Source organism: Pseudomonas sp. VE 267-6A (assembly GCF_024126555.1).
In the GTDB taxonomy this organism is placed as follows: domain Bacteria; phylum Pseudomonadota; class Gammaproteobacteria; order Pseudomonadales; family Pseudomonadaceae; genus Aquipseudomonas; species Aquipseudomonas palmensis.
Genome location: NZ_JAMYBY010000010.1, coordinates 57672 through 172073, shown reverse-complemented (window position 1 = coordinate 172073; position 114402 = coordinate 57672). Strand labels below are relative to the sequence as shown.

Sequence of the window (114402 nt, the reverse complement as noted above, 5' to 3'; positions counted from 1 at the left end):
TGGTTCACCGCCCTGGGCCTTGGCCGACAGCTCTCGCCGTCCCGCAGCAACGGCCTGAACGCCGTGCTGCAGCGCATGGCTCAGCTCACCGACGGCGCCTGAGCCGCTACGCGATCGGCCGGGCGGCGCTTGCCACCCACCAGTTTCTCCACAGCCTTGCTGGCAGCCACCATGCCGAAGGTCGCCGTCACCATCATCACCGCGCCGAAACCGCCCGAGCAGTCGAGCTTGACGCCGTCCCCGACGAAGCTCTTCTGCAGGCAGATACCGCCATCGGGCAGCGGATAGCGCAACTGCTCGGTGGAGAACACGCACGGCACCCCGTAGTTGCGGCTCACGTTGCGCGAAAACCCGTGGTCGCGGCGCAGCGTCGAACGCACCTTGGAGGCCAGCGGGTCGTTGACCGTGCGGTTGAGATCGGCCACCTGGATCTGCGTGGGGTCGAGCTGCCCGCCCGCACCGCCGGTGCAGATCACCTGGATCTTGCGCCGCTTGCACCAGGCAATCAGCGCAGCCTTGGCCATCACGCTGTCGATGCAGTCGATCACGCAGTCGATATGATCGGTGATGGTCTGGGCCAGGTTGTCGCGGGTGACGAAGTCCACCACCGCGTGCACCTTGCAGTCCGGGTTGATTGCGCGCAGGCGCTCGGCCATCACCTCGACCTTGGGCTTGCCCACGTTGCCCTGCAGCGCATGCAACTGGCGATTGGTGTTGCTCACGCACACGTCATCCAGGTCGAACAGCGAAATTTCGCCAACGCCGCTGCGGGCCATGGCCTCGGCCGCCCACGAGCCGACACCGCCGATGCCGACGATCGCCACATGCGCCTCGCGCAGGCGTTGCAAGCCCTGCTGGCCATACAACCGGGCAACACCGGCAAAGCGTGGATCTTCTGTACTCATGGCCCAACCCTGAAAAAACCGGCGCGCATTATAGGCCCCACAACGCAGGATGACAGCCCGCAACCGACGCACTGATTGCCATGAATTGGTAAACCTGGCGCCAACCCTGCTTTAATGACCGGTGCAAACCCTGCTTTGGACGGCAATTGTACGGGCTTCAGAACTTCAGCATCTGAGGAAAATCCAAGCGCTACATGCACCCGTTTCCTATACCACGCTACCTGCCTGGTGCGTAGGATCCGTGCCCGCCGGCGCTTGCCCGTTCCACTTTTCGGAACCCGAAATATCTATGTCATCGCGTAAATTTGGTATCAACCTGGTGGTCGTCATGGCGATTGCCGCGCTATTCACCGGGTTCTGGGCACTGATCAACCGCCCGGTGTCCGCCCCCGACTGGCCGGAGCAGATCTCCGGCTTCTCGTATTCGCCTTTTCGCCTGGGCGAAAGCCCGCAAAAGGGCCAGTACCCGACCGAAGCCGAGCTGCGCGAGGACCTCGAGCAACTGAGCAAGCTGACCGACAGCATCCGCATCTATACGGTGGAAGGCACCCAGGCGCTGATCCCGCGTCTGGCCGAAGAGTTCGGCCTGCGCGTGACCCTGGGTGTGTGGATCAGCCCCGACCTGGAACGCAACGAGCGCGAAATCGAGACCGCCATCCAGTTGGCCAACACCTCGCGCAGCGTGGTGCGGGTGATGGTCGGCAACGAGGCGCTGTTTCGCGAAGAGGTCACCCCCCAGGCCCTGATGGACTACATGGACCGCGTGCGCGCCGCAGTGAAGGTGCCGGTCACCACCAGCGAACAGTGGCACATCTGGAAGGAAAACCCCGAGCTTGCCGGGCACGCCGACCTGATCGCCGCGCACATCCTGCCCTACTGGGAATTCATCCCGGTGAGCCAGGCCGAGCAGTTCGTGCTCGACCGCGCCCGCGAGCTCAAGCAACTGTTCCCGCGCAAGCCGCTGCTGCTGTCCGAGGTCGGCTGGCCCAGCAATGGCCGCATGCGCGGCGGTGCCGACGCCACCCAGGCGGATCAGGCCATCTACCTGCGCAGCCTGGTCAACCTGCTCAACCGCCAGGGCTACAACTACTTCGTGATCGAAGCCTACGACCAGCCCTGGAAAGCCAGTGACGAAGGTTCGGTGGGCGCCTACTGGGGCGTGTTCAATGCCGCGCGCCAGCAGAAATTCAACTTCGAGGGCCCGGTGGTGGCCATTCCGCAGTGGCGCGTGCTGGCCGTGGGCTCGGTGGTGCTGGCGATGCTGTCGCTGACCCTGCTGCTGATCGACGGCTCGGCGCTGCGCCAGCGCGGGCGCACCTTCCTGACCTTCATCGCGTTCCTGTGCGGCTCGGTGCTGGTATGGATCGGCTATGACTACAGCCAGCAGTACAGCACCTGGTTCAGCCTCACTGTGGGTTTCCTGCTGGCGCTCGGCGCGCTGGGGGTGTTCATCGTGCTGCTGACCGAGGCCCATGAACTGGCCGAGGCGGTATGGACGCACAAGCGCCGCAGGCTGTTCCTGCCGGTGGAGGCCGACAGCGCCTATCGGCCCAAGGTGTCGGTGCATGTGCCGTGCTACAACGAGCCCCCGGAGATGGTCAAGCAGACCCTCGATGCCCTCGCGGCGCTGGACTACCCGGACTTCGAAGTGCTGATCATCGACAACAACACCAAGGACCCGGCCGTGTGGGAGCCGCTCAAGGCCCATTGCGAGCTGCTGGGCGAGCGCTTCAAGTTCTTCCATGTGGCACCGCTGGCAGGTTTCAAGGGTGGCGCGCTGAACTACCTGATCCCGCACACCGCCAAGGACGCCGAAGTGATCGCGGTGATCGACTCGGACTATTGTGTCGACCGCAACTGGCTCAAGCACATGGTGCCGCACTTTGCCGACCCCAAGATCGCCGTGGTGCAGTCGCCGCAGGACTACCGCGACCAGAACGAAAGCACCTTCAAGAAGCTCTGCTACGCCGAGTACAAGGGCTTCTTCCATATCGGCATGGTCACCCGCAACGACCGTGATGCAATCATCCAGCACGGCACCATGACCATGACCCGGCGCTCGGTGCTCGAAGAGCTCGGCTGGGCCGACTGGTGCATCTGCGAAGATGCCGAACTGGGCCTGCGCGTGTTCGAGAAGGGTTACTCGGCAGCCTATTCCCACGAGAGCTACGGCAAGGGCCTGATGCCCGACACCTTCATCGACTTCAAGAAGCAGCGCTTTCGCTGGGCCTACGGCGCGATCCAGATCATCAAGCGCCACACCTCCAGCCTGCTGCGCGGCAAGGACACCCAGCTGACCCGCGGCCAGCGCTACCACTTCCTGGCCGGCTGGCTGCCGTGGATCGCCGACGGCATGAACATCTTCTTCACAGTGGGTGCGCTGCTATGGTCGGCGGCCATGATCATCGTGCCGCAGCGGGTCGACCCGCCGCTGCTGATCTTCGCGATCCCGCCGCTGGCGCTGTTCGTGTTCAAGGTGGGCAAGATCGTGTTCCTGTATCGCCGCGCGGTAGGGGTCAACCTCAAGGACGCGTTCTCGGCGGCGCTGGCGGGGCTGGCGTTGTCGCACACCATTGCCAAGGCGGTACTGTACGGGTTCTTCACCAGCAGCATTCCGTTCTTCCGCACGCCGAAGAACGCCGACAGCCACGGGCTGCTGGTGGCACTGGCAGAGGCCCGCGAGGAGCTGTTCATCATGCTGCTGCTGTGGGGCGCGGCGCTGGGCATCTACTTGGTGCAGGGCCTGCCGAGCAACGACATGCGCTTCTGGGTGACCATGCTGCTGGTGCAATCGCTGCCGTACCTGGCGGCGCTGATCATGGCCATGCTGTCGTCGCTGCCCAAGCCCGCGGATGTCACGCAGCCCGCACCTGCCGCCTGATAAACCGCCATCGCGGGTCAAGCCCGCTCCCACAGGGATTGCGCAGTACCTTGTGGGAGCGGGCTTGACCCGCGATAGGCCCGCACAGACAGCACAGATCCACAGTCCCTTCCCCGCACTTTTGCTATAAGATAACGCCCCTTCTTTTTGCCCCAGCCTTGCACCCCGGAGTCCTTCATGACGGCCCCAGCCGACCTCTCGCCTACCCTTGAACTGGCCTGCGACCTGATCCGTCGTCCCTCGGTGACCCCGCTGGACTTCGACTGCCAGAAACAGATGATGCAGCGCCTGGGCGATGCCGGCTTCATGCTCGAACCGATGCGCATCGAAGACGTCGACAATTTCTGGGCCACCCACGGCAGCGATGACGGCCCGGTACTGTGCTTTGCCGGCCACACCGACGTGGTGCCCACCGGCCCGGTGCAGGCCTGGACCAACGACCCGTTCGACGCCCTGATCGACGCCGACGGCATGCTCTGCGGGCGCGGCGCGGCCGACATGAAGGGCAGCCTGGCCGCCATGATCGTGGCCACCGAGCGCTTCGTCGCCGACTACCCGAACCACAAGGGCAAGGTCGCCTACCTGATCACCAGCGACGAGGAAGGCCCGGCCCATCACGGCACCAAGGCCGTGGTCGAACGCCTGGCGGCGCGCAACGAACGCCTGGACTGGTGCATCGTCGGCGAGCCGTCGAGCACCGCCCTGGTCGGTGACGTGGTCAAGAACGGCCGTCGCGGCTCGCTTGGCGCCAGGCTCACCGTGCGTGGCGTGCAGGGCCACGTGGCCTACCCGCACCTGGCGAAGAACCCGATCCACCTGGCCGCCCCGGCCTTGGCCGAACTGGCCGCCGAGCACTGGGACGAGGGCAACGATTTCTTTCCCCCCACCAGCTTCCAGATCTCCAACCTCAACTCGGGAACCGGCGCCACCAACGTGGTGCCAGGCGAGCTGACCGCACTGTTCAACTTCCGCTTCTCCACCGAGTCGACCGTCGAAGGGCTGCAGGCCCGCGTGGCGGCGATCCTCGACAAGCACGGCCTGGACTGGCAGGTGGACTGGGCGCTGTCGGGCCTGCCGTTCCTCACCGAACCGGGCGACCTGCTCGACGCGGTGTCGGCCAGCATCAAGGCCGTGACCGGCCGCGACACCCAGGCCTCCACCAGCGGCGGCACCTCCGACGGGCGCTTCATCGCCACCCTGGGCACCCAGGTGGTCGAACTGGGCCCGGTCAACGCCACCATTCACCAGGTCAACGAGCGGGTCCTGGCCAGCGACCTGGACGTGCTGACCGAGATCTACTACCAGACCCTGACCCGGTTGCTCGTCTGATGCTCATCTGCCCCATCTGCAGCGCCGCGCTCGGCGCCCTGGACAACGGTGTCGGCTGCCCTGCCGGGCACCGCTTCGACCGGGCGCGCCAGGGCTACCTGAACCTGTTGCCGGTGCAGCACAAGAACAGCCGTGACCCTGGCGACAACCAGGCCATGGTCGAGGCACGTCGCGACTTCCTCAATGCCGGGCACTACGCCCCGGTGGCACGGCGCCTGGCCGAGCTTGCAGCCGAGCGCGCGCCTGCGCGCTGGCTGGACATCGGCTGCGGCGAAGGCTACTACACCGCGCAACTGGCCGACGCCCTGCCCCAGGCCGACGGCTATGCCCTGGACATCTCCCGCGAGGCGGTCAAGCGTGCGTGCCGGCGCAACCCGGCACTCACCTGGCTGGTGGCGAGCATGGCCCGGGTGCCACTGGCCGATGCCAGCTGCCAGTTCCTGGCCAGCGTGTTCAGCCCGCTGGACTGGCAGGAAGCCAGGCGCCTGCTCAGCCCCGGCGGCGGCCTGATGCGCGTCGGCCCCACCCGCGGCCACCTGATGGAGCTGCGCGAACGGCTGTACGATGAAGTGCGCGACTATGCCGACGACAAGCACCTGGCCCTGGTGCCCCCGGGCATGCACCACGCCCACGGCGAAGTGCTGGAGTTTCGCCTGAGCCTGGCGGCCCCGGCCGACCGCGCCAACCTGCTGGCCATGACCCCCCATGGCTGGCGCGCCAGCGCAGAAAGACGCGCGGCCGTCATCGATCACCCCGAGCCCTTAGAGGTGACGGTATCGATGCGTTACGATTACTTTGTGCGCCAAGACTGAGCCGCACCCGGAGAGCCCCATGCGCCAACCCGATATCGAGATTTACCTGAAGGACGCCGACGTCGATCACAAGCAGATCGCCGCCTGGCTGGGCCAGGCCCTCGGCCCGTGCAGCGACTGGCAGCAGAAGGGCCAGACCTACAAGTGCAAGGCCGGTAACGTACCTGTTACCTGGCTGCCCAAGGCTGTGGGCAAATGGAACAGCCTGTACCTGGAAAGCGACCAGACCCCGTGGGAGGACGACATCGCCTGCGCCCGCGCCGCATTCGCCGCACTCAATGTCGAAGTGCGCTGCGCGCCGGGTAGCTGGGTGGAAGAGGAAGGTGAAGAAGACGCCGACCGCTGGATCCGCATCAGCGCCGATGGCGAGGAAGAGATCACCTGGCGTACCAGTTGAGCCGTTGACCGGCTTTGCTCAGGCGCCAGCCTTGCTGGCGAAGCCCGGCATCGCCGGGCCAAGGGGCTGCTGCGCAGCCCATCGCCAGCAAGGCTGGCGCCTGCCGCTTTACAGCCCCACTACGTCTTCGGCCTGCAGGCCTTTCTGGCCCTGGGTCAGGTTGTACTCGACCTGTTGCCCTTCCAGCAGGGTGCGATGCCCTTCACCGCGGATCGCGCGATAATGCACGAACACATCCGCACCGCCCTCACGCTGAATGAAGCCATATCCCTTGGCGTCATTGAACCACTTCACACTTCCAGTCTCACGAGACGACATCTGAACTACTCCGGATTTTTATTTTGGAATCGCCTTGTCGGCAGGGCCTCACCAGGCCCTACCTACGCCGCTTGCGGATTTGTCCTGCAAGTGGCGGACCGACTATAACGCAGCCATTCAACAATTTTCATGACCGGGGCGCTTTTTGCTGAACTTGCGCGGATACGGCACACTAACCTACCGAGCATCTGCTCGAATCCCATTACCCAGGGCACCTACCGAATGACCCGTTCTCCCTTGCGCCGCCTGATCTTCGGCGCCCTGCGCCGACTGCTGTACCTGTGGGTGCGCTCCGAAACCATCAACCAGTCATCCTTCTCGCTGAACCTGGACCGCAGCCGTCCGGTGTTCTACGTGCTGCAATCACCCGCGCTCACCGATCTGGCCGTGCTCGACCGCGAATGCACCAAAGCCGGGCTCCCGCGCCCGGTGCTGCCCGTGGCGGTAGGCCCGGTGATGGAGCCGGCGGCGTTCTTCTACCTGACCCCCGAACCCGACTGGCTGGGCCGCCACGACAAGCGCGGCGCACCGCCGACGCTGACGCGCCTGGTCAACCTGGTCAGCCAGCACGCCGAACAGGACGCGCAGATCATTCCGGTCAGCGTGTTCTGGGGCCAGTCGCCGGCCAGCGAATCGAGCCCGTGGAAGCTGCTGTTCGCCGACAGCTGGGCCGTCACCGGGCGCCTGCGTCGGCTGCTTACCGTGCTGATCCTGGGGCGCAAGACCCGCGTGCAGTTTTCCGCGCCGATCCATCTGCGTGAGCTGGTCGAGCACAACAAGGGCCACGAGCGCACCGTGCGCATGGCCCAGCGCCTGCTGCGGGTGCATTTTCGCAACCTCAAGACCGCCGTCATCGGCCCCGACATCTCGCACCGGCGCAACCTGGTCAAGGGCCTGATCCACGACCCGCTGGTACGCCAGGCCATCAGCGACGAGGCCCAGCGCGAGAACATCCCGCTGGCCAAGGCCGAGGCCCAGGCCCTGCGCTATGGCAACGAGATCGCCTCGGACTACACCTACACCGCCATCCGCTTCCTCGAAGTGGTGCTGAGCTGGTTCTGGAACAAGATCTACGACGGCATCAAGGTCAACCATATCGAACAGGTGCAAGGCATCGCGCCGGGGCACGAGGTGATCTACGTGCCCTGCCATCGCAGCCACATCGACTACCTGCTGCTGTCGTACCTGCTGTTTCGCAACGGCCTGACGCCGCCGCACATCGCCGCCGGCATCAACCTCAACATGCCGGTGATCGGCAGCCTGCTGCGCCGCGGCGGTGCGTTCTTCATGCGCCGCACCTTCAAGGGCAACCCGCTGTACACCGCGGTGTTCAACGAGTACCTGCACACCCTGTTCACCAAGGGCTTCCCGGTGGAGTACTTCGTCGAGGGCGGGCGCTCGCGCACCGGGCGCATGCTGCAGCCCAAGACCGGTATGCTGGCGATCACCCTGCGCAGTTTTCTGCGTTCCTCGCGCACCCCGATCGTGTTCGTGCCGGTGTACATCGGCTACGAGCGCGTGCTCGAAGGCCGCACCTACCTGGGCGAGCTGCGCGGGGCGAGCAAGAAGAAGGAATCGATCTTCGACATCTTCAAGGTCATCGGCGCGCTCAAGCAGCGCTTCGGCCAGGTGGCCGTGAACTTCGGCGAGCCGATCCGCCTGGCCAGCTTCCTCGACCAGCAGCAACCGGGCTGGCGCGAACAGGACCACAGCCCGCAGTTCCGCCCGGCCTGGCTCAACGAAACCACCTCGCGCCTGGGCGAGAAGGTCGCGCAGCACCTGAACGAGGCCGCCGCGATCAACCCGGTCAACCTGGTGGCCCTGGCGCTGCTGTCCACCAGCCGCCTGGCCCTGGACGAACGCGCCCTGGCGCGGGTACTGGACCTGTACCTGGCGCTGCTGCGCCAGGTGCCCTACTCCGCCCATACCACCCTGCCCGAAGGCGACGGCCTGGCGCTGATCGGCCACGTGCGCGGCATGGACCTGCTGGCCGAGCAGCAGGACGCGCTGGGGCGCATCCTGTACCTGGATGAAAACAACGCGGTACTGATGACCTACTACCGCAACAACGTACTGCACATCTTCGCCCTGCCGGCGCTGCTGGCAAGCTTCTTCCAGAGCAGCTCGCGCATCAGCCGCGAACTGATCGGCCGCTACACCCACGCGCTGTACCCGTATCTGCAGTCGGAGCTGTTCATCCGCTGGGATGCCCAGGAGCTCGACGGGGTGATCGACCAGTGGCTGGAGGCATTCGTCGAACAGGGCCTGCTGCGTTTCGAGAACGGCGTGTACCTGCGCCCCGCCCCGAGTTCGCGCCAGTTCGTGCTGCTGACCCTGCTGGCGCGGGCCATCACCCAGACCCTGCAGCGCTTCTACATGGCCACCGCGCTGCTGCTCAACAGCGGCCAGCACACCCTCAGCGCCGAAGAGCTGGAAGACCTGTGCGTGGTCATGGCCCAGCGCCTGTCGATCCTGCATGGCCTGAACGCCCCGGAATTCTTCGACAAGAGCCTGTTCCGCCACTTCATCCAGACCCAGATCGAACAGGGCGTGCTGCGCCCGGATGCGGCGGGCAAGCTCGGCTACCATGAAAAACTCAGCGAGCTGGCCGAAGGCGCCGCCAAGCGCGTGCTGTCGGCCGAGGTGCGCCTGTCGATCCGCCAGGTGGCCTTGCAGCGCAGCGACGAAACCACCGAACACACCGAGCAACAAGTCTGAACAGGAGTACACGATGAAGAAATTGACCCTGGCTGTGCTGGGCAGCCTGCTGGCCGCCTGCAGCAGCACCCCGTCACCCTCCAAGGCCAGCCTGGACGGCGAGGTGTTCTACCTGCAGCGCATCGCCCTGCCACCGGCAGCCACCCTGAGCGTCAGCCTGCAGGACGTGTCGCTGGCCGATGCGCCAGCCGTCACCCTGGCCAACCAGAGCGGCCCGGTAAAAGGCCAGGTGCCCCTGCCGTTTCACCTGAGCTACGACCCGGCACAGGTCAAGCCGGGCCACCGCTATGCCGTGAGCGCGCGCATCGAGCTGGACGGCAAGCTGCTGTTCATCAACACCGAACACCACGGCGTGCAGCTGGACGGTAGCGACGCCCAGCCTGTACGAATCAAGGTCGACGCCGTTCGCTGATCCCCTTTTTGCCTTTGGATAAGGATGCTGCCATGTTCCGCCCTGCTCTTACCTTTACCGGCCTGTGTGCCGGCCTGCTGTTGTCGGCCAGTGCGCTGGCCCTGTCGCAGAAGGACGCCACCGGCGGCCTCAAGGATGCCCTGACCCAAGGTGCGCAGATTGCCGTCAAGCAACTGGGCACCCCAGGCGGCTTCAGCAACAACCCGGACGTGCGCATCGAGCTGCCGGGCAACCTGGGCAAGGCTGCCAAGGCCATGAAGAAATTCGGCATGGGCGCCGAGGTCGACCAGCTCGAGGCCAGCATGAACAAGGCGGCCGAGGCGGCAGTACCGCAGGCCCAGGCGTTGCTGGTGGATGCGGTCAAGAAGATGAGCGTGGCCGACGCCAAGGGTATTCTCAGCGGTGGCAACGATTCGGCCACCCAGTACCTGAACAAGACCAGCCGCGAGCAGATCCGTGCCAAGTTCCTGCCCATCGTCAAGCAGGCCACCGACCAGGTCGGCCTGGCCAAGCAGTACAACAGCTTTGCCGGGCAGGCCTCGTCGCTGGGCCTGCTGGACAGCAAGAACGCCAACGTCGAGGGTTATGTGACCGAACAAGCGCTGGATGGCCTGTTCGAGATGATCGGCAAGCAGGAAGCGACGATCCGCCAGAACCCGGCAGCCGCGGCTACCAGCCTGGCCAAGAAGGTCTTCGGCGCCCTCTAGGGCCCTTCGCCGGCAAGGCCGGCTCCTACAGGATGCGCAGTGCCCCCGTAGGAGCCGGCCTTGCCGGCGAACGCCTTCTCAGGGCTTGCGCACCTTGAACCACGCCGCATACAGCGCCGGCAGGAACAGCAGCGTCAACGCCGTGGCCACGATCAGCCCGCCCATGATCGCCACCGCCATCGGCCCGAAGAACACGCTGCGCGACAGCGGAATCATCGCCAGCACCGCCGCCAGCGCGGTCAGCACGATCGGCCGGAAGCGCCGCACCGTGGCCTCGATGATCGCCTGCCAACGGTCCAGCCCGGCCGCGATGTCCTGCTCGATCTGGTCCACCAGAATCACCGAGTTGCGCATGATCATCCCCGACAGCGCAATGGTGCCCAGCATCGCCACGAAGCCGAACGGCTGGCGGAACACCATCAGGAACAGCACCACCCCGATCAGCCCCAATGGCGCGGTGAGGAACACCATCACCGTGCGCGAGAAGCTGCGCAACTGCACCATCAGCAAGCTCAACACCACCACGATGAACAGTGGCACCCCGGCATTCACCGAGTTCTGCCCGCGGGTCGAATCCTCCACCGTACCGCCCACTTCCAGCAGGTAGCCATCCGGCAGCTCGGCACGCACCGGCTCCAGGGTCGGCAGTATCTGCTTGACCAGGGTCGCCGGCTGCTCCTTGCCATAGATGTCGGCACGTACCGTCACCGTCGGCAGGCGATTACGGTGCCAGATGATGCCTTCCTCGAAGCCGTACTCCAGCGTCGCCACCTGCGACAGCGCAACGCTGCGCCCATTCTCGGTGGGCACCGCCAGGCTCGACAGGTTGGTCAGCTCGGTGCGTTCCTGGCGCGTGCCGCGCAGCAGGATCTCGATCAGCTCGTTGTCTTCGCGGAACTGGCTGACCGACGAACCGGTCAGCGAGCTTTGCAGGAACTTGGCCAGGTGCGCGGTGCTGATCCCCAGGGCCCGGGCACGGTCCTGGTCGATACTCAGGTAGATCACCTTGCTCGGCTCTTCCCAGTCCAGGTGCACGTTCACCACATGCGGGTTCTCGCGCACCCGGGCCGCCACCTTGCGCGCCAGTGCACGCACTTCCTCGATGTGCTCGCCGGTGACCCGGAACTGCACCGGGTAGCCCACGGGGGGTCCGTTTTCCAGGCGCGTGACCCGCGAACGCAGGTCCGGGAACTGCTCGTTCAGGGTCTCGATCAGCCAGCTGCGCAGCGCCTCGCGCTCCTCGATGGTCTTGGCCAGCACCACGAACTGGGCGAAGCTGGTTGCCGGCAACTGCTGGTCCAGGGGCAGGTAGAAGCGCGGCGAGCCGGTGCCCACGTAGGCCACATAGTTGTCGATGCCGGCGCGCTCCTTGAGCAGGGCCTCCAGGCGCGTGACCTGCTCGGCGGTGTTGCTCAGCGAGGCGCCCTCGGCCAGCTTCAGGTCGACCATCAGCTCCAGCCGTCCGGAGGCCGGGAAGAACTGCTGGGGCACGAAGCGAAACGACAGCACGCTGAGCACGAACAGGCCCAGGGTCGCCACGATCACCGTCTTGCGGTGCGCCACGCACCAGCCCACCAGCCGCCGTACACGCTGGTAGAACGGCGTGCCATAGGGGTCGGTGGCGCCATCGGTGGTGCCGTGCTTGGCCGCGTGCAGCTTGGCCAGGTCTGGCAGCAGCCGCTCGCCCAGGTACGGCACGAACACCACGGCGGCGATCCACGAGGCAATCAGGGCAATGGTCACCACCTGGAAGATCGAGCGGGTGTACTCGCCCGTGCCCGACTGCGCCGTGGCAATCGGCAGAAAGCCCGCCGCTGTGATCAGGGTGCCGGTGAGCATCGGGAAGGCGGTGCTGGTCCAGGCGTAGCTGGCGGCCTTGAAGCGATCGAAGCCCTGCTCCATCTTGATCGCCATCATCTCCACCGCAATGATCGCGTCATCCACCAACAGCCCCAGCGCCAGCACCAGTGCCCCCAGGGAAATCTTGTGCAGGCCGATCCCGAGGTAATACATCGCGGCAAACGTCATCGCCAGCACCAGCGGAATCGCCAGCGCCACCACCAGGCCGGTGCGCATGCCCAGCGAGAAGAAGCTCACCAGCAGCACGATGGCCAGTGCTTCCACCAGCACCTGCACGAACTCGCCTACCCCGGTTTTCACGGCGGCCGGCTGGTCGGACACCTTGCGCAGCTGCATGCCAGCCGGCAGATTGGCCGAGATACGGGCAAACTCGACCTCAAGGGCCTTGCCCAGCACCAGGATGTCACCACCGGCCTTCATCGATACCGCCAGGCCGATGGCGTCTTCGCCCATGAAGCGCATGCGTGGCGCGGGCGGATCGTTGAAACCGCGGCGCACATCGGCCACATCGCTGATACGGAAGGTGCGCTCGCCCACCCGAATGGGGAACTGCTCGATCTGCTCCACCGTCTCGAAACGCCCGCTCACGCGCAGTTGCAGGCGCTCGCTGGGGGTTTCGAAAAAGCCTGCGGTGGTCACCGCATTCTGTTCCTCCAGCGCCTGCTGCACGGCTTCAAGCGGCAGGCCCAGGGTCGCCAGCTTGAGGTTCGACAGCTCGATCCAGATCTTCTCGTCCTGCAGGCCGAGCAGCTCGACCTTGCCCACATCCTTTACCCGTTGCAGCTGGATCTGCACGCGGTCGGCGTAGTCCTTGAGCACCGCGTAGTCGAAGCCTTCACCGGTCAGTGCATAGATATTGCCGAAGGTGGTGCCGAACTCGTCGTTGAAGAACGGCCCCTGGATACCCGGCGGCAAGGTGTGGCGAATGTCCGCGACCTTCTTGCGGATCTGGTACCACAGCTCGGGAACATCCTTGGAATGCATCGAGTCGCGGGCCATGAAAGTGACCTGGGACTCACCAGGGCGCGAGAACGAGACGATCTTCTCGTACTCGCCCGTCTCCATCAGCTTCTTCTCGATGCGTTCGGTGACCTGGCGCGAGACTTCCTCGGCGCTCGCCCCCGGCCAGTTGGTCTTGATCACCATGGCCTTGAAGGTGAACGGCGGGTCTTCGCTCTGGCCCAGCTTGGTATACGAAAGCGTGCCGACCAGGGCCAGCAGCACCATCAGGAACAGCACGATCTGGCGATTGCGCAGCGCCCAGGCGGAAAGGTTGAAACCCATCGGGACTTACTCCTTGGCCGCCAGATTCACCACGCGATTGGACCGGTCCACCGGTCGTATCTGCTGCCCTTCGTGCAGCACATGGCCGCCAGCCGCCACCACCCAATCGGTGGGCTTGAGGCCTTCGAGCACCGGCACGCTGGCCTGGCCGTAGGCGCCAACCCGCACCACGGTGCGCTTGAGCGTATTGTCAGGCTCCACCCGCCACACGTAGGTCTGGCCGTTCTCGGCGCTCAGGGCCGACAGCGGCACCGCCAGCGGCACCTGCTCGGCGTGCTGGATGAACACCCGTGCGCTCTGCCCCAGTTCTGCGGGCACCTTGCCGGCCGCGAACGCGATGCGCGCAGCGAAGGTACGTGACCGCGGGTCGGCGGCCGGCGACAGCTCGCGGATGCGACCCTCGAAGCGCGTATCCGGTTGCGACCACAGCTCCACCGACACCGGCTGGCCGACCTTGAAGCGGCCGAAGTTCTGCTCCGGCAGGCTGATCAGCACCTCGCGCTCGCCATCGGCGGCCAGGGTGAACACGGTCTGCCCGGCAGCCACCACCTGGCCCACCTCGACCTGACGCTTGGCCACCACCCCGTCCTGTGGCGCGCGCAGCACCGAATAGCCGGCCTGGTTGCCGGCCACATCGAATTCGGCGCGCACCTGGTTGGCCCGCGCCAGGCCTGCGCGGTACAGGTTTTCGGCGTTGTCGAACTGCGAGCGGCTGACCATCTGGCGTTCCAGCAGGGTCTGGTAGCGGTCGCGCTCGGCCTTGACCAGGCTCAGGTTGGCCTGGGCCGCTGCCATCTGCGCGCGGCTGGCCTCCAGCTGCAGGCGCACGTCCTGCGGGTCGAGCTCGGCCAATGGCTGGTCGGCCTTGACCCGCTGGCCCTCCTCCACCAGGCGCTTGCTGACCTTGCCGGGAATACGAAACGCCAACTCCGGCTCGAGCCGGGCGCGCACTTCGCCGGGGTAGCTGTCGACCGCCGCCGTGGACAGCTGCGGCTGCACCACCATGGCCGGGCGCAGGGTGCTTGGCGGGGGACTCTCCTGCCCGCAGCCGCTCAGCAGCAAGGCAAGGGTAAGCGGGAATGCAAGGGGCAAGGCATGGCGCAACATGATCGAGAACCTTCCGTGAGTAGCGCATCTAATATTTATACCGGCGGGTATAGTAAATCAGCGCAACGGCGCCGGGAAGCGATTGTCGGACAGAAATTTCAGGGTCGTCGCACGCACCGAACTGACACCTGGACCTGCCGCTTGGGCCCTCCGTGGAGCCGAAAAAGCCACCTCCACCCGCCATCACTGGCGCTGATAGGCGTTCAAAGCGCAGATTGCAGCCCCCAGGCGGCGACCACGGTGTACCCTGTACCCCTTAACGAACCTGTACGTGTCATTCATGCCAAACGAAACCAGCGCCACCAACGGCCCCGGCCGGCCCAAGGACCTCGCCAAGCGCCAGGCCATCCTCGAGGCGGCCAAAGCCCTGTTTCTCACCCACGGTTACGCCAACACCAGCATGGATGCGGTCGCGAATGCGGCAGGGGTTTCGAAACTGACGGTCTACAGCCACTTCAACGACAAGGAGACACTGTTCTCCTCGGCGATCGTGGCCACCTGCACGGCCCAGTTGCCCGAACTGTTCTTCGAACTGACCGAAGGCACGTCGGTGGAGCAGGTCCTGCTGAACATCGGGCGCGGCTTCCAGGCGCTGATCAACAGCGATCAATCGGTCAAGCTCAGCCGCCTGATCATGGCCCTGGGCACCCAGGACCCCAAGCTCAGCCAGATCTTCTTCGAAGCCGGCCCGTTGCGCGTGCTGCGCGAGATGGAGGCACTGCTGCAGCGCGTCGACCAGCATGGTCTGCTGCGTATCGAGCAGCCGGCCAGGGCGGCCGAGCACTTCTTCTGCCTGCTCAAGGGGGCGCCGAACTATCGCCTGCTGCTCGGCTACTCCCCGGCGCTGGACGCCGAGGCTGCCGAGGCACATGTGCAGGACGTGGTGGCGGTGTTTTTGCGGGCCTACCGCCCCTAGTCAGGGCTTGAGGGCTTTCTTGGGGTAGATGTCGTAGCGGCTCGACTTGCCTTCCAGGCTATGGCTGGGCTTGGGCCCGTCGATGATCGGCGCCTTGCGCGGGCGCTTGACCACCACCCGGTGGCTGGCCAGGGCCAGGGCGGCCTCCAGCAGTGCCGGTGCATCCAGGTCATCGCCCACCAGTGGGCGGAATACGCGCATCTCCTTTTTCACCAGGGCGCTCTTGTCGCGGTGCGGGAACATCGGATCGAGGTAGATCACCTGCGGCGGTTCGCCCTGCCAGTCGCGCATGCGCTCGATGGAGTTGCCTGCCAGCAGCTGCATGCGGGCCACGATGGGGCCCACCTCGGCATCCGCTGCCGCACGCGCCAGGCCATCCTCGAGCAGCGCCGCCACCAACGGCTGGCGCTCGATCAGTTGCATCTGGCAGCCCAGGCTGGCCAGCACGAAGGCGTCCTTGCCCAGCCCTGCCGTGGCATCCAGCACCCGTGGACGCACGCCCTGGGCGATGCCGACCGCCTTGGCGATCATCTGCCCGCTGCCCCCGCCGAACACCCGACGATGGGCCGCCGCGCCCTCGACGAAATCCACCCGCACCGGGCCCGGTGCCTGCGGGCCCAACTGCTGGATCTGCAGGCCGGTCTCGCCCACCTGCACGGCAAAGGCCGCCGACGCATCCTGCAGCGGCAAGCCCAGGCGCACCGCCCAGTGCTCGGCCTGTGCCTGATACTCGGCAGCCAACGCCTCGACCCGGATACCGCCGTCCGCCAGTTGCTCCACCGCTCACCTTCCCCACACAAAAAAATTAAATGATTGCCGGCCTGTGCCGATAACCGCAGTAATCGCTATTTTGCCAGACCCGGACAGCCTTCGACTGCCATGTCAGACATTCTTCAGCTCCCTTCCGGTTATTTGTCGCCCGTCGGCGACTTTGCCCGGCACAACACCCAGACCCTCGGCGGCGTCAGCCACCTGTGGCAGGACTTCTTTGCCCAGGCGTTGGCAGAGCAGCAGGGTGAAGGTGCGCAGGAAGGTCAGCTGGCGGTCCCCGAGGTCGACACCGTCACCGGCGAACCGATTGCCGGCAGCCAGACCCTGGCGCAGATTCACAGCCAGCGCCTGTGCGACGTGCACGACACCATCGTCGCCCCGCCCGAGCCGCTGTTCCTGCCGATTGCCGAATTCGAACTGGACCTGCTGGACAAGCCTGCGCCGCCATTCAGCGCGCTGGAACTGGTGGAGCAGCAGCGCCAGCTGGACATCAGCAACAACTGGGTGCGCCCGGTGGTGATGAGCCAGGGTCATCCGCTGCCGCAGCCAGGCCCGGCGCCGCAACCCTACCCGCTGCACCTGCCGATCGCGGAGCTGGAAGCCAGCCTGCTCGACCCGGCGCCGGAGCCGTTCGACCAGGCCACGCTGCTCAAGCAGCAGTCGGACCTGGAGTTCGACCTCAGCTGGGCCCGTCCGGTGGTACTGAACAACGTGCGCATCGCCGCCTAACGGCAGATCTGCCAGAAGCCCATATCCAGGTGGAAGTGGTTGCGGTGGGCAGCGTTGTAGTCAGGCCCCAGCACCGTGTTGAAACTGTCGCAGCCGCCAGCCTGCACCTCGCGTAGAAACTTCGCCTTCACCCCCTCACCCGGCCAGTCGCGCAGCACCTCGATGCGCTGCCCATCGGCCAGCCTGAACCCGGCGATGTCGAGCGCATTGGCGCTGGCATGCTGGCTGCGCCGCCCTTCCTTGCGCCCGTACACATTGCGACAGGCAAAACTGCCCAGGTGATCGACCTGCACCACCGCCTGGCCGAATGCACGCTGCGCGGCCGGTTGCAGGCCGTGGCGCTCGAACAGCGCGAAGGCCACCGCCACCGGGCAACTGGCCAGAAAACTGCTGCTCAGGCGCACGCCCGAGCCCTGCACCCGCACCACGTTGTGCAGCGGGCAGGCCACATCTGGCGCGCTGTCGGCCTGCTTGCTGTAGCGCAGCGTCGAGGTGGCCAGGGCCTGTTCGCAAAGCCTGGGGTCATCCTGCAGGCGGCTCAGCTTGTAGGGGGTCAGCAGGTTCGGTGGCGCCTTGACGTCCAGCACCGCCCACGGGTTCCAGGCAGCCGGCAGGCGCCAGCCCTGTTGCCAGGCCACCAGCCCCGCCGCCATCGCTATCACCAGGAAAATGCCCACTCCCCGCATGGACGATCAGCGCCTGAACAACTGGTTGAGCTGGTCGAACGGCAGCGCCTGCTCGGCATAGTCGAAGCGGCCCTGCTGCTGGATCCGTTCGGCGGCGTGGAAGAACGCGCCGTAGGCCGCACGCGCCAGCGACGAGCCGACGCTGATGCGCTTGACCCCGAGCGCCTGCAGGTCGCTTACGCTCAGGTCCACCCCGCTCAGCCCCATCAGCACGTTGACCGGCCTGGGCGCCACGGCCTGCACCACCTGGCGAATCTCCTCGGCGCTGCGCAAGCCCGGCGCGTACAGCACATCGGCACCGGCCTCGGCAAAGGCCTGCAGGCGCTTGATGGTGTCGTCCAGGTCCAGGCGCCCGTGCAGCAGGTTTTCGGCGCGGGCACACAGGGTGAACGGAAACTCCAGGCTGCGCGCCGCCGCAACGGCTGCCTCGACGCGCTCCACTGCCTGATGAAAGCCATAGATCGGCTCTTGCGGGTTGCCGCTGGCATCCTCGATGGAGCCGCCTACAAGCCCCACAGCGGCGGCCTGCAGGATGGCCTCGGCGCAGCCCTTGGGCGTATCGCTGAAGCCGTTCTCGAGGTCTGCAGCCACCGGCAGAGCGGTGGCATCGACGATGCTGCGCGCGTTGCCCAGGGTTTCCTCCAGGCTCATGGCGCCTTCGGCATCGGGGCGCCCCAGCGAGAACGCCAGGCCGGCGCTGGTGGTGGCCAGCGCCTCGAAGCCGAGGCTGGCCAGCAGCTTGGCCGAGCCTGCATCCCAGGGGTTGGGGATGACAAAGGCGCCATCACGTTCATGCAGCGCCTTGAAGGCTTCGGCACGCAGGGTTTGCACATCCATGATCACAACTCCAGAGCAGGCGGTACGGGGCGGTCAGAGCAGGCCAAGCTGCTCGGCTGCGGGCGCCCTGTGCAGTTCAGGCAAGGCCGGCAAGCCGGGCAGGCGCTCCATCAGGCCCTGATGAAAACGCTGCGCCAGCGCGGCTGCCAGGCGGTTGTCGGCAGTATGCAGGAAAACGTACGGGGTGCGCCCCTCCTCGATCCAGGCCGCGACCTTGTCCAGCCACGGCAGCAGAAACGGCTCGTTGGCCGCCAGTTCCGGGTGGCCGATGAAGCGCACCTGCGGGCTCTGGCTGAAGGCGGCAGGGCGTGGCGGCACCCGCGGTTTCTTGGACTGGGCATGCAGCACGCCCGGATCGCGCGAGGTGCAACTGAACAGGGCACGCGGGTCCAGGCAGATGCGTTCGACGCCGCGATCGAGCAACAGCCGATTGAGCAAACGTTCCTCCTCACCCTTGGCGAAGAAGGCCTTGTTGCGCACCTCCACCGCCAGCGGCACGTCCACCTCGTCGATAAATGCCACCAGCTCGCCCAGGCGTGCCGGACCGAAGCTGGCAGGCAGCTGCAACCAGTAGGGCGCCACACGGGCGCCCAGCGGCTTGAGCAGGTTGATGAAGGTTTGCGCGGCCACGCATTGCTGACGCAGGTCGTCTGCATGACTGATGTCGCCGGGGAACTTGGCGGTGAAGCGAAAGTGCGCGGGCATGATCTGCGCCCAGCGTTCCAGGGTGGCGGGCGCGGGGCGCGCATAGAAGGTGGTGTTGCCCTCCACCGCATTGAACACCTGGCAGTAGAGGCCGAGAAAGTCGCTGGGTCTGGCGTCGGCGGGGTACAGGTACTCGCGCCAGGCGTTTTCACTCCAGGACGGGCAACCGAGAAAGTAAGGTAAAGGCGTCATGCCTCAAATGTACAGGTCCAACCCCAGCACTTCCATCTCCCAGTCCACGAAGCCGGCAGTGGTCAGGTAGCTGGCCAGGGCCTGGGCGGTGCGCTTGTTGCGCGCCCGCGGGAAGATCATGTCCTGCTGGCGCACCGGCAGGCCGCTGCGGCTGGCGCCGCCTGCAGCACCTGATGGTGACGGCTGCGCCTCGAACTCGCCCGGCAGGTCTTCGTCCACGTCCTCTTCGCGCACCGGCGGCTTGCGCAGCGGGCGCTTGATCGGATAGGACTGGGAAGAGAAGCCGTCGACACGCATGAACGATTACTCAGGAGCAATGATGGCAATTTAGCGGCACCTGAGAGACTTCGCAAATGCCCGACTGATAACTGGACCACATATCGAGCAAAAGGTTTATGCGCAACGGCGATAGACGACCAGCGGTTTACCGCGCCTTGGGCGTGGCCACCTTGTCGCGCAGGTACACCGGTTGGGCGAGATCGGGCGCAATACCTTCGCCCCGGTCCCAGGCGAACCGCGCCAGGGTCAGCAGGTCGAGGGCGTGGGGCAGCATGCCGGCGTCCTGGCCACTGACGGCCACCGGCAGGCGCTCGGCGTAGCCCCAGCCGGTACCGGCACCGAACCAGTCGCCGGCCGCGCCCGGCGGCAGGCTGACCTGTTCGGGGGCCAGCACCGCCTCGCTGCCCAGCAGGCGCATTTCGCCGGCCTGCTGCTGGTAGCAGCCCCAGTACACCTCGTCCATGCGCGCATCGATCGCCGCCGCCACCTGCTCGGCGCCGTGCTCGCGCAACGCGCGCTGGGCCAGCAGCGCCAGGTTGGACACCGGCAGCACCGGACGCTCGAGGGCGAACGCCAGGCCCTGCACCACGCCGATGGCGATCCGCACCCCGGTAAAGGCGCCGGGGCCGCGGCCGAAGGCAATCGCATCGACGGCCGACAGGGCGATGCCCGCTTCGGCCAGCATCGTCTGGATCATCGGCAGCAGCTTCTGCGCATGCAGGCGCGGGATCACCTCATAGTGGCTGAGCACCTTGCCGTCATGCAGCAAGGCAACGGAGCAGGCTTCAGTGGCGGTATCCAGGGCCAGCAAGGTGGTCATCGGGGGTTCCAGGGGGCAAGAAAAAAGAACGGCATTATAAACAACAACGGCCCGCAAGCGGGCCGTTGTGTGCACATCCGAGCGGTGATCAGCTCAGAGCGGCCAGCACCTTGGCGGTGATGGCATCGACCGAGCCCACGCCTTCGATGTGGCTGTACTTGGGCTTGCCACCGTTGGCAGCCGACAGCTTCTGGTAGAAGTCCACCAGTGGCTTGGTCTGCTCGTGGTAGACCGACAGGCGATGACGCACGGTTTCTTCGGTGTCGTCCTTGCGCTGGATCAGCGGCTCGCCGGTCTCGTCGTCCTTGCCTTCAACCTTCGGCGGGTTGTAGACCACGTGGTACACGCGACCCGAACCTTCGTGCACGCGGCGGCCGGCGATACGCTGGACGATCTCTTCGTCGGCAACGGCGATCTCGACCACGGCATCCAGCTCGACGCCGGCGCTCACCAGGGCTTCAGCCTGGGGAATGGTGCGCGGGAAACCGTCGAACAGGAAACCCTTGGCGCAGTCGGCCTGAGCGATGCGGTCCTTGACCAGGTTGATGATCAGCTCGTCGGACACCAGCTTGCCGGCGTCCATGATCGCCTTGGCTTCCAGACCCAGCGGGGTGCCGGCCTTGACCGCGGCACGCAGCATGTCGCCGGTGGAAATCTGGGGAATACCGAACTTCTCGGTGATGAACTTTGCCTGAGTACCTTTACCGGCCCCGGGAGCTCCCAGCAGAATTACGCGCATCTTGTGCTCCTCAATTTTTTATAAGCAAATCAATGGATTCGCCACTCAGGGCCAATCCCAAGAATCGGGTGATGACCGCAAATCGGTCAAAAGGCTGCTCAAGATACACAGCGCACCCGGACCACACAAGCGGTCGAAAGTCGGAAAAAAATACTGCGTGAGGCCCGTTCGTGCCCGGGTTGCGCCCGGCGCAACCGGGGGCGAAACCGCTTCGCCCGGGTGCTCGGGGCGCGCGCCGGGCACTGGCGCGCCACCCCTGCCCCGCCCTCAACCGGTGTTGCGCAGACCTGCCGCAATACCCGCCACAGTCACCAGCAGCGCCTGTTCCAAGGGGCTGTCCAGAGCGGCTTCGCGTGCGCGCGAGCGTGCCAGCAGCTCGGCCTGCAATAGATGCAGCGGGTCCAGATAGGTGTTGCGCAGACGGATGAATTCCAGGGTGTCAGGGCTGTGCGCCAGTAGCACCGGCTGCCCCGTGAGACCCAGCACCACCTGGCACGCCTGCGACAATAGGTCGCGCAGATGGGCACCCAAAGGTCGCAGTTGCGGTTGCACCAGACGTTCGTCGTAGAAGCGCGCGATGTCGGCGTCGGCCTTGGCCAGCACCATCTCGAGCATGTCGATGCGGGTGCGGAAGAACGGCCACTGTTCGCGCATCTCGGCCAGCAGTTCGCCCTGGCCACGGGCCAGCGCATTGTTCAGCGCCGCCTCCCAGCCCAGCCAGGCGGGCAGCATCAGGCGCGTCTGGGTCCAGCCGAAGATCCACGGGATCGCCCGCAGGCTCTCGATGCCGCCCGCGCGCCGCTTGGCCGGGCGACTGCCCAGTGGCAGGCGGCCGAGTTCCTGTTCCGGGGTGGACTGACGGAAGTACTCGACGAACTCGGGGTTGTCGCGCACCACGCCACGGTAGGCCTTCACGCCGTCGGCGGCCAGCTGGTCCATCAGTTCGCGCCAGGCCGGTTGCGGCGGCGGTGGCGGCAGCAGGGTCGCCTCCAGCACCGCAGCCAGGTACAGGTTGAGGTTCTGCTCGGCGATGTCCGGCAGGCCGAACTTGAAGCGGATCATCTCGCCCTGCTCGGTGGTACGGAAGCGCCCCGCCACCGAGCCCGGCGGCTGCGACAGGATCGCCGCATGCGCCGGGCCGCCACCACGCCCCACGGTGCCGCCGCGACCGTGGAACAGCAGCAGTTCGACCTGTTCTTCACGGCAGATGCGCACCAGGGTTTCCTGGGCACGATACTGCGCCCAGGCCGCCGCGGTGGTGCCGGCATCCTTGGCCGAATCGGAATAGCCGATCATCACCTCCTGCGGCCCGTGCAGGCTGGCGCGATAGCCCGGCAGGCCGAGCAGGCGCTCCATCACCGGGCCGGCGTTGTCCAGGTCGGCCAGGGTTTCGAACAGCGGCACCACGCGCATCGGCCGGCGCACGCCGGCTTCCTTGAGCAGCAGTTGCACGGCCAGCACGTCGGAAGCGGCGCCGGCCATCGAGATCACGTAGGAGCCCAGCGAAGCGGCAGGTGCGGCGGCCACCTCGCGGCAGGTGGCGAGCACCTCGGCGGTATCGGCCTGGGGCTTGAAGTCGCCAGGCAGCAGCGGCCGGCGGTTGCTCAGCTCCTGCTGCAGGAAACGGATACGCGCGTCTTCATCCCAGTCGGCGTAGCGCCCCAGGCCCAGGTACTCGGTGATCTCGCTGAGTGCGTCGGCGTGCCGGGCGGCGTCCTGGCGCACGTCCAGGCGCACCAGAAACAGCCCGAAGGTAACGGCCCTGCGCAGGCAGTCGAGCAGCGGGCCATCGGCGATCACGCCCATGCCGCACGCGTGCAGCGATTCGAAGCACAGCAGCAGCGGCTCGAACAGGTCGCGGTTGTCGTGCAGTACCTCGGCGGGGGCCGGCTGCGGGCTGGCCAGCGAGCTCTGGGCCCAGGCCCGCGTCACCCGCAGGCGATCACGCAGTTGCTTGAGCAGGGTGCGGTAAGGCTCGGCCGAATCACCGACCTTGGCACGCAACGCCTCGCTGGCCTGCTGCATCGAAAGTTCGGCGGCCAACGAATCGATGTCGCGCAAAAACAGGTCGGCGGCCATCCAGCGCGCCAGCAGCAGTACTTCGCGGGTGACCTTGGCGGTGACATTGGGGTTGCCGTCACGGTCGCCGCCCATCCACGAGGCGAAGCGGATCGGCGCAGCCTCCAGCGGCAGGCGCAGGCCGGTGGCCTCGTGCAGCGCCTTGTCAGCCTTGCGCAGGTGATGCGGGATGGCGTGCCAGAGCGAGTGCTCGATCACCGCGAAGCCCCATTTGGCTTCGTCCACCGGGGTCGGCCGGGTACGGCGGATCTCTTCGGTGTGCCAGGCCTCGGCGATCAGCCGTTGCAGACGCTGGCGCACCTGGTCGCGTTCGGCGGGGGTCAGGTCGCGGTGATCCTGGGCGGCCAGTTGCGCGGCGATGGCATCGTACTTCTGGATCAGCGTACGGCGCGCGACTTCGGTCGGGTGGGCGGTCAGCACCAGTTCGATGCTGAGCTTGCCCAACTGGCGAGCCAGGGCGTCGTCGCTGTGCCCGGCGGCCTTGAGCCGGGCCAGCAGCTCGGGCAGCACGCGCGACTCGAACGGCGCGGGCTGGTCGGCATCACGACGGCGAATCAGCTGGTACTGCTCGGCGATGTTGGCCAGGTTGAGGAACTGGTTGAAGGCCCGCGCCACCGGCAGCAGTTCGTCTTCGGCAAGGTCGTTCAGGGTCGAACTCAGCTGCTCGGCACTGCCGCTGCGGTCGGCCTTGGCGCTGCGACGTATGTCTTCGATCTTTTGCAGAAAGGCTTCGCCGTACTGCTCGCGCACGGTGTCGCCCAACAACTCGCCCAACAGGTGAACATCTTCTCGCAAGCGCACATCGATATCGGTCATCAGCCTTGCCTCCGCATCCTGGGAAAACAGCTCTGGGTCCAGAGTGCCCCGTCGAGGTTGGGCTTTCAAGCCGGGTGGGCGATGCAACCAAACTATGTGCGGTGGCGATGCTCTAACGAACACATCCACCTGTGGGAGGCCACCATGAAGATCCGTGATTTAGCCGAGCATTGGGAACACAGCGCCAAGGGCCCGTTGAGCGCCACCGACCACGTCCTGCACCTGGACGTCGAAGCGGCGGCGCGCCTGGCGGCGCTGAGCGAAATGTACCCCAAGCGCCGGCCCGAAGAGTTGCTGGGCGAATTGCTCGGCGCGGCGCTGGAGGAGCTTGAGGCGAGCTTTCCGTATGTGAAGGGCCAGCAGGTGATCGCCACCGACGAGGAAGACAATCCGCTCTACGAAGACGTCGGCCCCACCCCTCGCTTTCTGGCGTTGTCACGCCGTTACCTGCGCGACATGAGTGAGCGCAAGGACGGGCCGGCGCATTAGTGATCCGCTGGCCGACTGCGGGCTGCGCTGTGGAGCGCCACAGCCCGCATAACTCTGCGATGGGCCGTGCAGCCGCCTCGAGAACCCCGCATTCAAGGCCCTTTGATGGCCCGAACCACAAACTCCGTCTATACCCATACAGGCACGCGTACTACGCACGCGCTGCAAAGTTCCCCCGAAAACCTACTGACCGATCAGTCAGATAAAAACACGATAAGGCGAGACTTTTTTCTGAACTATTCAAAAAACGCTTCGGTCACAGCCAATAGCCATTACGGCAAAACCCCTAAGCTACGGGCATATCGTGTTCCCCAGGCTGACGGGCCATGCCGATGGATTGTTACGGAATTCGTTGTTCATCAGGAGTGATCCAATGGAGTTGACCACCATGAAGACCCGCACCGAAAAAACCTCCTTCACCCAACTGCGCGGGCTCAAGCTGGCTGCGCTGGCATTGGGCAGCAGCCTGGTTCTGGCCGGCTGCGCAGGCAATCCGCCAACCGAGCAGTACGCCGTAACGCAGTCAGCGGTGAACTCCGCCGTCAGCGCGGGCGGTACCGAGTTCGCGGCGGTGGAAATGAAGGCGGCTCAGGACAAGCTCAAACAAGCTGAAATCGCCATGCATGACAAGAAGTACGACGAGGCCAAGCGCCTGGCCGAACAGGCCGAATGGGACGCTCGCGTCGCCGAGCGCAAAGCCCAGGCGGCCAAGGCCGAAAAAGCGGTGCAGGACGCCAACCAGGGCGTGCAGGACCTGCGTGAGGAAGGCATGCGCAGCGTGCAGTAAGCCGCTCGCCTCACCGACCCATGCATTCGTAATCGATAAAGGATGACCCACTATGCGTAAACACGTGATGATCCCCGCCCTTCTGGCCTTGAGCGTTGGTCTGGCTGCCTGCTCCACGCCGCCTAACCCGAACCTGGAATCCGCCCGGACCAACTTCTCCGCCCTGCAGAGCAACCCGCAGGCGAGCAAGGTCGCGGCGCTGGAAACCAAGGACGCGCAAGACTGGCTGAACAAGGCCGACCAAGCCTACATGAACAAGGAAGACGAGAAGAAAGTCGACCAGCTCGCCTACCTGACCAACCAGCGCGTGGAAGTGGCCAAGCAGACCATCGCCCTGCGTGACGCCGAAAACAACCTGAAAAGCGCTGCCGCCAAACGCGCCCAGGCTCGCCTGGATGCCCGTGATGCGCAAATCAAGCAGTTGCAGAACAGCCTCAACGCCAAGCAGACCGAACGCGGCACCCTGGTGACCTTCGGCGACGTGCTGTTCGACTTCGACAAGGCCAACCTGAAAAGCAGCGCCCTGCCGAACATCACCACCCTGGCGCAGTTCCTCCAGGAAAACCCTGACCGCAAGGTGATCGTCGAGGGCTACACCGATAGCAAGGGCTCTGCCAGCTACAACCAGTCGCTGTCCGAGCGTCGCGCCAACGCGGTTCGCACCGCACTGGTACGTGCCGGCGTAGACCCATCGCGCATCGTGGCCCAGGGCTACGGCAAGGAATTCCCGGTGGCTGACAACTCCAGCAACTCGGGCCGTGCGCAGAACCGTCGCGTGGAGGTCACCATCTCCAACGACAACCAGCCGGTAGCGCCACGCTCGGTAAGCAAAGCCTACTGACAGGCTGAGCAACCCGCAGAATCCCGCCTGTTACAGGGCGGGATTTTTTTTGCCTGCCCCTTGCGCAAATAACTACCACCGCCACCTGCCGGGCCTCTGGATCAATGCCACATTCCCCCTCCACAAGGACTGTGCACCATGCCCACTTCCAACACCGACGCGCGGGTGCGTCAATTCGATACCCTGTTCTCGCCGCTCGAAACCCAGGAGCAACCGGCCTGGCTGCAGCAGGCCAGCCCCGAGCAACGACGCCAGCTGCACCAGTACCAGGTACTGGGCCGGCTGGCCCGACGGCGGGCAACGCAGGCATTCGCGCAGGTTCAGAGCCTGTACACCTACAACCTTCTGGACCTGTCTGCGAAGGACTTCGCCACCGTCACCGCACAGGTGTTCCATCGCGTGCAGCAGCGCAGGAGCCTGGACGAGGTCTACCTGACCTACCTGCAGGCCATGCTCCAGCGCCGTACGCTGCTTGACGCCAAGCAGGATGCCTACCTGGCGACCCTGCGCGAGGAATACAGCATCGCGCACATCCGGGGCCACCTGGGCAGGCAAGGCAGGCAGTTGCTCGAGTGGATCATCGGCGCCTATCCGGACGGTTCGGTGGAGTTCCCGCAACAGGGCCCGTACTTCGGCCCGGATGTAACGGTGTGCGCATCGCTCAGGCTGTTCGACGACCTGCTGGTGCCCGGCATCCTTCTGCTCGGCCCGCCGGTGGACGATGCCCCGTGCGTCGCGTACATGCCGGGCCACACGCAGCACCCGCTGAAGCAGTACCCCTCGCGCACGCACTTTTTTGCCAGCCTGCGCGGCGCGCTGGCGAGCACCGCCTTCCAGCAGTACTTTCTGCGCTTCATCCCCCTGCGTCACCAGCAGCGGGTGGTGAGCAGTTGGCAGGCCAGCGACGCGATGCTGGACCTGCCGATGGACACCAGCGCCCTGGACCAGGGGCTGCGCTGGTTCGTGCAGAAGCACATGATCGAGCGCCTGCTCGACGATGCGCGCCTGCTGATCCCGACCACACCGCAGCAGGCCGACAGCCTGAACACCCTGTGCACCCCGTTCGCCAGCGCCCTCGAAGCGCATCTGCTGATCGGCGCCGGCGCGGGCCTGTGCTGCACCGAGGAAGACGAAGGCCAGGCACCTTCGCAGTGGGTCACACCGCTGCGTGTGATCAAGCCGGCACCCGCCGACTATCGGCGCTGGCTACCCGACCTGAGCAGTTACCGCCTTGACGCCGCCAGCTCCCCGACCGGGCAACCCGATGCCATGGGGCTCTACACCCAGGGCGCGCACAAGGCGATCATGATCAACCAGGCGTTCTACCGGGTGGAGCAGGCCCCCGAGGGCCACTGGCAGATACGCCACCCCACCGACAAGGATGCCTACTGCCCGCCTCTGTACCACAACGGTGCCGGAGCCTGGCACCATCGCCACGAGCAGCCCCAGCGCTGGGAACGCCTGTCGCTGCTGCGTCGCATGGGGCCGCTCGCGGCCGGCTTCGACGATGCGCGCCTGCTGGAGCTGGGTCGCGTCAGCGGGGCTGACAATTCAAGCCTGCGCCAGATGTACCTGCGCGACCGACCCGCGCCCGCGCTGCTGGTGCATGTGCTGCAGCGGGCACGCATTCAGGACCAGGTAGCGCGCAGCATGGCCCTGATCGCCCAGGGGCTGGCGGTACCCGAAATCGATGATGTGCCCCAGCTGCAGGCCTTCTACCGGGCCGTGGCCGTCTATCTGGGCAAGGAACCGGCATCGAGGCGAACCCGTCGCAGCGGCGATTCGACCCCGCCCCCCGGCGACACCGCCACCCCCTGCACCACTGGCTGCAACCCGCCGCCGGCCGACCTGTACGATGCCTGGTCACCTCGGCTCAATCGGGCGATCGCCTTGCACCGCTTCGAACTGGCACAACTGGATACCGATCATGCGGTGCTGGAGCTCCAGCAACGCTATCCGAACCTGCCACTGAGTGTCGCGCAACGACTGCTGGACGAAAACCGCCAGCGCATCTATGCCCCGCTGCAGGCGACCCCGCCGCTGCCCCTGCCTCTGGACGTGGCCGAGCAGGCGCGTGCCCTCGACCATGACGCGCGCCTGAGCAATGCCCTGGAGGGCTTTACCCAGCCGGCCTCGATCAACCAGGACACCTTCATCCTGGCCGTGCGCCTGCTCGAACACCTGGACCACTGGCCGGCCGGTACCGCGCTGCTGTTGCGCAGCGGCGCACGGTTCGGCACCCCGCTTGCAGCGCTGGGCCAGACCGATGTCGATACCACCTCGGTGTACCTGGATGAAGACGAGGGCTGGCACGCAATCAGCGCGACCCAGGTGCTGCTGGCCCAGGACACCAGCGAGTTCGGGTTCTACCGCGCATTGCTGCATGCACTGGGCGAGTCGCGCAGCACCCGCCTGGGCTTCGGACTCAACGAGCCGCAGCGCCTGCACCAGCGCCTGATGGAGATGGCACTGGCGCGCCCCACCCGCGCCCGCCTGCTGCTGGGCCTGCCGGTGCAAAGAAGCTGGTTGACCACCACCGCCAATGCCCCGGCCCAACGCAGTCCCAGCCGTGGCGAGCAGAACATGTTCAATCGCGAACCACTGCATACCCGCCTCGAACGCCTGATCAGCCACCATCGGCTGCCCATTGCGCGCCGCTACGTCAATGCCTACATCGCCCACCTGCTCAGCCAGAACCAGCCCATCGGCGCGCACGTGACGCAGCTGGAACAGGAGCGCCTGCAACTCGATGGCAGCCTGGATCGGTGGGTCGAGCAAAGTGCCGACGCCACGGCCCACGCCGAGCGCACAGAGGTGGCGCAGCAGCTGGTGCGGGCCTGGGAATGCCGCATTCTGCGCCGGCGGGACGAGGTTCGCATCGACAGCCAGCAGGCGTTGCCACCGTTGTCGGTGACGTTGCCGGCAGTGGTGGCGCTGAGGGTCCTGGATACACCGCGCATCGACGGCCTGGCAGCCTTCGTGCAGCACTTTCCGAACCTGCACAGGCTGGAACTGGTCAATCTGCCCCTGACCGAGCTGCCGCAAGATCTGGAGAACCTGCACCGGCTCAGCCACCTGAACCTGTCGCGTACCCGGCTGACCCCGACCCGCCTGGCCGAACTGGGCACCCTGAGCGGCTTGCAGACCCTGATCCTGAACGACATCGACGTGCCCGACTTCAGCTGGACGGCCCAGCACATGACCCGTCTGCTGACCCGCGACTCGCTGCGCATTCTGACCCTGCAGGGCTCGAGCGCGCGCTTCGAACAGGGCGTTTTCGCCGCACTGCAGCAGGCAACGCACCTGCACACCCTGAACCTGGCGCAGAACCTCATCAGCTTGAGCGAACAGGACATCCTCGATCTGGGTGGCCTGCAGCGCCTGGTCAGCCTCGACCTGTCCGCCAACCCGCTTTCACGCATGCCGGACGTGACCCGCCTGCAGGCCCTGGAAGAGCTCGACCTGTCGTACCTGGCCTCGCCCGTCGACCAGTGGCCCACGGGCCTTGAGCGGCTGCCCCGGGTGCACAGCGCCGACCTGCGCGGGCTGGCCATTGCCAGCGTGCCCGAAGGGGCCGGCCTTGTACGCGGCCTGCGCATGGCATACGAGTACCTGCCCGAATCACAGCGCCAGCGGTTCGAGGACGACATGATCGCCACGGGCAACACGCTGCAGGACTCCGATGCATCCAGCGCCGGGAGCTCCGACTCGCAGGGCTCCACCGACGTCGAACCGGCCTCGGTGCGCCACGCCACGGCACTGCGCGACGCACCGCGCCTGTTCGAAGGCATGTCCGCTGACGATCAGGCACGGGCCCGGCAATTGCTCGAAGACAACGGCTCGGCGGTGATCGAGTTCTTCGCCTTGCTGCTGCGCCAGGACCGTCTGCACGCCTTGCCGCCAAGGCACACGGCAATGCGCACGCGAATCCAGGCATTGATCCGGGGGGCTTTCGGCCAGGACCTGCGCAGAACCCTGTATGAGGTGGCACTCGAGGCGGTGAGTTGCATCGACCGCGATGCGGTGGTGTTCTCGCAACTGGAAAACCTGCTGCACGCCGACCTGGCGCTGGCCAGCGTGGGCGATGCTGCAGCCGAGGGCGAACTGATCGACATGGCGATCAGCCATTGGCGCGCACTGCGCCTGCGCGAGCATGTCAGCGCCAACCTGCCGGGCTGGCGCCGCCTGGGGCACCAGATCGACTACAGCGAAATCGAACTGCATTTCAGGATCGCGTTGACCACGCGCCTGGGGCTGCGCGACCAGCCGGCCACCCAGGCCTTCACCGGCTACACCCGCTGGGTTACCCCGGCCATGCTCGATGAAGCCTGCGAGGCCGTGTTGCGCTCCCAGATGAGCCAGTTGCCCGACTACCTCTATGGGCAGGCCTACTGGCAGCGCTACCTGGATTTTGCCGCGTCACCGCAACTGGAGCAGGTCAACCGCTGGCGGGATCGAATCAGCGAATACCTGGACGCCGTCAGCAACGAAGAACTGCCGCCGCCCTTGAGCGAGGATGAACAGGCGCGCCTGCGCGACATCCTGCACCTGAGTGGTCGGCTGGGCCTGCATGAAGCGCTGCCGGACATGCTGTCGCTCAACAGCAGCGAATACCGCGCGGCCTACCAGGCCTTGATGAAACGGGTCGAACAGGCCCGCATGGAACTGACCAGGACCATTCTGCGCGAGCCGCGCCCGGGCCCTTCGTCACGTAGCTGACGCGTGCCCGGTACGCCGCAGGTGTTCACGCGGCGTACCGGGAACCGCTTACTGCTGGACCTGCTGGGGCGTCTCCTGCCCCATGCAGCGCACCGCCTGCTTGCGGTTGTCCACCAGCACGCCGGTCAGGCCCTTCTGTTCGGTGTCGAACAGCACCAGCACGCCATCGATGCACTGCGCCACCTGCGCCGCCGGCTTGAGCGAGATCTTGTAGTCCTCCCCCGGCACCGTCTTGAGCATGGTGTAGTCGGCCAGCAACAGTGCATCCTGGGGCTTGGCGAAATGCAGGTAGCCGTAGTACCAGAGCACGCCCACCGTACCGATGATGCTGCAGATACCGGTAATGATCAGCGGGATGGCGTTGCGTTCTTCACTCATTGCGACTTCTCGTCAGGGTAATTGGGGACTTCGGCCAAGCGCCGCAGCCCGTTGAAATGCTCGGGGTCATCCAGAAAGCGCAGCATCACCTGGCGCCAGGTCTTGTCGGCGAAGGTCTGCACATGCCCGCCACGGGTCAGTTGCAGAACCCGCGGTGGCGGCGCGGCGCGGTACAGCGCCAGGCCGTTGGCCAACGGCACGATCGGGTCGTCGATGCTGTGGAAGAACAGCTTGGGCGGTGTGCTCAGCTGGTCGATCGACCCGATGGCGCTGTCGCCATCGGGTACCAGCCACGACAACGGCACCTGGAACGGCCAGGTCAGCCAGGAAGTGCTCAGGGCAAACTGGCCCACCTTGCGGTAGCTGGCCGGCACCCCGTCGAACACCAGGGCCTTGAAGCGCTGGCGCTGCTCGGGATGCTGCGCCAGGTAGTGAATGCCCATCGCCCCGCCCAGGCTCTGCCCCAGCAGCACCAGCGGCTTGCCCTGCACTTCGGGAGCCTGCTGCAACCAGTCCAGCGCCGCGGCGATGTCCTGGTACACCGCCGGCAGGGTCGGTTCGCCCTGGGACACCCCGTACCCCCGGTAGTCCACCAGCAGCACCTGGTAGCCCTGCTCGGGCAGCCACCAGCTGGCGCCCAGATGCCAGGCCAGGTTGCCGCCATTGCCATGCAGGTGCAGTACCGTGCCCTTGACCGGCACCCCGGCCTTGGCCGGCAACCACCAGCCGTGCAGGCGCGTGCCGTCCTCGGTGGTCAGGCTCACGTCGCGGTAGGCCAGCCCGGCCTTCTCGGGCGTGAACGGCAGGCCACGCTCGGGGTAGAACAACAGCGAACTGCAGCCGGCCAGGCTCAGCAGCGCGGCCAGCAGCCCGACCCGCCAGTGCTCAGAGAATGTTCGAATAATCGGCTTCAATCCGGTCCAGGCTCAGATGGTTGAGGAAGTTGGAAAAACACATCCAGGCCGACAGCGCGTTCAGGTCGCGGAACTGCTCGGGCAGGTACTTGGGTGGCTCCACCAGGCCTTCATCGACCAGTTGGCGCAGGGTGCGCATGTCTTCCAGGGTGGTCTTGCCGCAGAACAGCAACGGAATCTGCTCCAGCTTGCCCTTGCGCACGGCCAACTGAATGTAGTTGTAAACCATGATGAAGCCCTTGAGGTAGGACAAGTCCTTGGTGAATGGCAGGCCATTGGGCAGCGAGCCGCGGAACACGCGGCTGGCATTGCCATAGCTTTCGGCCATTTCAAACCCCTGGGCACGGAAGAACTCGTACACCTGCATGAAGTCCGCCCCCTCCTCGACCATGTGGATGGCGCGGGTGCGGTTGGTGAGCTTGCGCAGGCGGCTGGGGTAGGAGGCAAAGGCGATCACTTCCATCAGGATCGCCAGGCCTTCCTGGGTCACCGTCGACGAGGGCGGGCCCTTGGCCAGGAAGGTGCAGATCGGCTGGTTGAGGCCGTTGAGCGTGGTGCCCACGTGCACCAGCCCTTCATGCACCTCCAGCGCGCGCACGTCGCGGCTGTTGAACATCGCGTCGCTGCGGATCTTGATGTAGTCGGCGCCCGCCGCCGCGTCGGCGACGATACCGTCGGACTCGAACACGCGGATGGTTTCCTCGGCCTCGCCGAACACCTTGTTCAGGCGGCCCTGGAGCAGCTCCACGGCCTGCTTGGCGGTGAGGTCCTTGGGTTCGTCCTTGAGGTCGCCGCGCCCGTCGATGTTGTTCAGGTAGTCCGAGAGCATCAGGCCCAGGTCGGCCAGGGTCGGGTCGCCGGCATGGAAGGCGTCGGAGGCGGCGCCGTAAAGCTCCTGGGAAATCAGGCCGAAGTCTTCGGTGCCGCGCGCCTCGAGCATGCGCACCACCATGCGGTATTCCTTGCACATGCGCCGCATGATCTGCCCGACCGGGTTGAACTGGCCGAGCTGGCGGGTGATGTCGCGCTCGATGTTCTGGAACTCGAGCTTCACCGCGCTGGAGTCGAACGACAAGGGCCTGCCCTGATAGTAGGCGCGGTCCACGGCCGGCATTTCCCGGCCCTTGGCCTTGAGGAAACCCTGGCGAATGCTGTCGTCCCATTTCACCGCATCGAGTACGCGAATGGGGGTTTGCGCCAGGACAATGCGATCAGACAGGGTGCGTATCGTCTGCTGGTACTCGTCCACCCGAAACTCCTTGTGTTGGCCAGCCTACTTGCCGGCCCGCTGAAAACGTGCGACTTCGATGAACAGGTCGGAGTTGGCCGGGTCGTCCAGGTAGGCCAGCACCCGCGCCGCCGGGCTGTCGATGAGCACGCCCTGGCCGTTTTCCTCCGGTACCTCGATGGCGCGACCGCTCAGTTCCTTGTTCTTCAGGGCCTGGTTGATCTGCTCGACATCCAGGTTGTAGATCACCAGTTGCTTGTTGTCGATCACCTCGAAGCCGCCGATCAGGAAGTTGCCCCCCAGGCGCTTGGGCACGGCGGCCGAGAGGTACCAGCGGTTGCCATGGCGGGCCACGGTGAAGGCGTAGGTTTCAGGCTTCTTGCCCTTGGCGGTGGCCACCGCCTTGTAGGCGTTGTCGCCCCTGCGGCTGATCTGCAACGTCAGCGGCTCGCCCCAGGCGTCCTTGCTGGTCCATTTGCCGAGCAGGGCCTTGGGCGCCGGCTGGTTGGTCGGGATCGGCTCGTTGAACGTCACCAGGCAACCACTCAACAGCACAAACGACAGGGCCAACAGCACACGCCAGGCTTTCATCCGATACTCCTTGAATTAGGTAGAGCCTCAGGCCGATGCCAGCACCAGATGCAGGTATCGGGTAAGGATAGCGAGCATCTGCGCTTCGGCCTGGGGTTGTGCAGCATCGAGCAGGCCCTGATATTCCATCTGCTCGATGATGGCCGTCAACACTATGGCATCTTGCTGTGGCTGGCGCGAACCCACCACCTGCAACAGCTGGCAGGTGCCGCGCAGCAGGATCTGCGCATGCAGGCGCACCAGTTCGGCCAGCCGCGGGCACAGCAGCGCTTCCTGGCGAAACGCCTGCTCGGCCATCAGAAAGTCGCGGCGGTTGTGCAACTGGCGCTGCACGTACTCGGCGCCCATCTTCGCCACTTCGTCGGCCAGCTGCGCGCGGGCGCCGGGGCTGCCGTCGCCCTTGGCGATCAGCTGGCGCAACAGCACCTCGGTGTTTTCCCACAGCTTGGCCATGTAGGCCGCGCTGCGTTCGACATACTGGGCGAAGGTGTCGGTGAGCAGGTCTTCGATGTCCTTGAAATAATAGGTGGTGGCCGACAGCGGCACACCGGCCTCGGCGGCCACCGCACGGTGGCGCACGCCGCGCACGCCATCGCGCACGATGATGCGCATGGCCGCGTCGAGGATCTGCTGACGGCGCTGCTCGCTGCCCTGGCGGCTGGCCTTGCGCCCCTGGTACTGAACACTTTCGGCTACCGCTGTGGCCACGCCAGCAGCACCTTGTTGAGCCATTGCAGTCGTCACTGGGGTCTACCTCGTTGAATGCTGACTGATCGATCAGCTTGTCGCAGACATGAAAAAGCCGCCCCTAGAGGCGGCTTGTTCAAGACACTCAGGCCTGCGGGCGCATGTGCGGGAACAGGATCACGTCGCGGATCGACGGCGAGTTGGTCAGCAGCATCACCAGGCGGTCGATACCGATGCCCTCACCGGCAGTGGGCGGCATGCCGTACTCCAGGGCGCGCACGAAGTCGGCATCGTAGTGCATGGCCTCGTCGTCGCCGGCGTCCTTGTCGGCCACCTGGGCCATGAAGCGCTCGGCCTGGTCCTCGGCATCGTTGAGCTCGGAGTAGGCGTTGGCGATCTCGCGGCCGCCGATGAACAGTTCGAAGCGGTCGGTGACGTTCGGGTTCTGGTCATTGCGACGGGCCAGCGGCGACACTTCGAACGGGTACTGGGTGATGAAGTGCGGCTGCTCCAGCTTGTGCTCGACCAGCTCTTCGAAAATCATCACCTGCAGCTTGCCCAGGCCTTCGAAGCCCAGCACCTTGGCGCCGGCCTGCTTGGCGATGGCACGGGCCTTGTCGATGTCGTTGAGGTCGTCGGCGGTCAGCTCGGGGTTGTACTTGAGGATCGAGTCGAACACCGACAGGCGCACGAACGGCTCGCCGAAGTGGAACACCTTGTCGCCGTACGGCACGTCGGTGCTGCCCAGCACCAGCTGCGCCAGCTCGCGGAACAGCTCTTCGGTGAGGTCCATGTTGTCTTCGTAGTCGGCGTAGGCCTGGTAGAACTCGAGCATGGTGAACTCGGGGTTGTGCCGGGTCGAGACGCCTTCGTTACGGAAGTTGCGGTTGATCTCGAAGACCTTCTCGAAACCACCGACCACCAGACGCTTGAGGTACAGCTCCGGCGCGATGCGCAGGAACATCGGCATGTCCAGCGCGTTGTGGTGGGTTTCGAACGGCTTGGCCGCAGCGCCACCGGGGATGGTCTGCAGCATCGGCGTTTCCACTTCCAGGAAGTCGCGCTGGATGAGGAAGTTGCGAATATGGTTGATGACCTGCGAGCGCACACGGAAGGTGTGGCGGGTTTCCTCGTTGACCATCAGGTCGACGTAGCGCTGGCGATAGCGCTGCTCGGTGTCGGTCAGGCCGTGGTGCTTGTCCGGCAGCGGGCGCAGCGACTTGGTCAGCAGGCGCACGTTGGTCATCTCGACGTACAGGTCGCCCTTGCCCGAACGGGCCAGGGTGCCTTCGGCGCTGATGATGTCGCCCAGGTCCCAGGTTTTGACCGCTGCCAGGGTTTCCTCGGGCAGGGTCTTGCGGTTGACGTAGACCTGGATGCGCCCGGTCATGTCCTGGATCACCATGAACGAGCCACGGTTGAGCATGATGCGACCGGCAACCTTGACCGGGATCGCTGCAGCTTCCAGCTCTTCCTTGGTCTTGTCGACATACTGTTTCTGCAGGTCGTTGCAGTAGCTGTCACGGCGGAAGTCGTTGGGGAAGGCGTTGCCCTTGGCGCGCTCTGCGGCAAGCTTTTCCTTGCGCAGGGCAATCAGGGTGTTTTCTTCCTGTTGCAGGTCTTGCGGGTCGAGTTTGAGGTCGCTCATGTGGTCACATTTTCCATCAGGGGTTCATTGCCCCCGCCCGCAGGCGAGGGTCTTGTAGCGGGTCGCGAAACTTACAGCCCCTGCTTGAGGCTGGCTTCCAGGTACTCGTCGATATCGCCGTCGAGCACCTTGTCGCAGTCGCTGCGTTCGACGTTGGTGCGCAGATCCTTGATCCGCGAGGCGTCGAGCACGTACGAACGGATCTGGTGACCCCAGCCGATGTCCGACTTGCTGTCTTCCAGGGCCTGCGACGCGGCGTTGCGCTTCTGCATCTCCAGCTCGTACAACTTGGCCCGCAGCATCTTCATGGCGGTGTCCTTGTTGGCGTGCTGGGAACGTTCGTTCTGGCAGCTGACCACGGTGTTGGTCGGCACGTGGGTGATACGCACCGCCGAGTCGGTGGTGTTCACGTGCTGGCCGCCGGCACCCGAGGAGCGGTAGGTGTCGATACGCAGGTCGGACGGGTTGATCTCGATTTCGACCTTGTCGTCGATCTCGGGGGACACGAACACCGCCGAGAACGAAGTATGGCGGCGTGCGCCGGAGTCGAACGGGCTCTTGCGCACCAGACGGTGCACACCGATCTCGGTGCGCAGCCAGCCAAAGGCGTACTCGCCCTTGATGTGCACGGTGGCGCCCTTGATGCCGGCCACGTCGCCTTCGGACAGTTCCATGATGGTGGCGTCGAAACCACGCTTGGACGCCCAGCGCAGGTACATGCGCAGCAGGATGTTGGCCCAGTCCTGGGCCTCGGTGCCGCCGGAACCGGCCTGGATGTCCAGGTAGGCGTTGTTCATGTCCATCTCGCCGCTGAACATGCGACGGAATTCGAGCTGGGCCAGGGAGTCTTCCAGGCCCTGGAGCACTTCGACGACGTCATTGACGGCGCCTTCGTCGTTCTCCTCGACAGCCATGTCGAGCAGCTCGCGGGCGTCGACCAGGCCGCCGGACAGTTCGTCCAGGGTGTCGACGATCTGCGCCAGCATGGCGCGTTCGCGGCCCAGTTCCTGGGCGTACTCGGGCTTGTTCCAGACGTTCGGGTCTTCGAGCTCGCGGTTGACTTCGATCAGGCGGTCATGCTTGTGATCGTAGTCAAAGATACCCCCGAATGGATTCGGAGCGCTCGGTCAGGTCCTTGATGGTGTTCAGGATCGGTTGGATTTCCATGGGCGGGCAGCTCTCGTGCGTATTCTGTGAAAAGCCGGAGAGTATAAACGAGTCTGCAGGTGCGCGGCAGCCCGTCGGGCGGCCTTTGGAGAAGCCGGCGCCTGATCGCGGATCAGCCGCCCCCACAAGGGCAGCACGATGCCCGTGGGAGCGGGCTTGACCCGCGATGGCGGTCTGTCAGGCCACCCCGACCTGGTTGCGCCCGCCATTCTTGGCCTGGTACAGGCCCTTGTCCGCCGCCGAGATCAACTGTCGGCAATGGCTGCCGACTGCCGGCGTGTGGGTGGCCAGGCCGATGCTGATGGTCAGCACGCTGCCCGCCTGCGGCATGTTGTGCTCGATGGCCAGGCCCACCACGGTCTGGCGCAGCTTCTCGGCCACCAGCCGCGCCCCGCCCGGCGAAGTGTTGGGCAGCACCAGGGCGAATTCCTCGCCACCGTAGCGTGCCGGCAGGTCGCTGGGGCGGCTGCACGAGGCACGAATCGCCTCGGCCACCTGGCGCAGCGCCTCGTCCCCGGCCAGGTGGCCGAACGAGTCGTTGAAGGCCTTGAAATAGTCGACGTCGATCATCAGCAACGACAGCTGCGACTGGTCACGCATGGCTCGGCGCCATTCCAGTTCCAGGTACTCGTCGAAATGCCGGCGGTTGGACAGCCCCGTCAGGCCGTCGGAGTTCATCAGCCGTTGCAGCACCAGGTTGGTGTCCAGCAACTGCTGCTGGCTGACCCGCAGCGCCCGGTAGGCTTCGTCACGCTGCAGCAGGGTGAGGTAGGAGCGCGAGTGGTACAGGATGCGCGCGACCAGCTCGATGTTGTCGGGCAGCTTGACCAGGTAGTCGTTGGCCCCGGCGGCGAACGCGGCGCTCTTGACCAGCGCGTCTTCCTTGGACGACAGCACGATGATCGGGATGTCCTGGGTGGCCGGGTTGCTGCGGTACTCGCGCACCAGGCTCAGGCCATCGAGGCCGGGCATGACCAGGTCCTGCAGGATCACCGTGGGCTTGATACGGATCGCCTGCGCGACTGCCTGATGCGGGTCGGCGCAGAAGTGAAAGTCGATGTTGGCCTCGTTGGCCAGGCCGCGACGCACGGCTTCGCCGATCATCGCCTGGTCGTCGACCAGCAGCACCATCGCCGAGTTTTCATTGGTGGTCGGGAACCCCACGAGCGGTAGATCATTCATGCGCGCCCTGCTCCCTGGCGAACGACCGGTTTGGTTCATTACACATCGTCATTTCGAAAAAATCTCCATCAGGCGCGGCGCAATGCGCTCCAGCGCACGTATCTCGACGGCGGCATCGATGGCCGCAGCCGCCTTGGGCATGCCGTAGACCGCACTGCTCTGCTGGTCCTGGGCGATGGTCAGAAAGCCCTGCTCGCGCATCAGCTTGAGCCCCTGTGCGCCATCGCGGCCCATGCCGGTCAGCAGTACGCCCACCGCATCGCCCTGCCAGAAGCGCGCCACGCTCTCGAAGAACACATCGATCGAAGGGCGGTAGATCGCGTTGACCGGTTCGGCGGTGTAGGCCAGGGTGCCGTCCTTCAACAGGCGGATATGGTGGTTGGTGCCGGCCAGCAGCACCTGCCCGGGCTGGGGTGCTTCGCCCTCGCGGGCCAGGCGTACCGGCAGGCCGGAGGCGCTGCTCAGCCACTCGGCCATGCCGGCGGCGAACACCTGGTCGACGTGCTGGACCAGCACGATGGCCGCGTTGAAATCCTGCTCCAGGCTCTTGAGCAGCACCTCAAGCGCCGCCGGGCCACCGGCCGAGGAACCGATCGCCACCAGGCGCTGACGTTGTGCGCCCTGGCGCTGAGGGGCTGCCACTGCCCGCACACGGTTGCTGCCGTGCTGGCCGATCAGCCAGCTGATATTGAGGATCTTGCGCAACAGCGGCGCGGCCGCCTCACGCGGGTTGCCGGCGCCTACCGCCGGGGTGTCGACCACGTCCAGGGCGCCGTGGCCCATGGCCTCGAACACGCGGTGCACGTTCTGCTGGCGGTCGACCGTGACGATCACGATGGCGCAAGGAGTCCGGGCCATGATCTGGCGCGTGGCCTCCACGCCGTCCATGACGGGCATGATCAGGTCCATCAGGATCAGGTCGGGGGTGTGCTCGGCGCAGCGCTGCACCGCCTCGGCGCCATTGCCGGCCACCCAGATCACCTCGTGCTGCGGCTCGAACGCCAATGCCCGGCGCAGGGCCTCCACGGCCAGGGGCATGTCGTTGACGATGGCGATCTTCATCCCTGGGCTCCCCCGATAAGCTCCACCACGGCTTCCAGCAAGGCATCATCATGAAAACTGGCCTTGGCCAAATAGTAGTCGGCCCCGGCGTCCAGTCCACGACGACGATCTTCCTCGCGGTCCTTGTACGACACCACCATCACCGGCAACGACTGCAACCGGCTGTCGCGACGCAGCAGGGTGACCAGTTCGATGCCGTCCATGCGCGGCATGTCGATGTCGGTGATCAGCAGGTCGAAATCCTCGCTGCGCAAGGCGTTCCAGCCGTCCATGCCGTCCACCGCGACGGCCACTTCGTAACCGCGGTTGGTCAGCAGCTTGCGCTGCAACTCGCGCACGGTCAACGAGTCATCCACCACCAGCACGCGCTTGCGCGTCGCTTCGCGGGCGGCGCGCTGGCCGCGCTCGATACGTTCCAGGCGGCCGGTGCTGAGCAGCTTCTCGACCGAGCGCAGCAGGTCCTCGACGTCCACGATCAGCACCACCGAGCCGTCATCGAGCAGGGCCCCGGCCGAGATGTCCTGCACCTTGCCCAGCCGCGCGTCCAGCGGCATCACCACCAGCACGCGCTCGCCGATCAGACGCTCGACGGCCACGCCATACAGGGTGTCGCGCTCACGGATGACCACCACCTTGATGGCCTGTTCCGCCGCCTGGCTGGGCGGCCGGTTGAGCAACTGGGAGGCGGCCACCAGGCCGATGTGCCGGCCTTCATGCCAGAAATGCTGGCGCCCCTCGATCTGCACGATGGCCTCGGCGGGCAGGTCCAGGGTGCGTTCGATATGCGCCAGCGGGAAGGCGTAGGCCTCGCCCCCCACCTCGACCACCAGGCTGCGCACCACCGACAGGGTCAGCGGCACCTCCAGGTGAAAGCGGCTGCCCTGCCCGCTGTGCTGGCTGAGGTCGATGAAGCCGCGCAACTGGCGCACGCTGTGCTGCACCGCATCGAGCCCTACGCCGCGCCCGGAAACCTCGGTGACCTTGTCGCGCAGGCTGAACCCCGGCAGGAACAGGAACGTCAGCAGTTCGGCTTCGCTCATCTGCGCCACGGTGTCGGCCGGCGACAACTGGCGCTCGACGATGCTGTGGCGCAGGCGTTGCAGGTCGACGCCGCCACCGTCATCGCTCAGTTCCAGCACCAGCAGGCCGGCCTGGTGCGAGGCGCGCAGGCGGATCAGGCCCTCGGCCGGCTTGCCTGCCAGCAGGCGTTGCTCGGGCAGTTCGATACCGTGGTCCACGGCGTTGCGCAGAAGGTGGGTGAGCGGCGCCTCGAGTTTTTCCAGCACGTCACGGTCGACCTGGGTCTTTTCGCCCTCGATCTCCAGACGCACCTGCTTGCCCAGCGACCGCCCCAGGTCGCGAACCATGCGGCTCTGCCCGTTGAGCACGTCGGCGAACGGGCGCATGCGGCAGGCCAGCGCGGTGTCGTACAGCAGTTGCGCGCGCTGGCTGGCCTGCCAGCCGAACTCGTCCAGGTCGGCGGCCTGCTGCTGCAGCATCTCGCGGGTTTCGCCGAGCAGGCGCTGGGCCTGCGCCAGCGCTTCCTGCACCTCCGGTCGCTGGCCGCCGGTGTCCAGCTCGGCCTTGAGCGTATCGAGGGCGCGAATGCTCTGGCCGTGCATGCGCTTGAGGCGCTGCAGGGTGGCCAGGTAGGGCTTCAGGCGCTGGGTTTCGACCAGCGACTTGCTGGACAGGTCGAGCAGGCTGTTCAGGCGCTCGGCCGTGACCCGCAGCACCCGCTCGCCGCCTTCGCTGCGCTTGCCCGGCGCAAGGGCCACGGGCTCGGCAGGCGCCTCCGGTTGCGCGAGCGCCTCAGGCTCGGGCGCCGGGGGCACCGGCTGCGGCGCAGCCGGTGCGGGTTCAGGATTCTGCGTCGGCTCGGGCGCGTCGCCGGTTGCCGGCCCCGTCGCCATCAGCGCACTGGCCGGATCGAGCAGCACGGCCATCTGCACCACGAAGGCCTGGACCGCCGCCTCGGTGGCCGTACCGCCCAGGGTGGCGATGCGCATCAGCAGGTCGGTGCCCTGCAGCAGCGCATCGATGTGCTCGGGGCGCAGGCGCAGGCGGCCTTCCTGGGCCTCGACCAGGCAGTCTTCCATCACGTGGGCGACGCTGACCCCGGCGTCGATCCCCACGATGCGCGCCGCGCCCTTGAGCGAGTGGGCGGCGCGCATGCAGGCCTCGAGCTGGTCACCCTGGGTAGGGTTGCGTTCCAGGGCCAGCAGGCCGGCGCTGAGCACCTGGGTCTGCGCCTCGGCCTCCAGGCTGAACAGCTCGAGCAGCGAAGCGTCGCGCATTTGCTCTGGGGTCATGACAGGCTCCGGTTCACGGCAGACAACAGCTGTTCTTCATCCAGCACCCGCACGCTGCGACCGCGCCACTGCAATACCGCTTCGGTGAAGCGTGCATCGGTGGCGGTGTCGCTGGCCGGCTGCCCGGGGTCGAGGGCATGGATGCCGTCCACTTCGTCCACCGGCAGCACCACGGCGCCGCCGCTGGCACCCAGGATCAGCATGCGCGGCATGACCCGCGCCGACACCGCCACCGGGCTGCCGGGCTCGAGCCCCAGCAGGTCGCCCAGCGACAGGCACGGCACCAGCGCACCGCGCACATTGGCCACCCCCTGCAGCACCCGCGAGCGCTGGTGCGGCAAGGAGTGCACCGGCTGCAGCGGCGCCACCTCGACCAGGCAGCGGGTCGCCAGGGCCAGCCATTCCTCGCCCAGGCGAAACAGCAACAGCGAGCGCCCGACACTCACCGGTGCCTGCACATGCGTCTGCGCATGGGCGTCCTGGGCCAGCGCATAGCGGTCCAGCAGGCGCGTGGCCGCTGCCGCGTACACCTGGCAGTTGCGACAGTGAATATGCTCGGCCAGCAACGGGCAGCTCTTGTCGCCGTGCACACCGATACGGTTCCAGCAATCGTCGATGGCCTCGACCGTGGCGGCCATCACGCCCAGCTCTGCCTGGCCGCTCATCGTTCAGGCTCCCGCTCGCTGCGCTCTCGGCGCGCCGCACGCTCCTGCAGGCGCCGGGCGCCCACCTCATCGCCCTGGGACGCCAGCAGCGCCGCCAGGTGCGCCAGGGCCTCGGGGTGCTGGGGTTGCAGGTACAGCACCTTGCGGTAGTGGCTCACGGCCTGGGCCGCATCGCCGGCGGTATCGCTGAGCAGGCCCAGCCAGTAATACACCTGCGCATCCGGTGCATGCTGCTGCAGGTAGCGTTCGCAGGCCGCGCGTGCCTCGTCGCTGCGGCCCTCGTTGGCCAGCGTGGCGATCTGCGCCAGCAGCTGTTCGGCGCCAGGCTTGCCGGCGGCTGGGGGCGCAACCCGGGCAGGCTGCGGTGCCGGGGCTGGCGCACGGCGCGCCAACGGCGCAGGCGCCCGCCGTGGACTGGGTGCAGGCATCGGGGGCGGCGGCGAAAGCACTGGGGGCGGCTCCTGCGGGATATGCCGTACATAGGCGAACGACTGCGCGATACCCAGCGGGCGCATGCCCATGCGTGCCAGCAGGCTGCCTTCGGCCGGGCCGATGAACAGTACGCCGTCTTCATGGGTGAGGCTTTTCAGTACGTCGAACACCCGTTGCTGGGTGGGTACATCGAAATAGATCAGCAGGTTGCGGCAGAAGACGAAGTCGTAGCTGCCCCTGCGGGTGCGCAGCGCCGGGTCGAGCACGTTGCCCACCTGCAGCTCGACCTGCTGGCGAACCCGCTCGTCGAGGCGATGGCCCTGCTCCACCTCGCTGAAGTGGCGCTGGCGGAAGGCGATGTCACTGCCGCGAAAGGAGTTGCGGCCATACACCGCCTGTTCGGCGCGGGCGATCGAGTTGGGGCTGATATCGATGCCGTCGACGCGAAACCCGGGGCCGGCGATACCGGCATCGAGCAGGGCCATGGCAATCGAATAGGGCTCTTCACCGGTCGAACACGGCAGGCTGAGCACCCGCAGCGGCCGGGTGCCATTGAGCTCGGCCAGGCGCCTGAGGGCAAGCCCGGCCAGCGCGCTGAACGACTCGGGATAACGGAAGAACCAGGTTTCAGGCACGATCACCGCTTCGATCAGCGCCTGCTGCTCCGGGGTCGACTGCTGCAGGCGCACCCAGTAGTCGTCCAGGTCGCGGGCCTGCAGGGCAGCACAGCGCTGGCGCAGGGCCCGCTCGACCATCGGCGCGCCAACCGAGGCGACATCCAGGCCGATACGCTCTTGCAAGAATCGAAAGAACCGCTGCTCGTCGCTCATGGCTGCACCTCCACGGGCGGGTACAGCAAGGCGCGGGCCTGGTCGGTCAGCAGGTCCTGTACGCTGATGCGTTGCATCAGGCCCTGGGCATCTTCGCGCACCGGCCCCAGGTAGGGGGCCTGGTGGTTGTCGACGCCATAGGGGCGAAACTCGTCGGGGTGGCAACGCAGGGTGTCGCTGGCCTGCTGCAGGATCAGGCCCAGCAACTGCGGCTCGGCCTGCGCCTGGCCCCGGTAGTGCACCAGCACCAGCCGGGTGCTGGTACGCAGCGGCGCCGGGGTGCCGAACCCCAGGTCGCCCACGTCGATCACCGGTACCAGCGCACCGCGATGCGCCAGCACCCCCGCCACCCAGCGCGGGGTGTGGGCGATGGGCTTGAGTGGCAGGCGCGGCAGCACCTCCACTACCTCATGGGTGTCCAGGGCAAAGCGCTGCTCGCCGATACGAAATACCAGGAACAGGCGCCCTGGCGTAGGCACCGAAGTGTCGCGGCGTGACTGAAGGTCGCTCATCGGGGCTTCAGACTTTGAACCGCGACACACCACCACGAAGGCCGACCGCTACCTGGCTCAGCTCGTCGATGGCGAAACTGGCCTGGCGCAGCGACTCCACGGTCTGGCTGCTGGCATCGCCCAACTGCGCCAGTGCATGGTTGATCTGCTCGGCACCGGTGGCCTGGGCCTGCATGCCTTCGTTGACCATCAGCACCCGTGGCGCCAGCGCCTGCACCTGGTGGATGATCTGGGTCAGTTGCTCGCCCACCTGCTGCACCTCGGCCATGCCGCGACGCACTTCCTCGGAAAACTTGTCCATGCCCATCACCCCGGCCGACACCGCCGACTGGATCTCGCGCACCATCTGTTCGATATCGTAGGTGGCCACGGCGGTCTGGTCGGCCAGGCGGCGCACCTCGGTGGCCACCACGGCAAAGCCGCGGCCATATTCGCCGGCCTTCTCGGCCTCGATGGCGGCGTTGAGCGACAGCAGGTTGGTCTGGTCGGCGACCTTGACGATGGTGACCACCACCTGGTTGATGTTGCCGGCCTTCTCGTTGAGGATCGCCAGCTTGTTGTTGACCAGGTCGGCCGCGCCCATCACCTGGTGCATGGTCTCTTCCATGCGCGCCAGGCCCTGCTGGCCGGAGCCGGCCAGTACCGAAGCCTGGTCGGCGGCGCTGGTGACCTCGGTCATGGTGCGCACCAGGTCCCGGGAGGTGGCGGCGATTTCCCGCGAGGTGGCACCGATTTCGGTGGTGGTGGCGGCCGTTTCGGTGGCGGTGGCCTGCTGCTGCTTGGAGGTGGCGGCAATCTCGGTCACCGAGGTGGTGACCTGCACCGACGAGCGCTGGGCCTGGGACACCAGCGTGGTCAGCTCGCTCATCATTTCGTTGAAGCCGGTTTCCACCGCGCCGAATTCATCCTTGCGGTCCAGGCTCAGGCGCACGCTGAGGTCACCGCCGCGCAGCTTGTCCAGCGCCCGCACGATCAGTTGCATGGGGCCGGTGATGGCGCGCATCAGCATCAGGCCGCAGATGCCGGCTGCAATGATCGCCAGCACCAGCGAGATCATCATGCTGACCTTGGCCGTGGTCACCGCGCTGACGATGGCACCGGTGGCCTGCTCGGCCGACACCCGGTTGCCTTCGATCACCGTGTTCAGGTGCTTGCGGCCCTCGTTCCAGGCCGGGGTCATGCTGTCCTGCAGCAGGCGCTGGGCCTCGGCGTAGTTCTTCTGCCGGTAGGCCTCCAGCACGCTGTCGAGCAGCTTCAGGTAGCCCTGCTCCAGGCGCACGAACTCCTCGTAGCTGGACTGGTCTTCGGAGGACTGGATGGTCTTCTGGTAATCGGCCATGTTCTGCTTGAGGCGATCCTCGAAGCTCTTGTACAGCTCGGCGTCGGCATTGGTCAGCTCGCGGTGGTTGCTCAGGCCGAGCAACTGCTGGGTGTTGACGTAGCTGTCGACCCAGGCGCTGCGGATCATCGAGCTGTAGTACACGCCAGGGATGCTGTCCGAACGCACCGCCTCCTCACTGGACTCGATCGCCACCAGGCGCGAGTAGGCAGCGACCACCATCAACAGCATGATGGCAATGATCATGGCGAAGCTCGCCAGGATGCGTTGGCGCAATGTCCAGTTCTTCACAGTCAGCCCTCAAGGATTCTACGCGAGCAGAAAAATGCGCAGATTATAGCCCACGCACCTTATCTGCACGCGCTCTGGATCAAGACGGCTCGGGCAAAATGGCCTGCGCGATGGCCATATGCCCGCATTTGCTGACTCAGGCCTGGCGAACCTGTTTTTCCAGCTCGGCCTTGAGGGCCGGGTCGAGCTTGAGCTGCTTGGCCAGCTCGTCGAGGTAGGCGCGCTCCATGAAGTGTTCCTCGTCCACCAGCATGACGCTGGCGATGTACATCTCGGCCGCCATTTCCGGCGTTGTGGCAGCGCGGGCGACGTCGGCCGGGTCCAGCGGTCGGTTGAGTTCGGCATGCAGCCACTGTTGCAGCTCGTGGTCGTTGTCGAGCTTGACGAACTCGCCTTCGATCAGCGCCTTCTCGCGCTCGTCGACATGCCCGTCGGCCTTGGCCGCAGCCACCAGCGCCTTGAGGATGGCCTGGCTGTGCAATTCGACCTGGGCGGCAGGCAGGCGATCGAGGGTCTGCGGTTCGCGCTGCGGCGCACTGCCCTGCTGGGCCTGCCAGTTGCCGTAGGCCTTGTAGGCCAGCACACCGAGGGCGGCCAGGCCACCATAGGTGAGCGCCTTGCCCCCCAGACTGCGCGCCTTCTTGTTGCCCAGCAGCAAGCCCATCGCGCCCGCCGCCAGCGCACCACCGCCGGCACCGGAGAGCAGCCCGCCCAGGCCACCGCCACCGGCGCCGCCGAGCAACCCACCCAGCCCGCCACTGCCCCCTGGCTTGGCGCTGGCACCTTTGCCGGCCTGGTTCTGCAGCAGCTCCTGGCCGGACTTTAGCAACTGGTCGAGCAAACCTCGGGTGTTCATCTGAACGTCCTCAACAAGGAAATGAAACGCCAGAGTAAAGCCTGACCTGCGTCGTCACGCTGCGCATTTGCTTCTGGATGTTGCATTCGCGGGAACGCACTACGCTAGTAGGGAATGCACCGCTGCAGCACCGTCATCACTGCCCCTGCACAATTCCAATAAAAGAGGGAACATCATGCTTGTGCACACCACCGCATTGCTTGGCGCCCTGGGCGCCGGGATCCTCGCCAGCGCCAGCCTGCAGGCCGCCGAGCCGCTCAAGGCCGTGGGTGCAGGCGAAGGGCAACTGGACATCGTGGCCTGGCCCGGCTACATCGAGCGCGGCGAGAGCGACAAGGCCTACGACTGGGTCAGCGGTTTCGAGCAGGACACCGGCTGCAAGGTGAGCGTCAAGACTGCCGCCACCTCCGACGAGATGGTCAGCCTGATGACCAAGGGCGGCTACGACCTGGTGACCGCATCGGGCGATGCCTCGCTGCGCCTGATTGCCGGCAAGCGTGTGCAGGCGATCAACACCGACCTGATCCCCAACTGGAAGCACCTCGACCCGCGCCTGAAGGACGGCCCCTGGTACGTGGTCGACGCCAAGGTCTACGGCACGCCGTACCAGTGGGGGCCGAACGTGCTGCTGTACAACACCGAGGTGTTCAAGCAGGCGCCCACCAGCTGGGGCGTGGTGTTCGAGCCGCAGGACCTGCCGGACGGCAAGCCGAACAAGGGCCGTGTGCAGGCCTATGACGGGCCGATCTACATCGCCGATGCGGCGCTGTACCTGAAGACGGCCAAGCCGGAACTGGGCATCGACAACCCCTACGAGCTCAACGAAACCCAGTACAAGGCGGTGCTCGACCTGTTGCGCCAGCAACGCCCCCTGATTCACCGCTACTGGCATGACGCAACCGTGCAGATGAGCGACGTCAAGAACGAAGGCGTGGCGGCTTCAAGCTCCTGGGGCTACATGGTCAACGGGCTCAAGGCCGACAAGCAGCCGGTGGCCTCGACCATCCCCAGGGAGGGCGCCACCGGCTGGGCCGATACCACCATGCTGCACGCCGAGGCCAAGCACCCCAATTGCGCCTACAAATGGATGGACTGGTCGCTGCAGCCCAAGGTGCAGGGCGACGTGGCGGCGTGGTTCGGCTCGTTGCCGGTGGTGCCGGCGGCGTGTTCGGGCAGCGAACTGCTGGGGGCCGACGGGTGCAAGGCCAACGGTTTCGACCTGTTCGACAAGATCGCGTTCTGGCGCACGCCGCAGGCGCAAGGGGGCAAGTTCGTGCCCTATAGCCGCTGGACCCAGGACTACATCGCGATCATGGGCGGCCGTTAGGGCCTCTTCGCCGTCAAGGCCGGCCCCTGCAGGCGACTCGCACACCTGCAGGGGCCGGCCTTGACGGCGAAGCGAGCGCACCGCCCTCGCAGAACCGTGGAGTACCTCGCATGCCCCCAGCCGTACAGTTCACCCAAGTGTCCCGCCTGTTCGGCGAGGTCAAGGCCGTCGACCGGGTCTGCATCGACATCGAAGACGGCGAGTTCTTCTCCATGCTCGGCCCTTCGGGCTCGGGCAAGACCACCTGCCTGCGCCTGATCGCCGGGTTCGAACAACCCAGCCACGGCTCGATTCGCATCCACGGCGTGGAAGCCGCCGGCCTGCCGCCCTACCAGCGCGACGTCAACACGGTCTTCCAGGACTACGCGCTGTTCCCGCACATGAACGTGCGCGACAACGTGGCCTACGGGCTCAAGGTCAAGGGCGTGGCCAAGGCCCAGCGCCATGCCCGCGCCGAAGAGGCCCTGGGCATGGTGGCCCTGGCCGGCTACGGCGAGCGCAAGCCGGTGCAGTTGTCCGGCGGGCAGCGCCAGCGCGTGGCCCTGGCCCGCGCGCTGGTCAATCGTCCCCGGGTACTGCTGCTGGACGAGCCCCTCGGCGCGCTGGACCTCAAGCTGCGCGAGCAGATGCAGGGCGAGCTGAAGAAGCTCCAGCGCCAGCTGGGCATCACCTTCATTTTCGTCACCCACGACCAGACCGAGGCGCTGTCGATGTCCGACCGCGTGGCGGTGTTCAACCGCGGGCGCATCGAACAGGTCGACACGCCGCGCAACCTCTACATGCAACCGGCCACCCCCTTCGTTGCCGAGTTCGTCGGCACTTCCAACGTGCTGCGCGGCGAGCTGGCCCAACACCTGGTGGCCAGCCCGCAGCCGTTCTCGATCCGCCCGGAACACATTCGCCTGAGCGCGTCGGCCATCCCGGGCGACGTCCTCCAGCTCAGCGGCGTGCTGCACGATATCCAGTACCAGGGCAGCACCACCCGTTACGAACTGCAGCTGGACAACGGCCAGTTGCTGGCGGTGAGCCAGGCCAACAGCCAGTGGCATGCCGACGCCGCCCCCTGGCAGCCCGGCCAGCGCCTGCACGCCCACTGGCCGCGCGAGGCCATGACCGCGCTGCGCGAAACCGTGCTCGACGAGGGCCGCTGAGATGATGCGGCGCCTGGCCACCCTGCTCTACCGTCGCCCCAACCTGTACCTGGCGATGCTGTTGATACCGCCGCTGATCTGGTTCGGCGCGATCTACCTGGGCTCGCTGCTGGCGCTGCTGTGGCAAGGTTTCTACACCTTCGACGACTTCACCATGGCGGTGACGCCCGAGCTGACCCTGGCCAACTTTGCCGCGCTGCTGCAGCCATCCAACTTCGACATCATCCTGCGTACCCTGGGCATGGCGGTGGCGGTGTCGATCGCCAGCGCGGTGCTGGCGTTTCCCATCGCCTACTACATGGCCCGCTACACCCGCGGCAGCACCAAGGCGTTCTTCTACATCGCGGTGATGATGCCGATGTGGGCCAGCTACATCGTCAAGGCCTATGCCTGGACCCTGCTGCTGGCCAAGGGCGGGGTGGCCCAGTGGTTCGTCCAGCAGCTGAACCTGGAGCCACTGCTGCAATGGCTGCTCGGCATTCCCGGGGTGGGCGGCAGCACCCTGTCGACCTCGCACCTGGGGCGCTTTATGGTGTTCGTGTACATCTGGCTGCCGTTCATGATCCTGCCGATCCAGGCCGCGCTGGAGCGCCTGCCGCCCTCGCTGCTGCACGCCTCTGCCGACCTTGGCGCACGCCCGCGCCAGACGTTCGTGCAGGTGACCCTGCCGCTGGCGGTGCCGGGCATCGCCGCCGGCTCCATCTTCACCTTCTCGCTGACCCTGGGCGATTTCATCGTGCCGCAGCTGGTGGGCCCGCCCGGCTACTTCATCGGCAGCATGGTGTACGCCCAGCAAGGCGCCATCGGCAACATGCCGATGGCCGCCGCCTTCACCCTGGTGCCGATCATGCTGATCGCCGTGTACCTGACCCTCGTCAAACGCCTGGGAGCCTTCGATGCACTCTGACAACGCCTCGCCGGGGCTGCGCCTGGCCGCCTGGGGCGGGCTGCTGTTCCTGCACTTTCCGATCCTGATCATCGTGCTGTACGCCTTCAATACCGAAGACGCGGCCTTCAGCTTTCCGCCCCGGGGCCTGACCCTCAAGTGGTTCGGCGTGGCGTTTTCGCGCCCCGACGTGCTCGAGTCGATCAAGCTGTCGCTGCAGGTGGCGTGCCTGGCCACGCTGATCGCCCTGGTGCTTGGCACCCTGGCCGCCGCGGCCCTGTACCGGCGCAGCTTCTTCGGCAAGGAGAGCCTGTCGCTGATGCTGATCCTGCCCATCGCCCTGCCCGGCATCATCACCGGCATCGCCCTGCTGTCGGCGTTCAAGACCCTGGGCATCGAGCCCGGGATCTTCACCATCGTGGTGGGCCACGCCACCTTCTGCGTGGTGATCGTCTACAACAACGTCATCGCGCGTCTGCGGCGCACCTCGCAGAACCAGATCGAGGCGTCGATGGACCTGGGCGCCGACGGCTGGCAGACCTTTCGCTACATCGTGCTGCCCAATCTGGGGTCGGCGCTGCTGGCGGGCGGCATGCTGGCGTTCGCGCTGTCGTTCGACGAAATCATCGTGACCACCTTCACCGCCGGCCACGAACGCACCCTGCCGATCTGGCTGCTCAACCAGCTCAGCCGCCCGCGCGACGTGCCGGTGACCAACGTGGTGGCCATGCTGGTGATGCTGGTGACCATGCTGCCGATTCTGGGCGCCTACTACCTGACCCGTGGCGCCGAGAACGTGACCGGCAGCGACGGCAAATGACCTGAACCAGGAGGATCGAACACCATGCAAACCCGACTGCTGATCAACGGCCAGCTCGTCGCCGGCGAAGGCCCGGCCCACAGCGTGCTCAACCCCGCGCTGGGCAGCGTGCTGGTGGACATCAACGAGGCCAGCGAAGCGCAGGTGGATGCGGCGGTGCGCGCCGCCGACCATGCCTTCGACGGCTGGTCGCAGACCGCACCGAAAGACCGCGCCGCACTGCTGCTCAAGCTGGCCGACCTGATAGACGCCCATGCCGGGGAGCTGGCCAGGCTGGAATCGGACAACTGCGGCAAGCCCTACCCGGCCGCGCTGAACGACGAACTGCCGGCAATCGCCGACGTGTTCCGCTTCTTTGCCGGGGCCAGCCGCTGTCTGGGCGGCTCGGCGGCGGGCGAGTACCTGGCGGGGCACACTTCGATGGTGCGCCGCGACCCGCTGGGTGTGGTGGCGTCCATCGCGCCGTGGAACTACCCGCTGATGATGCTGGCATGGAAGATCGCCCCGGCCCTGGCCGCCGGCAACACCGTGGTGCTCAAGCCTTCGGAACAGACCCCGCTGACCGCCCTGCGCCTGGGCGAACTGGCGGCCGAGCTGTTTCCGGCCGGGGTGCTCAACATCCTGTTCGGCAAGGGCCAGAGCGTAGGTATGCCCCTGGTCACCCACCCCAAGGTGCGCATGGTGTCGTTGACCGGCTCGATCGCCACCGGCAGCCAGATCATCACCGGCACCGCCGACAGCGTGAAACGCCTGCACATGGAACTGGGCGGCAAGGCCCCGGTGATCATCTTCGACGATGCCGACATCGACGCTGCGGTGGAAGGCATTCGCACCTTCGGCTTCTACAATGCCGGGCAGGACTGCACCGCGGCCTGCCGGATCTATGCCCAGGCCGGCATCTACGACACCTTCGTGAACAAGCTCGGCGAGGCAGTGGCCAGCCTCCGGCACGGGTTGCAGGACGACCCGGACACCGAACTCGGGCCGCTGATCAGTGCCGCACACCGCGACCGGGTGGCAGCGCTGGTGGAGCGCGCCGTGGCCCAGCCGCATATTCGCCTGGTCACCGGCGGCAAGGCGGTGGCGGGCGACGGGTTCTTCTTCGAGCCGACGGTGCTGGCCGACGCCCAGCAGGATGACGAGATCGTGCGCCGCGAGGTGTTCGGGCCAGTGGTGTCGGTGACCCGCTTCGAAGACGAAGCGCAGGCGCTGGCCTGGGCCAACGATTCGGACTACGGCCTGGCCTCGTCACTGTGGACCGCCGATGTCGGCCGCGCCCACCGGGTGTCCGCCCGTTTGCAGTACGGCTGCACCTGGGTCAACACGCACTTCATGCTGGTCAGCGAAATGCCCCACGGCGGGCAGAAGCTGTCGGGCTACGGCAAGGACATGTCGATGTATGGGCTGGAGGACTACACCTGCGTGCGGCATGTGATGTTCAGGCATTGAGGCCCACGGCGCAGGCAGGCGGTACCTGCGCAGGAGGGCCGCTCGGCGGCCCTTTGGCATAGCCTTCAATCGCGCAGGTCGGACTCGTGGATCGGCTGGTCGCGGTGGGTCGCACGCTGGTACTGCGCCGGCCATATGGCCTTCTGCCCGCCCAGGTCGTCGTCGGCATGCAGCGGCCAGTACGGATCGCGCAGCAGCTCGCGGGCCAGCAGGATGATGTCGGCCTGGCCGGTGCGCAGAATGTGCTCGGCCTGGGCCGGCTCGGTGATCATGCCCACCGTGCCGGTGGCGATCCCCGATTCCTTGCGCACCCGCTCGGCAAAGCGTGTCTGATAGCCAGGCCCGGTGGGAATCTCGGCATTCATCGAGGTGCCGCCCGACGACACGTCGATCAGGTCGGCGCCCAGGGCCTTGAGGCGCTTGGCCAGCTCGACGGTTTCATCCGGGTTCCAGCCATCCTCCACCCAGTCGGTGGCCGATACCCGCACGAACAGCGGCAACTCCGACGGCCACACCTCGCGCACCGCCTCGGTCACCTGCAGGGTCAGGCGAATGCGGTTCTCGAACGAGCTGCCGTACTGGTCGCGACGCTGGTTGCTCAATGGCGAGAGAAACTGGTGCAGCAGATAGCCATGGGCGGCATGCACCTCCACAACCTTGAAGCCGGCCACCAGTGCACGTCGGGCTGCCTCGACAAAGGCCTGGATCACCTCGTGGATCTGCCCTTCGCTCAATTCGGTGGGCGCCGTGTGCTGCGGGTCGAAGGCGATTTTCGACGGCCCCACCGGCACCCAGCCACCGTCCTCGGGCTTGACGCTGCCGTGCTTGCCCAGCCACGGCCGATGCGTGCTGGCCTTGCGCCCGGCGTGCGCCAGCTGAATGCCGGGCACCACGCCCTGGGCTGTGATGAAGCGGGTGATGCGTTGCAGGGGGGCGATCTGTTCGTCGCACCACAGGCCCAGGTCCTGGGCGGTGATGCGGCCCTCGGCCGTGACGGCGGTGGCTTCGGTGAAGATCAACCCGGCACCGCCGACCGCGCGGCTGCCCAGGTGGACCAGATGCCAGTCGTTGGCCAGGCCGTCGACGCTCGAATACTGGCACATCGGCGAGACCGCAATGCGGTTGGGCAGCGTCAGTTGACGCAGGGTATAGGGCTCAAGCAGCAGGCTCATGGGGCACCTCTCCAGTCTCCGAATGGTGGACCGGACCGAGCGCCTTGGCTTCCCCGCGGCTCAGTGCCGGTCTCTGAGAGACTAGACCAGTTTGCCCACCCAGGGGTTCAGCGCGGCTCGATGTGGGCGATCATCAACTGCACCGTCTCGTTGCCGCGAAACTCGTTGACGTCCAGCTTGTAGGCCAGCTCCACCCAGCGCACGGTGGGGTTGGGCCATACCTCGCGGTCGATGCCGAAGGCGATGCCGTCGAGGGTCACCGAACCGCATTCGCTCTTGAGCACCACCTTCAGGTGACGCTCGCCCACCACCCGCTGCTGCACCAGCTGGAACACGCCATGAAACAGCGGCTCGGGAAAATGCTGCCCCCACGGCCCGGCGTTGCGCAGGGCGCGGGCCAGCTCCAGGTGGAACTCCTCGACCGCCAGGCTGCCGTCGGACAGCAGCCGGCCGGTGAGATCGTCCTCCTGCAACTGGCGGCGGACTTCTTCGTCGAACGCCTGGGCGAACGCCGGGAAGTTCTCGGCCGGCAGCGACAGCCCCGCCGCCATGGCGTGCCCGCCGAACTTGCTGATCAGCTCCGGGTTGGCCGCCGCCACGGCGTCCAGCGCATCGCGAATGTGAAAGCCCGGCACCGAGCGCGCAGAGCCCTTGAGCATGCTGTCGCCGGCATCGGCAAAGGCGATGGTCGGGCGGTGATAACGTTCTTTCAGACGCGAGGCCAGAATGCCGATCACGCCCTGGTGCCAGTCAGCCTCGTACAGGCACAGACCGAACGGCATCGACTCCAGCGGCAGGTCCTTGAGCTGGGCCAGCGCCTCGCGCTGCATGCCCTGCTCGATGGACTTGCGGTCCTGGTTCAGTTCGTCCAGCTGCACCGCCATCTCGCGGGCCAGGGTCGGGTCGTCGCTGAGCAGGCATTCGATGCCCAGGCTCATGTCGTCCAGGCGCCCGGCAGCATTGAGCCGCGGGCCCAGGATGAAGCCCAGGTCGGTGGAGGTGATGCGCGCCGCTTCGCGCCGGGCCACCTCGAGAATCGCCTTGAGCCCCGGGCGCGCACGACCGGCACGGATGCGCTCCAGGCCCTGGTGCACGAGGATGCGGTTGTTGGCGTCCAGCGGTACCACGTCGGCCACGCTGCCCAGCGCCACCAGGTCGAGCAGCTCGCCGATGTTCGGCTGCGGGCGGTCGTCGTAGCGGCCCAGGCTGCGCAGGCGCGCACGCAGCGCCATCAATACGTAGAAGATCACCCCGACCCCGGCCAGTGCCTTGCTCGGAAACTCGCAGCCCGGCTGGTTGGGGTTGACGATTGCATCGGCCGCCGGCAGCGCATGGCCTGGCAAGTGGTGGTCGGTGACCAGCACCTTCAGGCCGGCCGCCTTGGCCGCCGCCACGCCTTCGACGCTGGAGATGCCGTTGTCCACGGTGATCAGCAGCTGCGGCGTGCGCTGCAGTGCCACCTCGACGATTTCCGGGGTCAGCCCGTAACCGTATTCGAAACGGTTGGGCACCAGGTAGTCGACGTGCGCGGCGCCCAGCAGGCGCAGGCCCAGCACGCCCACGGTGCTGGCCGTGGCACCGTCGGCGTCGAAGTCGCCGACGATCAGGATGCGCTGGCGCTGGTCCAGTGCCTCCACCAGCAGGTCTACCGCCGCGTCGATACCCTTGAGCTGCTGATAGGGCAGCAGGCGTGCCAGGCTCTTGTCCAGCTCGACGGCGCTCTGTACGCCACGGGCGGCGTACAGGCGGGTCAGCAGGGGCGGCAGGTCGCCAAGAAACGGCAGGGTGGACGGCAGTGAACGCGGTTCGATACGCATGGAGTGATCAAGGCTTCTCTGGTTTGAAAAAGGTCGGCGGGCGGATCAGCCGCGCTCGCCCAGCAGCCATTGCAGCTGGACTTCGTGCTGGCCGCGGTCGTCGGTGACGAACACCGTGCCTTCGCTGATCATCACATCCCACTTGATGGCGCGTGGCATGTCCTTGGCCAGGACCTCCAGCACCTCTTGCGGCACGGCGGCGATGTTGAGGTTCTTCAGGTTCTTGACCGCCGGGATCACCTTGGTTTCCCACACCCGCAGGCTGCCGTAGGCCAGCAGGCTGGTGCGCTCGGTGCGGCGCGAGCACCAGGTCAGGCGGTCGGCATCGGGCTGGCCGACTTCGATCCAGTGCAGCACCCGGTCATCCAGGCTTTTTTCCCACAGCGCCGGCTCGTCGACGTCCGACAGGCCGCGACCGAACGACAGCTGCTCGTTGTACCAGAGGGCATAGGCCAGCAGGCGCACGGCCATGCGCTCTTCGGTTTCCGAAGGGTGGCGGGCGATGGTCTGCTTGACGCTTTCGTACACGCCGCGGTCGAGATCGGTGAGGTTCAGTTCAAACTTGTAGGTGGTGGACGGCTGGGCCATGGACGGGCTTCTGGTAACAGGAAAAGTCGCCCAGTCTAACCGATGCGCTGGCAATCAACGAACCGAACCGTACAATCTGCGGCCAACAGCAGTATCTGCCGCTGCCGCCCTGTGATAAAAACTAGCGCTCTGCCCTGCTGCCACGGAAGCCCCATGTCGTTGCCCACCAAACCGCTTGCCGGCCTCAAAGTCATCGAACTCGGCACCCTGATCGCCGGCCCCTTCGCCTCGCGCATCTGCGCCGAATTCGGCGCCCAGGTGGTCAAGGTCGAATCGCCCGATGGCGGCGACCCGCTGCGCAAATGGCGCAAGCTGTACGAGGGCACCTCGCTGTGGTGGTTCGTGCAGGCGCGCAACAAGCAGTCGCTCACGCTCAACCTCAAGCACCCCGAAGGCCTGGCCATTCTCAAGCAGCTGCTGGGCGAGGCCGACATCCTGATCGAGAACTTCCGCCCCGGCGTGCTGGAAAAGCTCGGCCTGGGCTGGGAGGTACTGCACGCGCTGAACCCGAAGCTGGTGATGGTACGCCTGTCCGGCTTCGGCCAGACCGGGCCGATGAAGGACCAGCCCGGCTTCGGCGCGGTCGGCGAGTCGATGGGCGGGCTGCGCTACATCACAGGTTTCGAGGACCGCCCGCCGGTACGCACCGGCATTTCCATCGGCGACTCGATTGCCGCGCTGTGGGGCGTGATCGGCGCACTGATGGCGCTGCGTCATCGCGAGGTCAACGGGGGCCAGGGCCAGGTGGTCGACGTGGCCCTGTACGAGGCCATCTTCGCGATGATGGAGAGCATGGTGCCGGAGTTCGACGTGTTCGGCTTCATCCGCGAGCGCACCGGCAACATCATGCCGGGCATCACCCCCTCCTCCATCCATACCAGCGCCGATGGCAAGCATGTGCAGATCGGCGCCAATGGCGATGCGATCTTCAAACGCTTCATGCAGGCCATCGGGCGCGACGACCTGGCCGCCGACCCGGCGCTGGCCAGCAATGACGGGCGCGACCTGCGCCGCGACGAGCTGTATGCAGTGATCGACCGCTGGGCCCGCAGCGTGCCGCTGGACACCCTGATGCAGGTGCTCAACCAGGCCCAGGTGCCGGCCAGCCGCATCTATTCGGCCGAGGACATGTTCAGCGACCCGCAGTTTCTCGCCCGCGAGATGTTCCTCCAGGCCAGGCTGCCCGACGGCAAGCCGTTCAAGATGCCGGGCATCGTGCCCAAGCTGTCGGACACCCCAGGCTCCAGCGAATGGGTGGGGCCGGCGCTGGGCGAGCACACCGCGCAGTTGCTGGGCGAGCTGGGCTATGACGCGGCGCAGATCGCCCATCTTCGCGAACAGGGCGCGGTCTGAGTCGCGCCATGTGCTGCAACCTGCACGGCGCACTGCTGGCTGTGCTGCTGAGCCTGCTGCCTGCCTCGAGCTGGGCCAAGGAAACCCTCACCTGGCTGTTGCGCGACCTGCCGCCGCTGACCGTGTTCGAGGGCCCCAAAACCGGCCAGGGCGCCATGGACCAGCTGCTGCCGCTGCTCATCGCGCAGATGCCCGAGTACCAGCACAGCATCGTGCGGGTCAACCGCGCGCGCGGCATGCAGATGCTCCAGGAACCCTCCTTCACCTGCGACCCCACGCTGCTGCGAACCCCGGAGCGCGAGCGCTTCGTGAAGTTCTCGATACCGGCGCTGGCTGCGCAGAGCAACATGGTGATTGCCCGCCAGAGTGACCAGGCAAGCCTTGCGCCGTACCTGCACGATGGCGAAATCGACCTGGACGCCCTGCTGGCAAGCAACACGCACAAGCTCGGTGTCGTCGGCCAGCGCAGCTACAGCCCCGCCGTGGACGCGATACTGGCCAACGCCCCGCCCGCCACCATCAGCCGCCATTACGGCAACGATGCGGTGGGCAGCCTGCTGCAGATGCAGCAGCTGGGGCGCCTGAACCTGCTGCTGGCCTACTGGCCGGAAGTGCGCTACATGAACGAAAAGCAGCCGCAGCCCCAGGCCCTGACGTACTTCCCGATCAAGGGCGTGGCGCGCTACCAGCTGACCTACGTGGGTTGCTCCGACACCCCGCTGGGCCGCGAGGCCATCAGCCACCTCGACCAGTTGCTGCGCAACCTGCGCCTGCAGACCCTGGCGCCGCTGTATGCACAATGGCTAGAGCCCGACCAGCGCAAGACCTACCTCGATGCGGCGCGCGAGCTGCTGAGCCAGCACTGACCCCGGCACGCGCTTTTACGCAGGCAAAAAGAAACCCCGAGCGGTGGGGATGCCGTCGGGGTTAAACGAGGGCTGCTTGGAGCCTCGCACGAACAGCCTGGCGGCATCGGAGCAAAATGCCGTTCAACTGTCCTTAAGCTGTCTGAGTACCTGTCTGGACAAAGGTTCCCGTCACGCCGCAACGATTTGCGCGCGGCCCTGGCGGGCATGTTTGAGGGCTGCGATCACGCAGGGTTGCAGGCGTCCTTCGTGGATGCGCAGGTCACGTTGGATACCGTCCACCAGGTCGATGAGCAGGCGCTGGTCATGCAGCTGGCTGGCCTTGACACTGCGCTGCAGCACGGTGTCGCCGGCAGGGTCGACCAGCTGCAGGTCGAAGTCGGCACTGGCATGCCGGGAGGTCAGCGTGACCTGATAGGGCGTCAATGCTTCACTTAGCAACAAGCTGATATTGTCCATCCATTCACCGTTCACGTTGTTGTTGAAGGGGGTCTTTCACTGACCCTCGGCACAGGCTGAAAGTTCTGCCGCGGCGCGCTGCACGTTCATCGAGCATGCCCGGTGCACATGACAGATTCATGCCACGGGCCCGGCCTCCGGGTGTTGCAGCAGCAACGGGTGCAACTGGCTGGGGCTGGCTGGCGCGGGGGGGCTGCCCAGCACCCGCAGGCCCGACAGCTCGATCAGTTCGACAACCCCCTGGAGCACGCTGCGCCTGGCGCCACTGAGGACAATCAGGGCACTGGCAAGGCCGTGCAGCGCCAGGTGCTCGACGAAGCCCATGCCATCGTGCTCGGGCGACAGCGGGTCACAGATGACGATATCCACCGGCCCCCGTCGTTCGAGCACACCGTGCGCCTGGAGGGTCGTTTCAGCCACGCGCACGTCGTAGATGCCCAGGCCATTGAGCATCTGGTGCAGGTTCATCAGCCGATAGGCATGGGGCTCCAGAAGCAGAACCTTGAGTGAGCGCATGGGCGACTCCGGATTGGACGGGCGCCCACTCTAGGAAAGCCCGCGCGGGCGTCCCATAGGAAAAATCCGAAACCAGGGGGCGGCAACGTCCTCCTGTCGCCACGGTATCGACGCGTCGCGTCGGTTCGCCAGCAAGCCAGGTTCCTGCCGTGGCATGGCGGGCCGCGCAACAAAAAGCCCCGGGGCTTGCGCACCGGGGCCTGGTTCAACGCTGCATACCGCTGCCGTCAGAGCGGCTTGCCACGGTTGCCGTGCTGGCTGACGAAGGCCTGCACCGCTTTCAGGTCGTTGGCCAGTACCGTGCATTTCTCCTCGCGGGAGAACAGGTCGGTCAGGTGCGCCGGCAGCTCCAGGGCCTTGCCCACGCCCGCCTTCTCCACCGCCTCGGGGAACTTGACCGGGTGCGCGGTACCCAGCACCACCATCGGCGTGTCCAGGTTGCGACGGCACTCGCGGCCGGCCTTGACGCCAATCGCGGTGTGCGGGTCGAGCACTTCGCCGGTTTGCGCGAACACGTCGGCGATGGTCTCGCAGGTTTGCGCATCATCCACCGCCAGCGAATCGAACAGCTTGCGCGCCTCGGTCCAGCGGTCTTGCTCGACGCTGAAGCCGCCACCCTGCTTGAAGGTGTCCATCAGGCCGGCAATCTCGGCGCCATTGCGACCGTGCAGGTCGAACAGCAGGCGCTCGAAGTTCGACGACACCATGATGTCCATCGACGGCGACAGGGTGGCGTGCAGGGTTTCCTTGACGTACTGGTTGCCGCTCATGAAGCGGTGCAGGATGTCGTTGCGGTTGGTTGCCACGATCAGCTGGCTGATCGGCAGGCCCATGTTGCGCGCCAGGTAACCGGCGAAGATGTCGCCGAAGTTGCCGGTAGGCACCGAGAACGCCACCGAACGCGCCGGGCCACCCAACTGCAGGGCGGCGTGGAAGTAGTACACGATCTGGGCCATGATCCGCGCCCAGTTGATCGAGTTCACGGCCACCAGGCGGGTGCCCTTGAGGAAGCCCTGGTCAGCGAAGCTGGCCTTGACCATCTCCTGGCAGTCGTCGAAGTTGCCTTCGATGGCGATGTTGTGGATGTTCTCGCCGAAGATGGTGGTCATCTGGCGGCGCTGAACTTCCGACACACGCTGGTGCGGGTGCAGGATGAAGATGTCGACGTTGTCGCAACGCCGGCAGCCTTCGATGGCAGCCGAACCGGTGTCACCGCTGGTGGCACCGATGATCACCACGCGCTCGCCGCGCTTGGCCAGCACGTGATCGAGCAGGCGGCCGAGCAGTTGCAGGGCGAAGTCCTTGAACGCCAGGGTCGGGCCGTGGAACAGCTCCAGCACCCACTCGTTGCTGTTCAGCTGACGCAGCGGGGCAACCGCGGCGTGAGCGAACTCGCCGTAGGTTTCTTCGAGGATCTTCTTGAAGTCGGCATCGGCAATGGAGCCGGTGACGAACGGGCGCATCACCCGGAAGGCCAGCTCGTGGTACGGCAGGCCGGCCCACGAGGCGATTTCTTCCTGGGTGAAGCGCGGCAGGTTTTCCGGCACGTACAGGCCGCCATCGCTGGCCAGGCCGGCCAGCAGGACATCTTCAAAATTCAGGGCCGGTGCCTTGCCGCGGGTACTGATGTAACGCATGACCTATTCCTCTAACTCAAAGACGGCTCAGTTCAGTTGTTCGACGCGGATGCGCACAACGCTGCCAACCACATCCTGCAAGGCTTCCAGGGCGGTGATCGCGTCGTCCATGCGCTGCTCGAGCACGCTGTGGGTGAGCAGGATCATCGGCACCAGGCCATCGTGCTCCTCGACTTCCTTCTGCATGATCGACTCGATATTGATGCCGCGCTCGGACAGGATGCTCGCCACCTGGGCCAGCACGCCCGGACGATCCTTGGCCTGGATGCGCAGGTAGTAGGCGCTCTCGCAGGCTTCGATCGGCAGGATCGGGTGAGCCGACAGCGAGTCGGGCTGGAAGGCCAGGTGCGGCACGCGGTTTTCCGGGTCGCTGGTCATGGCACGGACCACGTCGACCAGGTCGGCGATCACCGACGAGGCGGTCGGTTCCATGCCGGCGCCGGCGCCGTAGAACAGGGTGGAGCCTGCGGCATCACCGTTGACCATCACCGCGTTCATCACGCCGTTGACATTGGCGATCAGGCGGTCGGCCGGAATCAGCGTCGGGTGCACGCGCAGTTCGATGCCATTGGCCGTGCTGCGGGCCACGCCCAGGTGCTTGATGCGGTAGCCCAGCGCTTCGGCGTAGTTCACGTCGGCCGTGGTCAGCTGGGTGATGCCTTCGGTGTAGGCCTTGTCGAACTGCAGCGGGATACCGAAAGCGATGGACGCCAGGATGGTGAGCTTGTGCGCGGCGTCGATGCCCTCGACGTCGAACGTCGGATCGGCCTCGGCATAGCCCAGCGCCTGGGCTTCGGCCAGCACGTCGGGGAAGGTGCGGCCCTTCTCGCGCATTTCGGTGAGGATGAAGTTGCCGGTGCCGTTGATGATACCGGCCACCCAGTTGATGCGGTTGGCCGACAGGCCTTCGCGGATCGCCTTGATCACCGGGATGCCGCCGGCCACGGCCGCTTCGAAGGCGACGATGACGCCCTTCTCGCGCGCCCTGGCGAAGATCTCGTTGCCGTGCACGGCAATCAACGCCTTGTTGGCGGTGACCACGTGCTTGCCGTTCTCGATGGCCTTGAGCACCAGCTCGCGGGCAATGGTGTAGCCGCCAATCAGTTCAATGACGATATCGATCTCGGGGTTGCTCGCGACCTCGAACACATCAGCGGTAATGGGGGTACCGGTAATCTGGCAGTTCGGGTTTGGCGTACGCATGGCGATTTGTGCCACTTCGATTCCACGCCCGGCGCGGCGGGCAATCTCCTCGGCGTTACGCTGAAGTACATTGAAGGTACCGCCACCGACGGTCCCCAACCCACAGATGCCTACTTTGACCGGTTTCACTGTGAACTCCCCATTGAACGACCGGCCATGCGCCGGTCGAAAAAACAGCCGTCTCCCCATGGTGACGGCTCACTGATTGAATTACTTGCTTGCGGTCAATGCCAGCTTGGCCACTTGCGGCGCCGGCTGATAACCCGGGATCACCTGACCGTCCTCGAGCACGATGGCCGGTGTGCCGTTGACGCCGATCGACTGCCCCATCTGGAACTGCTTGCTGACCGGGTTCTCGCACTTGGCGGCCTTGATTTCCTTGCCGTCGACCATCTTGTCCATGGCCGCCTTACGGTCGGTGGAACACCATACCGCCTGCAGCTGCTGGTCACCCGACGAGCCCAGGCCCTGACGCGGGAAGGCCACGTAGCGCACCTCGATGCCGCGCTTGTTCAGCTCGGGCACTTCGGCATGCAGCTTGTGGCAGTACGGGCAGGTGGTGTCGGTGAACACGGTGATGTGCGACTTGGTTTCGCCCTTGGCAGGGTAAACCACCATTTCGGAAGCCGGAATCGCATTGATGGTCTTGGCGATGGCCACGCGCTCGGCCTTTTCGGTCAGGTTGACCGGCTTGCCGTCCTGGATCTGGAACAGATAGCCCTGTACCAGGAACTGGCCGTCGGCGCTGGCGTACAGCACACGGCCGCCCTTGAGCTTGACCTCGTACAGGCCGTTTACCGGGCTGGCAGCGATGCTGTCGACCGGTATTTCCGACTCCAGCGACTGCAGCGACTTGCGAATCGCCTGCTCGGCATCGTTGGCCGCAGCCACGGCGAAGGAACTGGCCAGCGCCAGGGCGGCGGCGGCTAAAATCTGGGTCACGCGCATGAAAACTCCTGAAGGCGGACAGGGGGCCGAAAGCGGAACAGGCGTACCGAAAAACGGCCGCGATCCAGGGCCCGGGTGTAAACCGCGAAAGCGTACCACATTCGCCGCCCTGCATTGACTGCTGGCGACGCATGCAATGTGCGATCAGCGCTCAGCCGCGAGGGTGATGACGGGCATGCAGTTCCTGCAGGCGGGCGCGGGCCACATGGGTGTAGATCTGGGTGGTCGACAGGTCGCTGTGGCCCAGCAGCATCTGCACCACGCGCAGGTCGGCGCCGTGGTTGAGCAGGTGGGTAGCGAAGGCATGGCGCAGGGTGTGCGGCGACAGCGCCTTGCCGATCCCGGCCACCTGGGCCTGGTGCTTGATGCGGTGCCAGAAGGTCTGGCGGGTCATCTGCTCGCCACGCTGGCTGGGGAACAGGACATCGCTGGGGCGGCCGTTGAGCAGTTCGACGCGGCCGTCGCGCAGGTAACGTTCTACCCACACCACCGCCTCCTCCCCCATCGGCACCAGGCGCTCCTTGCTGCCCTTGCCCATCACCCGCAGCACGCCCTGGCGCAGGTTGACCTGATCGAGGGTCAGGCTCACCAGCTCGGTGACGCGCAGCCCGCAGGCATACAGCACCTCGAGCATGGCGCGGTCGCGCTGGCCGATGGCCTCGCCAAGGTCGGGAGCCTTCAACAGGGCCTCCACATCGGCCTCGGACAGGGACTTGGGCAACGGCTTGCCCAGTTGCGGCATGTCGACCTGCAGGGTCGGGTCGAGGGCGATCAGCTTCTCGCGCAGCAGATAGCGATAGAAGCCACGCGCGCCCGACAGGAACCGCGCCGTGGAACGGGGCTTGTAGCCCTGGTCGAGGCGCCATGCCAAGTGGTCCAGGATCAGCTCGCGACCGGCATCGGGCAACACCATGCCACGTTCCTGAAGCCAGCCGTTGAACAGGGCCAGGTCGCTGCGGTAGGACGCTCGGGTGTTGTCGGAAAGCCCCTTCTCCAGCCACAGGGCGTCGAGGAACTGGTCGATCAGCGGGTGGTCGATGGCGGGCATGAAGACTCGGTGGTAGGCCGTAAAAATACCGCTAGTCTTCCATAACACCGCCGGCATAGGGAGCCCGAATGAACGAACAAGAGATATTGCTGGCATTCGGCGGGATCGGTGTCGCGGCCCTGGGCTGCCAGTGGCTGGCCTGGCGGCTGAAGCTGCCGGCGATCCTGTTCCTGCTGCTCAGCGGCATAATGGCCGGGCCGATCCTGGGTTGGCTCGACCCGCAGGAAATGTTCGGCCCGCTGCTGATGCCGCTGGTGTCGCTGGCGGTGGCGCTGATCCTGTTCGAGGGCAGCCTGACCCTGCACCTGTCGCAATGGCGCGAGATCGGCACGGTGGTGCGGCGCATGGTGACCCTCGGCGCGCTGTCCACCTGGGTGGTGATCAGCGCGGCCACCCACTGGCTGCTGGGGTTCGACTGGCTACTGGCGATCCTGTTCGGCACCCTGACCCTGGTCACCGGGCCGACCGTGATCGTGCCGATGCTGCGGGTGGTACGGCCCAAGGCGGCGGTGGCCAACATCCTGCGCTGGGAAGGCATCGTCATCGACCCGATCGGCGCCCTGCTGGCGGTGGTGGTGTACAGCTTCATCATTGCCAGCGCCGCTGGCGACGGCCTGAGCCAGAGCCTGCTGACGTTCGCCGGGGTGATCCTGTGCGGCAGCGCCTTCGGCGTGGCCGGTGGCTGGCTGCTGGGCCAGGTGATCCGCCATCAATGGCTGCCCGAGTACCTGCACAACCTGGCCTCGCTGGCAGCGGTGCTGGGGATCTTCATCGCCTCCAACCAGGTGATGCACGAGTCGGGGCTGCTGGCGGTGACCCTGATGGGCATGTGGCTGGCCAACATGAAGGGCGTGGATGTGCGCCAGATCCTGCACTTCAAGGAGAACCTCAGCGTGCTGCTGATCTCCGGCCTGTTCATTCTGCTGGCGGCGCGCCTGGACCTGAATGCCCTGCTCGGCCTGGGCCCTGCGGTGCTGGCCCTGCTGCTGGTGATTCAGCTGATTGCGCGGCCGCTGAACGTGGCGCTGTCGACCTGGGGCTCGCAGCTCAACTGGCGCGAGCGTGCGCTGCTGGCCTGGATCGCCCCGCGCGGCATCGTGGCCGCGGCAGTGTCGGCGATTTTCGCGATACGCCTGGACGAGGCCGGGCACGCGGGGGCCTTGCTGCTGGTGCCGCTGACGTTCGCGGTGATCATCGGTACGGTGGTGCTGCAAAGCGCCACGGCGCGGCCGCTGGCGCGCCTGCTCAAGGTGGCCGAGCCTGCCCCCAGCGGGTTTCTGATCGTGGGCGCCAACGCGCCGGCCAGGGCCCTGGGCACGGCCTTGCAACAACTGGGCAGCCGGGTGCTGCTGGCCGATTCGAGCTGGGAGAACATCCGCGCGGCGCGCATGGAGGGGTTGCCGACCTATTTCGGTCACCCGGCCTCGCAGCATGCCGATGCGCACCTGGACCTTGTAGGCCTGGGGCACCTGTTGGGGCTGTCGCCGGCGGGCGAGCTCAACACCCTGGCATGCACGCGCTTTCGACATGATTTCGGGCATCAGCGCCTGTTCGTGCTGGCCAGCGGGCTGGAGCGCCAGCGCAGCGACAAGCACCGCGCCAGTGACGAACATCGCGGGCGCCTGTTTGGCAGCCAGGCGTTGACCTATGTGCAACTGGCCAACCTGTTCAACCAGGGCGCCGAGCTGTACACCACGCACCTGACCGAGGCGTTTGGCTGGGCGGACTACCAGGCGTTGCATGGCGATCGCGCGACCTTGCTGTTTGCCCGCGATGCCAGTGGCTGGGTGTATGTGGTAGGACCGGATACGGCGCTGAAGCCGGGGCCTGGGTGGACGCTGGTGGCGCTGGTCCAGCCGCAGGCAGGTTGATCGCGCGGGCTTGTTGGCCGTTCAGAAGCCGGGCAACACCGGCACCGGCCGCTTGTCTTCATCGATGGCGACGAAGCTGAACAACCCGTGAATCGCCTTCTCGCGACTGTCGCAGCTCATGCTTTCGACAAACACCTCCACCTCGACCTTCAGGCTGGTGGTACCCACCTTGACCACCGTCCCCACCAGTTCCACGATCGAGCCGGCGGCAATCGGGTGCTTGAAATCGATGCGGTCGGTCGACACCGTCACCAGCGGCAAGCGGCAGAAGCGCGTGGCGGCAATGAACGACACCTCGTCCATCCACGCCAGCGCGGTGCCGCCGAACAGGGTGTTGTGATGGTTGGTGGTCGAGGGGAACACCGCCTTGGTCACGCGGGTCACCGACAACTGGGTACGGCGCTGGATCTCTTGCTCTCTACTGTTCATGACATCTCTGAAACACGAATGACGGACAACAAAAAAGCAGCCCGAAGGCTGCTTTCTTTTCGCATGGCGGTCCCGTGCCCGCCGGTCAAACTAGCCTCAGGCCAGTTTTTCCTTGATGCGAGCGGCTTTGCCGGACAGGTCGCGCAGGTAGTACAGCTTGGCTTTACGCACGTCACCACGACGTTTCACGGCCAGGCTGTCGATCTGCGGGCTGTAGGTCTGGAAAGTACGCTCTACGCCAACACCGTTGGAGATTTTACGAACAGTGAAAGCACTGTTCACACCACGGTTACGCTTGGCGATAACAACACCTTCGAACGCCTGCAGACGCGAACGGTCGCCTTCCTTCACTTTCACCTGAACGACAACAGTGTCGCCTGGGGCAAAGGTCGGGATCTCTTTGGTCATCTGCTCGGCTTCGAGTTGCAGAATGATTTTGTTGGTCATGCTGTGCTCCTAAGATAGGTCGTCAGACCCACCATCGATACGTTAACTATCGTCCCGCTCTCGGAGATACTCCTCGAGCAGCTTCTTCTCTTCTCCAGAAAGTGAGCGACTTTCCAGAAGATCGACGCGTCGTTCATAGGTCCGCCCAAGGGACTGCTGTAAACGCCAGCGCCGGATGTGTGCATGGTTGCCACTGAGCAACACGTCGGGAACACGCTGATCCGCATACACCTCCGGTCGGGTGTAGTGCGGGCAATCGAGCAGACCATCGGTGAAGGAGTCTTCCTCCGCCGAGTCCGCATGCCCTAAAGCTCCGGGCAGCAGCCGCGTAACCGCATCGATCAGGACCATCGCCGGCAGCTCGCCGCCAGACAGTACATAGTCGCCAATCGACCACTCTTCATCGACATGAGCCTGAATGAACCGCTCGTCAATGCCTTCATAACGACCTGCGATGAGAATCAACGACTCTGCATTCGCCAGTTCGCGTACCGCCGACTGATTCAGCTGACGGCCTTGTGGCGACAGGTAGATCACCTTCGCCGCTTCCCCTGCCTGCTGCCTGGCCTGAACCAGCGCATCTTCCAGGGGCTTGATCTTCATCACCATGCCCGGACCACCGCCAAACGGCCGATCATCCACGGTGTGGTGGCGATCTGTGGTGTAGTCCCGCGGATTGTGGCAGGTCAGTTGCAACAACCCCTGCTTTACCGCGCGGCTGGTAATGCCGTACTCACTGATGGCCGAGAACATCTCGGGGAACAACGTAATCACTTCGACACGAAGGCTCGCCATCGTCTAGAAGTCCGCGTCCCATTCCACCCTCATTTCGCCTGCAGCCAGGTCGACCTTCAACACGCACTGCCCGGTATAGGGCAACAGGCGTTCACGATCATCCAGACTGCCCACGCAGGGCTTGACCACCATTACATCGTTCGCGCCGGTCTCCAACAGGTGATCAACCGTGCCGAACAGCTGTTCGTCCTGGTTGATGACTTTCAGACCTACCAACTGGTACCAGTAGTACTCGTCTTCGGTCAGGTCGGGCAAAAGGCTACGCGAGATGCAAATCTCGTAACCGCTCAGAAGACGGGCTTCATCGCGATCGTCGAGGCCTTTGAGCTTGGCAACCAGATCCTTTTGAGTGGATCGGCCGCTGACCAGCTCGACCTGCTTGACCACACCTTCGCGCCGGAGCGTCCAGTTGCGGTAATCCAACAGGTTTTCAATCGGATCGGTAAAGGAAAAGACCTTCACCTCGCCGCGAACGCCGTGAACCGAAAAAATCTTGCCAACAACGATCAGGTCATCAGCTTTTTCTGGCGTCGCGCTCATACTATTCAGGCAGCAGCCTTAGCAGCATCTTTCAGCAGTTTTGCAACGCGCTCGGATGGCTGTGCGCCAACGCTCAGCCAGTGAGCAACGCGATCCTGCTTAACGGACAGGCGAACTTCCTGGCCACGAGCGATAGGGTTGAAGAAACCAACCTGCTCGATGTGCGAACCGGTAACCGGGTTACGCGAGTCGGTCACGGTCAGGGTGTAGAATGGGCGCTTTTTGGAGCCGCCACGGGCAAGACGGATGGTTAGCATAGAACATCGTTCCTGTAGTCGGTGCTGCAAATCATAATGCACAGCGGGCACACGGGTGCCCGAAAGGCCGCATATTCTCAAGGAATACACGGACTTTTGCAAATGCCTTTTAACGGCGAGCGACAAGCCGCCGTGCTGATCTGCGAATGAGCCGCTTCTGTATATAGAAGGCGGCACGGGTCCCGCCAGCGGCGGGGTTCCGGTCGGTGCCCCACGGGAGGCACCGGCCTGAATGTGGTTACAGCTTGGGCATGCCGCCGCCAGGCAGCATGCCGCCAAGGCCGCGCATCATCTTCGACATGCCGCCCTTGGTGGAAAACTTCTTCATCATCTTCTGCATCTGCTTGTGCTGCTTGATCAAGCGGCCGATGTCCTGCACCTGGGTGCCCGAGCCCATGGCGATGCGGCGCTTGCGCGAACCGCTGATCAGCTCGGGGTCGCGGCGCTCGGCCGGGGTCATGGAGTTGATGATCGCCTCCATCTGCTTGAACTGCTTCTCTGCCGCGCCCTGGGCATTGCCCATCTGCGACAGGTTGACGCCGCCGATGCTCGGCATCTTGTCCATCAGGCCGCTCAGGCCGCCCATGTTCTTCATCTGCTGCAGCTGGTCGCGGAAGTCCTCGAGATCGAAGCCCTTGCCCTTCTTCAGCTTCTTGGCCAGCTTGTCGGCCTTTTCCTTGTCCAGGGTCTGCTCGGCCTGCTCGATCAGGCTGAGCACGTCGCCCATGCCCAGGATCCGCGAGGCAATGCGGTCCGGGTGGAACGGTTCGAGCGCTTCGCTCTTCTCGCCCATGCCGATGAACTTGATCGGCTTGCCGGTGATCGCGCGTACCGACAGCGCGGCGCCGCCACGGGCATCACCGTCGACCTTGGTCAGGATCACGCCGGTCAGCGGCAGCGCCTCGCCAAACGCCTTGGCAGTGTTGGCGGCGTCCTGGCCGGTCATGGCATCGACCACGAACAGGGTCTCGATCGGCTTGACCGCAGCGTGCAGCTGCTTGATCTCGCCCATCATCTCGGCATCGATGTGCAGACGCCCGGCGGTGTCGACGATGACAACGTCGATGAACTTGAGCTTGGCTTCGCGAATCGCCGCCTCGGCGATGGCCACCGGTTTCTGGGTGATGTCCGACGGGAAGAAGGTCACGCCGATGTCGTTGGCCAGGGTTTCGAGCTGCTTGATGGCCGCCGGACGGTACACGTCGGCCGACACCACCATCACGCTCTTCTTTTTGCGCTCCTTGAGAAAGCGCGCCAGCTTGCCGGCGGTGGTGGTCTTGCCCGCACCCTGCAGGCCGGCCATCAGCACAACGGCAGGCGGCGCGCTGTTGAGCGCGAGGTCTTCGTTGGCCGCGCCCATCAGCTCTTCGAGTTCGGCCTGGACGATCTTCACGAACGCCTGGCCAGGCGTCAGGCTGCGCGACACCTCGGTGCCGACCGCGCGTTCCTTGACCTTGTTGACGAAATCCTTGACCACCGGCAGGGCGACGTCGGCCTCGAGCAACGCCATGCGCACTTCGCGCAGGGTGTCTTTAATATTGTCCTCGGTGAGCTTGGCTTTACCGGTGACATGGCGCAGCGTCTGTGACAGACGGTCGGTCAGGTTTTCAAACATGGGGATCCTTTCAGGCTCTGTAGAACCGAGGTTTATCAGCTGCCCCTGGCGCATTAGGCCAGCCTTGGGCAAGGGCAGGCCGGCGATTATAGCGAAGACTCGCGCACGCGCACACCATGGCGTCGGCCACCAGTCTTCCTTGGCAGGCGCGTTGTATGCCAAACTCAGGGCCTTTCGGGCTTGCCTAACAGGACTTATGCTCCCCTTGTCACCCAGCTTGCTACCCAATCTGATCGCCGCCTGCCTGTACGCCGCCGCGATTTTCTATCAAGGCACCCGCCTGGCCCGAGGCACCAAGGCCGACAAGCGGCTGCTCGGAATGCTCGGCGCCTTCGCCGTGGTCGCTCAGGGCACCGCGTTGTGCTGGCAGCTGCTCACGCCGCTGGGCCTGAGCCTGGACTTCTTCAGCGCCGCCAGCCTGATCGCCACCGCAGTGATTGCCCTGACCCTGGTCGCCACCCTGCGCATCCCGGTGGAGAACCTGTTGCTGCTGCTGTTCCCGCTGGGCCTGCTGACCGCGCTGATGGCGCAGTTCGCGCCCTCGGGCACGGTGCCGCTGGTCAACGAGGAGCCCGGCATCCTGGCGCATATCCTGCTGTCGATCCTGGCCTACGGGCTGTTCACCATCGCGGTGTTCCAGGCCTTGCTGCTGCTGGTGCAGGATTACCAGCTCAAGCACAAGCACCCCTCGGGCCTGATCCGCAACTTCCCGCCGCTGCAGACCATGGAGAGCCTGCTGTTCGGCTTCCTGTGGGCCGGCTGGGCGCTGCTGTCGCTGTCGCTGATCTCCGGCTGGCTGTTCCTGGACAACCTGTTCGCCCAGCACCTGGTGCACAAGACCCTGCTCGCCTGCGTGGCCTGGATCGTCTTCGGCGTCCTGCTGTGGGGCCGCACCCGCCTGGGCTGGCGCGGTCACAAGGCGATCCGCTGGACCCTGGCCGGTTTCTGCCTGCTGATGCTGGCGTATTTCGGCAGCAAGCTGGTACGCGAATTCATTCTGCATATCTGACAGGCGACCTATGAACACTCTGCCGTTAGGCCCACAGGTCGCGGTACTGGCACTGACCCTGGTGTGGTCGGCGCTGTTCAGCGCAGTGGATGCCGCCCAGCAGCAACAGGGCGGCACCCGCCGCAATGGCCCCAGAAGCGAACGTGCACTGATGCTGGGCGCCACCCTGGGCAAGCTGCTGGTGTTCGCCCTGGCCTCGCTGCTGGGCTTTGCCCATGCCGGCGAGCGCGGCTTCTGGCTGGCCTGCACGGCAGCGGCACTGGCCGTGCTGGTGCTCACCGACTACCTCCCCCGCCAGCTGGCCCGACGCTACCCCGACGTCCTGCTGGGCCTGGGCGAGAGCCTGCTCAAGGTGCCGCTCATGCTGCTGCAGCCACTGGCCTGGCTGCTCGATGGCGTTGCACGCCTGTTGCTGCGCCCCTTCGCGGGCAAGGTCACGGCCGTCACCCAGCATGACAATCGCCACGACACCCCCGGCGCCTCCGGTGCGCCGGACGAGGAACATGCCCAGCACAGGAGCGACCTGCTCGGCAGCCTTCAGGCGCTGGACAAGGTGACGGTCAACGACATCCTGGTGCCGCGCAACGATGTCGACGGGATCAACCTCGACGAGCCGATCGAAAAGATCATCGAGCAACTGATCGTCAGCCGTCACACCCGCCTGCCGGTGTTCCACAGTGATATCAACCAGGTCGAGGCGATCCTCAACACGCGTCAGATCAGCCACCTGCTGCCCAAGGCCGAGCTGACCCTGGCCAACCTGCTGGCGGCGTGCTACGAGCCATACTTCGTGCCCGAAAGCACCCCGCTGCAGCTGCAGCTGCTGAACTTTCACAAGCAGCAGCGGCGCCTGGGCGTGGTGGTGGACGAATATGGCGAAGTGCAGGGCATCGTCACCCTGGAAGACATTCTTGAAGAGATCGTGGGCGAGTTCGAGGAAGAGCACAGCCTGGACAACCCGCACATTCACCCGCAGCCCGATGGGCGCTACGTGATCGAGGGCAACATTTCGATCCGCGAGCTCAACCGCAGCCTGGGCTGGCACCTGCCCAGCGACGGCCCGAAAACCCTGAACGGCCTGGTGACCGAGGCGCTGGAAAGCATCCCTGCCAGCGCGGTGTGCCTGAAAATGGGCCGTTATCGCATGGAAATCCTCGAAACCGAGGACAATTGCGCCAGCCGCATACTGGTCTGGACCGTTTCCCGCTAGCTATACTCGAGCCCGCCGGCGCTTGCCCGCGGCAGGTGCCGGAGCCTTCGCAGCACTCGACAGGGAAACGTTCATGACGACCAGCAGCACCTATAACAACAACGATGAAACCGCAGCGCCCCCAGTCAACTCGCCCGCCCGGGTAGCCACGGCCAGCTTCATCGGCACCGCCATCGAGTTCTACGACTTCTACGTATACGCCACGGCAGCGGCCCTGGTGATCGGCCCGGTGTTCTTCCCGCAGACCTCGGGCACCGCGCAGATGCTCTCGGCCTTCCTCACCTTCGGCATCGCGTTTCTGGCGCGCCCGCTGGGTTCGGCGCTGTTCGGCCATTTTGGCGACCGCATCGGCCGCAAGTCGACGCTGGTGGCCTCGCTGCTGCTGATGGGCATCTGCACCACGCTGATCGGCGTGCTGCCGGGTTACGACAGCATTGGCGCCTGGGCGCCGATCCTGCTGTGCCTGCTGCGCTTCGGCCAGGGCCTGGGGCTGGGCGGCGAATGGGGCGGTGCAGCGCTGCTGGCCACCGAGAACGCGCCCAAGGGCAAGCGGGCGTGGTTCGGCATGTTCCCGCAGCTGGGCCCTTCGATCGGCTTTCTGGCGGCCAACGGCCTGTTCCTGACCCTGGCCATGACCCTTTCCGACGAGCAGTTCCGCAGCTGGGGCTGGCGCATTCCGTTCCTGCTCAGCGCCGCGCTGGTGATCGTGGGGCTGTATGTGCGGCTCAAGCTCGAGGAGTCGCCGGTGTTCGCCAAGGCCGTGGCGCGCCACGAGCGGGTGAAGATGCCGGTGGTCGAGCTGTTCGCACAGTACTGGGCGCCGACCCTGCTGGGCGCGGCGGCGATGGTGGTGTGCTATGCGCTGTTCTACATCTCGACGGTGTTCTCGCTGAGCTACGGGGTATCGACCCTTGGCTACAGCCGCGAGACCTTTCTGGCACTGCTGTGCTTTGCGGTGGTGTTCATGGCCCTGGCCACGCCGCTGTCGGCCTGGCTGAGCGACCGGTACGGACGCAAGCCGGTGCTGATCGTGGGTGGGGTGCTGGCCATCCTGTCGGGGTTCACCATGGAGCCGCTGCTGACGTCGGGGTCGACCGCGGGCGTGGCGCTGTTTCTGGCCATCGAACTGTTTCTGATGGGGGTGACGTTCGCGCCGATGGGGGCGCTGCTGCCTGAGCTGTTCCCCACGCACGTGCGCTATACCGGGGCCTCGGCAGCGTACAACCTGGGCGGGATCGTCGGAGCCTCGGCGGCGCCGTTCTTTGCACAGAAGCTGGTGGCCATGGGCGGCCTGAGCTGGGTGGGCGGGTATGTGTCGGCGGCGGCAGTACTGAGCCTGATTGCAGTGCTGTGCCTGAAAGAGACCCGGCATACGGAACTCTGAAGACAGGCTGCTGCGCAGCTATCGCGGGTCAGGCCCGCTCCCACAGGCATCATCACTGTTTCTGTGGGAGCGGGCCTGACCCGCGATGACGTACTAAAGCCTTACAGCTCTACGCTGACTGCCTGCGAAGCCCGGGTCGCCTTGGCCCGCGCGGCTTCGATCGACTCGTCACGCGCCAGGCACACGCCCATGCGCCGCTGGCCATTCACCTCTGGCTTGCCGAACAGGCGCAGCGCGGTGTCCGGCTCGCTCAGCGCCGCGCCGAGGTTGGCGAAGGCGGTCTGCTGCGAAGTGCCTTCCACCAGAATCACTGCCGAAGCCGACGGCCCGAACTGGCGAATCAGCGGAATCGGCAGGCCCAGGATCGCCCGCGCATGCAGCGCGAACTGCGACAGGTCCTGGGAGATCAGGGTCACCAGGCCAGTGTCGTGCGGGCGCGGCGAGACTTCGCTGAACCACACCTGGTCGCCCTTGACGAACAGCTCCACGCCGAACATGCCGCGACCACCCAGGGCCTCGGTCACCGCACGCGCCACGCGCTCGGACTCGGCCAGCGCCTTGGGGCTCATCGCCTGCGGCTGCCACGACTCCTGATAATCGCCCTTCTCCTGGCGATGCCCGACCGGCGCGCAGAAGGTGGTGCCGCCCACATGGCGCACGGTGAGCAGGGTGATCTCGTACTCGAAGTCGATGAAGCCCTCGATGATGACCCGGCCCTTGCCGGCACGCCCGCCTTCCTGGGCATAGTCCCAGGCAGCCTGCACGTCATCGACGCTCTTGAGCAGGCTCTGGCCCTTGCCCGACGAGCTCATCACCGGCTTGACCACACACGGGAAGCCGAGGTCTTCGACGGCCTTGCGGTAGTCTTCGAAGGTGTCGGCAAAGTGGTAAGGCGAGGTTGGCAGGTCCAGCTCCTCGGCGGCCAGGCGGCGGATGCCCTCGCGGTTCATGGTCAGCTGCGCGGCTCGTGCGGTCGGCACCACGGTAAAGCCTTCGGCTTCCAGCTCAACCAGGGTGGCGGTGGCGATGGCTTCGATTTCCGGCACGATGTAGTGCGGCTGCTCGGCCTCGATCACCGCGCGCAGGGCGGCGCCATCGAGCATGTTGATCACGTGGCTGCGGTGCGCCACCTGCATGGCCGGGGCATCGGCGTAACGGTCCACGGCAATCACTTCAACGCCCAGGCGTTGCAGCTCGATCACCACTTCCTTGCCCAGTTCGCCACAGCCACACAGCAGTACTCGGGTCGCGGTCGGCGACAAGGGGGTTCCGATACGGGTCATCTCAGGTCCTCAGAGGGAAGGAATCCAGGGCCGCCCCAGCACGGTGCAACCCGGTGAAAAGAAGCGCCATTTTACATGGCGCAGGCGTTCTTGCGTGCGCGCCAGGCCATCGCCAGCCACACCACCGTCACCCCGGCGAACTTGGAGCCCAGCGCGGTACCGACCACGGCCGGGGTCAGTGCGCCGATCATGCCGAAGAAGATGAAGGTATCCAGCGGGATGCTCAGCGCCGAGCTGAGCCACAGGCGGTCATGCAACGGGCGCTTGGTGATGCTGAACACCAGCCAGTCGATCAGCTCCGATACCGCGAACGCGGTGGCGCTGGCCAGGGCAATGGCAGGCTCGGAGGTGATATAGGACAGCACCAGGGCGCCAAGCATGGCCAGCAGGGCGCCGTGGCCGAAGCGGGTCTGCACCATGTCGCGCAGGATGAACACCAGCCCGCCCCAGGCGGACCAGATGACGTCCAGGTGCGGGGCACTGGAGAACGCGTAGTTGATCAGCACCACGCTGGCGATATAAGCAATCAGAAAGAACATAGAAACACCGGTTGGCAAGCCGTACAGGGTACTTGAGTGCCCCCGCACGGCCAAGCCCGGGATCAGCCGGCGGCCTTGCCCACCGTCATCACCAGCCCCGCCGCCACGGCGCGCTCATGGCACAGCACCAGCACCTGGCGTCGTTCGTCGTTGGCCATGCGGCCCCAGCGCGTGATCTCGCTGGCGGTGCGCTGGCAGCCGGTGCAGATATCCTGCTCGTCCAGCGCGCAGATATGCACGCAAGGCGAGGCCACCGGTCGTTCAGGGCTGCTCATCAGTCCTCCTGGGGTACAAGGTCACGGGCATAGCGCTGGGCGTTGTGCACATAGTGGGCAGCGCTGGCCTCGAGCAGTTGCTGCTGCGCAGGGGTCAGTTCGCGCACCACCTTGCCCGGCGAGCCGACCACCAGCGAACCATCGGGAATCTCGCGCCCCTCGGGCACCAGCGCATTGGCGCCGATGATGCAGTGCTTGCCGATGCGCGCACCATTGAGGATCACCGCACCGATGCCCACCAGGCTGTAGTCGCCGACCGTGCAGCCATGCAGCATGGCGTTGTGGCCGACCGTCACGCCCTTGCCCAGGGTCAGTGGCCAGCCCATGTCGGTGTGCATCACCGTACCGTCCTGCACGTTGCTGTTCTCGCCGATGTCGATCAGCTCGTTGTCGCCGCGCAGCACCGCGCCGAACCAGACGTTGGCCCCCGCCTGCAGGCGTACCTTGCCGATCAGCGTGGCGGTGGGCGCTACCCAGCTCTGTGGGTGGGTTTCGACGCGCAGGTCGCCCAGACGGTATTTCATGCGTGGTTCCTCACGGTGGGAAGGCGGCGGGTGGGCCCGCTCATCTTGTAGGGGTGCGCTCAGGCGGATGGTGCAGGCTGATGCGCGCATCGTAAAGCAGGTTGACCAGCTCGACGATCATGATCGCCGACAGGCCCCAGATCTTGTACTCGCCGAAACGGTAGCTGGGCACGTACCAGCTGCGGCCCTGGTAGTCGATGCGGTGGGTATGGTCGCGCGGGTCCTGGCGGAAGAACTCCAGCGGCACGCTGAACACCGCGGCAATCTCGGCATCGTTGGCGCGGTACTCGACATAGTCGGGAATCAGCCCGACAAACGGCGTGACCTTCAGCCCGTGCAACGAGACCAGCGGGCTCAGCGGGCCGATGACTTCGACCAGCCCGGGCGGCAGGCCGATTTCCTCCTCGGCCTCGCGCAGCGCGGTGAACACCAGGTCCGGGTCTTCGGGGTCTCGCCGCCCGCCGGGGAAGGCCACTTCGCCGCCATGGGTCGAGAGCCCCTTGGCGCGCAGGGTCAGCACCAGTTCGGGCGACTCGCTGCGGGTGATGGGCAATAACACGGCAGCCTCGGGGAACCGACGATCGGTCTCCAGGGTGCCCGGCGTGTGACTGCTCATTCGGCGAAGTAACTCGTCCAGCATGGTCTCTCTCGTTCTGTCGGGTCTCTGCATGATGCACCAAAGGCGCAGCCCGCCCAAGCCCCCGCGACAATCGCGCTTGCGGGCCTGCGCGCACTGGCGCGAAGATAGGCGCAGCCACCAGGAAGATAAGCATGAATTACTGCAGTGCGTGCGGCAAACCGGTCACTCATCGCATCCCCGACGGCGACAACCGCCTGCGTCATGTCTGCGATCATTGCCATACCATCCATTACCAGAACCCCAATATCGTCGCCGGCGTGCTGCCCAGCCATGGCAGCCAGGTGCTGCTGTGCCGACGCGCCATCGAGCCGCGACGTGGCTACTGGACCCTGCCGGCCGGCTTCATGGAAAACGGCGAGACCATGGAACACGCCGCCCGCCGCGAGGCCGACGAGGAAGCCTGCGCGCGCCTGGGGCCGATGGCCCTGTACCAGCTGTTCGACCTGCCGCACATCAACCAGGTGCACGTGTTCTACCGCGCCGAGCTGGCCGACCTGGCATTTGCGGTGGGCGTCGAGAGCCTGGAAGTGCGCCTGTTCGAGGAAAGCGAGATCCCCTGGGACGAGCTGGCTTTCAGGACCGTGAGTCGTGCCCTAGAATGCTACTATCTCGACCGCCAGGGGCAGCATTACCCGGTACGCACCGAATGCCTGTCCCCGCGGGTCGAACCGCTCACTTGAACCCCAACGTCGCCACTTTCAGGGATACCGTTTCATGCGCTGGTTGCTTGCCCTCTTCTGCCTCGGTGTGGCGTCGGTGTCCCAGGCGGCGTTCACCGAAACCATTGTGCGAAAACCGCTTGGCCAGGTGACGCCCTCGACCCCGGCGCCCACCCCCTCCGGCGCCCCGTTGATCGACAAGGTGCTGGTGATCAAGTCCGAACGCCGCCTGCAACTGATGAGCGGCGACACCTCGATGAAGAGCTACCGCATCTCGCTGGGCAAGCAGCCCACCGGTGCCAAGCTGCGCGAGGGCGACAAGCGCACGCCCGAGGGGTTGTACTGGCTCGACTGGCGCAAGGTGTCCGACCGTTACAACCTGGCCATCCACGTCTCCTACCCCAATGTCAGCGACTCGGCCCGTGCCCGCCGCGAAGGGGTGAAGCCGGGCAGCATGATCATGATCCACGGCACACCGGACAGTGCGGACTACCCCGAGGCGCTGTTCCACACCCTGGACTGGACCGAAGGCTGCATCGCCATGACCAACCGCGACATGCGCGAAGTGTGGAACCTGGTCAGCGACGGCACGCTGATCGAGATTCGGCCCTGACCGAGCGTGCCCCTTCCCCGGCTCCTACCTGCCGCCCCCCCAAACCTGCAGGAGCCGGCCTTGCCGGCGAAAAAGCGCCCACTGGCGAATCACCAATTGAAGGACCACCGCACCGCGTGCTCTCCGGCCTGCAGCCACTGCCCGCCGACCAGCACCGGATACAATGCCGCCCCCTGCTCCACCTGCCCTTGCAGCGTACCGCCTGCCACCCCCGCGTCCAGCGCCAGGTGGTGCTGCCCCGCCGCAGCCAGTCGCGCCGATAGCCGCCAGCCTTCGTTGCACACCACGCGCACCTCGCCGCGCCCCAGGGCCAGCGTCCATGGCGCCACCAGGGCCAACTGATCCGCCACCAGCGCACCCTGCCCGCTCACGCACCGCGCGCCACGCCCACTCAGTGCCAGTTGCCCCGACCACTCACCCCCCAGGCGATACGCCGAAGCCACACGGCTGGCCGGCCCCTGCGGCATGACGCTCGCTTGCCAGTCCCACGGCCAGCCGCGCAATACCAGCCCCCAGCGCTGGCCCTGATACCCTGCCTGCACCTGCACCGCCCACGGGCGCACCTGCCAGCTCAACGGGCCAACGTCGCCGATCCGCCCGGCCTGCCCCTGCCACACGCTACCGGCCACGCCCTGCGCAGGCCACGGCGCAGCCTTGAACAACCAGCGCGCCGGCAACCCCGCCAGCAACGTCAGGCAGAACACCAACAGCATCCACCCCAACCTCCTGCGGCTCATCGCGCCAGCACCAGATCGAAACTCAGGCCCGACGGCGCCTGCTCCAGCCCCCATTGAAGCGGCTGAACGCCTTCACGCTGCAAGCTCAGCAACCACGCCTGAAGCCGCCGCTCGTCCTTGACCTGGCCGCGCACCTGCCACCCCGCGTCAACCGGCTGCACGTCGCTGAGCACGAGCTGCTGCGCCGCAGCCGACTGCTGCAATCGCTCCAGCGTCACCTCGGCGCCTGAGTGCATGGCCGTCGCCGAGGCGGCCAGTTCGCGCCACTGCGAAAGCTCGCGCCATTGGCCAAGGCCTTCGCGCACCACCAGGCTCAACAACAAGAGGGCCACTGCGGTCCAGGCCAGCGGCATCAACCAGCGCCGTGCGGTGACGCTGCTCATGCTCCTGCCCCCAGGTCGAACACCAGTTGCACGGCATCTGCCGTGGTCGGCTGCACCGCCACCTGCGCCCCGGCACTGGCGGCCATGGCAGCCCACGGCGTGTCCGACGGTGCCTGCGCACCCTGCAACTGCAAGGTCCAGCGTGTGCCATCAAACCGCGCACGCTGCAGCCGCCAGCCAGGCTGCGCCGAAAGCCACTGCACCATGGCGCCCTGCAATGCCTCCAGCTGGCGCAGTCGCAGGTTGCGCTCATCCCGCGTCTGACGCTCGCGCTTGAGCCACTGCGTAGCCTGGCGCGGGGTACTCAGCGGCCCGGTCACGGCCACCACCTGCGACTTGTACAGCGTGACCTGGCGCCACTGCAGGCCGAGCCACAGGCCACACCACACCACACCCAGCACGGCGCAGGCCGTCGCCAGGCGCCGTTGCCCCTGTGCCAGGTGCGGTCGCGCGCGGGGCGTGCGGCGCAGCTCGAACAGGCCGGGCAGACGTTCCAGCGCCGCCAGCGACGCCGGCCACGCGCCCTCGAATGCCTGCACCTGCCTGTCGCACCACACCGGCGGCGGGGTTGCCCCCAGCGCCGTCGGCCAGGCCAGCCACGCCTGGCGCCGGTCGGCGCCACAACTCTTGAACAGGCTCAGGTCCGGGCTGCGTCGCCAGCACCAGGCATCGCCGGGGGCAAGCTCCGGCAGCAGCTGGAACTCCGCCCAGCAGCGCTCGACCTGCAGGCCCCAGCCCTGGCAAGCCTGCAACCAGCCCGCCAGGCGTTGCCGGTCAATCACCGCCAGCTCAAGCCATCCCGAACCTCGCGACACACAACCGACATGGATCGCCTCGGCTGGCTGCAACACGCGATCTTCAAGCAGCAATGGCCACTCTTCACGCTTGAGACCCGGCGGCGCCTGCAAATGGAAGTGCGCGCATTCACTGCCCGGCACCACCAGCGCCACGCGATCGGCACCTTCCGGCGGTTGCCCGTGCCCCGCGCGCAGCACCTCACCGGCCCTCACCTGCAGCCAGCTCCAGCCGGCCTCATCGGGGCGCACCAGCAACCACGACCCAGGCTGGCGCCGTCGCCAGTATCGAATGTCAATCATTGGCTCTCCGGCAGGGCAAACGTACACACATAGGGGGCTCCATCACGCTGGAACTCGAGCCGTACACCACGATCGGGCGCAGCGCGTTCGGCAGAGGGCCAGGCCAGCCAACGACTGCCCTGGCGAAATTCGAAAACGGGGCTGGACACCCCGGTCAGGCTGTCGCGCAGCACCCAGTGCGGGCGCTCGACGGCATACAGGTCGGCAGAGGTCTCCAGCAGCAGGCGTGCATCGCGCCGGTCATAGCGCAGGCGTTGGCGCTGCAAGCGCGAGCCGCCTTCGGCCGCCGGCCACGCCGCCAGCGCCACCCATTGCAGCTGCAACTCGGCAGGCTGCCAGTCCAGCCAGTTCAAGGCCAGGGGCAGGCGCTGCTCGTACAACTGGCGCAGCACCGTGGCGTCGAAGCGGCGCTCCAGCCCGAGGCAAAAGCTCAGCACCGGGCTCGCCTGCGGCGCTTGGTCGAGTCGCTCACGTACGCTCAGCCAGCCATTGACCAGCGCCGCCAGCAGCACGCCCAGTACAGCGGTCAGTGCCAGCGCCACCAGCAGTTCGAGCAGGGTCAGGCCCTGCTGCCTGCGCCTCACGGGCGCACCAGAAACAGGCGGTACTGACCCAGCGGCTCACGTTCATCGCGGTCGGCAAACAGGCGCAGTTCGCCACCGCGCAGGTTGCGCACGCCGGTGGAACCCAGTTGCAACCGCCAGTGGCAGGTGCCCGGCCCCTGACGCAGCTCGCCGCTACTCAGTGCCTGCGCCGGCCAGTACTGCTCCACCACAAAGCGCGCCTGCAGTTCCCGGGCACACAGGCTGCCCAGCCAATGCTGCTGCACGCCCTGCTGCACCACCAGGCGCTGGCGCAGTACCTGGCTGCTGATGATCGCCATGGTCGCGGCGATGCCCAGGGCCACGCTCACTTCGAGCAGAGTGAAACCACGCTGGCGGGCCTTCATGGCACGTTCACCACCTGCAGGCCGGCAGCATGACGCCAGTGCCAGCGCTGCCGGCCCTCGGCCCAGCGCCACTCCAGCCTCACCGGCCGGGCCAGCCCGGAGGGGGTGAATATCACCCGTGGCGTGCTGCCCGCAGGCCAGTCCGGGCGCAGCCCGGCCGGCCACTCGCCCAGCGCCACCGGCTCCACCTGCCACTGGTCGCCCTCGACCAGGCGCACGAACTCGGGCCGCTGCCCGTTCCAGCGCAGGCCGCGCACCTGCCCGCCATGCAGGGCCAGGTCGGCCTGCGCCCGCGACGCCGCGGCCAGGCGCTCCAGGGCCTGGTGCAAAGGCGCCTTGGCACTGTCGAGCGAGGCCACCGCCAGGGCGCTCATCAACCCGGCGATGGCGATCACCACCAGCAGTTCCAGCAGGGTGAAGCCACGCTGGGCCGGCATGCCTAGAGGTCCCAGTTACCAATGTCGGCATCGATCCCCTCGCCACTCTCCACCCCGTCGGCACCCAGCGAATAGATGTCGATGCGCCCATGCTGGCCCGGCGCCCGGTACTGGTACGGTGTGGCCCACGGGTCCTGCGGGAGCCTGCGAATATAGCCATCGGCCCGCCAGGCACGCGGCACCGGCTCGGCCTGCGGCTTGCTCACCAGGGCCGACAGCCCCTGCTCGGCGGTGGGGAAGCGCAGGTTGTCGAGGCGGTACATGTCCAGCGCCTGCTCCAGGCTCGACAGGTCGGCCATCACCTTCTGCTTCATGGCCTTGTCCTGGCTGCCCAGCACACTGGGCGCCACCAGCGCGATCAACAGGCCGATGATGAAGATCACCACCATGATTTCCATCAGGGTGAAGCCGTGCTGGCGGGAACGTCGTGTCTGCATGGTAGTGCTCCTATTAAAGTGTGAGGCCCTGGTTGAGCTGCATGATCGGCAACAGCACCGCCAGCACGATGAACAGCACCACCGCGCCCATGACCAGGATCATCAGCGGCTCGAACAACGCCATCACGGTGTCGACCTGACGGGCAAAGCCGCGCTCCTGGTTGTCGGCCACGCGCTCGAGCATGTCGGGCAAGGTGCCGCTGGCCTCGCCGCTGGCGACCATGTTCAGCAGCATCGGCGGGAACTGCCCGCTGGCATCCAGCGCGCGGTGCAGGCTGACGCCGCCTTGCACATCGACCTGCACCCGCTCCAGCGCCAGGCGAATGCGTCGGTTTTCCAGGGTGGCGGTGGCCACCTGCAAGGCTTCGAGCAGCGGTACCCCGCTGCCGACCAGAATCGCCAGGCTGCGCGACAGCCGCGCGCTTTCCAGCACCCGCAGCAGCGCACCCACGCGCGGCAGGCGCAACAGCAGGTCGTCACGGCGCAGGCACCAGTGCGGCCGACGCAGCAGCCGCGCCGCGCCTGCCGCCCCCAGCACCGCGGCGCCCAGCAGCCACGGCCCGGCCAGCAACAGGGCTTCGCTGGCGCCGATCAGCAGGCGCGTGATCAACGGCAGGCTCTGCCCGGAATGGGCGAATTGTTCGGTCAGCCTGGGCACCACGAAGCTCATCAGGCCGACCACCACCGCCAGCGACACCCCCATCAGCACGCACGGGTAGATCAGCGCGGTACGCGCCTTGTGCTGCTGGCGCTGCACCTGCTCAAGGTGGTCGGCCAGGCGTTCCAGCACCTGGGCCAGGCGCCCTGAGCGTTCGCCGGCCTCGACCAGCGCGCAGTACAGCGTTGAAAACACCCCGCCCTGGCGTGCCAGGCTGCGGGCCAGGCCCAGCCCCTCTGCCAGCGCGCCGCGCACCCCCACCAGCAGATTGCGCAGGGCCGGCTCCACCAACTGCCGCTCAAGGGTGGCCAGGGCATCCACCAATGCAATGCCGGCCCCTGTCAGCGTGGCCAGTTGCCGGGTCAGTTCACACAGCTGTGCGCGGCTCACGCGCTGGCGCCGTGGCAACACCTGCGCGTTGCCCTGCACCTGCAACTGGCGCGCGAACAGCCCCTGCTCGCGCAGCAACTGGCGGGCATGGCGCTCGCTTTCGGCCTGCAGGCTGGCCTTGAGGGTGCGCCCGGCGAGGTCAACGGCCTGGTATCGGTAGGTCGGCATGGCTCAGCCCTGCACCGCGCGCAGCACTTCGGCCAGGCTCGTCTGGCCCTGGCGCAGGCACTCGCTGGCCATGCCGGCCAGGCTCTGGCGCCGGCCCTGCAGATGCGCCTGCATGGCCACCTCACTGGCCCCGTCATACAGCAGGCCGATCAGCCCGGCGTCCAGCTCGATGAACTCATACAGCCCCAGCCGGCCGCGATAGCCGCTGCCCTGACACTGCGCGCAGCCCACTGCGTGATAACTGTGCTCAAGCTCGACCAGCTCCGGCCACAACGCCCGCTCGGCCGCCTGCAATGGCTGCGCCACGGCGCAACTGCACAGGCGCCGCACCAGGCGCTGGGCCATGACCCCGCGCAGGCACGAGGCAATCAGAAAAGGCTCCACGCCCATGTCGCGCAGACGCGTCACCGCGCCCACCGCACTGTTGGTGTGCAGGGTCGAAAGCACCAGGTGGCCGGTGAGGCTGGCCTGCACCGCAATCTGCGCGGTTTCGCGGTCGCGGATTTCGCCAAGCATGATCACATCCGGGTCCTGGCGCAGAATCGCGCGCAAACCGCTGGCAAAGGTCAGCCCGGCACGCGGGTTGATGGCGGTCTGGCCGATGCCGGTGATGGCGTACTCCACCGGGTCCTCGACGGTGAGGATATTGCGGCTGCCGTCGTTCAGGCTGTTGAGGCTGGCGTACAGCGTGGTGGTCTTGCCCGAACCGGTCGGGCCGGTGCTCAGCACGATGCCGTTGGGTCGCCCCAGGCAGGCGCGCAGGCCCGCCTCGACGGCACCGGGCATGCCCAGGTTGCCCAGCGAGAGCAGGCTGGCCTGCTTGTCGAGCACGCGCATCACCACTCGCTCGCCGTGGATACCCGGCAGCGTCGAGACACGTACATCGACCTCGCGCCCACCCGAGCGCAGGGTGATGCGCCCGTCCTGGGGCTGGCGCTTCTCGGCGATGTCCAGGCGCGCCATGACCTTGATCCGCGACACCAGCATGGCCGACAGCGCACGTGGCGGGCGCAGCACCTCGCGCAGGTGGCCGTCGACCCGCAGGCGCACCACCAGGCTCTGCTCGAAGGTTTCCACATGGATGTCCGAGGCCTGCTGACGCAGCGCCTCGCCGAACAGCCCGTTGATCAGGCGGATCACCGGGGCTTCGTCATCGCTTTCGAGCAAGTCCTCGACCCGCGGCATCTCGCTGATCAGGCCGTCCAGGTCGACCTGTTCGCCAATGCCCTCGATCAGCGCCGCCGTGGCGTTCTCGCCGGCCTGGTACAACTGGCCCAGGCGCGTGTCGAACTCCCCCGCGTCGAAATGGCACACGGTCTGGGGCGCGCCATACACCCGCAGCAGCTCGTGCAACTGGTCGCTGTCGACATCCGGGCGCAGCCACAGGCTCCAGCCGTCGGCGCCAGGCGCCATGGCCAGCCCGCCCTGGCGCGCCAGGCGATAGGGCAGCAACGGCTTCACCAGGTGCCCTCGTCCAGGCGCTGGCGGCTGGCCGGGAACACCCGCAGCAACTCGCTGCCATCGGCCAGGCTGGGCAGGGCAAGCGGCGTGGTCTGTTGCAGGTTGCGGTATTTTTCGCTGCTGAGGCTGGTCAGGCTGGCCCCGTCACGCAGGATCCGCGGGCGGATGAACACCATCAGGTTCTGCTTCACGCCACGGCTGGCATCGGAGCGGAACAACCGGCCCAGACCGGGGATATCCCCCAGAAACGGCACCTTCTGATGGCTGGAGGTGACCTCGTCGCTGATCAGCCCGCCGAGAATGATCAGGCCGTTGTCCTCGACCATGACCTTGGTCTTGATCTCGCGCTTGTTGGTGATCACGTCGCTGGCCGCAGCGGTGTCGGCAATCGACGAGACCTCCTGCACGATGTCCAGGCGCACGGTGTTGTCACTGTTGATCTGCGGCTTGATGCGCAGTTTTACACCGACCTCCTTGCGCTCGATGGTCTGGTAGGGGTTGGTGTTGTCCTGGGTTACCGAGCCGGTCACGAAGGGCACTTCCTGGCCGACCAGGATCGACGCCTCGGCGTTGTCCAGGGTCAGCAGGGTCGGGGTCGACAGCAGGTTGAAGCCACTGTTGCTCTTGAGTGCATTGACCAGCATGGCGAAGTTGAAGCCGCCGCCGAAGTTGCCGATGCCGGCCGTCACGCCGTTCACGCCCGACAACAGTTTGCCCAGCGCCGCGTTGTCGCCGCTGGCCACGGCCCCGGCAATGCCGGTGATGCTGGCACCGCCGGTACCGAAGTTGACTGCGCCGGCACCGAATTTCTCGTCGGCGAACAGCCACTGCACGCCCAGCTCCTGGGCCCGCGAGTCGGACACTTCGGCGATGATCGCCTCGACCACCACCTGCGCACGGCGGATGTCCAGTTGCTCGACGATGGTGCGGTAGGCCGCCAGCTCGCTGTCGGGCCCGACCATGACCACGGCGTTGGTACCCTCCTCGTATTCCAGGCGAATGCCCGAAAGGTTGACCGGCACGGGCGCCTTGGCGTCCTTGTCAGCTTCGCCCGGCGCAGCGCCGGCATCCTGGCTGAGGCTGCGCAGCACCTTGACCACCTCGCCGGCATTGGCGTGACGCAGGTAGATCACCTGAGTGTTGGAGCTGCGCAATGCGTCGCCGGGGCGGTCCAGCTGCGCCAGCAAGGCACGCACGCGCTCGCGGCTGTCGGCACTGCCGCGCACCAGCAGGGCATTGCTGCGCGGGTCGGCGACCACCTGGGCACTGTCGGCGCCCTGCTCGCGGGCCAGCAGGCGGGTGATCAACTGGCTGGTATCGCTGGCGCTGGCATGGTGCAGCGGCATCACCTGCAGCGGCTCCTCGCTGACCTGATCGAGCTGGCGCAGCAGGCTGTCGATGCGCTCCAGGTTGCTGCGCCAGTCGGTCACCACCAGCAGGTTGGCGGCCGGGTACGGCGTGATCACCCCCACACGGGGGTCGATCAGCGGCTTGAGGATCGCCAGCATCTGTTCGCTGGCGGCGTTGCGCACGTTGAACACCCGGGTGGCGATGCCATCGCTGCCGGCCTGGGCCTTGCGCCCGCTCTCGACGGGCACCGGCTCCAGCCGCGCCGCCTGATCGGGCACGATCTTCACGCTGCCGTTGGGCAGGTCCACTGCAGCAAAGCCCTGGGCCCGCAGCTGGGCCAGGAAGATATCGTAGATCGCCTCGCTGTCGTGACGGTCCACCGTACGTACCGTGACCTTGCCTTTTACCCGCGGGTCGACGATGAACGTGGTCCCGGTGATGCGCGACACGCTGTCGATGAACTCGCCCAGGTCGGTGTCGACGAAATTCACCTCGTACAGCGGTGTACCGTCTTCGTCCGCTACCGCTTCGGGCTCGTCGAACGCCCAGGCCAGGTTGAGCCCCAGGGCCAGTACGCCAGCCACGCAGAATCTTGCGATCATCCCTTCATCCTTGGCGCTTGAAGCCGGTCACGGCGGGCCGTGGCGGCCAGGGCAAGCGCTCGCGCCGCCCCTGGTTGTCGAAAATCAGGCCATCGTCATCGATGTCCTGCAGCACGATGCCCGGTGCCAGGCGCTGGCCGCGAACGTAGGTACGCACCGCCTGCTCGTAGCGCAGCACTACCACTGTGGCGCTGGCGGGCACGGCCTTGAGGCCGCCCAGGTAATGCACGGGCAAGCGCGTGAGCGGCAGCGCGTCACTGGCCGGCGGCGCCTGCCAATGCCCGACCAGCAGGCCGGGCAGCTCAGCCGGTTGGGCCTCTGCGGCCGGCGCCGGCAGCGGCTCGCGGGCGGCCAGCAGCACGCACTGCGCAGCCAGCCAGCCGGCCAGGCTCAACAGCACGCCGTCGAGCACGCGGCCCGGGCTGATCAACTGGCCAGCCCGCGCGGGTGCCAGCCAGGGTGGCCCTGGACGTAACGCACCTGCGGCAGGGCCAGCGGCGGCAATTGCCAGCCCGGTGGCTGCTGCACCAGCCATGCTTCCACCCGCTGCCACAGTGGCTCGCCGGCGTCGCTGTCGAATTGCAGGCCGAAGGTGCGGCACTGGCCATCCTGTACGGCTACCCCGGAGACCCGTTTGCCGCCCGGGCTGTAGCTGACCTGCCAGGGCGCGCTAAACCAGCGCGGCAAATCCTGGCTGTTGTCGAGCAGCAGCGGCGTGCCGAACAGTTGCTCGGCAGCGTTTTCCAGCACCTGCTGTACCTGGCGTGCCGGCACCTGCACCACCGGGGCCGGGTAGCTGCCGGTGAGGCTGATCAGGTGTTCGCGGGTGATCGGCTGGCCGGCCGCCAGCGGGCTGTCGTAGCGCAGCCCCGGCAACAGCACCGGTGCCCCGCTGTCATCGGCCAGCGCCTGGTGCAGCAGGTTGTCCCAGCTGCCGCCACGGGTATCGCGTCGCCACAGGTTTTGCGGTGCCTGTGCCAGGGGTTGGTCGAGCCAGGCGGCATGCCCGGCGCGCTGTTGCTGCAACTGCGCGCGCAACGGCTCGACCCGCGCGCGGGCAGCCGGCGTGAGGCGGTGTTCGAAGGCGGGATGAAACTGCGCGGTGAACTGCCAGCGCCCGTCGCGATGCAGGCAGTTCACCGCGAACACGCCGCTGGCACGGTTGCCGGCCAGCAGCACCGGCACCTGCTTGCCGCTGGCCTGCAGTACCGAGACGGGCTGCGGCCACAGGTCCTGGCCACGAGCGCACAGCAGCAGGTCGGCGTCGCTCAGACGCTCGGCCAGCCACAGCCCGGGGCCGGTGCCCACGTCCGCCAGGGCGATCACCAGGTCCGCCGCCTGGCGTGCCTGTTCGAAGGCCGGCAGCAGCGCCTGATACCACTGTTTGAGGGATGCGTTCTGGTCGCGGGCGTACGGGTCGGTAATGCCGACCACCGCCACCCTCACGCCGCCGCGGTGCAGCACAGTGAAGGCCGGCGTGCCCAGGGCCTGGGCGCGTTCGGGGGCCAGCCCCGCACCAAGCACGGCCTGACCGTACTGGCGATACAGGCCGGCGCACTGGCGCGGCCACAGCACCCGCTCATCGCTGCTCACGCGTACCTCGCTGCCCAGCATCCGGCTGCCCTGCACGCCACTGGCGCCCTGGGTCAGGTAGGCCAGGCCACTGCCGTTCCAGCCCTGGCCATTTTCCAGGGTCAGGCAGTTGCCCCGCCCCGCCGCCTCGCGCAGCTGTTCGAGCAGGGCACCCAACACCGCATACCCGCCGGTCTGTACGCCTTCGGCAAGGCTGGCGTCGAGCAGCGGGTTGAGCTCGGCACGCCCCTGGCGGGCATTGATACCGCTCATCCACGGTGCCTGGCCAAGGTGGCTGACCGGCCCCAGGCGCGTCGCCGGCACCACGGGCATGCCGGGCTGGCGCGCATCCAGGGTGTCGGCGAAATACAGCAGCTCCACCGTGCCGGCCTCTGCCGTCGACGGTGTGGCCAGGCTGGAACAGGCGGTCAGCAGCGGCGCCATTGCGCCAACGCCCATCCAGCCCAACACATCGCGTCTGTACATGCTCGCCATCTACTCCATCGCCCTCGGGCTGATCAACTGTCGCAGCGGATAGTGCGGCGAGGGGATTACAGTTTGATGGCAGTTATTCGACAGGGCGTACAAAACCCCATCCAAATCAAATGGTAAGGATTCATTTCCTTAAAGGTCTGTTCACAAAACTGCCAATCAATCATCACACTCGCTCTCTACAGTGCCGGTTTCCGTAGAAGCCACTTCACCCAACAAGGATATGAAGAGATGAGTCGAGACACCGGCGACAACCTGGACCGCAACACCAGTGGCAACCTGCCAATGGCGACTGTCCTGGATGCCTACCTGAGCCGCCGCAGCGTGGTGCGCGGCAGCCTCGGTGCCGCGATCGCGATGATTGCAGGGACGGGCCTGAGCGGCTGCTTCGACAGCGGCGGGGGCTCGAGCCACAAGCCGACCCCTCCGGTGGAACCCGAGAAACCGAAACTCAAGCTGGGCTTCAATTCCATCGCCGGTTCGCGCACCGACGCCTGCGTGGTCGCCGACGGCTACAGCGCCTACGTGCTGGCACCCTGGGGTACACCGCTGAACAGCGCGGGCAACCCGTGGAAAAGCGACGGCACCAACACTGCCGCCGACCAGGCCAACGCCATGGGCATGCACCATGACGGCATGCATTTCTTCCCCATCAACGGCAGCTCCGACGACGGCCTGCTGGCGATCAACTTCGAGTACATCGATGCCGACGCCCTGCACCCGGCCGGCCCGACCGTGGACGGCAGCGGCAAGCGCCCGGCCGAGGAAGTGCGCAAGGAAATCAACGCCCACGGCGCCGGCGTGGTGCGCCTGAGCAAGGTCAACGGACGCTGGCAAGTGGTCGACAACGACCCGCTCAACCGCCGCTTCACCACCGCCACGCTGATGGACCTGGCCGGCCCGCTGCGCGGCAGCGACCACGTCAAGACCGTGTTCTCCAACACCGGTACCCAAGCCCGCGGCACCAACAACAACTGTGGCAATGGCTTCACCCCGTGGGGCACCTACCTCACCTGCGAAGAGAACTGGCCAGGAATTTTCGTCAACACCAGCGGCGCCGTGCCGGACGATCAGCGCCGCATCGGGGTGAGCACCAGCAAGGGCAACTACGCCTGGGAAAGTGCCGCCGGCGATGCCAGCGAAGTGGACGGCGAGTTCACCCGGTTCATCCTTGACCCCACCGGCGCGACGGCCACCGACGACTACCGCAACGAAGCCAGCACCTACGGTTACATCGTCGAGATCGACCCCTATGACGCCAGCACCCGTGCGGTCAAGCGCACCGCCCTGGGGCGTTTCCGCCATGAAGGCTGCTGCCCGGCGCTGCCGGTAGCCGGCAAGCCGGTGGTGTTCTACATGGGCGACGACTCCAACAACGAGTACCTCTACAAGTTCGTCTCCACCGCCCTGTGGGACACCGCCGACGCCAACCCGAGCAACCGCCTGGCTACCGGTGCCAAGTACATGGACGACGGCAAACTGTACGTGGCGCGCTTCGACGCCGACGGCAGCGGCCACTGGCTGTTGCTGGACGTCGCCACCACCACCAAGGCCGGCACCACCCTGGGCGCGCTGTACACCGACCTGCCGGGCATCATCCTCAACACCCGTGGCGCCGCCGATGCCCTGGGCGCAACGCCTATGGACCGTCCGGAGTGGACCACGGTCAACCCGCTCAACGGCGACGTGTACCTGACCCTGACCAACAACAGCAAGCGCACCCCGGCCACTGTCGACAACGCCAACCCGCGCGGGCCGAACAAGCATGGCCACATCATCCGCTGGCACGACAGCGACGACCACCTGAGCTTTACCTGGGACATCTTCGTGTTCGGCGCCAACGCCGCCGGCAGCGCCGACATCAACCGCTCGGGGCTGACCGAACTCAACCAGTTCGCCAGCCCCGACGGGATGAGCTTCGATAGCCGCGGCATCCTGTGGTTCCAGACCGACAACGGCGAATCGACCCTGACCGACTACACCAACGACCAGATGCTGGCGGTGATCCCCACCGACCTGGTCGATGCCAGCGGCAAGCAGGTGCCGATCAATGCCCAGAACCAGGTCGACCTGCGCCGCTTCTTCGTCGGCCCCAACGGCTGCGAGGTGACTGGCATCGCCTTCACGCCGGACAACAAGTCGATCTTCGTCAACATCCAGCACCCGGAGAACTGGCCGTCGACCGACGTCGCAACCACCGTCACCCCCGCCGGCACCACCGTGCGCCCACGTGCCTCGACAGTGGTGATCCAGCGCAACGATGGCGGTGAAATCGGCGTCTAGACCCGACCGGCACCGCTGCCCTTACCAGGGCAGCGGTTCGCGCCGGGTTACCCGCACCTGCTGCACCGGCACCAGGGCATGCCACTGCACCACGCCACGGGCATGTACCTGGTACTGGCTGCGCAGCACGTGAGCGTCCTGCTCGATCTCCAGCTGCAACAGAAAGTCCCCGCTGTTGAGCAACAACCCCTCACTCAAGCGTTCGAAGGTCGCATCGTCCAGCGCACCGAGTGCCTGGCGCAAGGCGCCGGCATCCCGGTAGCCGGTGGCCGGGCGTGCAGTGACCACCCGGCTCAGCAGTGAGCGGCTCATCTTTCCCTCATACAGCGCCTCCAGCAACGGCAACTGTTCAAGGCTCAGCGCATTCGCATTGAGCCGCCAGTGCGTGGTTTCGGGCAACGCACACAGCTGCGGGTAACGGGCCTGGCGTTGCGGGTCGGGGCCCAGCAGCAGGTTCAACTCGCTCATGTCCAGCATCATCTGATTGGCCGCCAGGCGCGGCGGCGACTGGCGCAGGTAATGATCGTTCTCGGCGCCCTCACGACGCGTCTGGTGATCGCTGTCGATCCAGTCGGCCAGGGCCTGGGCCAGCTGCGCGGCGGCCATGTCGCCGCCCAGCAGGTACTGCAGTTGGCGTTCGGCACGCTCGGCATCCTCGCCCACCAGGCTGTTGACGTTGAAACAGGTGTGCAGGTCGCGGATGCGCAGGGTCGCCGAACCGCCGTCGAACGCATACGGCAGCGCCTGGCCACGCAGCGCCTGCCAGAACAGCGGGCTGGCACGCCAACTGGGGTCTTGCAGGGCCTGCTCGGCAAAGGCCAGCCCGGCCCGCTCCAGCCCGCGCGCCTGCACGCGCTGCTGCACCAGGCGCACCGCATCGACCTGGGCGCGCCCCTCCTGTACCAGCCATGCCAGGCCACCGGCGATCATCGCCAGCACCACCAGCACCATCAGCAATGCCGCGCCCTGCTGTCGCTTGCCACCCATCGTCACGCTACCTCTGCCAAAGAGCGGCCAGTCAACACGGCGGATGTTTCAGGCACATGGCAAAGGCGTTGCCCGTCACCTTTGCGTCATAAAGCGCAGGCAGGATAAACCCTTCTTTTTCATGACCTTGGAGTGCTTCACATGGGCGGTATCGGGATCTGGCAACTGGTTATCGTGTTGATGATCGTGTTCATGCTGTTCGGCACCAAGCGCCTCAAGGGCCTGGGCGCGGACGTGGGCGAGGCGATCCAGGGCTTTCGCAAATCCATGGGCAACGGCCCGCAGGCCGACACCCCGGACGCCCCTGCCCCGGTGCAGCAGGTACAGCAGGGGCAACCGGAACAACGCAACTGATGTTCGAGATCGGCTTTACCGAGCTGCTGCTGGTGGGCGTGGTGGCGCTGCTGGTGCTGGGCCCCGAACGCCTGCCGGTGGCGATGCGCACCGTGGGACGTGGCGTGGGCCAGGCCAGGCGTGCCATGGGGGCACTGCGTGCACAGGTGGAGCGTGAGCTCGACACCCAGGCACTGACCCAGGAGCTGGATGCCGAGCCACTGAGGCGTCTGGAACAGGAACTGCGCCAGGGCGTGAGCCTGCAGGCGCAGCCGACCCCGACTTCGACCAATGGACCCTGCCCATGACTGATACCCAAGCGGGCATGCCCCTGACCGCCCACCTGACCGAACTGCGGCGGCGCCTGGTGCGCTGCCTGCTGGCCGTCACGCTGGTGTTCCTGGGTTTGTTCCCGTTCGCCCAGACCCTCTATACCGCCGTATCCGAACCCTTGCGCCGTTACCTGCCCGAAGGCGCGAGCATGATCGCGACCAGCGTGACGTCGCCGTTCCTGGCGCCCTTCAAGCTGACCCTTATGGCTGCGCTGTTCGTCGCCATGCCGGTGCTGCTGCACCAGGTGTGGGGGTTCGTGGCACCGGGGATGTACCGCAAGGAACGGCGTATCGCCTTGCCATTGCTGGTATCGAGCATCGTGCTGTTCTATGCCGGCATGGCCTTCGCGTTCTTCGTGGTGTTTCCGATGATGTTCGGTTTTTTTGCCAGCGTGACCCCGGCCGGTGTGTCGATGATGACCGACATCAGCCTGTACCTGGACTTCATCCTGGCGCTGTTTCTGGCGTTCGGGCTGGCGTTCGAGATACCGGTGGCCACCTTCATCGTGGTGTGGGCGGGGGTGACGGATGTGGCGACACTGCGCAAGAGCCGGCCTTACGTGATCGTCGGATGCTTTGTGGTGGGCATGCTGCTGACCCCGCCGGACGTGTTTTCACAGACCTTGCTGGCGGTGCCGATGTGGATACTGTTTGAAGTGGGGTTGCTGGCGTGTGCGGGGGTGCAGCGCAAGCAGGAGCAGACGATGGAGGTTGCCTGATCGGACCTCTTCACCGGCAAGGCCGGCGCCTACAGGGTGTTGCGTCGCACATGAACCCTGTAGGAGCCGGCCTTGCCGGCGAAGAGGCAGACCTGCCAATCAGAAATCAGCGAGCTGCCAGACCTCGTAGGCCGGGGTCTCGTAGGGGTGGCTCGCCTTCAGGGCCGCGACTACCGGCCCCACCAGCGCATCGTCCACCACCAGCTCGACCCGCCACTCCTCGACCTGCTCGACCACCCCGCTCTGCCCGATGAACGGCTGGCTGCCGCTCAACGGACGGAACTGGCCCTGGCCCAGCACCTGCCACGCACAGCTGTCGTAGGCGCCGATGCGTCCGCCACCGGCGGCGAACACAGCGGCCTTGACCTGCTCCACATGGCTGGGCGGCACGAAGAAGGCGAGTTTGAACACCCTCAGTTCACCCAGGCCCGCGCGTTGCGGAACATGCGCATCCAGGCGGCGTCTTCGTTCCAGTCATCCGGGCGCCACGAGTTCTGCACCGCACGGAATACCCGCTCAGGGTGCGGCATCATGATGGTGACGCGCCCGTCGCGGCTGGTCAGGCCGGTGATCCCGCGCGGCGAACCGTTCGGGTTGGCCGGGTAGGTCTCGGTGACCTTGCCGTGGTTGTCGACGAAACGCAGGGCCACGCAACCGGACAGGTCGGCTTCCAGCAGTGCCTCTTCGCTGGCGAACTCGGCATGCCCTTCACCATGCGCAATGGCGATCGGCATGCGCGAACCGGCCATGCCCTGCAGGAAGATCGAGTTGGACTCCTGCACCTGGACCATCGCCACGCGCGCCTCGAACTGCTCGGAGCGGTTACGCACGAAGTGCGGCCAGAACTCGCTGCCCGGGATCAGCTCGTGCAGGTTGGACATCATCTGGCAACCGTTGCACACACCCAGGGTGAAGCTGTCGCTACGCTCGAAGAAGCCCTGGAAGGCGTCGCGGGCGCGGCTGTTGAACAGCGCCGACTTGGCCCAGCCTTCACCGGCACCCAGCACGTCACCGTAGGAGAAGCCGCCGCAGGCAACCATGCCCTTGAACTCGTTCAGGTCGACGCGACCGGCGAGGATATCGCTCATGTGCACGTCGATGGCGTTGAAGCCGGCACGGTCGAACGCCGCAGCCATTTCCACCTGGCCGTTGACGCCCTGCTCGCGCAGTACCGCCACCTGTGGGCGAATGCCCTTCTTGATGTAAGGCGCCGCGATGTCGTGGTTGACGTCGAAGCCCAGCTTGACGCTCAGGCCCGGGTTGTCTTCCTCGAGCAGGCCGTCGAACTCCTGGTCGGCGCAGTCGGCGTTGTCGCGCAGGCGCTGGATCTGGTAGCTGGTCTCGGCCCACTGGCGCTGCAGCAGGCGGCGGTCGCCGGTGAACAGCACTTCGCCGTTCAGGCTGATGGCCACGTCGGCACAATTGACCGGCTTGCCGATCACCGCCACGCAGTCTTCGCCAAGGCCGGCGGCGCTGAACTGGGCCAGCACGTCCGGGGTGGCGTCCTGGCGCACCTGGATCACCGCACCCAGCTCTTCGTTGAAGAGGATGGCCGCGACTTTCTCGCGCTTGCCGGTCAGGGTGTCCAGTTCCAGGTTCAGCCCGCAATGGCCGGCGAAGGCCATTTCCAGCGCGGTGGCCAGCAGGCCGCCGTCGGAGCGGTCGTGGTAGGCCAGCAGGTGACCGTCGGCGTTCAGGCCCTGGATCACCGCGAAGAACGCCTTGAGGTCTTCGGCGTCGTCGACGTCCGGTGCCTGGCTGGCGAGCTTGCCGTGGGTCTGGGCCAGGATCGAGGCGCCCATGCGGTTCTGGCCGCGACCCAGGTCGATCAGGATCAGGTCGGTTTCGCCCTTGTCCATGCGCAGTTGCGGGGTCAGGGTCTTGCGGATGTCGGTAACCGGGGCAAAGCCGGTCACGATCAGCGACATCGGCGAGGTCACGGTCTTCTCGCGACCTTCATCTTCCCAGCGGGTCTTCATGGACATCGAGTCCTTGCCCACCGGAATGGTCAGGCCCAGCTCGGGGCACAGTTCCATGCCCACGGCCTTGACCGCGTCGTACAGGCGCGCGTCTTCACCGGGATGGCCGGCAGCCGACATCCAGTTGGCCGACAGCTTGATGTCGGACAGCTTGCCGATGCGCGAGGCCGCCATGTTGGTCAGGGTCTCGCCGATCGCCATGCGCCCGGACGCCTGGGCGTCGAGCAGGGCCAGCGGGGTGCGCTCGCCCATGGCCATGGCTTCGCCGGTGTACACGTCGAAGCTGGTGGCGGTGACGGCCACGTCGGCCACCGGGACCTGCCATGGACCGACCATCTGGTCGCGGGCGACCAGGCCGGTGATGGTGCGGTCACCGATGGTGATCAGGAAGTTCTTGCTGGCCACGGCCGGGTGGCGCAGCACGCGCTGTACCGAGTCGGCGAGGTCCAGGGTGCTCGGGTCGAAATCGTCGCCCAGCTCGGCTTCGCGGCTGACCGAACGGTGCATGCGCGGGGCCTTGCCCAGCAGCACTTCCAGCGGCATGTCCACCGGGCTGTTGCCGAAGTGGCTGTCGGTGACGGTCAGTTGCGGTTCGGCAGTGGCTTCGCCGACCACCGCGAACGGGCAGCGCTCGCGTTCGCAGATGGCGGTGAAACGCTCCAGGTCCTTGGCGTCGACCGCCAGCACGTAGCGTTCCTGGGACTCGTTGCTCCAGATTTCCAGCGGCGCCATGCCCGGCTCGTCGTTGGGCACGTTGCGCAGCTCGAAACGACCGCCACGGCCGCCGTCGTTGACCAGCTCGGGGAAGGCGTTGGACAGGCCGCCCGCGCCGACGTCATGGATGAACGCGATGGGGTTGGCATCGCCCAGCTGCCAGCAGCGGTCGATGACCTCCTGGCAGCGGCGTTCCATTTCAGGGTTCTCGCGCTGTACCGAGGCGAAATCGAGGTCGGCAGAGCTGGCGCCGGTGGCCATCGACGAGGCAGCACCGCCACCCAGGCCGATCAGCATGGCCGGGCCGCCGAGCACGATCAGCTTGGCGCCGACGGTGATCTCGCCCTTCTGCACATGGCCTTCGCGGATGTTGCCCATGCCGCCGGCGAGCATGATCGGCTTGTGGTAGCCGCGCACTTCTTCGCCGTGGGGGGTGTTGATCGACTGCTCGAAGGTACGGAAGTAACCGGTCAGTGCCGGGCGCCCGAATTCATTGTTGAACGCCGCGCCGCCCAGCGGGCCTTCGATCATGATGTCCAGCGCGGTGACGATGCGCTCCGGCTTGCCGTAGGGCTTTTCCCACGGCTGTTCGAAGCCCGGGATCTGCAGGTTGGACACGGTGAAGCCGGTGAGGCCGGCCTTGGGCTTGGCGCCGCGACCGGTGGCACCTTCGTCGCGGATCTCGCCGCCGGAGCCGGTGGAGGCCCCCGGGAACGGCGCGATGGCGGTCGGGTGGTTGTGGGTCTCGACCTTCATCAGGATGTGCACCGGCTCCTGCACCGCGCCGTACTGGCGGGTTTCAGGGTTCGGGAAGAAGCGCCCGGCGGTGGAACCGACGATCACCGAGGCGTTGTCCTTGTAAGCGGACAGCACGCCTTCGCTGTGCATCTGGTAGGTGTTCTTGATCATGCCGAACAGGCTTTTTTCCTGGCTCTGGCCGTCGATATCCCAACTGGCGTTGAAGATCTTGTGGCGGCAGTGCTCGGAGTTGGCCTGGGCGAACATCATCAGTTCGATGTCGTGCGGGTTGCGCTTGAGGCCCTGAAAGCTAGTGACCAGGTAGTCGATCTCGTCTTCGGCCAGGGCCAGGCCCAGCTCGACGTTGGCTTTTTCCAGCGCGGCGCGGCCACCGCCGAGGATGTCGACGGCGGTCAGCGGCTTGGGTTCGGCATGGCTGAACAGGCCGGCGGCCTCTTCGAGCCTGCCCAGCACGATCTGGGTCATGCGGTCGTGCAGCAGCTCGGCGACGGCGGCCACATCGGCCTCGCTCAGTTCACCGCCGACATAGAAGGCAGTACCACGCTCCAGGCGCTTGACGTTCTCCAGGCCGCAGTTGTGGGCGATGTCGCTGGCCTTGCTCGACCAGGGCGAGATGGTGCCGAAACGCGGCATGACCAGGAACAGGCGACCGCTGGGCTCCTGTACCGGCACGCTCGGGCCGTACTTGAGCAGGCGCGCGAGCACATGCTGTTGGTCGGCACTCAGCTCGCCGTCAACCTCGGCGAAATGGGCGAATTCAGCGTACAAACCACTAACAGCGGGGACTTTCTGGCTCAGTTGCTCGAGTAATTTACCGTGGCGAAAGGCAGAAAGGGCAGGAGCGCCGCGCAGGATCAACATCGTCGGGACAGCCTCAGGAAGGGGGTGTGCTTAGAGGCCGTGCATTCTAGCCTAAACCGCCGCCGACGGCACCCGAAACGCTGCATCGGCGACAGGCCGAATGTCGGCAAGCCGACAAGAGTGCTTCACGAGATGACAAAAACCCGTCCCGACGCGGTTTTATCGGGCTGTGCTAGCAGACAAGCCGGATGTTGTCGAGATATGGCGCGGCAGGTCCTTTGCGTATACTGCACCCTATGTTTGCCCAGACTGCTTTGCGCCAGCGTTGTGCCAAATGGCTCATCGCAACCGGACTCTTCCTGATGCTCGGTGCCTGTGTTGAAAAACCCAGCACCCTGGAGCGTGTCAAGGAGGACGGCGTGCTGCGCGTGATCACCCGCAACAGCCCGGCCACCTACTTCCAGGACCGCAACGGCGAAACCGGCTTCGAGTACGAGCTGGTCCAGCGCTTTGCCGACGACCTGGGCGTGAAGCTGCAGATCGAGACCGCCGACAACCTCGACGACCTGTTCAACCAGCTCGGCCAGCCGAACGGCCCGGTGCTGGCGGCAGCGGGCCTGGTAAGCAGCGAGCAGCGCAAGCAGCAGGTACGTTTTTCCCACCCGTATCTCGAAGTCACCCCGCAGATCATCTACCGCAACGGCAAGCCCCGCCCCACCGACGCCGGCGACCTGGTCGGCAAGCGCATTCTGGTACTCAAGGGCAGCAGCCATGCCGAACAGCTGGCAGAGCTGAAAAAACAGTACCCGGCCCTGCAATATGAAGAGTCCGACCAGGTCGAGGTGGTCGACCTGCTGCGCATGGTCGACGAGGGCCAGATCGACCTGACCCTGGTCGACTCCAACGAAGTGGCGATGAACCAGGTGTACTTCCCCAACGTGCGGGTCGCCTTCGACCTGGGCGACGGGCGCGACCAGCGCTGGGCGGTGGCGGCCGGCGAAGACAACAGCCTGCTCAACGAAATCAACGAATTCATCGACAAGGTGCACAAGAACGGCACCCTGCAACGGCTCAAGGACCGCTACTACGGCCACGTGGACGTGCTCGGCTATGTCGGCGCCTACACCTTCGCCCAGCACCTGCAGCAGCGCCTGCCGCGCTACGAGAACCACTTCAAGACCTCGGCCAAGAAGGAACAGGTGGACTGGCGCCTGCTGGCGGCGATCGGTTACCAGGAGTCGATGTGGCAGGCCGAGGTCACCTCCAAGACCGGCGTGCGCGGGCTGATGATGCTGACCCAGCGCACCGCCCAGGCCATGGGCGTGTCCAACCGGCTCGACCCGCGCCAGAGCATCGAGGGCGGGGCCAAGTATTTCATGCATGTGAAGAAGGAGCTCGATGACGACATCGAGGAGCCGGACCGCACCTGGTTTGCCCTGGCCGCCTACAACGTGGGCAGCGGCCACCTGGACGATGCACGCAAGCTGGCCAAGCGCGAGGGGCTGAACCCGAACAAGTGGCTGGACGTGAAGAAGATGCTGCCGCGCCTGTCGCAGAAGCAGTGGTACAGCAAGACCCGCTACGGCTATGCCCGTGGCGGCGAGCCGGTACATTTCGTGGCCAACATCCGGCGCTACTACGACATCCTGACCTGGGTGACCCAGCCGCAGCTGGAGGGCAGCCAGGTGGCCGAAGGCAACCTGCATGTGCCGGGGGTCAACAAGACCAAGCCGGCCGACGCTTCGCCGCCGCTCTAGTTTGCAGCGCCTGTATCGCGGGTCAAGCCCGCTCCCGCAACAACGGGGGAGCGGGCTTGACCCGCGATGGTCACACCACGGTTATCAGGCCTTGGCCCGCCGAGCCCTGAAGAACTCGGTCAGAATCGCCCCGCACTCCTCGGCCAGCACCCCGCCCTCGAACAGCACCCGGTGGTTCAGAAACCCCTGGGTAAAGAATTGCCCCTGGCTCTGCACGATCCCGGCCTTGGGCTCCAGGGCGCCGAACACCACGCGGTTGACCCGCGAATGCACGATCAGCCCGGCGCACATGCTGCACGGCTCCAGCGTCACATACAGCGTGCTGCCCGGCAGCCGGTAGTTGCTGGCCGCCTGCGCCGCCGCGCGAATGGCCACCATTTCGGCGTGCGCGCTGGGGTCGCTGCCGCTGATCGGGCAGTTGAAGCCTTGCCCGATCACCTCGCCGTGCTGCACCAGCACCGCGCCCACCGGCACCTCGCCCAATGCAGCCCCCTGCGCCGCCAGCTCCAGCGCCAGGCGCATGAAGTGCTGGTCGCGGCTGCGGTCGATGATCTGCGGCTGACGCATCACGCCACCTCGATGGCGGCCATCAGACCGGTTTCCATGTGATCGATCACGTGGCAATGGAACATCCAGGTGCCGGGGTTATCCGCCACCAGCGCCACCTGCGCCCGCTCGTTCTTGCCCAGCAGGTAGGTGTCGGTGAAGTACTGCTCCGGGATCTTGTGGCGATTGGAGCTGAGCACCTTGAAACTCATGCCGTGCAGGTGGATCGGGTGCTGGTACTGGGTCATGTTCTTGAGCTCGAAGATGTAGCTCTTGCCCTTCTTCAAGGTGGCAATCGGCCGGTCGGAACAGGTCTTGTCGGTGATGTCCCAGGCCTGCCCGTTGATCTGCCACAGGCTTGGCGGCTTGCCGTTCTCGGTATTGACCGACACCGAGCCTACCCACTCGAAATTGAAGTTGATCTTCTCGGCGTTGGCCAGGTCCGGCTCGGCGATGGGGTTGGCCGGCAGCGCTGGTGGCCAGTCGCCCGGTGCCTCGCTGCTGGCCACCGAACGCAGGGTGCCCAGGCGCACCGAGCCGTCGCGCAGCGACAGCTCCTCACCGGCTGCCGGCATGCGGATGGCCAGGCAGATGCGCATGCCGGGGCCCAGCCAGTAGTCCTTGCCCAATGGGCGCGGGGTGATCGGGTTGCCATCCAGCGCATAGATACGCGCCTCGAAGTCGCCCTTGAGGTTGATGCGGTAGGTCAGGGTGTTGTCCAGGTTCAGCAGGCGCACCCGCACGATCTGCCCGGCGGGCATTTCCACCACCGCGTCGGGCTGCCCGTTGATGGTGATCAGGCGCCCTGCGGTGCCGCCACGGGCCGCTTCGCGCGGCACGCTGAACTCGACGAAGTTGCCCTGCTCGTCCACGTGCCAGTTCTTCAGGCTCAGGGTGCGCTCGTGCTTGAAACCGGTGGGCTCGCGCTCCTCCACGATCAGCGGGCCGACCAGGCCGCGGCCCAGCTCTTCGCTGCTGTTGACGTGGGGGTGGTACCAGAAGCTGCCGGCATCCGGCACGCGGAACTTGTAGTCGAAGTACTCGCCCGGCAGCACTGGCAGCTGCGACACGTAGGGCACGCCGTCCATTTCCAGCGGCAGGCGGATACCGTGCCAGTGGATGGTGGTGGCCACCGGCAGGTGGTTGATGAACCGCACCCGCAGCCACTGCCCCTGGCGCACCCGTAGCTCGGTGCCCGGCGCGGACGGGCCGAACGCCCAGGCCTGGGTGGTGTGCCCGGCCACCAGCTCGACGTCCAGCGGCGCGGCGATCAGTTCATAGTCATGCCCGGCCTGCTCGTCCTCGACCTTGCCCATCCAGTAACGTGCGGCGCCCCCGGCGCCCAGGCCAACCACCACCAGGCCAGTCAGCCCCTTGAGCATTTGTCGACGGGTAAAGGACATCGGAACAGGCACCTCGTATCGCGAAAACAGCCTGCCAGCCATGACCGGGCTGGCGGTAAGGGCGAATACGATACACCTGCATTTGCGAAACTTTAAGTGAAGAGTTGCCCCGGCAGCGGCACACGATGCCGCACCCACCCGCGCAGCACTATCTACCGCACCTGCCCGCTGGAGCCAGCCCATCCTGCCATGGCCCAGACCAAGGAAGGATCGCCATGCCCCAGCCCCCCAACCCACAACGCGCGCAGCTTCAGGAAATTGCGCGCCAGCTCGTCGTCAACTGCCCGGACATGCGCCAGATGGCCCGTGAGGTGGCCGTCGACGCCCTGAAGAAGTTCGCCCGCAGCAGCCTCGATCCGGACACCGTGTACCTGCACCGTTTCAAGGCGGCCCAGTCCAACCCCAGAAGCTTCAGCGGCTGGGAGCACCGTGAGCTGCCCTACCAGTCGCTGACGTTGCCGCAACTGGTGATGCAGCGCTTCGACGCCAACGACCAGGACAACGCCGACCTGCTCGGCTACCGCACCGGCTTCTACCGCGAAGGCGCGCATGCCGGGGTGTTCGACGAACGCAACGAAGTCCCCATGGCACCGGCCGATGTGCTGCACTACTTCTGGCAGATCGACTTCAGCTCGGTCTTCAGGCAGAAGATGCAGGCGTTCTGGGCCGACAGTGCAGAGGCGTTTCGAAGCATGGCCAAGGCCAACTTCCTGAGCAAGGTGGTGGAAGCCTGCGAACACGCAGACCTGCCCGAACAGCGCAAACGCTACCGCCTGCTGGCCCGGGCACTGGCCGGCGTCACCGACTGGCCGCCCACCCTCGAACAACTGCAGCAAACGCATGTTCCCGACCAGGGGGTGCGCCTGCATGCCTTCGACATCGGCGGCTACGTCGCCAGCGACATGCTGCGTGCCGTGCTGCCCGATGGCTACCAGGTGCTGTACATGCCCGGCGAGGTCACGGCCCTGCACCTGTTTGCCAACCCTGCGCAGCTTTACTGGTGGGTGCTGCAGAACACCAATGCCGCAGATAACCGCGCGCGCCTGATGGCCCACTTCGCGTTGTCCAGCCATGCCGAAAACCCCGCCGGGGTCGGGCTCGAGCATCTGATCGACCTGCTGTTCTCCAACTGGGCCGGCAGCGCACACGATGCCATCAACCTGCTGGACAAGCCGGTCGACCAGGATGCATTCAGCTACCTGCGCGATGCGGCGCGACAGCGCATGAGCGACGACGCGCACTTCGCCCTGCGCTCCAACGCCGACCTGCGCAAACAGATGTGGGTGGCGGACCTGCACGCCTTTACCCGGTTCGCCGGGGCAATGGCCGCCTTCGACTGGCCGGTTGCACTGGCTGCCGTGGGCGCAGGGCTTGGCGAGACCGGCCTGTCCATCGACGAGGCGATCAACGGCCACACCACTGCCGAACGCCAAGCGGGCGTCATCGGCGCCGTACTGGCCTCCATCGACACGCTGTTCAACGCGACGCTGCTCGGCGAGGAGACCGGTGAAGCGATACGGATCGACAGCGAGGTGCCCGCCGTCGCCGAGCCCTATGTGGAGGCCGAGGACGAACCCCTTGCCACTGCCGAGGATATTGAGGCCCAGGTGCCCGCCCCCCTGCGACCGACACCGGCTTCCCAGCGCCTGGCCACCTTCGAGACCAATGCCCTGCTCGACGGCGAGAAACCCGGGGTCGGCAAGATGCAGGGCATCTACTCGCTGGCCGACGGTTTCTATGTAGCGATCGGCGATTTCGCCTACCAGGTGCGGTACGTGGGCGAGCTCAAGAGCTGGGTGGTGATCGACCCGAACGCGCCCTTTTCGTTCTACCGCAACGTGCCCATCCGGCTCACTGCGCAACAGCAGTGGGAGCCCGTCGCACAGGGCCGCCTTCTGGGGGGTACACCGCGCTTTCGCCTCAAACTGTGGGGTCGCAGCGACTACGCGCCACCCCCTGCCGAACGTATCCCCACGCCCTACGAGTTGCTCCCACGCCAGCAGGCACAGCTGCGTTCGGTGGATGACGAACAGCTCAGTGGCATTACCTACCGGGCCAATCAGCCACACCTGGAACAAGCCTGCGACCTGTTTCGCACACTGCGCAGCAAGCTGCTGAACGACGCCAGGGAGTACCTGAGCACGGTGGAGCTGCCGCCACGCCCGCAACTGCCGCTGTTCGAAAGCAACCCGGCGCCCAAGCAGATCTTGCGTGGTTGCTACTCCCGCTGCGACGGCGTGGTGATCGGCGAATGCCACGCACACCTGGGCAGCAAACGCTTTCTGATCGACAACATGGCGCAACTGCGCAAGCAGAAGGTCAAGGTGCTGTACCTGGAGCATCTGCTGACGGACTTTCACCAGGCCGACCTCGATGCGTTCAACCGCACAGGCAACATGAGCCAGCACCTGCGCGACTATGTGGCCGAACTGGACCGAAGCCAGGCCACCGACAGCAGCGGACGCTATACCTTCCAGCAGGTGATGCTCACCGCACAGGCCAACCAGGTCCGCCTCCAGGCCATCGACTGCATGGCCAGCTATCGTCAGGCCTGGCTGGCCACCCCGCCGGGCCCGATCCGCCAACAGATGATGAACTTCTTTGCCCATCGGGTCATTGCAGCAGACCAGGCCCTGCACCCCAGCAGGTGGATCGCCTTCGTGGGCAACACCCACACCAATACGTTTGACGGCGTGCCAGGGCTTGCCGAGCTGCAGGGCGCCATCGGCCTGCGCATCGAAGACATCGAGTGCGGGCTGCCTGTGCGATTCGGCGTGGACCCCGGTATCCAACCCGACCAGGCGGCCAACCTGGCGGCGGTCAAATGCGACCTGCTGCTGCAGGTGCCCATTGCTCCCGCACACGGCGTGGCACGCACCCTGGAAGAAAAGCTGCGCGCTGTCGGCTCCTTCAGTTTCACCCAGGTGGAGGGGACCTTGCAGATGATCCACCGCAGCAAGGACCTGACGCTGCACTACACCCCCATCCAACGGGACGGCACGTTCTACTACATCGATCGGGCGAGCTGGCCACGCGTGGACAAGCGCCGCATGCCAAGCCTGGCGCAACTGTCGACCCTGGTGACATCCAACGGGCTGACCTTCGTGCCACTGTAACGGCGCCGCCCAGCTTTGCTTGCTGCCTGAGCGGGCCGGGCTGGCTGGGCGGCCCGCACTACTTACTTACCGCACGCTGCTCGCCGCCCCCGGCCAAGCTGGCCCCTCGCCCCTGACACGGAAGTACCGCCATGCCCCTGACCGCCCAACAGACCCACGACCACGAACAGCTGCAGAACCTGGCCCGACAACTGGTCAAGCATTGCCCCGACATGCGCCAGATGGCCCGCGAAATCGCCAGCCATATCCTGAAGAAACACACCCGCAGCACGCTGGACCCGGACGCGGTGTACCTGCACCGGTTCAACACCGCGCATAGCAGCCCGCGCACCTTCAGCGGCTGGGAACACCTCGGCCCGCCCAGCGAATCGCTGACACTGCCGCAACTGGTGATGCAGCGGTTCGATGTCAACGACCAGGACAACGCCGACCTGCTCGGCTACCGCACCGGCTTCTACAGCCGCGGGCCGGGTACAGGCCTGTTCGATGAGCGCGATGAAGTGCCGATGGCCCCGCGCGAGGTACTCGACGAGCTGTGGAAGGTCGACTTCTGCAGCGCCTTCCACCAGGACCTGACCCGCTTCTGGGCCCGTCATTCGGACAACTTCCGCACCCTGGCCAAGGCCAACTTCCTGAGCAAGGTGCTCGAAACCTGCGCGCACCAGACCGACCCCGCCCGCCTGGCACGCTTGCGGCGGGTGGCCACTGCCCTGGCCGGTGACGCCAGCTGGCCGCCCTCGCTGAGCCAGTTGCAACAACAGGCCAGGCCGGTGGCGGGGGTGCGCCTGTGCACCTTCGACATCGGCGGCCATGTGGCCACCGATATCCTGCGGGTAGAACTCGACGACGGTTACCAGTTGCTCTACATCCCGGGCGAGGTCGACGCCCTGCACCTGTTCGCCAACCACAGCGAGCTGTACTGGTGGGTGCTGCACAACACCAATGCGGCGCAGAACCGCGCACGCTTCATGACCCACTTCGCCCTTGCGGACCACGGCGAAAAAGCCAGCGCGGTGGGGCTCGAGCACCTGATCGACGTGCTGTTCAACAACTGGGGCGGCAACGGTCACGACGCACTCAACCAGTCGAACACGACCGTGCATGGCGACGGGTTCACCCACCTGCGCGATGCAGCGCGTCAGCGCATGATCGACGATGCGCACTTCTCGCTGCGCTCCAACGCCGACCTGCGCAAGCAACTGTGGATCGGCTACCTCAAGGCCTTCGGCACGTTCGCCAGTGCCATGGCCGCGGTCGACTGGCCGGTAGCGCTGGCTGCCGTGGGCGCCGGGCTGGCCGAAACCGGCCTGAACATCGATCAGGCGGTCAACGGGCACACCACTGCCCAACGCAAGGCCGGCGTGATCGGCGCCGTGCTGGCGGCCATCAACACGCTGTTCAATGCCACCCTGCTCGCAGGCCCGGCCGTCACCGGTGAAATCGCCGAGATCGAACCCAGCCTGGACGCGGCCACGCACACTGCACCCGTCGAGCCCGAACACACGCCAATGGCCACCCCGGCGGAACTCGCCGAGTGGGCACCTGCGCCGCTGATACCGGCCGAGCGCTCGCAACTGCTGGCCCCGTTCGAAACCAACGTGCTGCTGGACGGGCACGCCACCGGCAGCGGCAAATTCCAGGGTATCTACACCCTGGACGATGGCTTCTATGCCCAGATAGACGGGTTCCCCTATCACGTGCGCTACATCGGCGAGCTGCGTTCATGGGCGGTGGTCGACCCGCAAAACCCCTACTCGTTCTACCGCAACGTGCCCATTGGCCTGAACGACGAAGGCGTATGGCAACCGCTGGAGCAGGGTCTGAAAGGCGGGGCGCCACGCTTTCGCCTCAAGCTCTGGGGCCAGGCCCAGGTACCCGCGCCCGGCCCGGAACGCGTGCCCACCCCCTATGAAGTCGACAAGGCGCTGCAGCCCGAATTGCTCAAGGCCTCCAACGGTGGCGAGGAGTCGAACCTGAGCGGGCGCACGTTCTCCCCCAACAACCCCGCCCGCGAACAGGCCTACGCGCAATTTCGCACCTTGCGCGACCTGCTGGTCGACGACGCCGAAGCGTTTTTCAGCACCGCAAGCCTGCCGCAGCGGCCACCGCTGCCAACATTGGCTGCCGATGCCAGCGCCAGGCAGATCATTCGCAGCGTGTACGAAAACAGCGAGGGCCTGGTGGTCGGCGAAGCCCATTCACAACTGGGCAGCAAGCAGTTTCTGATCGAGAACATGGCCCTGCTCAAGCAGCAGAAGGTGCGGGTGCTGTACATGGAGCACCTGATGACCGACTTCCAGCAGGCCGACCTGGACCTGTTCAACCAGACCGGGCAGATGCCCCAGGCACTCAAGACCTACGTGACCGATCTGGACCGCGGCTGGCACACCGACCCCGCCCAACGCTACACCTTCATGCAGGTGCTCAGGAGCGCGCAGAAACAGGGCATCCGGATACAGGCCATCGATTGCATGGCCAGTTACCGCCAGGCATGGATGGGCCCCCGACCACCCGCGATTCGCCAGAAGATGATGAACTTCTTCGCCCACCGCGTGATCGCTGCCGACCAGGCTGCCCATGGCGCCGGCAAATGGGTTGCACTGATGGGCAACACCCACGCCAACACCTTCGAGAGCGTGCCCGGGGTCAGCGAACTGCAAGGTGTGATCGGTGTGCGCGTCGAGGACATCGAAATCGGCAGCAGCGCAAGCGTCGGCCGCGACCCGGGGCTTTACGCAGTGGACGACGGTATCCGCGAAACCCGCGTGCAGGGCGACCTGCGCCTGCAGGTGCCGATTGCCCAGCCGCCCTCGGCATCGGGCACGCTGGAAAGCCGGCTGGCCAAACCGGGGGCGTTCGGCTTCAAGGACATCGACGGCAAGATGACCCTGATACACCGCAGCAAGGACCTGGCGCTGCACTACACGCCCATCGCAAGGGACGGTGAGTTCATCTATATCGAACGCGCCAGCTGGCCATGGCTGGACAAGCGACGCCTGCCGGACCTGTCGGAAATGGCCTTCCAGCTGTCCCGGTACGGCTTGAAGTACGTGCCGCTGTGACGCCAGGCAGGCGGCGATGAAAAAAGGGCAAGGCCGCCTGGCCTTGCCCTTGCTTTCGCCTCGCGGCAACCGGGCCGCTAGGCCTGGTGCGTCAACTAGTGCTTGAACATCACATGGCGCACGGTGGTGTAGTCCTCCAGGCCATACATCGACATGTCCTTGCCATAGCCGGAGAGCTTGGCGCCGCCGTGGGGCATTTCGCTGACCAGCATGAAGTGCGTGTTGACCCAGGTGCAGCCGTATTGCAGGCGTGCGGCCAAACGGTGGGCGCGGCCCACGTCGCGGGTCCACACCGAGGAGGCCAGGCCGTAGTCCGAATCGTTGGCCCACGCCAGGGCCTGGGCCTCGTCGTCGAAGGCGGTGACCGTGACTACCGGGCCGAAGATCTCATGGCGCACCACCTCGTCGTCCTGCCGGGCGCCGGCAAGTACGGTCGGCTCAAAGAAGAACCCTGGCCCGGCGACACGCTGGCCACCGGTCACCACCTCGATGTGCGACTGCTCGCGGGCGCGCTGCACAAAGCCTTCCACGCGCTCCAGATGCTGCTGGGTGATCAGCGGCCCGAGCTCGGTGTCAGGGTCGTCCTGCAGGCCGTAGCGGATGCTGGCCACCGCCTCGCCGAGCTTCTTCACGAACGCCGCGTACACGCCCTTCTGCACATACAGGCGGCAGGCGGCGGTGCAGTCCTGGCCGGCATTGTAGAAGCCGAAGCTGCGCACGCCTTCGACCACGGCATCGATATCGGCATCATCGAACACGATCACCGGGGCCTTGCCGCCCAGCTCCATGTGCATGCGTTTCACGCTGTCGGCGGTGCCGGCGATGATGCGGCTGCCCGTGGCCACCGAGCCGGTCAACGACACCATGCGCACCTTGGGGTGCCCGGTCAGGGGCTTGCCGACACTCGGGCCGCGGCCGAAGACCACGTTCACCACGCCTGCCGGGAAAATCTCCGCCATCAGTTGCGCTAGCTTGAGGGTGGTCAGCGGCGTCTGCTCGGACGGCTTTAGCACCACGGTATTGCCTGCGGCCAGGGCCGGCCCGAGCTTCCAGGCGGCCATCATCAGCGGGTAGTTCCACGGTGCGATGGAGGCCACCACGCCCACCGGGTCGCGGCGGATCATCGAGGTGTGCCCTTCCAGGTACTCGCCGGCGGCACTGCCTTGCAGGCAGCGGCTGGCACCGGCAAAGAAGCGGAACACGTCGGCCACGCCCGGCAGCTCGTCGTTGAGCGCCGCCGCGTAGGGCTTGCCGCAGTTGTCCGCTTCCAGGCGCGCCAGCTCCGGGGCGTGGGCGTCGATCGCATCGGCCAGTTTGAGCAGCAGCAGCGAACGGTCCTTGGGGGTGGTCTGCGACCAGCTGTCGAACGCCGCATCCGCAGCGCACACCGCGGCATCGACCTGGGCCAGGCTGGCCTCGGGGATCTCCACCAGCGTGGCCCCCAGGGACGGGTTGAGCACCGCCAGGGTTTCGCCTTCACCGGCGATGAGTTGTCCATTGATCAGCAGGCAGGTTTGCATGGGTTCTCCTGTGCGGCGAGGTTGGCCGCCGCCATAAAAAAGTCGCAAGCGCCCCGTGCCCGCAGCCGGGCTGCGCACAGGGGGAGCATTACAGGGGGGCGGGCGCCGGGCGCCCGCAGCTTCAGAGTGCGGCTTCAGGCACTGCCGTGCTGAACAGCCGGGTGCGCCAGGCCAGGTACACCAGCCCCAGCAGCACCCAGCAACAGCCGAGAATCAGCGCGTCGGCATCCAGGCTGATCAGCATCCAGCCCGAGGTGAAGGCGCCGGCCAGGGGGAAGATCACCCCGCGGACCACGCCGGCCTTGTCGCCGATGCTGCGGTCGAAGGTCAGTTTCAGTGCGCACAGGTTGACCGAGGTGAAGGCCAGGAAGGCGCCGAAGTTGACCAGCGAAGTAGCCGTGGCGATGGTCAGGCCGAACCCGACGAAACCGAAGGCCCCGCACAGGGCGATGTTGAATACCGGGGTCCTGTAGCGCGGGTGCAGCACGCCGAACAGCTTCTGCGGCAGCTGATTGTCGCGGCCCAGGGCATACAGCAGACGCCCCACGCTGGCCTGGAACGACAAGCCGGCGGCGAAGTGGGCAATGATGATGCCGGTGAGTACCACGCCGAAGAACAGGTCGCCACCGATGGTCTTGGCGATTTCGAAGGCCGCGCCGTCGATGTTCTCGAACAGGCCCGCCGGGTGCGCCAGGTACATGAAGTACGAAGAGCCCACGTACAGGCTGCCGCCGATCAGGGCCACCAGCAGGATGGCACGCGGGATGGTGCGCTCGGGCTCGACGGTTTCTTCGCTCAGGGTCGACAGCGCGTCGAAGCCCAGGAACGAATAGGCGGCGATCGCGGCCCCGGCCATGGTGGCCGAGAACGGCACGTCGGCATTGAAGAACGGCTTGACCGAGAGCAGACCGCCCGGGCCGTTGATGGCCGACACGTAGTGCCAGCACAGCGCGATGAACACCGCGATGATGGTCAGCTGGATCAGCATCAGGATGATGTTGAAGCGGTTGGCGACCTGGATGCCGAGGATGTTGAGCAAGGTGGTGGAAACGATGAAGCCGGTGATCCAGCACCACTGCGGTACATCCGGGAACGCCAGGCTCAGGTAGCTGGCCCCCAGCAGCCAGATCAGCATCGGGATGAAGAAGTAGTCCAGCAGCGCGGCCCAGCCGACCATGAAGCCGATGCCAGGGTTGAACACCTTGCGGGTGTAGGTGTAGGCGGAACCGGCCGCCGGGAAGATCCGCACCAGGCGCCCGTAGCTCAGGGCGGTGAAGATCACGCCGATGGAGGCCACCACATAGGACAGCGCCACGGTGTTCTGGCTGGCCTGGGCAATCACGCCATAGGTGCCGAACACGATCAGCGGGGCGATGAAGGCCAGGCCGAACAACAGCACGGACACCGGCCCGAGGGTCCGGCGCAGGTGCGCGGAGGAAGTCGATGCGCTCATGGTTAGGGCCTCAGGCTGCGTAGGTGTAGGCGGCGCGGATCACGTCGAGGTAGCTCTCGACTGACATCTCCTTGGCGTTGCTCGCATCGGAAATGTTGCTCTTGGACTTCTCTGCGATGGCCAGGAAGTCCTCCTCGCGCACCCCGGCCACATCGGCAAAACGCGGAATACCCAGCTCGCGATTCATGCGGAACAACTGCTCCACGCCCGCTTCGGCGGCAGCGCTGGCGCCAAGATTGGGGTCGATGCCCAAGGCATAGGCGACATCGGCATGGCGGCGCAGGTCGGCGTCGCGGTTATGGCTGAACACGAACGGCAGGAAGATCGCGTTGCCCACCCCGTGCGGGGTGTCGTACATGCCGCCGATGGCTTCGGAGATGCAGTGCACGCTGGCGATGTCGGCATTGCCGAAGGCCATGCCGGCAATCAGGCTGGCGATCAGCATCTGTTCGCGGGCCTCGCGGTTGTCCGGCTCCTGCACGGCGGGCTTGAGGTACTGCGCGATCAGGCGAATGGCATGCAGGGCCAGGCCGTCGCTGATCGGGTTGGCCGGCTTGCCGGTGTAGGCCTCGATGGCGTGGGTCAGCGCGTCCATGCCGGTGGCGGCGGCGATGTGCGGCGGCAGCGTGGCGGTGATGTCCGAGTCGAGCAGCGCCAGAACCGGGCCGATGCGGTAGTCCAGGATGCTCATCTTGAACTGGCGGCGGGTGTCGGTGATCACCGAGAAGAACGTGACCTCGCTGCCGGTGCCTGCGGTGGTCGGGATCGCCACGATAGGCAGCACCGGGCCCTTGAGGGTGAAGGCACCTTCGTAGTCCTCGACCTTGCCGTCGTGGGTCAGCAGTACGCTGATCGCCTTGGCCGCGTCCATCGCACTGCCGCCGCCCACTGCCAGCACGCCATCGATGCCCTTGCCGCGATACAGCTCGGCGGCGCGGTTGACGTCTTCGCTGCGCGGGTTGGGCTTGACGTCGACGATCTCGTCATAACGCACGCCGGCCTTGTCCAGGCTGGTATAGATGCTGTCGAGCAGGCCGGCGTTCTTCACGCCCGGGTCGGTGACCAGCAGCACGTGGCGCAGGCCCAGGTCGGTCAGGTGCTCGCCGGTACGCTGGCGCAGGCCAGGTTCCATGACGATCTTGGTAGGTAACAGAAACTGGAATTGCATCGGTAGGTTCCTCTCGCACTGGGGCGCACTTGCAATGTTGTAGTTATGGCAGACGAGTCAGAGGGGCCGCCTGGGCGGTGGGTGTCTGGTTATTGTTGTGGCGGTAGCCGATCGCCGAAGCCGATGGACCGCTTGTCCAGGCGCTGCACGGTGGGCACAGGCCGGTATGGGGCCAGACACTAAGACACGGGTAGCGGATCGACAATTACTAAAAACTCAAGGGAGCATTCGATTAAATCGAATGCTCCCCGTGCACCGGGGGTAGCGGCCTACAGGTGCTGCCCGTGGCGCGCCATGATGTGCCGCACCACGCTGTAGTCCTGCAGCGAGTCGCTGGACAGGTCCTTGCCGTAGCCCGAGCGCTTGAGCCCGCCGTGGGGCATTTCGCTGACCAGCATGAAATGGCTGTTGATCCAGGTGCAGCCGTACTGCAGGCGCGCCGCCACCTGCATGGCCTTGTCCAGGTTCTGGGTCCACACCGACGAGGCCAGGCCATATTCGGAGTCGTTGGCCCAGTCCACGGCCTGGGCCAGCTCGTCGAAACGGGTCACGGTGACGACCGGGCCGAACACCTCGCGCTGGACGATCTCGTCGGTTTGCCGGCAGCCTGCCAGCAGCGTCGGCTGGTAGTAGAACCCGGGCCCGGCATGCATCGCCGCACCCGTGACGCACTCCACGTGCGGCTGGCTGAGGGCGCGCTCGACGAAGCTGGACACCCGGTCGCGCTGGCGCGTGCTGATCAGCGGGCCGATCTCGTTGTCGGCATCGTGCGCGCCGGCATAGCGAATGCTGCTGACCGCAGCTCCGAGTTCGGCCACCAGCCGGTCGTGAATGCCGGCCTGGGCGTAGACCCGGCACGCCGAGGTACAGTCCTGCCCGGCGTTGTAGTAGCCATAGGCACGCACGCCCTCGACCACCGCCTGCAGGTCGGCATCGTCGCAGACGATCACCGGGGCCTTGCCGCCCAGTTCCAGGTGGGTGCGCTTGAGGGTTTTGGCCGCTGTGGAGAGGATCTTCTGCCCGGTGACGATATCGCCGGTCAGCGAGACCATGCGGACCTTGGGGTGGCCGACCAGGTGAGCGCCGACGTTCTCGCCACCGCCGCAGATGATGTTGATCACCCCGCGCGGCAGGATCCGCGCCAGCGCCGGCGCCAGGGCCAGGATCGACAGCGGGGTGTGTTCGGACGGCTTGAACACCAGGGTGTTGCCTGCGGCCAGGGCCGGCGCGATCTTCCAGGCGGCCATCATGATCGGGTAGTTCCACGGCGCGATCGATGCCACCACCCCGATCGGGTCGCGGCGCACCATGCTGGTGTAGCCGGGTACGTATTCGCCGCTGAGCTGACCGGTCTGGCAGCGCACCGCGCCGGCGAAGAAGCGGAACACATCGACGGTGGCGCTCAGGTCGTCCTTGCGCGCCAGGTGCAGCGGCTTGCCGCAGTTCAGCGCTTCGAGCCGGGCGAAGGCGTCGGCGTGCTGCTCGACGGTACTGGCGATCTCCAGCAGCAGGTTGGAGCGCTGCTGCGGCGTGGTGCGGGCCCAGCCGGCGAACGCGCGGTGGGCGGCCAGGATCGCGGCCTCGGTCTGCTCGGCGCTGGCTTCGGCGATAGGGGTCAGCACCTGGCCGGTGGCCGGGTTGAGGATCGGCTCGACGACGCCCTCGCCTGCGACTAGTTCGCCATCGATCAGGAGTGCGGTGGACAACGGGGTCTGCGCGACTGGCATGTGCAGGGTTCCTTATTGTGGTGTGGCCATGCGGCTAAAGGGATGACTTGCGCCCGCCGTGGGGCTGCTCGCGGGCGACCGTCAGAAACGGGTCGACCAGCGCCGGGCGCGCCGTGCCGCGGCGCCAGGCCAGGCCCACGTCGAGGGTCTGGGTCAGGTCGGCAATCGGGCGGGCCTCGATGATGTCGCCTTCCAGCGACCACGGGCGGTAGGTCATGTCAGGCTGTATCGACACCCCCAGGCCCGCTGCCACCAGGCTGCGCACCGCCTCGGTCGAGGCCGTGCGCAGGGTGATGCGCGGCTGCAGCCCGGCCTGCGCCCACTGGCGCTGGGCGGTGTGGTCCATCTCGTCGACGTTCAGCTGGATCAGCGACTCCCGGGCCACGTCGCCCAGGTTGATACTGTCTTTTTCGAGCAACGGGTGCTGGGCCGGTAGCCACAGCCGGTAGGG

103 protein-coding genes (2 of these 103 running past the window's edge) are annotated in these 114402 nt (G+C 66.1%); 34 read left to right on the top strand and 69 right to left on the bottom strand.

Annotated elements, in window-relative coordinates:
* Positions 1 to 102: the final stretch of a SufE family protein gene (locus tag NJH59_RS13955; RefSeq protein ID WP_253086896.1), read on the top strand. The gene continues 309 nt to the left of window position 1, outside the view; 102 of the gene's 411 nt are visible here — the last part of the coding sequence; its start codon lies beyond the left edge, outside the window; its stop codon occupies positions 100 to 102.
* Here the strand turns inward: NJH59_RS13955 and tcdA are convergent.
* Positions 81 to 905: a tRNA cyclic N6-threonylcarbamoyladenosine(37) synthase TcdA gene (gene tcdA / locus NJH59_RS13950; protein ID WP_054915008.1), complete on the bottom strand. Its 825-nt coding sequence runs from the start codon at positions 903 to 905 to the stop codon at positions 81 to 83. The genes NJH59_RS13955 and tcdA overlap by 22 nt on opposite strands.
* 289 nt (positions 906 to 1194) lie before the next feature.
* Between tcdA and NJH59_RS13945 the strand changes: the two genes are divergently transcribed.
* The 4 genes from NJH59_RS13945 (at position 1195) to NJH59_RS13930 (ending at position 6324) form a co-directional block, all read left to right on the top strand.
* Complete coding sequence (locus tag NJH59_RS13945) at positions 1195 to 3786, top strand: glycosyltransferase (protein ID WP_043863241.1); 2592 nt, start codon at positions 1195 to 1197, stop codon at positions 3784 to 3786.
* 177 nt (positions 3787 to 3963) lie between these two features.
* On the top strand, positions 3964 to 5115 hold the full coding sequence (dapE, locus tag NJH59_RS13940; protein WP_253086895.1) for a succinyl-diaminopimelate desuccinylase: 1152 nt from the start codon (positions 3964 to 3966) through the stop codon (positions 5113 to 5115).
* The gene (locus NJH59_RS13935) at positions 5115 to 5927 is read left to right on the top strand and encodes a putative RNA methyltransferase (protein ID WP_058541481.1); all 813 of its coding nucleotides are present in this window, start codon (positions 5115 to 5117) and stop codon (positions 5925 to 5927) included. The genes dapE and NJH59_RS13935 overlap by 1 nt, the downstream gene beginning before the upstream one ends.
* Before the next feature lie 19 nt (positions 5928 to 5946).
* Entirely contained in the window at positions 5947 to 6324 is a 378-nt protein-coding gene (locus tag NJH59_RS13930; RefSeq protein ID WP_043863238.1) for a hypothetical protein, read from the top strand.
* Positions 6325 to 6432: 108 nt separating this feature from the next.
* On the opposite strand, the gene NJH59_RS13925 is transcribed toward NJH59_RS13930, so the two are convergent.
* Complete coding sequence (locus NJH59_RS13925) at positions 6433 to 6642, bottom strand: cold-shock protein (RefSeq protein WP_038996759.1); 210 nt, start codon at positions 6640 to 6642, stop codon at positions 6433 to 6435.
* Positions 6643 to 6864: 222 nt separating this feature from the next.
* Between NJH59_RS13925 and plsB the strand changes: the two genes are divergently transcribed.
* From plsB to NJH59_RS13910, 3 genes are read left to right on the top strand one after another with little or no spacing between them, the layout of a single operon-like run.
* Positions 6865 to 9360 carry a glycerol-3-phosphate 1-O-acyltransferase PlsB gene (gene plsB / locus NJH59_RS13920; protein WP_058541480.1) on the top strand — a complete coding sequence of 832 codons (2496 nt, stop codon included), beginning with the start codon at positions 6865 to 6867 and terminating at the stop codon, positions 9358 to 9360.
* Positions 9361 to 9373: 13 nt separating this feature from the next.
* Positions 9374 to 9772, top strand: coding sequence for a YbaY family lipoprotein (locus tag NJH59_RS13915; protein ID WP_043863236.1), 399 nt, complete (start codon positions 9374 to 9376; stop codon positions 9770 to 9772).
* 32 nt (positions 9773 to 9804) lie between these two features.
* Positions 9805 to 10479 (top strand): DUF4197 domain-containing protein, encoded by a 675-nt coding sequence (locus NJH59_RS13910; protein ID WP_253086894.1) that lies wholly within the window; start codon positions 9805 to 9807, stop codon positions 10477 to 10479.
* A 78-nt stretch (positions 10480 to 10557) separates the two neighbouring features.
* Here the strand turns inward: NJH59_RS13910 and NJH59_RS13905 are convergent, their stop codons facing one another.
* Together NJH59_RS13905 and NJH59_RS13900 are read right to left on the bottom strand one after the other, a co-directional pair.
* Positions 10558 to 13623, bottom strand: coding sequence for an efflux RND transporter permease subunit (locus tag NJH59_RS13905; RefSeq protein WP_043863234.1), 3066 nt, complete (start codon positions 13621 to 13623; stop codon positions 10558 to 10560).
* Between the two features lie 6 nt (positions 13624 to 13629).
* A complete protein-coding gene (locus NJH59_RS13900) occupies positions 13630 to 14730 on the bottom strand; it encodes an efflux RND transporter periplasmic adaptor subunit (RefSeq protein WP_043863233.1) in 1101 nt (366 codons plus the stop codon).
* 280 nt (positions 14731 to 15010) lie between these two features.
* Between NJH59_RS13900 and NJH59_RS13895 the strand changes: the two genes are divergently transcribed.
* On the top strand, positions 15011 to 15646 hold the full coding sequence (locus NJH59_RS13895) for a TetR/AcrR family transcriptional regulator (protein ID WP_104571833.1): 636 nt from the start codon (positions 15011 to 15013) through the stop codon (positions 15644 to 15646).
* Here NJH59_RS13895 and NJH59_RS13890 read toward each other — a convergent pair whose 3' ends face one another.
* Positions 15647 to 16426 carry a class I SAM-dependent methyltransferase gene (locus NJH59_RS13890; protein WP_043863231.1) on the bottom strand — a complete coding sequence of 260 codons (780 nt, stop codon included), beginning with the start codon at positions 16424 to 16426 and terminating at the stop codon, positions 15647 to 15649.
* 99 nt (positions 16427 to 16525) lie between these two features.
* Between NJH59_RS13890 and NJH59_RS13885 the strand changes: the two genes are divergently transcribed.
* A complete protein-coding gene (locus NJH59_RS13885; protein ID WP_058541478.1) occupies positions 16526 to 17146 on the top strand; it encodes a hypothetical protein in 621 nt (206 codons plus the stop codon).
* Here NJH59_RS13885 and NJH59_RS13880 read toward each other — a convergent pair.
* The 7 genes from NJH59_RS13880 to ppc all read right to left on the bottom strand — a co-directional run bounded on the left by NJH59_RS13880 (position 17143) and on the right by ppc (position 24299).
* Positions 17143 to 17832 carry an extensin family protein gene (locus NJH59_RS13880; protein WP_058541477.1) on the bottom strand — a complete coding sequence of 230 codons (690 nt, stop codon included), beginning with the start codon at positions 17830 to 17832 and terminating at the stop codon, positions 17143 to 17145. The two genes, NJH59_RS13885 and NJH59_RS13880, sit on opposite strands and share 4 nt — an antisense overlap.
* Before the next feature lie 6 nt (positions 17833 to 17838).
* Entirely contained in the window at positions 17839 to 18669 is an 831-nt protein-coding gene (locus NJH59_RS13875) for an oxaloacetate decarboxylase (protein WP_043863228.1), read from the bottom strand.
* 33 nt (positions 18670 to 18702) lie between these two features.
* Positions 18703 to 19566 carry a DUF72 domain-containing protein gene (locus tag NJH59_RS13870; protein ID WP_104571835.1) on the bottom strand — a complete coding sequence of 288 codons (864 nt, stop codon included), beginning with the start codon at positions 19564 to 19566 and terminating at the stop codon, positions 18703 to 18705.
* Between the two features lie 3 nt (positions 19567 to 19569).
* Positions 19570 to 19863 (bottom strand): hypothetical protein, encoded by a 294-nt coding sequence (locus NJH59_RS13865; protein WP_043863226.1) that lies wholly within the window; start codon positions 19861 to 19863, stop codon positions 19570 to 19572.
* Between the two features lie 127 nt (positions 19864 to 19990).
* Positions 19991 to 20665 (bottom strand): tRNA (adenosine(37)-N6)-threonylcarbamoyltransferase complex dimerization subunit type 1 TsaB, encoded by a 675-nt coding sequence (gene tsaB / locus NJH59_RS13860; protein ID WP_043863225.1) that lies wholly within the window; start codon positions 20663 to 20665, stop codon positions 19991 to 19993.
* Positions 20666 to 20753: 88 nt separating this feature from the next.
* Positions 20754 to 21404 (bottom strand): adenylate kinase, encoded by a 651-nt coding sequence (gene adk / locus NJH59_RS13855; protein WP_043863224.1) that lies wholly within the window; start codon positions 21402 to 21404, stop codon positions 20754 to 20756.
* Between the two features lie 267 nt (positions 21405 to 21671).
* Positions 21672 to 24299 carry a phosphoenolpyruvate carboxylase gene (ppc, locus tag NJH59_RS13850; protein ID WP_043863223.1) on the bottom strand — a complete coding sequence of 876 codons (2628 nt, stop codon included), beginning with the start codon at positions 24297 to 24299 and terminating at the stop codon, positions 21672 to 21674.
* Positions 24300 to 24443: 144 nt separating this feature from the next.
* Here ppc and NJH59_RS13845 point away from each other — a divergent pair, with 144 nt between their 5' ends.
* The 4 genes from NJH59_RS13845 (at position 24444) to NJH59_RS13830 (ending at position 31135) form a co-directional block, all read left to right on the top strand.
* Positions 24444 to 24788, top strand: a complete 345-nt coding sequence (locus NJH59_RS13845) for a pilin assembly protein (RefSeq protein WP_253086893.1) — start codon at positions 24444 to 24446, stop codon at positions 24786 to 24788.
* Positions 24789 to 25161: 373 nt separating this feature from the next.
* Entirely contained in the window at positions 25162 to 25575 is a 414-nt protein-coding gene (locus NJH59_RS13840; protein WP_043863221.1) for a DUF4398 domain-containing protein, read from the top strand.
* A gap of 52 nt (positions 25576 to 25627) precedes the next feature.
* Complete coding sequence (locus NJH59_RS13835) at positions 25628 to 26416, top strand: OmpA family protein (RefSeq protein ID WP_043863220.1); 789 nt, start codon at positions 25628 to 25630, stop codon at positions 26414 to 26416.
* A 138-nt stretch (positions 26417 to 26554) separates the two neighbouring features.
* Positions 26555 to 31135 carry a protein phosphatase 1 regulatory subunit 42 gene (locus tag NJH59_RS13830; protein ID WP_253086892.1) on the top strand — a complete coding sequence of 1527 codons (4581 nt, stop codon included), beginning with the start codon at positions 26555 to 26557 and terminating at the stop codon, positions 31133 to 31135.
* 48 nt (positions 31136 to 31183) lie between these two features.
* On the opposite strand, the gene NJH59_RS13825 is transcribed toward NJH59_RS13830, so the two are convergent.
* The 15 genes from NJH59_RS13825 to NJH59_RS13755 form a co-directional block, all read right to left on the bottom strand.
* Positions 31184 to 31513: a hypothetical protein gene (locus tag NJH59_RS13825; protein WP_043863218.1), complete on the bottom strand. Its 330-nt coding sequence runs from the start codon at positions 31511 to 31513 to the stop codon at positions 31184 to 31186.
* On the bottom strand, positions 31510 to 32427 hold the full coding sequence (locus tag NJH59_RS13820) for an alpha/beta hydrolase (RefSeq protein WP_058541471.1): 918 nt from the start codon (positions 32425 to 32427) through the stop codon (positions 31510 to 31512). Before NJH59_RS13820 ends, NJH59_RS13825 begins: the two co-directional genes overlap by 4 nt.
* Positions 32399 to 33676 (bottom strand): flavohemoglobin expression-modulating QEGLA motif protein, encoded by a 1278-nt coding sequence (locus NJH59_RS13815; protein WP_253086891.1) that lies wholly within the window; start codon positions 33674 to 33676, stop codon positions 32399 to 32401. Before NJH59_RS13815 ends, NJH59_RS13820 begins: the two co-directional genes overlap by 29 nt.
* Before the next feature lie 24 nt (positions 33677 to 33700).
* Positions 33701 to 34246, bottom strand: coding sequence for a hypothetical protein (locus NJH59_RS13810; RefSeq protein ID WP_253086890.1), 546 nt, complete (start codon positions 34244 to 34246; stop codon positions 33701 to 33703).
* Between the two features lie 27 nt (positions 34247 to 34273).
* Positions 34274 to 34978, bottom strand: coding sequence for a TetR/AcrR family transcriptional regulator (locus tag NJH59_RS13805; RefSeq protein WP_043863214.1), 705 nt, complete (start codon positions 34976 to 34978; stop codon positions 34274 to 34276).
* A gap of 100 nt (positions 34979 to 35078) precedes the next feature.
* A complete protein-coding gene (gene lysS, locus NJH59_RS13800; protein ID WP_043863213.1) occupies positions 35079 to 36581 on the bottom strand; it encodes a lysine--tRNA ligase in 1503 nt (500 codons plus the stop codon).
* A gap of 71 nt (positions 36582 to 36652) precedes the next feature.
* Positions 36653 to 37748 (bottom strand): peptide chain release factor 2 gene (gene prfB / locus NJH59_RS13795; protein ID WP_100633065.1). Its coding sequence is split into 2 segments (ribosomal slippage): positions 36653 to 37675 and positions 37677 to 37748, totalling 1095 coding nucleotides; the frame shifts between segments, so codons are not numbered across the junction.
* Between the two features lie 177 nt (positions 37749 to 37925).
* Positions 37926 to 38930, bottom strand: coding sequence for a PleD family two-component system response regulator (locus tag NJH59_RS13790; protein ID WP_088514557.1), 1005 nt, complete (start codon positions 38928 to 38930; stop codon positions 37926 to 37928).
* 48 nt (positions 38931 to 38978) lie between these two features.
* Positions 38979 to 39992, bottom strand: a complete 1014-nt coding sequence (locus tag NJH59_RS13785; protein WP_043863210.1) for a chemotaxis response regulator protein-glutamate methylesterase — start codon at positions 39990 to 39992, stop codon at positions 38979 to 38981.
* Positions 39989 to 42304 carry a hybrid sensor histidine kinase/response regulator gene (locus NJH59_RS13780; RefSeq protein ID WP_253086889.1) on the bottom strand — a complete coding sequence of 772 codons (2316 nt, stop codon included), beginning with the start codon at positions 42302 to 42304 and terminating at the stop codon, positions 39989 to 39991. The genes NJH59_RS13785 and NJH59_RS13780 overlap by 4 nt, the downstream gene beginning before the upstream one ends.
* The gene (locus tag NJH59_RS13775; protein ID WP_043863208.1) at positions 42301 to 42969 is read right to left on the bottom strand and encodes a chemotaxis protein CheW; all 669 of its coding nucleotides are present in this window, start codon (positions 42967 to 42969) and stop codon (positions 42301 to 42303) included. Before NJH59_RS13775 ends, NJH59_RS13780 begins: the two co-directional genes overlap by 4 nt.
* Positions 42966 to 44231 carry a CheR family methyltransferase gene (locus NJH59_RS13770; protein ID WP_078480084.1) on the bottom strand — a complete coding sequence of 422 codons (1266 nt, stop codon included), beginning with the start codon at positions 44229 to 44231 and terminating at the stop codon, positions 42966 to 42968. The genes NJH59_RS13775 and NJH59_RS13770 overlap by 4 nt, the downstream gene beginning before the upstream one ends.
* On the bottom strand, positions 44228 to 44743 hold the full coding sequence (locus NJH59_RS13765; protein ID WP_043863206.1) for a chemotaxis protein CheW: 516 nt from the start codon (positions 44741 to 44743) through the stop codon (positions 44228 to 44230). Before NJH59_RS13765 ends, NJH59_RS13770 begins: the two co-directional genes overlap by 4 nt.
* 7 nt (positions 44744 to 44750) lie before the next feature.
* Positions 44751 to 46373 (bottom strand): methyl-accepting chemotaxis protein, encoded by a 1623-nt coding sequence (locus NJH59_RS13760; RefSeq protein ID WP_043863205.1) that lies wholly within the window; start codon positions 46371 to 46373, stop codon positions 44751 to 44753.
* A 136-nt stretch (positions 46374 to 46509) separates the two neighbouring features.
* Positions 46510 to 47229 (bottom strand): tellurite resistance TerB family protein, encoded by a 720-nt coding sequence (locus NJH59_RS13755; RefSeq protein ID WP_054915019.1) that lies wholly within the window; start codon positions 47227 to 47229, stop codon positions 46510 to 46512.
* 175 nt (positions 47230 to 47404) lie between these two features.
* On the opposite strand from NJH59_RS13755, the gene ydcS reads away from it, so the two are divergent.
* From ydcS to NJH59_RS13730, 5 genes are all read left to right on the top strand, one after another.
* On the top strand, positions 47405 to 48556 hold the full coding sequence (gene ydcS / locus NJH59_RS13750; RefSeq protein ID WP_253086888.1) for a putative ABC transporter substrate-binding protein YdcS: 1152 nt from the start codon (positions 47405 to 47407) through the stop codon (positions 48554 to 48556).
* 110 nt (positions 48557 to 48666) lie between these two features.
* Positions 48667 to 49707 carry an ABC transporter ATP-binding protein gene (locus NJH59_RS13745; RefSeq protein WP_043863202.1) on the top strand — a complete coding sequence of 347 codons (1041 nt, stop codon included), beginning with the start codon at positions 48667 to 48669 and terminating at the stop codon, positions 49705 to 49707.
* A gap of 1 nt (position 49708) precedes the next feature.
* Positions 49709 to 50614 carry an ABC transporter permease gene (locus NJH59_RS13740; RefSeq protein ID WP_054915022.1) on the top strand — a complete coding sequence of 302 codons (906 nt, stop codon included), beginning with the start codon at positions 49709 to 49711 and terminating at the stop codon, positions 50612 to 50614.
* Positions 50604 to 51413, top strand: a complete 810-nt coding sequence (locus NJH59_RS13735; RefSeq protein WP_043863200.1) for an ABC transporter permease — start codon at positions 50604 to 50606, stop codon at positions 51411 to 51413. The genes NJH59_RS13740 and NJH59_RS13735 overlap by 11 nt, the downstream gene beginning before the upstream one ends.
* Positions 51414 to 51437: 24 nt before the next feature.
* Complete coding sequence (locus NJH59_RS13730; RefSeq protein WP_058541466.1) at positions 51438 to 52862, top strand: gamma-aminobutyraldehyde dehydrogenase; 1425 nt, start codon at positions 51438 to 51440, stop codon at positions 52860 to 52862.
* 65 nt (positions 52863 to 52927) lie between these two features.
* Here NJH59_RS13730 and NJH59_RS13725 read toward each other — a convergent pair whose 3' ends face one another.
* The 3 genes from NJH59_RS13725 to NJH59_RS13715 all read right to left on the bottom strand — a co-directional run bounded on the left by NJH59_RS13725 (position 52928) and on the right by NJH59_RS13715 (position 56439).
* On the bottom strand, positions 52928 to 54034 hold the full coding sequence (locus NJH59_RS13725) for an NADH:flavin oxidoreductase/NADH oxidase (RefSeq protein WP_043863198.1): 1107 nt from the start codon (positions 54032 to 54034) through the stop codon (positions 52928 to 52930).
* Positions 54035 to 54141: 107 nt separating this feature from the next.
* Positions 54142 to 55851, bottom strand: a complete 1710-nt coding sequence (recJ, locus tag NJH59_RS13720; protein ID WP_253086887.1) for a single-stranded-DNA-specific exonuclease RecJ — start codon at positions 55849 to 55851, stop codon at positions 54142 to 54144.
* A 45-nt stretch (positions 55852 to 55896) separates the two neighbouring features.
* The gene (locus NJH59_RS13715; RefSeq protein ID WP_054915026.1) at positions 55897 to 56439 is read right to left on the bottom strand and encodes a YaeQ family protein; all 543 of its coding nucleotides are present in this window, start codon (positions 56437 to 56439) and stop codon (positions 55897 to 55899) included.
* 153 nt (positions 56440 to 56592) lie between these two features.
* On the opposite strand from NJH59_RS13715, the gene NJH59_RS13710 reads away from it, so the two are divergent.
* Entirely contained in the window at positions 56593 to 57792 is a 1200-nt protein-coding gene (locus tag NJH59_RS13710) for a CaiB/BaiF CoA-transferase family protein (protein ID WP_043863195.1), read from the top strand.
* Between the two features lie 8 nt (positions 57793 to 57800).
* Entirely contained in the window at positions 57801 to 58658 is an 858-nt protein-coding gene (locus NJH59_RS13705; RefSeq protein WP_043863194.1) for a TIGR02285 family protein, read from the top strand.
* Positions 58659 to 58829: 171 nt separating this feature from the next.
* Here the strand turns inward: NJH59_RS13705 and NJH59_RS13700 are convergent, their stop codons facing one another.
* The 6 genes from NJH59_RS13700 to xerD all read right to left on the bottom strand — a co-directional run bounded on the left by NJH59_RS13700 (position 58830) and on the right by xerD (position 64469).
* Entirely contained in the window at positions 58830 to 59117 is a 288-nt protein-coding gene (locus NJH59_RS13700; RefSeq protein WP_054915027.1) for a DUF3509 domain-containing protein, read from the bottom strand.
* Positions 59118 to 59234: 117 nt separating this feature from the next.
* Positions 59235 to 59633: a response regulator gene (locus tag NJH59_RS13695; RefSeq protein WP_100633061.1), complete on the bottom strand. Its 399-nt coding sequence runs from the start codon at positions 59631 to 59633 to the stop codon at positions 59235 to 59237.
* A gap of 227 nt (positions 59634 to 59860) precedes the next feature.
* The gene (gene thrC / locus NJH59_RS13690; RefSeq protein ID WP_253086886.1) at positions 59861 to 61270 is read right to left on the bottom strand and encodes a threonine synthase; all 1410 of its coding nucleotides are present in this window, start codon (positions 61268 to 61270) and stop codon (positions 59861 to 59863) included.
* A 27-nt stretch (positions 61271 to 61297) separates the two neighbouring features.
* A complete protein-coding gene (locus NJH59_RS13685) occupies positions 61298 to 62602 on the bottom strand; it encodes a homoserine dehydrogenase (protein WP_043863191.1) in 1305 nt (434 codons plus the stop codon).
* Positions 62603 to 62683: 81 nt separating this feature from the next.
* The gene (dsbC, locus tag NJH59_RS13680) at positions 62684 to 63421 is read right to left on the bottom strand and encodes a bifunctional protein-disulfide isomerase/oxidoreductase DsbC (RefSeq protein WP_043863190.1); all 738 of its coding nucleotides are present in this window, start codon (positions 63419 to 63421) and stop codon (positions 62684 to 62686) included.
* Between the two features lie 151 nt (positions 63422 to 63572).
* Positions 63573 to 64469 carry a site-specific tyrosine recombinase XerD gene (xerD, locus tag NJH59_RS13675; RefSeq protein ID WP_043863189.1) on the bottom strand — a complete coding sequence of 299 codons (897 nt, stop codon included), beginning with the start codon at positions 64467 to 64469 and terminating at the stop codon, positions 63573 to 63575.
* A 68-nt stretch (positions 64470 to 64537) separates the two neighbouring features.
* Between xerD and NJH59_RS13670 the strand changes: the two genes are divergently transcribed.
* A complete protein-coding gene (locus tag NJH59_RS13670; protein WP_078480092.1) occupies positions 64538 to 66340 on the top strand; it encodes a sodium:proton antiporter in 1803 nt (600 codons plus the stop codon).
* A 21-nt stretch (positions 66341 to 66361) separates the two neighbouring features.
* Here the strand turns inward: NJH59_RS13670 and NJH59_RS13665 are convergent, their stop codons facing one another.
* The 6 genes from NJH59_RS13665 to ffh form a co-directional block, all read right to left on the bottom strand.
* Positions 66362 to 66769, bottom strand: a complete 408-nt coding sequence (locus NJH59_RS13665) for an acyl-CoA thioesterase (RefSeq protein WP_043863187.1) — start codon at positions 66767 to 66769, stop codon at positions 66362 to 66364.
* 96 nt (positions 66770 to 66865) lie between these two features.
* Positions 66866 to 67216 (bottom strand): 50S ribosomal protein L19, encoded by a 351-nt coding sequence (gene rplS, locus NJH59_RS13660; protein ID WP_043863186.1) that lies wholly within the window; start codon positions 67214 to 67216, stop codon positions 66866 to 66868.
* Positions 67217 to 67258: 42 nt separating this feature from the next.
* Entirely contained in the window at positions 67259 to 68011 is a 753-nt protein-coding gene (gene trmD, locus NJH59_RS13655; protein WP_043863185.1) for a tRNA (guanosine(37)-N1)-methyltransferase TrmD, read from the bottom strand.
* Between the two features lie 3 nt (positions 68012 to 68014).
* Entirely contained in the window at positions 68015 to 68551 is a 537-nt protein-coding gene (gene rimM / locus NJH59_RS13650; protein WP_043863184.1) for a ribosome maturation factor RimM, read from the bottom strand.
* A 5-nt stretch (positions 68552 to 68556) separates the two neighbouring features.
* Entirely contained in the window at positions 68557 to 68808 is a 252-nt protein-coding gene (gene rpsP / locus NJH59_RS13645; protein ID WP_028942918.1) for a 30S ribosomal protein S16, read from the bottom strand.
* Between the two features lie 238 nt (positions 68809 to 69046).
* Positions 69047 to 70423 (bottom strand): signal recognition particle protein, encoded by a 1377-nt coding sequence (gene ffh / locus NJH59_RS13640; RefSeq protein ID WP_043863183.1) that lies wholly within the window; start codon positions 70421 to 70423, stop codon positions 69047 to 69049.
* 205 nt (positions 70424 to 70628) lie between these two features.
* Here ffh and NJH59_RS13635 point away from each other — a divergent pair, with 205 nt between their 5' ends.
* From NJH59_RS13635 to NJH59_RS13625, 3 genes are all read left to right on the top strand, one after another.
* A complete protein-coding gene (locus NJH59_RS13635) occupies positions 70629 to 71432 on the top strand; it encodes an inner membrane protein YpjD (protein ID WP_162484878.1) in 804 nt (267 codons plus the stop codon).
* A gap of 10 nt (positions 71433 to 71442) precedes the next feature.
* Positions 71443 to 72642, top strand: a complete 1200-nt coding sequence (locus NJH59_RS13630) for a transporter associated domain-containing protein (protein ID WP_253086885.1) — start codon at positions 71443 to 71445, stop codon at positions 72640 to 72642.
* A 73-nt stretch (positions 72643 to 72715) separates the two neighbouring features.
* On the top strand, positions 72716 to 74026 hold the full coding sequence (locus NJH59_RS13625) for an MFS transporter (RefSeq protein WP_043863180.1): 1311 nt from the start codon (positions 72716 to 72718) through the stop codon (positions 74024 to 74026).
* 101 nt (positions 74027 to 74127) lie between these two features.
* On the opposite strand, the gene purT is transcribed toward NJH59_RS13625, so the two are convergent.
* From purT to NJH59_RS13600, 5 genes are all read right to left on the bottom strand, one after another.
* Positions 74128 to 75309 (bottom strand): formate-dependent phosphoribosylglycinamide formyltransferase, encoded by a 1182-nt coding sequence (purT, locus tag NJH59_RS13620; RefSeq protein WP_253086884.1) that lies wholly within the window; start codon positions 75307 to 75309, stop codon positions 74128 to 74130.
* A gap of 71 nt (positions 75310 to 75380) precedes the next feature.
* Positions 75381 to 75848 (bottom strand): VUT family protein, encoded by a 468-nt coding sequence (locus NJH59_RS13615; protein WP_043863178.1) that lies wholly within the window; start codon positions 75846 to 75848, stop codon positions 75381 to 75383.
* A 62-nt stretch (positions 75849 to 75910) separates the two neighbouring features.
* A complete protein-coding gene (locus NJH59_RS13610; RefSeq protein WP_043863177.1) occupies positions 75911 to 76123 on the bottom strand; it encodes a DUF1289 domain-containing protein in 213 nt (70 codons plus the stop codon).
* A complete protein-coding gene (locus NJH59_RS13605; protein ID WP_054915036.1) occupies positions 76123 to 76647 on the bottom strand; it encodes a gamma carbonic anhydrase family protein in 525 nt (174 codons plus the stop codon). The genes NJH59_RS13610 and NJH59_RS13605 overlap by 1 nt, the downstream gene beginning before the upstream one ends.
* 40 nt (positions 76648 to 76687) lie before the next feature.
* Positions 76688 to 77287, bottom strand: coding sequence for a CoA pyrophosphatase (locus tag NJH59_RS13600; protein ID WP_043863175.1), 600 nt, complete (start codon positions 77285 to 77287; stop codon positions 76688 to 76690).
* A gap of 131 nt (positions 77288 to 77418) precedes the next feature.
* On the opposite strand from NJH59_RS13600, the gene NJH59_RS13595 reads away from it, so the two are divergent.
* Entirely contained in the window at positions 77419 to 77967 is a 549-nt protein-coding gene (locus NJH59_RS13595) for an NUDIX hydrolase (protein WP_043863174.1), read from the top strand.
* A gap of 34 nt (positions 77968 to 78001) precedes the next feature.
* A complete protein-coding gene (locus tag NJH59_RS13590; RefSeq protein ID WP_054915039.1) occupies positions 78002 to 78559 on the top strand; it encodes a L,D-transpeptidase family protein in 558 nt (185 codons plus the stop codon).
* Positions 78560 to 78648: 89 nt separating this feature from the next.
* Here the strand turns inward: NJH59_RS13590 and NJH59_RS13585 are convergent, their stop codons facing one another.
* The 12 genes from NJH59_RS13585 to NJH59_RS13530 are packed head-to-tail and all read right to left on the bottom strand — an operon-like array spanning position 78649 to position 89295.
* Positions 78649 to 79272, bottom strand: a complete 624-nt coding sequence (locus NJH59_RS13585; protein WP_157811421.1) for a general secretion pathway protein GspN — start codon at positions 79270 to 79272, stop codon at positions 78649 to 78651.
* Between the two features lie 20 nt (positions 79273 to 79292).
* Positions 79293 to 79679, bottom strand: coding sequence for a type II secretion system protein GspM (gspM, locus tag NJH59_RS13580; RefSeq protein WP_054915041.1), 387 nt, complete (start codon positions 79677 to 79679; stop codon positions 79293 to 79295).
* Entirely contained in the window at positions 79676 to 80776 is a 1101-nt protein-coding gene (locus NJH59_RS13575; RefSeq protein WP_253086883.1) for a type II secretion system protein GspL, read from the bottom strand. Before NJH59_RS13575 ends, gspM begins: the two co-directional genes overlap by 4 nt.
* Entirely contained in the window at positions 80773 to 81360 is a 588-nt protein-coding gene (locus NJH59_RS13570) for a prepilin-type N-terminal cleavage/methylation domain-containing protein (RefSeq protein ID WP_054915042.1), read from the bottom strand. Before NJH59_RS13570 ends, NJH59_RS13575 begins: the two co-directional genes overlap by 4 nt.
* Positions 81357 to 81725 (bottom strand): type II secretion system protein, encoded by a 369-nt coding sequence (locus tag NJH59_RS13565; protein WP_054915043.1) that lies wholly within the window; start codon positions 81723 to 81725, stop codon positions 81357 to 81359. Before NJH59_RS13565 ends, NJH59_RS13570 begins: the two co-directional genes overlap by 4 nt.
* Positions 81722 to 82162 carry a type II secretion system minor pseudopilin GspH gene (gspH, locus tag NJH59_RS13560; protein ID WP_253086882.1) on the bottom strand — a complete coding sequence of 147 codons (441 nt, stop codon included), beginning with the start codon at positions 82160 to 82162 and terminating at the stop codon, positions 81722 to 81724. The genes NJH59_RS13565 and gspH overlap by 4 nt, the downstream gene beginning before the upstream one ends.
* Positions 82163 to 82164: 2 nt before the next feature.
* The gene (gspG, locus tag NJH59_RS13555; RefSeq protein WP_253086881.1) at positions 82165 to 82599 is read right to left on the bottom strand and encodes a type II secretion system major pseudopilin GspG; all 435 of its coding nucleotides are present in this window, start codon (positions 82597 to 82599) and stop codon (positions 82165 to 82167) included.
* 13 nt (positions 82600 to 82612) lie between these two features.
* Positions 82613 to 83815 (bottom strand): type II secretion system inner membrane protein GspF, encoded by a 1203-nt coding sequence (gspF, locus tag NJH59_RS13550; RefSeq protein ID WP_058541460.1) that lies wholly within the window; start codon positions 83813 to 83815, stop codon positions 82613 to 82615.
* 3 nt (positions 83816 to 83818) lie between these two features.
* Complete coding sequence (locus tag NJH59_RS13545) at positions 83819 to 85267, bottom strand: GspE/PulE family protein (protein WP_078480108.1); 1449 nt, start codon at positions 85265 to 85267, stop codon at positions 83819 to 83821.
* 5 nt (positions 85268 to 85272) lie between these two features.
* A complete protein-coding gene (gspD, locus tag NJH59_RS13540; protein WP_058541458.1) occupies positions 85273 to 87228 on the bottom strand; it encodes a type II secretion system secretin GspD in 1956 nt (651 codons plus the stop codon).
* A 4-nt stretch (positions 87229 to 87232) separates the two neighbouring features.
* Positions 87233 to 87658, bottom strand: a complete 426-nt coding sequence (locus tag NJH59_RS13535) for a hypothetical protein (RefSeq protein WP_058541457.1) — start codon at positions 87656 to 87658, stop codon at positions 87233 to 87235.
* Positions 87655 to 89295 carry a hypothetical protein gene (locus NJH59_RS13530; RefSeq protein WP_058541456.1) on the bottom strand — a complete coding sequence of 547 codons (1641 nt, stop codon included), beginning with the start codon at positions 89293 to 89295 and terminating at the stop codon, positions 87655 to 87657. Before NJH59_RS13530 ends, NJH59_RS13535 begins: the two co-directional genes overlap by 4 nt.
* 228 nt (positions 89296 to 89523) lie before the next feature.
* Between NJH59_RS13530 and NJH59_RS13525 the strand changes: the two genes are divergently transcribed.
* Positions 89524 to 91575, top strand: a complete 2052-nt coding sequence (locus NJH59_RS13525; protein WP_229589572.1) for a PhoX family phosphatase — start codon at positions 89524 to 89526, stop codon at positions 91573 to 91575.
* Positions 91576 to 91596: 21 nt separating this feature from the next.
* On the opposite strand, the gene gspK is transcribed toward NJH59_RS13525, so the two are convergent.
* The gene (gspK, locus tag NJH59_RS13520) at positions 91597 to 92562 is read right to left on the bottom strand and encodes a type II secretion system minor pseudopilin GspK (protein ID WP_253086880.1); all 966 of its coding nucleotides are present in this window, start codon (positions 92560 to 92562) and stop codon (positions 91597 to 91599) included.
* 141 nt (positions 92563 to 92703) lie between these two features.
* Here gspK and tatA point away from each other — a divergent pair, with 141 nt between their 5' ends.
* The 3 genes from tatA to tatC are packed head-to-tail and all read left to right on the top strand — an operon-like array spanning position 92704 to position 93946.
* Positions 92704 to 92916: a twin-arginine translocase TatA/TatE family subunit gene (gene tatA, locus NJH59_RS13515; protein ID WP_253086879.1), complete on the top strand. Its 213-nt coding sequence runs from the start codon at positions 92704 to 92706 to the stop codon at positions 92914 to 92916.
* Entirely contained in the window at positions 92916 to 93203 is a 288-nt protein-coding gene (gene tatB / locus NJH59_RS13510; protein ID WP_054915051.1) for a Sec-independent protein translocase protein TatB, read from the top strand. The genes tatA and tatB overlap by 1 nt, the downstream gene beginning before the upstream one ends.
* Positions 93200 to 93946: a twin-arginine translocase subunit TatC gene (gene tatC, locus NJH59_RS13505; RefSeq protein WP_054915052.1), complete on the top strand. Its 747-nt coding sequence runs from the start codon at positions 93200 to 93202 to the stop codon at positions 93944 to 93946. The genes tatB and tatC overlap by 4 nt, the downstream gene beginning before the upstream one ends.
* Positions 93947 to 94045: 99 nt before the next feature.
* On the opposite strand, the gene NJH59_RS13500 is transcribed toward tatC, so the two are convergent.
* Positions 94046 to 94357, bottom strand: a complete 312-nt coding sequence (locus tag NJH59_RS13500; protein WP_054915053.1) for a YqfO family protein — start codon at positions 94355 to 94357, stop codon at positions 94046 to 94048.
* Between the two features lie 2 nt (positions 94358 to 94359).
* Complete coding sequence (purL, locus tag NJH59_RS13495; protein WP_043860639.1) at positions 94360 to 98259, bottom strand: phosphoribosylformylglycinamidine synthase; 3900 nt, start codon at positions 98257 to 98259, stop codon at positions 94360 to 94362.
* A 236-nt stretch (positions 98260 to 98495) separates the two neighbouring features.
* On the opposite strand from purL, the gene mltF reads away from it, so the two are divergent.
* Positions 98496 to 99956: a membrane-bound lytic murein transglycosylase MltF gene (gene mltF / locus NJH59_RS13490; protein WP_043860640.1), complete on the top strand. Its 1461-nt coding sequence runs from the start codon at positions 98496 to 98498 to the stop codon at positions 99954 to 99956.
* Positions 99957 to 100040: 84 nt separating this feature from the next.
* Here mltF and tadA read toward each other — a convergent pair whose 3' ends face one another.
* Entirely contained in the window at positions 100041 to 100523 is a 483-nt protein-coding gene (gene tadA, locus NJH59_RS13485) for a tRNA adenosine(34) deaminase TadA (RefSeq protein ID WP_054915054.1), read from the bottom strand.
* Entirely contained in the window at positions 100523 to 101905 is a 1383-nt protein-coding gene (locus tag NJH59_RS13480) for a multicopper oxidase family protein (protein WP_043860642.1), read from the bottom strand. The genes tadA and NJH59_RS13480 overlap by 1 nt, the downstream gene beginning before the upstream one ends.
* A gap of 215 nt (positions 101906 to 102120) precedes the next feature.
* Between NJH59_RS13480 and NJH59_RS13475 the strand changes: the two genes are divergently transcribed.
* The gene (locus tag NJH59_RS13475; RefSeq protein WP_253086878.1) at positions 102121 to 105021 is read left to right on the top strand and encodes a membrane-targeted effector domain-containing toxin; all 2901 of its coding nucleotides are present in this window, start codon (positions 102121 to 102123) and stop codon (positions 105019 to 105021) included.
* 131 nt (positions 105022 to 105152) lie between these two features.
* A complete protein-coding gene (locus NJH59_RS13470; RefSeq protein ID WP_253086877.1) occupies positions 105153 to 108083 on the top strand; it encodes a membrane-targeted effector domain-containing toxin in 2931 nt (976 codons plus the stop codon).
* Positions 108084 to 108178: 95 nt separating this feature from the next.
* Here NJH59_RS13470 and NJH59_RS13465 read toward each other — a convergent pair whose 3' ends face one another.
* From NJH59_RS13465 to NJH59_RS13445, 5 genes are all read right to left on the bottom strand, one after another.
* On the bottom strand, positions 108179 to 109603 hold the full coding sequence (locus tag NJH59_RS13465) for a gamma-aminobutyraldehyde dehydrogenase (protein WP_054915058.1): 1425 nt from the start codon (positions 109601 to 109603) through the stop codon (positions 108179 to 108181).
* 121 nt (positions 109604 to 109724) lie between these two features.
* Entirely contained in the window at positions 109725 to 111056 is a 1332-nt protein-coding gene (locus NJH59_RS13460; protein ID WP_043860646.1) for an APC family permease, read from the bottom strand.
* Between the two features lie 10 nt (positions 111057 to 111066).
* The gene (locus NJH59_RS13455) at positions 111067 to 112224 is read right to left on the bottom strand and encodes an iron-containing alcohol dehydrogenase (RefSeq protein ID WP_043860647.1); all 1158 of its coding nucleotides are present in this window, start codon (positions 112222 to 112224) and stop codon (positions 111067 to 111069) included.
* Positions 112225 to 112493: 269 nt separating this feature from the next.
* Entirely contained in the window at positions 112494 to 113951 is a 1458-nt protein-coding gene (locus tag NJH59_RS13450; protein WP_253086876.1) for a gamma-aminobutyraldehyde dehydrogenase, read from the bottom strand.
* 34 nt (positions 113952 to 113985) lie between these two features.
* Positions 113986 to 114402, bottom strand: partial view of a LysR family transcriptional regulator gene (locus NJH59_RS13445; RefSeq protein WP_078480109.1) — the end only. 498 nt of this gene lie beyond the right edge of the window; only the last 417 of its 915 coding nucleotides appear in the window; the start codon falls outside the window, past its right edge; the stop codon is at positions 113986 to 113988.

Excerpts from the sequence above, each read along its gene's own strand:
- gspM (WP_054915041.1), bottom strand. The coding sequence starts at position 79,679 with ATGAGCAGCGTCACCGCACGGCGCTGGTTGATGCCGCTGGCCTGGACC.
- NJH59_RS13470 (WP_253086877.1), top strand. The coding sequence starts at position 105,153 with ATGCCCCTGACCGCCCAACAGACCCACGACCACGAACAGCTGCAGAAC.
- gspD (WP_058541458.1), bottom strand. The coding sequence starts at position 87,228 with ATGATCGCAAGATTCTGCGTGGCTGGCGTACTGGCCCTGGGGCTCAAC.
- ydcS (WP_253086888.1), top strand. The coding sequence starts at position 47,405 with ATGCTTGTGCACACCACCGCATTGCTTGGCGCCCTGGGCGCCGGGATC.
- NJH59_RS13615 (WP_043863178.1), bottom strand. The coding sequence starts at position 75,848 with ATGTTCTTTCTGATTGCTTATATCGCCAGCGTGGTGCTGATCAACTAC.
- NJH59_RS13835 (WP_043863220.1), top strand. The coding sequence starts at position 25,628 with ATGCGTAAACACGTGATGATCCCCGCCCTTCTGGCCTTGAGCGTTGGT.
- NJH59_RS13670 (WP_078480092.1), top strand. The coding sequence starts at position 64,538 with ATGAACGAACAAGAGATATTGCTGGCATTCGGCGGGATCGGTGTCGCG.
- NJH59_RS13945 (WP_043863241.1), top strand. The coding sequence starts at position 1,195 with ATGTCATCGCGTAAATTTGGTATCAACCTGGTGGTCGTCATGGCGATT.
- tadA (WP_054915054.1), bottom strand. The coding sequence starts at position 100,523 with ATGCGTCAGCCGCAGATCATCGACCGCAGCCGCGACCAGCACTTCATG.
- NJH59_RS13730 (WP_058541466.1), top strand. The coding sequence starts at position 51,438 with ATGCAAACCCGACTGCTGATCAACGGCCAGCTCGTCGCCGGCGAAGGC.
- NJH59_RS13710 (WP_043863195.1), top strand. The coding sequence starts at position 56,593 with ATGTCGTTGCCCACCAAACCGCTTGCCGGCCTCAAAGTCATCGAACTC.
- NJH59_RS13735 (WP_043863200.1), top strand. The coding sequence starts at position 50,604 with ATGCACTCTGACAACGCCTCGCCGGGGCTGCGCCTGGCCGCCTGGGGC.
- NJH59_RS13910 (WP_253086894.1), top strand. The coding sequence starts at position 9,805 with ATGTTCCGCCCTGCTCTTACCTTTACCGGCCTGTGTGCCGGCCTGCTG.
- NJH59_RS13605 (WP_054915036.1), bottom strand. The coding sequence starts at position 76,647 with ATGAAATACCGTCTGGGCGACCTGCGCGTCGAAACCCACCCACAGAGC.
- NJH59_RS13610 (WP_043863177.1), bottom strand. The coding sequence starts at position 76,123 with ATGAGCAGCCCTGAACGACCGGTGGCCTCGCCTTGCGTGCATATCTGC.
- NJH59_RS13915 (WP_043863236.1), top strand. The coding sequence starts at position 9,374 with ATGAAGAAATTGACCCTGGCTGTGCTGGGCAGCCTGCTGGCCGCCTGC.
- dsbC (WP_043863190.1), bottom strand. The coding sequence starts at position 63,421 with ATGCGCGTGACCCAGATTTTAGCCGCCGCCGCCCTGGCGCTGGCCAGT.
- dapE (WP_253086895.1), top strand. The coding sequence starts at position 3,964 with ATGACGGCCCCAGCCGACCTCTCGCCTACCCTTGAACTGGCCTGCGAC.
- recJ (WP_253086887.1), bottom strand. The coding sequence starts at position 55,851 with ATGCGTATCGAACCGCGTTCACTGCCGTCCACCCTGCCGTTTCTTGGC.
- NJH59_RS13725 (WP_043863198.1), bottom strand. The coding sequence starts at position 54,034 with ATGAGCCTGCTGCTTGAGCCCTATACCCTGCGTCAACTGACGCTGCCC.
- NJH59_RS13845 (WP_253086893.1), top strand. The coding sequence starts at position 24,444 with ATGAAGATCCGTGATTTAGCCGAGCATTGGGAACACAGCGCCAAGGGC.
- trmD (WP_043863185.1), bottom strand. The coding sequence starts at position 68,011 with ATGGCGAGCCTTCGTGTCGAAGTGATTACGTTGTTCCCCGAGATGTTC.
- tatC (WP_054915052.1), top strand. The coding sequence starts at position 93,200 with ATGACTGATACCCAAGCGGGCATGCCCCTGACCGCCCACCTGACCGAA.
- NJH59_RS13695 (WP_100633061.1), bottom strand. The coding sequence starts at position 59,633 with ATGCGCTCACTCAAGGTTCTGCTTCTGGAGCCCCATGCCTATCGGCTG.
- NJH59_RS13480 (WP_043860642.1), bottom strand. The coding sequence starts at position 101,905 with ATGTCCTTTACCCGTCGACAAATGCTCAAGGGGCTGACTGGCCTGGTG.
- NJH59_RS13875 (WP_043863228.1), bottom strand. The coding sequence starts at position 18,669 with ATGGATGTGCAAACCCTGCGTGCCGAAGCCTTCAAGGCGCTGCATGAA.
- NJH59_RS13865 (WP_043863226.1), bottom strand. The coding sequence starts at position 19,863 with ATGCGTGTCGACGGCTTCTCTTCCCAGTCCTATCCGATCAAGCGCCCG.
- NJH59_RS13810 (WP_253086890.1), bottom strand. The coding sequence starts at position 34,246 with ATGAAAGCCTGGCGTGTGCTGTTGGCCCTGTCGTTTGTGCTGTTGAGT.
- NJH59_RS13885 (WP_058541478.1), top strand. The coding sequence starts at position 16,526 with ATGTCAGACATTCTTCAGCTCCCTTCCGGTTATTTGTCGCCCGTCGGC.
- NJH59_RS13840 (WP_043863221.1), top strand. The coding sequence starts at position 25,162 with ATGGAGTTGACCACCATGAAGACCCGCACCGAAAAAACCTCCTTCACC.
- purL (WP_043860639.1), bottom strand. The coding sequence starts at position 98,259 with ATGTTGATCCTGCGCGGCGCTCCTGCCCTTTCTGCCTTTCGCCACGGT.
- rpsP (WP_028942918.1), bottom strand. The coding sequence starts at position 68,808 with ATGCTAACCATCCGTCTTGCCCGTGGCGGCTCCAAAAAGCGCCCATTC.
- purT (WP_253086884.1), bottom strand. The coding sequence starts at position 75,309 with ATGACCCGTATCGGAACCCCCTTGTCGCCGACCGCGACCCGAGTACTG.
- NJH59_RS13600 (WP_043863175.1), bottom strand. The coding sequence starts at position 77,287 with ATGCTGGACGAGTTACTTCGCCGAATGAGCAGTCACACGCCGGGCACC.
- NJH59_RS13565 (WP_054915043.1), bottom strand. The coding sequence starts at position 81,725 with ATGAAGGCCCGCCAGCGTGGTTTCACTCTGCTCGAAGTGAGCGTGGCC.
- gspK (WP_253086880.1), bottom strand. The coding sequence starts at position 92,562 with ATGGGTGGCAAGCGACAGCAGGGCGCGGCATTGCTGATGGTGCTGGTG.
- tsaB (WP_043863225.1), bottom strand. The coding sequence starts at position 20,665 with ATGACCACCTTGCTGGCCCTGGATACCGCCACTGAAGCCTGCTCCGTT.
- NJH59_RS13630 (WP_253086885.1), top strand. The coding sequence starts at position 71,443 with ATGAACACTCTGCCGTTAGGCCCACAGGTCGCGGTACTGGCACTGACC.
- NJH59_RS13780 (WP_253086889.1), bottom strand. The coding sequence starts at position 42,304 with ATGACCCCAGAGCAAATGCGCGACGCTTCGCTGCTCGAGCTGTTCAGC.
- NJH59_RS13930 (WP_043863238.1), top strand. The coding sequence starts at position 5,947 with ATGCGCCAACCCGATATCGAGATTTACCTGAAGGACGCCGACGTCGAT.
- NJH59_RS13770 (WP_078480084.1), bottom strand. The coding sequence starts at position 44,231 with ATGAGCGACGAGCAGCGGTTCTTTCGATTCTTGCAAGAGCGTATCGGC.
- NJH59_RS13900 (WP_043863233.1), bottom strand. The coding sequence starts at position 14,730 with ATGTTGCGCCATGCCTTGCCCCTTGCATTCCCGCTTACCCTTGCCTTG.
- tatB (WP_054915051.1), top strand. The coding sequence starts at position 92,916 with ATGTTCGAGATCGGCTTTACCGAGCTGCTGCTGGTGGGCGTGGTGGCG.
- ppc (WP_043863223.1), bottom strand. The coding sequence starts at position 24,299 with ATGACCGATATCGATGTGCGCTTGCGAGAAGATGTTCACCTGTTGGGC.
- NJH59_RS13700 (WP_054915027.1), bottom strand. The coding sequence starts at position 59,117 with ATGGACAATATCAGCTTGTTGCTAAGTGAAGCATTGACGCCCTATCAG.
- NJH59_RS13460 (WP_043860646.1), bottom strand. The coding sequence starts at position 111,056 with ATGAGCGCATCGACTTCCTCCGCGCACCTGCGCCGGACCCTCGGGCCG.
- NJH59_RS13935 (WP_058541481.1), top strand. The coding sequence starts at position 5,115 with ATGCTCATCTGCCCCATCTGCAGCGCCGCGCTCGGCGCCCTGGACAAC.
- gspF (WP_058541460.1), bottom strand. The coding sequence starts at position 83,815 with ATGCCGACCTACCGATACCAGGCCGTTGACCTCGCCGGGCGCACCCTC.
- NJH59_RS13790 (WP_088514557.1), bottom strand. The coding sequence starts at position 38,930 with ATGAATGATCTACCGCTCGTGGGGTTCCCGACCACCAATGAAAACTCG.
- NJH59_RS13785 (WP_043863210.1), bottom strand. The coding sequence starts at position 39,992 with ATGAAGATCGCCATCGTCAACGACATGCCCCTGGCCGTGGAGGCCCTG.
- thrC (WP_253086886.1), bottom strand. The coding sequence starts at position 61,270 with ATGCGTTACATCAGTACCCGCGGCAAGGCACCGGCCCTGAATTTTGAA.
- tatA (WP_253086879.1), top strand. The coding sequence starts at position 92,704 with ATGGGCGGTATCGGGATCTGGCAACTGGTTATCGTGTTGATGATCGTG.
- xerD (WP_043863189.1), bottom strand. The coding sequence starts at position 64,469 with ATGCCCGCCATCGACCACCCGCTGATCGACCAGTTCCTCGACGCCCTG.
- adk (WP_043863224.1), bottom strand. The coding sequence starts at position 21,404 with ATGCGCGTAATTCTGCTGGGAGCTCCCGGGGCCGGTAAAGGTACTCAG.
- mltF (WP_043860640.1), top strand. The coding sequence starts at position 98,496 with ATGTTTGCCCAGACTGCTTTGCGCCAGCGTTGTGCCAAATGGCTCATC.
- NJH59_RS13450 (WP_253086876.1), bottom strand. The coding sequence starts at position 113,951 with ATGCCAGTCGCGCAGACCCCGTTGTCCACCGCACTCCTGATCGATGGC.
- NJH59_RS13765 (WP_043863206.1), bottom strand. The coding sequence starts at position 44,743 with ATGAGCGACCTTCAGTCACGCCGCGACACTTCGGTGCCTACGCCAGGG.
- NJH59_RS13825 (WP_043863218.1), bottom strand. The coding sequence starts at position 31,513 with ATGAGTGAAGAACGCAACGCCATCCCGCTGATCATTACCGGTATCTGC.
- rimM (WP_043863184.1), bottom strand. The coding sequence starts at position 68,551 with ATGAGCGCGACGCCAGAAAAAGCTGATGACCTGATCGTTGTTGGCAAG.
- NJH59_RS13530 (WP_058541456.1), bottom strand. The coding sequence starts at position 89,295 with ATGGCGAGCATGTACAGACGCGATGTGTTGGGCTGGATGGGCGTTGGC.
- NJH59_RS13755 (WP_054915019.1), bottom strand. The coding sequence starts at position 47,229 with ATGAACACCCGAGGTTTGCTCGACCAGTTGCTAAAGTCCGGCCAGGAG.
- gspG (WP_253086881.1), bottom strand. The coding sequence starts at position 82,599 with ATGCAGACACGACGTTCCCGCCAGCACGGCTTCACCCTGATGGAAATC.
- NJH59_RS13830 (WP_253086892.1), top strand. The coding sequence starts at position 26,555 with ATGCCCACTTCCAACACCGACGCGCGGGTGCGTCAATTCGATACCCTG.
- NJH59_RS13465 (WP_054915058.1), bottom strand. The coding sequence starts at position 109,603 with ATGCAAACCTGCCTGCTGATCAATGGACAACTCATCGCCGGTGAAGGC.
- NJH59_RS13455 (WP_043860647.1), bottom strand. The coding sequence starts at position 112,224 with ATGCAATTCCAGTTTCTGTTACCTACCAAGATCGTCATGGAACCTGGC.
- ffh (WP_043863183.1), bottom strand. The coding sequence starts at position 70,423 with ATGTTTGAAAACCTGACCGACCGTCTGTCACAGACGCTGCGCCATGTC.
- NJH59_RS13775 (WP_043863208.1), bottom strand. The coding sequence starts at position 42,969 with ATGAGCGGCCAGGCAGAGCTGGGCGTGATGGCCGCCACGGTCGAGGCC.
- NJH59_RS13745 (WP_043863202.1), top strand. The coding sequence starts at position 48,667 with ATGCCCCCAGCCGTACAGTTCACCCAAGTGTCCCGCCTGTTCGGCGAG.
- gspH (WP_253086882.1), bottom strand. The coding sequence starts at position 82,162 with ATGCCGGCCCAGCGTGGCTTCACCCTGCTGGAACTGCTGGTGGTGATC.
- NJH59_RS13805 (WP_043863214.1), bottom strand. The coding sequence starts at position 34,978 with ATGGCTCAACAAGGTGCTGCTGGCGTGGCCACAGCGGTAGCCGAAAGT.
- NJH59_RS13705 (WP_043863194.1), top strand. The coding sequence starts at position 57,801 with ATGTGCTGCAACCTGCACGGCGCACTGCTGGCTGTGCTGCTGAGCCTG.
- NJH59_RS13905 (WP_043863234.1), bottom strand. The coding sequence starts at position 13,623 with ATGGGTTTCAACCTTTCCGCCTGGGCGCTGCGCAATCGCCAGATCGTG.
- plsB (WP_058541480.1), top strand. The coding sequence starts at position 6,865 with ATGACCCGTTCTCCCTTGCGCCGCCTGATCTTCGGCGCCCTGCGCCGA.
- tcdA (WP_054915008.1), bottom strand. The coding sequence starts at position 905 with ATGAGTACAGAAGATCCACGCTTTGCCGGTGTTGCCCGGTTGTATGGC.
- NJH59_RS13595 (WP_043863174.1), top strand. The coding sequence starts at position 77,419 with ATGAATTACTGCAGTGCGTGCGGCAAACCGGTCACTCATCGCATCCCC.
- NJH59_RS13740 (WP_054915022.1), top strand. The coding sequence starts at position 49,709 with ATGATGCGGCGCCTGGCCACCCTGCTCTACCGTCGCCCCAACCTGTAC.
- NJH59_RS13575 (WP_253086883.1), bottom strand. The coding sequence starts at position 80,776 with ATGATTGACATTCGATACTGGCGACGGCGCCAGCCTGGGTCGTGGTTG.
- NJH59_RS13475 (WP_253086878.1), top strand. The coding sequence starts at position 102,121 with ATGCCCCAGCCCCCCAACCCACAACGCGCGCAGCTTCAGGAAATTGCG.
- NJH59_RS13870 (WP_104571835.1), bottom strand. The coding sequence starts at position 19,566 with ATGACGCCTTTACCTTACTTTCTCGGTTGCCCGTCCTGGAGTGAAAAC.
- NJH59_RS13895 (WP_104571833.1), top strand. The coding sequence starts at position 15,011 with ATGCCAAACGAAACCAGCGCCACCAACGGCCCCGGCCGGCCCAAGGAC.
- rplS (WP_043863186.1), bottom strand. The coding sequence starts at position 67,216 with ATGACCAACAAAATCATTCTGCAACTCGAAGCCGAGCAGATGACCAAA.
- NJH59_RS13625 (WP_043863180.1), top strand. The coding sequence starts at position 72,716 with ATGACGACCAGCAGCACCTATAACAACAACGATGAAACCGCAGCGCCC.
- NJH59_RS13590 (WP_054915039.1), top strand. The coding sequence starts at position 78,002 with ATGCGCTGGTTGCTTGCCCTCTTCTGCCTCGGTGTGGCGTCGGTGTCC.
- lysS (WP_043863213.1), bottom strand. The coding sequence starts at position 36,581 with ATGAGCGACCTCAAACTCGACCCGCAAGACCTGCAACAGGAAGAAAAC.
- NJH59_RS13925 (WP_038996759.1), bottom strand. The coding sequence starts at position 6,642 with ATGTCGTCTCGTGAGACTGGAAGTGTGAAGTGGTTCAATGACGCCAAG.
- NJH59_RS13880 (WP_058541477.1), bottom strand. The coding sequence starts at position 17,832 with ATGCGGGGAGTGGGCATTTTCCTGGTGATAGCGATGGCGGCGGGGCTG.
- NJH59_RS13525 (WP_229589572.1), top strand. The coding sequence starts at position 89,524 with ATGAGTCGAGACACCGGCGACAACCTGGACCGCAACACCAGTGGCAAC.
- NJH59_RS13665 (WP_043863187.1), bottom strand. The coding sequence starts at position 66,769 with ATGAACAGTAGAGAGCAAGAGATCCAGCGCCGTACCCAGTTGTCGGTG.
- NJH59_RS13585 (WP_157811421.1), bottom strand. The coding sequence starts at position 79,272 with ATGCTGTTGGTGTTCTGCCTGACGTTGCTGGCGGGGTTGCCGGCGCGC.
- NJH59_RS13715 (WP_054915026.1), bottom strand. The coding sequence starts at position 56,439 with ATGGCCCAGCCGTCCACCACCTACAAGTTTGAACTGAACCTCACCGAT.